At 69.4% G+C, this 112,205-nt stretch carries 105 protein-coding genes, 1 pseudogene and 2 riboswitches (1 of these 108 running past the window's edge); of the genes and pseudogenes, 49 read left to right on the forward strand and 57 right to left on the reverse strand.

The features are described 5' to 3' along the window. Positions 1–196, forward strand: a 196-nt coding sequence (locus AMA02S_RS43370; RefSeq protein WP_218004830.1) for a hypothetical protein, incomplete at its 5' end; no start/stop codon positions are given. On the opposite strand, the gene AMA02S_RS44890 is transcribed toward AMA02S_RS43370, so the two are convergent. The 4 genes and pseudogenes from AMA02S_RS44890 to AMA02S_RS44895 all read right to left on the reverse strand — a co-directional run. Beyond that, on the reverse strand, positions 154–630 hold the full coding sequence (locus AMA02S_RS44890; RefSeq protein ID WP_369688370.1) for a hypothetical protein: 477 nt from the start codon (positions 628–630) through the stop codon (positions 154–156). The genes AMA02S_RS43370 and AMA02S_RS44890 overlap by 43 nt on opposite strands. A 26-nt stretch (positions 631–656) precedes the next feature. After that, positions 657–1,247 (reverse strand): hypothetical protein, encoded by a 591-nt coding sequence (locus AMA02S_RS03690; RefSeq protein ID WP_067451590.1) that lies wholly within the window; start codon positions 1,245–1,247, stop codon positions 657–659. 292 nt (positions 1,248–1,539) lie between these two features. Beyond that, a complete protein-coding gene (locus AMA02S_RS43375; protein WP_218004831.1) occupies positions 1,540–1,824 on the reverse strand; it encodes a hypothetical protein in 285 nt (94 codons plus the stop codon). Between the two features lie 98 nt (positions 1,825–1,922). Then, positions 1,923–2,219 (reverse strand): annotated as a pseudogene (locus tag AMA02S_RS44895) (maleylpyruvate isomerase N-terminal domain-containing protein); the annotation flags it as partial. Positions 2,220–2,268: 49 nt separating this feature from the next. On the opposite strand from AMA02S_RS44895, the gene AMA02S_RS03700 reads away from it, so the two are divergent. Continuing rightward, entirely contained in the window at positions 2,269–2,859 is a 591-nt protein-coding gene (locus tag AMA02S_RS03700) for a GNAT family N-acetyltransferase (RefSeq protein WP_218004832.1), read from the forward strand. Between the two features lie 304 nt (positions 2,860–3,163). Here the strand turns inward: AMA02S_RS03700 and AMA02S_RS03705 are convergent, their stop codons facing one another. Further along, positions 3,164–3,586 (reverse strand): MarR family winged helix-turn-helix transcriptional regulator, encoded by a 423-nt coding sequence (locus AMA02S_RS03705; RefSeq protein WP_067451593.1) that lies wholly within the window; start codon positions 3,584–3,586, stop codon positions 3,164–3,166. 85 nt (positions 3,587–3,671) lie between these two features. On the opposite strand from AMA02S_RS03705, the gene AMA02S_RS03710 reads away from it, so the two are divergent. Then, positions 3,672–4,670, forward strand: a complete 999-nt coding sequence (locus AMA02S_RS03710; protein WP_245667340.1) for a quinone oxidoreductase family protein — start codon at positions 3,672–3,674, stop codon at positions 4,668–4,670. Here AMA02S_RS03710 and AMA02S_RS41310 read toward each other — a convergent pair. From AMA02S_RS41310 to AMA02S_RS39865, 4 genes are all read right to left on the reverse strand, one after another. Further along, positions 4,637–5,104 (reverse strand): hypothetical protein, encoded by a 468-nt coding sequence (locus AMA02S_RS41310; RefSeq protein WP_157430361.1) that lies wholly within the window; start codon positions 5,102–5,104, stop codon positions 4,637–4,639. The two genes, AMA02S_RS03710 and AMA02S_RS41310, sit on opposite strands and share 34 nt — an antisense overlap. 114 nt (positions 5,105–5,218) lie before the next feature. Continuing rightward, positions 5,219–5,473 (reverse strand): hypothetical protein, encoded by a 255-nt coding sequence (locus AMA02S_RS03715; RefSeq protein WP_218004833.1) that lies wholly within the window; start codon positions 5,471–5,473, stop codon positions 5,219–5,221. Positions 5,474–5,684: 211 nt separating this feature from the next. Next, positions 5,685–6,134, reverse strand: a complete 450-nt coding sequence (locus tag AMA02S_RS03720) for a hypothetical protein (protein ID WP_157430362.1) — start codon at positions 6,132–6,134, stop codon at positions 5,685–5,687. A gap of 154 nt (positions 6,135–6,288) precedes the next feature. Continuing rightward, positions 6,289–6,528, reverse strand: coding sequence for a GNAT family N-acetyltransferase (locus AMA02S_RS39865; protein ID WP_245667341.1), 240 nt, complete (start codon positions 6,526–6,528; stop codon positions 6,289–6,291). A 192-nt stretch (positions 6,529–6,720) separates the two neighbouring features. On the opposite strand from AMA02S_RS39865, the gene AMA02S_RS03730 reads away from it, so the two are divergent. From AMA02S_RS03730 to AMA02S_RS03740, 3 genes are all read left to right on the forward strand, one after another. Continuing rightward, on the forward strand, positions 6,721–7,527 hold the full coding sequence (locus tag AMA02S_RS03730) for a helix-turn-helix domain-containing protein (RefSeq protein WP_067451602.1): 807 nt from the start codon (positions 6,721–6,723) through the stop codon (positions 7,525–7,527). Positions 7,528–7,617: 90 nt separating this feature from the next. Further along, positions 7,618–8,211, forward strand: coding sequence for a dihydrofolate reductase family protein (locus tag AMA02S_RS03735; RefSeq protein ID WP_067451605.1), 594 nt, complete (start codon positions 7,618–7,620; stop codon positions 8,209–8,211). A gap of 33 nt (positions 8,212–8,244) precedes the next feature. Continuing rightward, positions 8,245–9,183, forward strand: a complete 939-nt coding sequence (locus tag AMA02S_RS03740) for an NAD-dependent epimerase/dehydratase family protein (protein ID WP_067451608.1) — start codon at positions 8,245–8,247, stop codon at positions 9,181–9,183. Positions 9,184–9,245: 62 nt separating this feature from the next. On the opposite strand, the gene AMA02S_RS03745 is transcribed toward AMA02S_RS03740, so the two are convergent. From AMA02S_RS03745 to AMA02S_RS03755, 3 genes are all read right to left on the reverse strand, one after another. Beyond that, the gene (locus tag AMA02S_RS03745) at positions 9,246–10,058 is read right to left on the reverse strand and encodes an SAM-dependent methyltransferase (RefSeq protein ID WP_067451611.1); all 813 of its coding nucleotides are present in this window, start codon (positions 10,056–10,058) and stop codon (positions 9,246–9,248) included. A gap of 409 nt (positions 10,059–10,467) precedes the next feature. Next, positions 10,468–10,836: a DUF4180 domain-containing protein gene (locus AMA02S_RS03750; RefSeq protein ID WP_067451614.1), complete on the reverse strand. Its 369-nt coding sequence runs from the start codon at positions 10,834–10,836 to the stop codon at positions 10,468–10,470. Then, the gene (locus AMA02S_RS03755; RefSeq protein WP_067451617.1) at positions 10,829–11,290 is read right to left on the reverse strand and encodes a helix-turn-helix domain-containing protein; all 462 of its coding nucleotides are present in this window, start codon (positions 11,288–11,290) and stop codon (positions 10,829–10,831) included. The genes AMA02S_RS03750 and AMA02S_RS03755 overlap by 8 nt, the downstream gene beginning before the upstream one ends. Before the next feature lie 341 nt (positions 11,291–11,631). Between AMA02S_RS03755 and AMA02S_RS03765 the strand changes: the two genes are divergently transcribed. Next, entirely contained in the window at positions 11,632–12,423 is a 792-nt protein-coding gene (locus tag AMA02S_RS03765) for an SDR family NAD(P)-dependent oxidoreductase (RefSeq protein WP_245667342.1), read from the forward strand. 69 nt (positions 12,424–12,492) lie between these two features. Here AMA02S_RS03765 and sepF read toward each other — a convergent pair whose 3' ends face one another. After that, complete coding sequence (sepF, locus tag AMA02S_RS03770) at positions 12,493–12,699, reverse strand: cell division protein SepF (protein ID WP_067452190.1); 207 nt, start codon at positions 12,697–12,699, stop codon at positions 12,493–12,495. 103 nt (positions 12,700–12,802) lie between these two features. Between sepF and AMA02S_RS03775 the strand changes: the two genes are divergently transcribed. The 4 genes from AMA02S_RS03775 (at position 12,803) to AMA02S_RS03790 (ending at position 14,428) form a co-directional block, all read left to right on the forward strand. Beyond that, a complete protein-coding gene (locus AMA02S_RS03775) occupies positions 12,803–13,186 on the forward strand; it encodes a hypothetical protein (RefSeq protein WP_067451623.1) in 384 nt (127 codons plus the stop codon). A 115-nt stretch (positions 13,187–13,301) separates the two neighbouring features. Further along, positions 13,302–13,523, forward strand: a complete 222-nt coding sequence (locus AMA02S_RS03780) for a hypothetical protein (protein WP_369688371.1) — start codon at positions 13,302–13,304, stop codon at positions 13,521–13,523. Between the two features lie 97 nt (positions 13,524–13,620). Next, positions 13,621–14,022, forward strand: a complete 402-nt coding sequence (locus tag AMA02S_RS03785; protein ID WP_067451629.1) for an ATP-binding protein — start codon at positions 13,621–13,623, stop codon at positions 14,020–14,022. Positions 14,023–14,092: 70 nt separating this feature from the next. Next, positions 14,093–14,428 carry an STAS domain-containing protein gene (locus AMA02S_RS03790; RefSeq protein ID WP_084264550.1) on the forward strand — a complete coding sequence of 112 codons (336 nt, stop codon included), beginning with the start codon at positions 14,093–14,095 and terminating at the stop codon, positions 14,426–14,428. A 50-nt stretch (positions 14,429–14,478) separates the two neighbouring features. Here AMA02S_RS03790 and AMA02S_RS03795 read toward each other — a convergent pair whose 3' ends face one another. The 8 genes from AMA02S_RS03795 to AMA02S_RS03830 all read right to left on the reverse strand — a co-directional run bounded on the left by AMA02S_RS03795 (position 14,479) and on the right by AMA02S_RS03830 (position 22,408). Next, complete coding sequence (locus AMA02S_RS03795; protein WP_067451632.1) at positions 14,479–15,153, reverse strand: choice-of-anchor P family protein; 675 nt, start codon at positions 15,151–15,153, stop codon at positions 14,479–14,481. A gap of 62 nt (positions 15,154–15,215) precedes the next feature. Then, complete coding sequence (locus tag AMA02S_RS03800; protein ID WP_067451636.1) at positions 15,216–16,043, reverse strand: L,D-transpeptidase; 828 nt, start codon at positions 16,041–16,043, stop codon at positions 15,216–15,218. A gap of 148 nt (positions 16,044–16,191) precedes the next feature. Then, positions 16,192–16,665 carry a MarR family winged helix-turn-helix transcriptional regulator gene (locus tag AMA02S_RS03805; RefSeq protein ID WP_067451639.1) on the reverse strand — a complete coding sequence of 158 codons (474 nt, stop codon included), beginning with the start codon at positions 16,663–16,665 and terminating at the stop codon, positions 16,192–16,194. A 65-nt stretch (positions 16,666–16,730) separates the two neighbouring features. After that, positions 16,731–17,168, reverse strand: coding sequence for a response regulator (locus AMA02S_RS03810; RefSeq protein ID WP_067451642.1), 438 nt, complete (start codon positions 17,166–17,168; stop codon positions 16,731–16,733). After that, a complete protein-coding gene (locus AMA02S_RS03815) occupies positions 17,161–18,840 on the reverse strand; it encodes a sensor histidine kinase (RefSeq protein ID WP_084264552.1) in 1,680 nt (559 codons plus the stop codon). Before AMA02S_RS03815 ends, AMA02S_RS03810 begins: the two co-directional genes overlap by 8 nt. After that, a complete protein-coding gene (locus tag AMA02S_RS03820) occupies positions 18,837–20,036 on the reverse strand; it encodes a PP2C family protein-serine/threonine phosphatase (RefSeq protein WP_067451645.1) in 1,200 nt (399 codons plus the stop codon). Before AMA02S_RS03820 ends, AMA02S_RS03815 begins: the two co-directional genes overlap by 4 nt. A 260-nt stretch (positions 20,037–20,296) precedes the next feature. Further along, a complete protein-coding gene (locus tag AMA02S_RS03825) occupies positions 20,297–20,623 on the reverse strand; it encodes a hypothetical protein (protein ID WP_067452195.1) in 327 nt (108 codons plus the stop codon). A gap of 117 nt (positions 20,624–20,740) precedes the next feature. Beyond that, complete coding sequence (locus AMA02S_RS03830) at positions 20,741–22,408, reverse strand: pentapeptide repeat-containing protein (protein WP_067451648.1); 1,668 nt, start codon at positions 22,406–22,408, stop codon at positions 20,741–20,743. 357 nt (positions 22,409–22,765) lie between these two features. Here AMA02S_RS03830 and AMA02S_RS03835 point away from each other — a divergent pair, with 357 nt between their 5' ends. After that, on the forward strand, positions 22,766–24,850 hold the full coding sequence (locus AMA02S_RS03835) for an RNA degradosome polyphosphate kinase (protein ID WP_067451651.1): 2,085 nt from the start codon (positions 22,766–22,768) through the stop codon (positions 24,848–24,850). After that, a complete protein-coding gene (locus AMA02S_RS03840) occupies positions 24,843–25,739 on the forward strand; it encodes an NUDIX hydrolase (RefSeq protein ID WP_067451654.1) in 897 nt (298 codons plus the stop codon). Before AMA02S_RS03835 ends, AMA02S_RS03840 begins: the two co-directional genes overlap by 8 nt. Here the strand turns inward: AMA02S_RS03840 and AMA02S_RS03845 are convergent. Continuing rightward, positions 25,705–27,264, reverse strand: a complete 1,560-nt coding sequence (locus AMA02S_RS03845) for a CYTH and CHAD domain-containing protein (RefSeq protein ID WP_067452198.1) — start codon at positions 27,262–27,264, stop codon at positions 25,705–25,707. The two genes, AMA02S_RS03840 and AMA02S_RS03845, sit on opposite strands and share 35 nt — an antisense overlap. 278 nt (positions 27,265–27,542) lie before the next feature. Between AMA02S_RS03845 and AMA02S_RS03850 the strand changes: the two genes are divergently transcribed. After that, positions 27,543–27,968, forward strand: coding sequence for a BP74-related protein (locus AMA02S_RS03850; protein ID WP_245667343.1), 426 nt, complete (start codon positions 27,543–27,545; stop codon positions 27,966–27,968). Between the two features lie 62 nt (positions 27,969–28,030). Further along, positions 28,031–28,726 (forward strand): HAD family hydrolase, encoded by a 696-nt coding sequence (locus tag AMA02S_RS03855; protein ID WP_067451660.1) that lies wholly within the window; start codon positions 28,031–28,033, stop codon positions 28,724–28,726. 365 nt (positions 28,727–29,091) lie between these two features. Here AMA02S_RS03855 and AMA02S_RS03860 read toward each other — a convergent pair whose 3' ends face one another. Beyond that, positions 29,092–29,541 (reverse strand): GNAT family N-acetyltransferase, encoded by a 450-nt coding sequence (locus tag AMA02S_RS03860; RefSeq protein WP_067451665.1) that lies wholly within the window; start codon positions 29,539–29,541, stop codon positions 29,092–29,094. A 146-nt stretch (positions 29,542–29,687) separates the two neighbouring features. On the opposite strand from AMA02S_RS03860, the gene AMA02S_RS03865 reads away from it, so the two are divergent. Continuing rightward, on the forward strand, positions 29,688–30,017 hold the full coding sequence (locus tag AMA02S_RS03865) for a WhiB family transcriptional regulator (protein ID WP_067451668.1): 330 nt from the start codon (positions 29,688–29,690) through the stop codon (positions 30,015–30,017). A gap of 78 nt (positions 30,018–30,095) precedes the next feature. Continuing rightward, on the forward strand, positions 30,096–30,698 hold the full coding sequence (locus AMA02S_RS03870; RefSeq protein ID WP_067452201.1) for a rhomboid family intramembrane serine protease: 603 nt from the start codon (positions 30,096–30,098) through the stop codon (positions 30,696–30,698). Here AMA02S_RS03870 and AMA02S_RS03875 read toward each other — a convergent pair. Then, the gene (locus tag AMA02S_RS03875; protein WP_067451671.1) at positions 30,685–31,431 is read right to left on the reverse strand and encodes an SDR family oxidoreductase; all 747 of its coding nucleotides are present in this window, start codon (positions 31,429–31,431) and stop codon (positions 30,685–30,687) included. The genes AMA02S_RS03870 and AMA02S_RS03875 overlap by 14 nt on opposite strands. Before the next feature lie 77 nt (positions 31,432–31,508). Then, the gene (locus AMA02S_RS03880; protein ID WP_067451673.1) at positions 31,509–32,951 is read right to left on the reverse strand and encodes a hypothetical protein; all 1,443 of its coding nucleotides are present in this window, start codon (positions 32,949–32,951) and stop codon (positions 31,509–31,511) included. Positions 32,952–33,273: 322 nt separating this feature from the next. Here AMA02S_RS03880 and AMA02S_RS03885 point away from each other — a divergent pair, with 322 nt between their 5' ends. Further along, positions 33,274–34,236, forward strand: a complete 963-nt coding sequence (locus AMA02S_RS03885; protein WP_084264554.1) for a DUF192 domain-containing protein — start codon at positions 33,274–33,276, stop codon at positions 34,234–34,236. 109 nt (positions 34,237–34,345) lie between these two features. On the opposite strand, the gene AMA02S_RS03890 is transcribed toward AMA02S_RS03885, so the two are convergent. From AMA02S_RS03890 to AMA02S_RS03920, 7 genes are all read right to left on the reverse strand, one after another. Then, a complete protein-coding gene (locus tag AMA02S_RS03890) occupies positions 34,346–35,131 on the reverse strand; it encodes a sporulation protein (protein ID WP_067451679.1) in 786 nt (261 codons plus the stop codon). Positions 35,132–35,248: 117 nt separating this feature from the next. Next, positions 35,249–35,575, reverse strand: a complete 327-nt coding sequence (locus AMA02S_RS03895) for a DMT family transporter (RefSeq protein WP_067451682.1) — start codon at positions 35,573–35,575, stop codon at positions 35,249–35,251. A gap of 31 nt (positions 35,576–35,606) precedes the next feature. Next, positions 35,607–35,673: riboswitch (guanidine-III (ykkC-III) riboswitch) on the reverse strand. Between the two features lie 115 nt (positions 35,674–35,788). Then, positions 35,789–37,123: a UDP-glucose dehydrogenase family protein gene (locus AMA02S_RS03900; protein ID WP_067451685.1), complete on the reverse strand. Its 1,335-nt coding sequence runs from the start codon at positions 37,121–37,123 to the stop codon at positions 35,789–35,791. Between the two features lie 176 nt (positions 37,124–37,299). After that, on the reverse strand, positions 37,300–38,448 hold the full coding sequence (locus AMA02S_RS03905; RefSeq protein ID WP_084264556.1) for a right-handed parallel beta-helix repeat-containing protein: 1,149 nt from the start codon (positions 38,446–38,448) through the stop codon (positions 37,300–37,302). Positions 38,449–38,469: 21 nt separating this feature from the next. Beyond that, positions 38,470–40,383, reverse strand: a complete 1,914-nt coding sequence (locus AMA02S_RS03910) for a right-handed parallel beta-helix repeat-containing protein (RefSeq protein WP_067451688.1) — start codon at positions 40,381–40,383, stop codon at positions 38,470–38,472. A 1-nt stretch (position 40,384) separates the two neighbouring features. Continuing rightward, positions 40,385–42,508: a right-handed parallel beta-helix repeat-containing protein gene (locus AMA02S_RS03915; RefSeq protein ID WP_067451691.1), complete on the reverse strand. Its 2,124-nt coding sequence runs from the start codon at positions 42,506–42,508 to the stop codon at positions 40,385–40,387. A 1-nt stretch (position 42,509) separates the two neighbouring features. Further along, on the reverse strand, positions 42,510–43,778 hold the full coding sequence (locus AMA02S_RS03920) for a glycosyltransferase family 2 protein (RefSeq protein WP_084264558.1): 1,269 nt from the start codon (positions 43,776–43,778) through the stop codon (positions 42,510–42,512). Between the two features lie 525 nt (positions 43,779–44,303). On the opposite strand from AMA02S_RS03920, the gene AMA02S_RS03925 reads away from it, so the two are divergent. After that, a complete protein-coding gene (locus tag AMA02S_RS03925; RefSeq protein WP_067451695.1) occupies positions 44,304–46,139 on the forward strand; it encodes an acyl-CoA dehydrogenase in 1,836 nt (611 codons plus the stop codon). A gap of 178 nt (positions 46,140–46,317) precedes the next feature. After that, positions 46,318–47,982 (forward strand): OmpA family protein, encoded by a 1,665-nt coding sequence (locus AMA02S_RS03930; protein WP_067451698.1) that lies wholly within the window; start codon positions 46,318–46,320, stop codon positions 47,980–47,982. Positions 47,983–48,095: 113 nt separating this feature from the next. Here AMA02S_RS03930 and AMA02S_RS03935 read toward each other — a convergent pair whose 3' ends face one another. Genes AMA02S_RS03935 through pdhA form a run of 3 tightly spaced genes read right to left on the reverse strand, consistent with a single transcriptional unit; the run spans position 48,096 to position 51,582 of the window. Continuing rightward, complete coding sequence (locus AMA02S_RS03935; RefSeq protein WP_067452215.1) at positions 48,096–49,481, reverse strand: dihydrolipoamide acetyltransferase family protein; 1,386 nt, start codon at positions 49,479–49,481, stop codon at positions 48,096–48,098. Next, positions 49,478–50,455, reverse strand: coding sequence for an alpha-ketoacid dehydrogenase subunit beta (locus AMA02S_RS03940; protein WP_084264562.1), 978 nt, complete (start codon positions 50,453–50,455; stop codon positions 49,478–49,480). The genes AMA02S_RS03935 and AMA02S_RS03940 overlap by 4 nt, the downstream gene beginning before the upstream one ends. After that, a complete protein-coding gene (gene pdhA, locus AMA02S_RS03945) occupies positions 50,452–51,582 on the reverse strand; it encodes a pyruvate dehydrogenase (acetyl-transferring) E1 component subunit alpha (protein WP_067451701.1) in 1,131 nt (376 codons plus the stop codon). Before pdhA ends, AMA02S_RS03940 begins: the two co-directional genes overlap by 4 nt. Before the next feature lie 194 nt (positions 51,583–51,776). Here pdhA and AMA02S_RS03950 point away from each other — a divergent pair, with 194 nt between their 5' ends. After that, the gene (locus AMA02S_RS03950; RefSeq protein ID WP_067451704.1) at positions 51,777–52,367 is read left to right on the forward strand and encodes an NUDIX hydrolase; all 591 of its coding nucleotides are present in this window, start codon (positions 51,777–51,779) and stop codon (positions 52,365–52,367) included. A gap of 37 nt (positions 52,368–52,404) precedes the next feature. Next, positions 52,405–53,517 carry a hypothetical protein gene (locus AMA02S_RS41315; protein ID WP_157430364.1) on the forward strand — a complete coding sequence of 371 codons (1,113 nt, stop codon included), beginning with the start codon at positions 52,405–52,407 and terminating at the stop codon, positions 53,515–53,517. Here AMA02S_RS41315 and AMA02S_RS03955 read toward each other — a convergent pair whose 3' ends face one another. Then, a complete protein-coding gene (locus AMA02S_RS03955; protein ID WP_067451707.1) occupies positions 53,518–55,887 on the reverse strand; it encodes a hypothetical protein in 2,370 nt (789 codons plus the stop codon). 111 nt (positions 55,888–55,998) lie between these two features. Beyond that, positions 55,999–57,618, reverse strand: coding sequence for a hypothetical protein (locus AMA02S_RS03960; RefSeq protein WP_067451710.1), 1,620 nt, complete (start codon positions 57,616–57,618; stop codon positions 55,999–56,001). 127 nt (positions 57,619–57,745) lie between these two features. Here AMA02S_RS03960 and purS point away from each other — a divergent pair, with 127 nt between their 5' ends. The 4 genes from purS (at position 57,746) to purL (ending at position 63,070) form a co-directional block, all read left to right on the forward strand. After that, on the forward strand, positions 57,746–57,988 hold the full coding sequence (purS, locus tag AMA02S_RS03965) for a phosphoribosylformylglycinamidine synthase subunit PurS (RefSeq protein ID WP_067451713.1): 243 nt from the start codon (positions 57,746–57,748) through the stop codon (positions 57,986–57,988). 326 nt (positions 57,989–58,314) lie between these two features. Then, the gene (locus tag AMA02S_RS03970; RefSeq protein WP_281181840.1) at positions 58,315–58,755 is read left to right on the forward strand and encodes an ATP-binding protein; all 441 of its coding nucleotides are present in this window, start codon (positions 58,315–58,317) and stop codon (positions 58,753–58,755) included. Between the two features lie 98 nt (positions 58,756–58,853). Next, positions 58,854–59,534: a phosphoribosylformylglycinamidine synthase subunit PurQ gene (gene purQ, locus AMA02S_RS03975; protein ID WP_067451719.1), complete on the forward strand. Its 681-nt coding sequence runs from the start codon at positions 58,854–58,856 to the stop codon at positions 59,532–59,534. Positions 59,535–60,787: 1,253 nt separating this feature from the next. Beyond that, positions 60,788–63,070: a phosphoribosylformylglycinamidine synthase subunit PurL gene (gene purL / locus AMA02S_RS03980; RefSeq protein WP_067452217.1), complete on the forward strand. Its 2,283-nt coding sequence runs from the start codon at positions 60,788–60,790 to the stop codon at positions 63,068–63,070. A gap of 166 nt (positions 63,071–63,236) precedes the next feature. Here purL and AMA02S_RS03985 read toward each other — a convergent pair whose 3' ends face one another. From AMA02S_RS03985 to AMA02S_RS03995, 3 genes are all read right to left on the reverse strand, one after another. After that, positions 63,237–64,202, reverse strand: coding sequence for a coiled-coil domain-containing protein (locus AMA02S_RS03985; RefSeq protein ID WP_067451723.1), 966 nt, complete (start codon positions 64,200–64,202; stop codon positions 63,237–63,239). Between the two features lie 3 nt (positions 64,203–64,205). Further along, positions 64,206–64,366: riboswitch (cyclic di-AMP (ydaO/yuaA leader) on the reverse strand. Positions 64,367–64,533: 167 nt separating this feature from the next. Then, positions 64,534–65,703: a S8 family peptidase gene (locus AMA02S_RS03990; protein ID WP_067451726.1), complete on the reverse strand. Its 1,170-nt coding sequence runs from the start codon at positions 65,701–65,703 to the stop codon at positions 64,534–64,536. A 734-nt stretch (positions 65,704–66,437) separates the two neighbouring features. Then, the gene (locus AMA02S_RS03995) at positions 66,438–68,624 is read right to left on the reverse strand and encodes a serine/threonine protein kinase (protein ID WP_067451729.1); all 2,187 of its coding nucleotides are present in this window, start codon (positions 68,622–68,624) and stop codon (positions 66,438–66,440) included. 162 nt (positions 68,625–68,786) lie between these two features. Here AMA02S_RS03995 and AMA02S_RS04000 point away from each other — a divergent pair, with 162 nt between their 5' ends. Beyond that, complete coding sequence (locus AMA02S_RS04000; RefSeq protein ID WP_067452219.1) at positions 68,787–69,230, forward strand: sterol carrier family protein; 444 nt, start codon at positions 68,787–68,789, stop codon at positions 69,228–69,230. A 481-nt stretch (positions 69,231–69,711) separates the two neighbouring features. On the opposite strand, the gene AMA02S_RS04005 is transcribed toward AMA02S_RS04000, so the two are convergent. Continuing rightward, positions 69,712–70,083: an ABC transporter permease gene (locus AMA02S_RS04005; protein WP_067451732.1), complete on the reverse strand. Its 372-nt coding sequence runs from the start codon at positions 70,081–70,083 to the stop codon at positions 69,712–69,714. 127 nt (positions 70,084–70,210) lie between these two features. Between AMA02S_RS04005 and purF the strand changes: the two genes are divergently transcribed. From purF to AMA02S_RS04020, 3 genes are all read left to right on the forward strand, one after another. Continuing rightward, positions 70,211–71,812 carry an amidophosphoribosyltransferase gene (gene purF / locus AMA02S_RS43920; RefSeq protein WP_245667346.1) on the forward strand — a complete coding sequence of 534 codons (1,602 nt, stop codon included), beginning with the start codon at positions 70,211–70,213 and terminating at the stop codon, positions 71,810–71,812. Between the two features lie 114 nt (positions 71,813–71,926). Continuing rightward, on the forward strand, positions 71,927–72,952 hold the full coding sequence (gene purM, locus AMA02S_RS04015) for a phosphoribosylformylglycinamidine cyclo-ligase (RefSeq protein ID WP_067451735.1): 1,026 nt from the start codon (positions 71,927–71,929) through the stop codon (positions 72,950–72,952). A gap of 401 nt (positions 72,953–73,353) precedes the next feature. After that, positions 73,354–73,941 (forward strand): SanA/YdcF family protein, encoded by a 588-nt coding sequence (locus tag AMA02S_RS04020; protein ID WP_245667347.1) that lies wholly within the window; start codon positions 73,354–73,356, stop codon positions 73,939–73,941. A gap of 57 nt (positions 73,942–73,998) precedes the next feature. Here AMA02S_RS04020 and AMA02S_RS04025 read toward each other — a convergent pair whose 3' ends face one another. Together AMA02S_RS04025 and AMA02S_RS04030 are read right to left on the reverse strand one after the other, a co-directional pair. Next, entirely contained in the window at positions 73,999–74,205 is a 207-nt protein-coding gene (locus AMA02S_RS04025; RefSeq protein ID WP_067451738.1) for a DUF3073 domain-containing protein, read from the reverse strand. 292 nt (positions 74,206–74,497) lie between these two features. Continuing rightward, entirely contained in the window at positions 74,498–75,580 is a 1,083-nt protein-coding gene (locus AMA02S_RS04030; RefSeq protein ID WP_067451741.1) for a Glu/Leu/Phe/Val family dehydrogenase, read from the reverse strand. A gap of 182 nt (positions 75,581–75,762) precedes the next feature. Here AMA02S_RS04030 and AMA02S_RS04035 point away from each other — a divergent pair, with 182 nt between their 5' ends. Both AMA02S_RS04035 and bldC read left to right on the forward strand, forming a co-directional pair. Beyond that, the gene (locus AMA02S_RS04035) at positions 75,763–76,680 is read left to right on the forward strand and encodes a DUF8083 family protein (RefSeq protein WP_067452224.1); all 918 of its coding nucleotides are present in this window, start codon (positions 75,763–75,765) and stop codon (positions 76,678–76,680) included. A 273-nt stretch (positions 76,681–76,953) separates the two neighbouring features. After that, a complete protein-coding gene (gene bldC, locus AMA02S_RS04040) occupies positions 76,954–77,157 on the forward strand; it encodes a developmental transcriptional regulator BldC (protein ID WP_012850682.1) in 204 nt (67 codons plus the stop codon). Between the two features lie 416 nt (positions 77,158–77,573). Here bldC and AMA02S_RS04045 read toward each other — a convergent pair whose 3' ends face one another. Beyond that, positions 77,574–78,266 carry a TetR/AcrR family transcriptional regulator gene (locus tag AMA02S_RS04045; protein ID WP_084264570.1) on the reverse strand — a complete coding sequence of 231 codons (693 nt, stop codon included), beginning with the start codon at positions 78,264–78,266 and terminating at the stop codon, positions 77,574–77,576. 325 nt (positions 78,267–78,591) lie between these two features. Between AMA02S_RS04045 and AMA02S_RS04050 the strand changes: the two genes are divergently transcribed. The 3 genes from AMA02S_RS04050 to AMA02S_RS04060 all read left to right on the forward strand — a co-directional run bounded on the left by AMA02S_RS04050 (position 78,592) and on the right by AMA02S_RS04060 (position 81,264). Then, positions 78,592–79,665, forward strand: a complete 1,074-nt coding sequence (locus AMA02S_RS04050) for a LacI family DNA-binding transcriptional regulator (protein WP_439951579.1) — start codon at positions 78,592–78,594, stop codon at positions 79,663–79,665. Between the two features lie 365 nt (positions 79,666–80,030). After that, positions 80,031–80,267 carry a hypothetical protein gene (locus tag AMA02S_RS04055; protein WP_067451750.1) on the forward strand — a complete coding sequence of 79 codons (237 nt, stop codon included), beginning with the start codon at positions 80,031–80,033 and terminating at the stop codon, positions 80,265–80,267. 148 nt (positions 80,268–80,415) lie between these two features. Further along, entirely contained in the window at positions 80,416–81,264 is an 849-nt protein-coding gene (locus tag AMA02S_RS04060) for an N-acetylmuramoyl-L-alanine amidase (RefSeq protein WP_369688373.1), read from the forward strand. A 14-nt stretch (positions 81,265–81,278) separates the two neighbouring features. Here AMA02S_RS04060 and AMA02S_RS04065 read toward each other — a convergent pair whose 3' ends face one another. Next, positions 81,279–81,773 (reverse strand): beta-class carbonic anhydrase, encoded by a 495-nt coding sequence (locus tag AMA02S_RS04065; protein WP_067451753.1) that lies wholly within the window; start codon positions 81,771–81,773, stop codon positions 81,279–81,281. A gap of 156 nt (positions 81,774–81,929) precedes the next feature. Here AMA02S_RS04065 and AMA02S_RS04070 point away from each other — a divergent pair, with 156 nt between their 5' ends. Continuing rightward, entirely contained in the window at positions 81,930–83,459 is a 1,530-nt protein-coding gene (locus tag AMA02S_RS04070; RefSeq protein WP_067451756.1) for a DUF7059 domain-containing protein, read from the forward strand. A gap of 206 nt (positions 83,460–83,665) precedes the next feature. Here the strand turns inward: AMA02S_RS04070 and AMA02S_RS04075 are convergent, their stop codons facing one another. Together AMA02S_RS04075 and AMA02S_RS04080 are read right to left on the reverse strand one after the other, a co-directional pair. Then, complete coding sequence (locus AMA02S_RS04075) at positions 83,666–84,739, reverse strand: quinone-dependent dihydroorotate dehydrogenase (protein ID WP_067451759.1); 1,074 nt, start codon at positions 84,737–84,739, stop codon at positions 83,666–83,668. A gap of 27 nt (positions 84,740–84,766) precedes the next feature. After that, a complete protein-coding gene (locus tag AMA02S_RS04080; protein WP_157430365.1) occupies positions 84,767–86,071 on the reverse strand; it encodes a hypothetical protein in 1,305 nt (434 codons plus the stop codon). A 209-nt stretch (positions 86,072–86,280) separates the two neighbouring features. Between AMA02S_RS04080 and AMA02S_RS04085 the strand changes: the two genes are divergently transcribed. The 9 genes from AMA02S_RS04085 (at position 86,281) to AMA02S_RS04125 (ending at position 96,085) form a co-directional block, all read left to right on the forward strand. Next, positions 86,281–87,288, forward strand: coding sequence for a hypothetical protein (locus tag AMA02S_RS04085; protein WP_067452231.1), 1,008 nt, complete (start codon positions 86,281–86,283; stop codon positions 87,286–87,288). Positions 87,289–87,818: 530 nt separating this feature from the next. Continuing rightward, positions 87,819–89,102: an extracellular solute-binding protein gene (locus AMA02S_RS04090; RefSeq protein WP_067451765.1), complete on the forward strand. Its 1,284-nt coding sequence runs from the start codon at positions 87,819–87,821 to the stop codon at positions 89,100–89,102. A gap of 11 nt (positions 89,103–89,113) precedes the next feature. Continuing rightward, the gene (locus AMA02S_RS04095; RefSeq protein WP_067451768.1) at positions 89,114–90,052 is read left to right on the forward strand and encodes a carbohydrate ABC transporter permease; all 939 of its coding nucleotides are present in this window, start codon (positions 89,114–89,116) and stop codon (positions 90,050–90,052) included. Then, positions 90,049–90,882, forward strand: a complete 834-nt coding sequence (locus tag AMA02S_RS04100) for a carbohydrate ABC transporter permease (RefSeq protein WP_281181835.1) — start codon at positions 90,049–90,051, stop codon at positions 90,880–90,882. The genes AMA02S_RS04095 and AMA02S_RS04100 overlap by 4 nt, the downstream gene beginning before the upstream one ends. 18 nt (positions 90,883–90,900) lie before the next feature. Continuing rightward, positions 90,901–92,190, forward strand: a complete 1,290-nt coding sequence (locus AMA02S_RS04105; RefSeq protein WP_067451770.1) for an ABC transporter ATP-binding protein — start codon at positions 90,901–90,903, stop codon at positions 92,188–92,190. Between the two features lies 1 nt (position 92,191). Then, positions 92,192–93,457, forward strand: coding sequence for a DUF4032 domain-containing protein (locus tag AMA02S_RS04110; RefSeq protein ID WP_067452238.1), 1,266 nt, complete (start codon positions 92,192–92,194; stop codon positions 93,455–93,457). 23 nt (positions 93,458–93,480) lie between these two features. After that, positions 93,481–94,164 (forward strand): class I SAM-dependent methyltransferase, encoded by a 684-nt coding sequence (locus tag AMA02S_RS04115; protein WP_218004834.1) that lies wholly within the window; start codon positions 93,481–93,483, stop codon positions 94,162–94,164. A gap of 742 nt (positions 94,165–94,906) precedes the next feature. Beyond that, positions 94,907–95,317, forward strand: a complete 411-nt coding sequence (locus AMA02S_RS04120; protein WP_245667349.1) for an ATP-binding protein — start codon at positions 94,907–94,909, stop codon at positions 95,315–95,317. A 144-nt stretch (positions 95,318–95,461) separates the two neighbouring features. Further along, positions 95,462–96,085: a TetR/AcrR family transcriptional regulator gene (locus tag AMA02S_RS04125; protein WP_067451779.1), complete on the forward strand. Its 624-nt coding sequence runs from the start codon at positions 95,462–95,464 to the stop codon at positions 96,083–96,085. A 27-nt stretch (positions 96,086–96,112) separates the two neighbouring features. Here AMA02S_RS04125 and AMA02S_RS04130 read toward each other — a convergent pair whose 3' ends face one another. Then, positions 96,113–97,846 (reverse strand): pyruvate dehydrogenase, encoded by a 1,734-nt coding sequence (locus AMA02S_RS04130; protein ID WP_067451782.1) that lies wholly within the window; start codon positions 97,844–97,846, stop codon positions 96,113–96,115. A 119-nt stretch (positions 97,847–97,965) separates the two neighbouring features. Here AMA02S_RS04130 and AMA02S_RS04135 point away from each other — a divergent pair, with 119 nt between their 5' ends. From AMA02S_RS04135 to fahA, 4 genes are all read left to right on the forward strand, one after another. Further along, complete coding sequence (locus AMA02S_RS04135) at positions 97,966–98,508, forward strand: MarR family winged helix-turn-helix transcriptional regulator (protein WP_067451785.1); 543 nt, start codon at positions 97,966–97,968, stop codon at positions 98,506–98,508. A gap of 96 nt (positions 98,509–98,604) precedes the next feature. Next, positions 98,605–99,795, forward strand: coding sequence for a homogentisate 1,2-dioxygenase (locus tag AMA02S_RS04140; protein WP_067451788.1), 1,191 nt, complete (start codon positions 98,605–98,607; stop codon positions 99,793–99,795). Continuing rightward, the gene (locus tag AMA02S_RS04145) at positions 99,792–100,643 is read left to right on the forward strand and encodes a hypothetical protein (protein WP_157430366.1); all 852 of its coding nucleotides are present in this window, start codon (positions 99,792–99,794) and stop codon (positions 100,641–100,643) included. The genes AMA02S_RS04140 and AMA02S_RS04145 overlap by 4 nt, the downstream gene beginning before the upstream one ends. Positions 100,644–100,648: 5 nt before the next feature. Then, on the forward strand, positions 100,649–101,821 hold the full coding sequence (fahA, locus tag AMA02S_RS04150; protein WP_067451791.1) for a fumarylacetoacetase: 1,173 nt from the start codon (positions 100,649–100,651) through the stop codon (positions 101,819–101,821). Between the two features lie 114 nt (positions 101,822–101,935). Here the strand turns inward: fahA and AMA02S_RS04155 are convergent, their stop codons facing one another. The 9 genes from AMA02S_RS04155 to AMA02S_RS04195 all read right to left on the reverse strand — a co-directional run. After that, positions 101,936–102,232 carry a hypothetical protein gene (locus AMA02S_RS04155; RefSeq protein ID WP_067451794.1) on the reverse strand — a complete coding sequence of 99 codons (297 nt, stop codon included), beginning with the start codon at positions 102,230–102,232 and terminating at the stop codon, positions 101,936–101,938. A 310-nt stretch (positions 102,233–102,542) separates the two neighbouring features. After that, positions 102,543–103,691: a serine hydrolase domain-containing protein gene (locus AMA02S_RS04160; RefSeq protein ID WP_157430367.1), complete on the reverse strand. Its 1,149-nt coding sequence runs from the start codon at positions 103,689–103,691 to the stop codon at positions 102,543–102,545. Positions 103,692–103,813: 122 nt separating this feature from the next. Continuing rightward, positions 103,814–105,676 carry an ATP-binding cassette domain-containing protein gene (locus AMA02S_RS43925; protein WP_067451797.1) on the reverse strand — a complete coding sequence of 621 codons (1,863 nt, stop codon included), beginning with the start codon at positions 105,674–105,676 and terminating at the stop codon, positions 103,814–103,816. Beyond that, the gene (locus AMA02S_RS04170) at positions 105,673–106,569 is read right to left on the reverse strand and encodes a Nif11-like leader peptide family natural product precursor (RefSeq protein WP_067451800.1); all 897 of its coding nucleotides are present in this window, start codon (positions 106,567–106,569) and stop codon (positions 105,673–105,675) included. The genes AMA02S_RS43925 and AMA02S_RS04170 overlap by 4 nt, the downstream gene beginning before the upstream one ends. Before the next feature lie 3 nt (positions 106,570–106,572). Continuing rightward, positions 106,573–109,815: a type 2 lanthipeptide synthetase LanM family protein gene (locus tag AMA02S_RS04175; protein ID WP_169806771.1), complete on the reverse strand. Its 3,243-nt coding sequence runs from the start codon at positions 109,813–109,815 to the stop codon at positions 106,573–106,575. An 86-nt stretch (positions 109,816–109,901) separates the two neighbouring features. Beyond that, positions 109,902–110,144 (reverse strand): cinnamycin family lantibiotic, encoded by a 243-nt coding sequence (locus AMA02S_RS04180; protein ID WP_067451807.1) that lies wholly within the window; start codon positions 110,142–110,144, stop codon positions 109,902–109,904. Between the two features lie 22 nt (positions 110,145–110,166). After that, on the reverse strand, positions 110,167–110,538 hold the full coding sequence (locus AMA02S_RS04185; protein WP_067451810.1) for a DurN family substrate-assisted peptide maturase: 372 nt from the start codon (positions 110,536–110,538) through the stop codon (positions 110,167–110,169). Between the two features lie 375 nt (positions 110,539–110,913). Beyond that, positions 110,914–111,669 (reverse strand): SDR family oxidoreductase, encoded by a 756-nt coding sequence (locus tag AMA02S_RS04190; protein ID WP_067451813.1) that lies wholly within the window; start codon positions 111,667–111,669, stop codon positions 110,914–110,916. A gap of 89 nt (positions 111,670–111,758) precedes the next feature. Next, a protein-coding gene (locus AMA02S_RS04195; RefSeq protein ID WP_067451816.1) for a maleylpyruvate isomerase family mycothiol-dependent enzyme crosses the window boundary here: on the reverse strand, positions 111,759–112,205 show its 3' portion. The gene runs 291 nt beyond the window's last position; 447 of the gene's 738 nt are visible here — the last part of the coding sequence; its start codon lies off the right edge, out of view — the gene reads right to left on this strand; its stop codon occupies positions 111,759–111,761.

Raw genomic sequence — 112,205 nt, forward strand, 5'->3', positions numbered from 1 at the left:
TAACCGGATCTACGTCTTCGGGAAGGGGATCGATGACAAGAGGATTTACGTGAACTCTGCTGCTGATGGCCAGGCGTTTGGTGGCTGGACGGAAGTTCAGGGTGGCGGTACTACCGATGTGGCGCTTGCCGCTGCGTCGCTGGCCAATCGGATCTACGCTTTCGGGAAGGGGGTCAGAGTACTGACCCATGTGTAGGGCTTCCTACGCGGAGGGCAATGGCACTCGCGGAACGAGCGCGAAGCTGGGTTGCCCTCCAGCAGCTCCGCGAGCCCGGAGGGCACGCCAGCGCGAATCCGTCTGTCACACTGTCTCGCCGTTCGCGCGGGCACGCCCTCCGGGACGGGCGTGTGTGCCAACGCGCCTGCTGCAACGGGGCAGATGACCCTTGGACGGGTGTGGACGTGCGGGATGCCGCCGGGCCGGTCAGGGGACTTATGAGGACGTGCCTGGACGGGGCTGATCTGGTCGGAATTTACTACCGTTGTGTGGGCAGCTGGTTCGCCCAGGAAGGCGTCTTTGGTTCTGGCGCAGGTCATGGCGGCCGTGCCGAGTGCGCCGCGCAGCCATCGGTTGCCGGTGCCGGCCTTACCCGGCTTGATGGGTGCGCCGGACTGGTCGGCCAGTGGCACCAGGCGGGCCCAGACGGCGGCGTGTCCTAGGGTGGGGAATCGGGCGGTGCCCCGGTGTCCAGTTCAGCGATGATGACGTGTGCGCAGAGCAGCCCAACTCCGGTGATCTCGTCAAGCCGCTCGGCCAGCGACAGGATCGGCAGTGCCAGGTCCGGGCAGGTTGGGGCGTGCGCTGTGCCGGTGACCCCGCAGTTGGTGCAGACACCGCGGGCGCCTGGCAGCTCGCCGATCAGGGCGGTGATCTGGATGTCGAGCTGGCCTTGGCGTGCAGGGTGTCGATCAGTTCTAGCAGCACTTTGATCTCGGTGGCGTGTCGTCGCGTAATTGGCCTGTGAGTGCGGTGAGCAGTTCGGTTCGGCTCGCTCGCACCTGTGGGTGGGCCAGTTGCGCCAGCGTTTAGCCGGTCGCTGCCCGGCGACCAGCGCGTTCAGGATCTGGCGGCCGCTGAGCCCGAGCACGTCCGGCAGCACCGATGTGATCTTCAGCAGTGCATCCTCCAGCACCTTTTCGATCCAATTGCGGTGCCGGGAAGACTCGGCGGCCAGCACCGCCCGCACCCTGGTCAGCTGCCGCAGATCCCGGACGGCGGCCGGCGGCACGAACGAGGGGCGTAGCATGCCCCGCTCATTCAGCTTGCACCCGCTCGATCCCCTGGCAACGCAGATGATCGGCGAGTGCGATGACATCGGCGTGGCGGGCCGGCACCGTCCAGACCCGCTGAACCTTCCGACCGGCCCGGCTCTCGTGCGGCACCCAGGGTGCACACCACGCCCACGGCCCGCGGCTGAAGATCATTTCACGCCATCGCGGCGTCCTTCAGGCCAGGTGATTTGCTTCAAGATCATGTTTCAACCGGTGTTCATGCCGGACGCGCCCTTCGTCGTGGCGCGTCGGGCGCCCCGGTGCCGGTCAGCCGCTGACATGGGCGGTGTTGTCGAGCCAGTGCTGGACGAGGTCGGTGTCGCCGTCGACGCTGTTGTCGGTGAGAGGGAGTCGTCGGGTCAAGGTCAGCAGCAGCGATCGAGCCGGGCCGGTCACGGTCACATCCGCCTGCTGGGTTCCGGGCTTCCACGCCGCCCCGTCAGGCCGCCGTTCGATGAACCAGGCGCCCGCGTTGTTCGCGGTGTCGGTGGCCAGCCACTGCAGGGTGTGCCCGGTGCCTCGGATGGCGTGGGCGGACCCGGACCGCTGCATTTCCCACGTGGACGACCGCCTCGTTGAGCATGCTGGACATCCAGAATCGCATCCCGGACCGCTCGTCCCCCGCGGGGTTGGACACCGGCGCGTCGAGCGCGTCGGAGCACGCGCTCGCGACCCGCTGCGCGGACTCCGACAGCCACGCCTGCCAGTCGCGGGGGTCGGAACACGGCCATCTCCGTGGGCAGCTGTGCGGGGTCGGTGATGCGCCGCTCGATGATCTCCGCGACCCAGTGCTGGGTCTGACCCACGTGCGCGACCAGGCCAGAGATGGTCCATTTCGGGGTTGTCGGCACGACGGTCTCAGGTCCGGCCGCGGCGGCTGCTTCCGCCAGACGTCGAGTGTGCCGGACGATCGATTGCCGGGCATGTTCCGCGTTCAGCTGCGTCATTCGATTGTCCTATCCGTAGGAGAGTTCGTTATGTCGTGTACGACTTGGCGTGCCGGTCGAACTCGTCGGTGAGGCGTCTATCGGCGGCCTGGTAAACCAGTTGTCGCCGGGGCAGGACGGTTTGCAGGATGAGGCGGTGCAGATCAGACGGGCCCGGCCTGGCGACGCTGCGGTGACGGGCGGGATCTATGTTCGGGCCTGGCAACGGGCTTTCGCGGACATCCTTCCTCGGAGCTATCTCGACTACATGGATGCCGGTGCGGAGGCCTCGGCGTGGGAGCCCTTGCTTCACCCAACGCGATGGCCTGTGGCCGGGGTGCTGCTGGCCGAGGCCGATCACGGTGCCGTGGCTTTCGCGGCGTTCCACTCTGCCGATGCTCCCGCCGTCGCGGAGCTCGCGACCCTCTATGCGTTGCCCGAGGTATGGGGGACGGGAGTCGGGCGACGGCTCATGACCGCCACAGTCCAAGCCATCCAGCAGGGCGGCTACCAGAGCGCGATGTTGTGGGTCCTTGAGGCCAACACCCGAGCCAGGCGCTTCTACGAAGCCGCGTGTTGGCGCTGGGACGGCACCACCGTCGATGACGTCACCGCCGGGATCACCTTGCCCAAGCTCCGCTACCGCTGCTCATTGTCCTGAGCACGCTCCGGCACGTAATCGGTGGCGCGGCCGACGGAGAACACCTCCATCAGGTCGGCGATGGTGTAGTCGCTGGGGCAGAGCGCCATGACTGACAGCCATGATCAGCGCTTCCGTGGCCTGCCGCACGTCGTCCTCGTGTTCGTCGTGGACGGCGCGGTCACGCAGCCACCTCATGTCGCAGTCGTTGCCCGGCGGTGCGGTCGGACGGCACCGCAGCGTGACGACGAACGACCAGAGACTGCGGCAGTCCGCACCCATTGAGCCGTGGGATCTGTCTCGATCGGGCGGGCCGCGGGTGCTGTCAGCCCAGTGCTTTTCGCAGTAGCGCCGTCAACTGGTCCTGTTCGTCGGGTGAGAGTCGTCCGACCGCCGTACGGGCGAAGGCGAAGGCTTTGGCAAACCGGTGGTTGATCTCGTCTCCTCGGGGGGTTCGCGCGACGAGTCGTGCGCGGCGGTCCTGGGGATTCGGTTCGCGGGACACGAGGCCGAGCGCTTCGAGACGCATGACGATCTGGGTGATGTTGGAGGCATCGCAGCCGAGTTCCTCGGCCAAAGCGCCCATGCCGCGTCGGTCATCGAGTCGCCCGAGCACACATGCCTGCGCCGGGCTGAGCGACAGCTCGGCCGCGGCCGCCTCGTAGGCGCGGTCGTATAGGTCGACCAGGTCGAACAAGGCGGCCTCGGCCTCGGACGAGGTGGTGACGGGTCCGTTCGGCAGCGCCATGGCCCCAGCCTAGGGGAGTTACTTGATTCACTCAAATACTTGTGGTCCAATGATCCTTGATCCACTCAAGTAAAAAGGAGGGCCGATGGACAGCAGAGTCGAGCGCACAACGGGCGGCGCGGTCGTGATGCCGCAGATGGACGCGGTCGTCCTTGACCGGTTCGGCGGAATCGACGAACTCTCGTCGCGCCGGATACCGCTCCCGGAGGTCGGCGACGACGACGTCCTCATCCGGGTGGAGTTCGCAGGGGCCGCGTCCTGGGACGCGGTCGAGCGGGAGGGGCACTACGACGGCGCTTTCGGTATCGCGTCGACCTTCCCCTATGTCCTCGGCTGGGACGCGGCGGGCACTGTGGCCGCGGTCGGACGCAACGTCACCCGGTTCGGGGTGGGCGAGCGTGTCTACGCCGCGACGATGCCGGTGCCGCGTGGCGGCTTCTACGCCGAGTACGGCGTCGTTGAGGCGGAGTTCGTGGCGCGGGTGCCCGACCGGCTGCCGACCGAACAGGCCGGCGCGATGGCTTGGGATGCGCTGACCGCACTGAGCGGCCTGGATCTGCTCGGCCTGCGGCCGGACGAGACGCTCATGGTCTTCGGGGCCAGCGGGGGTCTCGGGCACATGGCCGTGCAGCTGGCGCGGCACAGCGGCATCCGAGTGCTGGCCGTGGCTTCCGGTGACGACGGTGTCGCCCTGGCCCGGCGGCTGGGCGCTGACGACGCCATCGACGGTCGCAAAGACGATGTGTTGGCCGCGGCGTTGGAGTTCGCACCGGGCGGACTCGATGCGGCTCTGGTCACCGCGGGAGGCGAGGCCGCCGAACGGTCTCTCCGCGCGATCAAGAACTCGGGACGGATCGCCTGGCCGAACGGTGTCCTTCCCATGCCTGCAACGTCACCTGGTGCGACGGTGTCCCACTACGACGGGGATCGCAGCCGTACCGGCACCGATCGGCTGAACGCGATCATCGAGGCGAGTTCCTTCGAGGTCCATATCGCCCGGACCTTCCCGTGGGAGCGAGCCGAGGATGCGCATCGCGCCCTGAACGATCACTATGTCGGGAAGCTGGCCCTCAAGATCGGATAGGGCGCCGCAGGCGGCCCGAGGCTCCGGCTGTCAACGGCGTCAACACCACCGCTCAGCCGTCCTGACACGCTGGTACCGGTCGAGGTTCGGCATTTCAGTTCCAGGTCAGCGTGAAGATGGGCCTGCGGCGTCTGGATGGCGGCGTGGCGGAGCCAGAACGCGATGCTGCCGAAGGCCTCGACCACGCCGCGCACTGTTTCACCACTGCCCGAACGCTGTGGCACAGTGGCGAACGGCTGGGGGGATAAGGCCAGGCTCACGCCGCTGTCCGAATCGTTCCCGCGGTCCGCGAACATCCTGAGCCCGCAGCTGATCTCTGGGGGTAACCGCTGCCCCTTCAGGCACTCCCAGACCGAGGGCGTGCGGGACAGTGGAGTCCGGCCCACTTCGTGCTCGGCGGCCGCAGCCAGCATCGCGACCGAGACGTCCGGCATCGGTCATCCGAGCAGCCGGGCGTCTCCTAGCGTCACCGGAAGCAGGTCAACCAGGATGGCTCGGATGCGCGTGGTGGGGCTGTGTTCCCCGCCGGCTGGGAGACCCGCAGGACTTCAGCGCAGGACGATTAGTGGCTGGCGTCGCCGCAGTTCGCCGGCCACCGTGTCTGGTTCGTGGCGCGCCCCTGGCCCGACGGTGCCCACGATGGTGACCTGGGCGGCGAGCAGGTCCGCTGCGGCCAGCGCGTCATGCAGCATCCGCACGTAGGCCGACTTGGCCGCGTAGGCGACGCCCGACACGGCGCGGTCCTGGTGTGGTTGGACGGCGGTGCCGCCGGTGGTGAACAGCAGCGTGCCACGTCCTCGCACGCGCCTGTCCGGCAAGACCGCGCGGGCGGCCGCCGCGGCGGCGACGACGCTGAGTGCCAGAGCGTCCCGGGCTACCTGAGGGAGGCCCCGGCCTGCCCGGTTTCGTCGAGGCACATCGCTCAGCCGTCACTCGGGACCACCCGTGGTCACGCCTGACATCATGGCTCGGCGCAGGACACCGACCGGGCCCGTCCGATGACCGCTCGGACCGTTACCTCAGGGATTCATCCGCTAGTTCCCGGGCCCGGGTCATGAACCTGTCGAGCTTGGCGTCGCTGAACTGCTCGTCGCCGACGAGCGCCGCGAGCAGGAGTGTCTTGACCCGGGTCGCCACGTTGGGATCGATGTCGTCGTTGGCCTCCAGCGGGAGCTTCCCGATGGCGTGGTTGATCACGCGTTCGGCGACGCCCGGGACGATGACGTCGATCGCGCGCTTGGACCGGCCGCGGGCCGAAGCGACGAAGTCGGCGACCTCGCCGTCCTCGGCGGGCCACCCGTTCCGGACGAAGCGCCGGCGCGCAGCCTCGAAGAACGCCGCGGAGATCAGCGCCGAATAGCCTGCGCCGGCCTCGGACGGGTCGGGCCTCCTCACCTGGCGGTGATGCTTCGCGGGACGCCCCGCAAGCTGGGCGCGGAGGGTCGCCACCTGATCATCGGTCACGGCCATGATGCTCTGCTTCTTCCAAAGGTTGATCTGGCTCAGCGGTTGGGCCATTCGGTGTCGAGAATGGAGTGAACGACCGAGTCCCGCCACGCTCCGTTCACACGGATGTGGCCGCGGATTCGGCCCTCCTCGACCATCCCGAGGTTGCTCATTACCCGCCGATCGCGTCGTCGCCCTCCGCCACGGCGAGTGAGTACTCGTGGCGCGGGTCGTTCGTAGCAGGCTCGATCACGCTGGCCAGCGTCGCGGTCACTTGCCGGCGGTCGCGTGGTTCAAACGACAGGTGCTCGACCACTACTGGGTCGCCGTACATCTTTAGGACGGCGTCGACGTCGTCGGGCGTGAACTCGCGTAGCGCCACCCGGGCACCTACGACCGAGACCGGATGCATGGGAGGGAGGCTATCGGCCCGGCGGGGGCGCCGCAGATGCGTTGGTCCGGGAGAATGTCTTGTTCTCTCGCTGGAGGGCTCAGGCCGCGATCAGTGATAGTGCAACAACCGGCGCCGCCCGACCGACGGTCATATGTCTTTCGGCAGGATGGTCGGGTGCCTGGAGAATCGTCTTATGTGGAGCGAGCGCCTATGCCGGCGCTTGCGGCGGTGGTGTCCTCGGCATGGATACAGCGGGTCGGGGACCAGGCGCTCGCGCAGCGGCACGTGCCGCACGGTGGCGCCGAACTGCGGTGCGTGCTGGGTGGGACGCCGCACCTGCTCGGGCCCCTGACCGCGGCGATGTACCAGGACATCCCGGCGGGGAGCACGGTCGTCGGGGTGCGTCTGCGACCGGGTGTCCTCGGCGGTCTCGTCGGGATGCCGGCCGATGAGTTGGTCGACCAGGACGTCCCGGGCACTGAGGTCTGGCGTGGGCTGAGCCGTCTGACGGATCTGCTCGGTGAGGCCGCCACACCGCGAATCGCGCTCGGTCATCTCCAGTCGTTCGTCGCGCGGTCCGCCGGTGCCTACGACCCGTTGGTGGGCGAGGCCGTCCGGCACCTCATGCCGTGGCACGGTGGGAAACCGGCGGCCCTGCCCGCGTTGTTGTCGATCTCCGAGCGCCAGTTGCGGCGCCGGTGCCGGGCGTCGGTCGGCGTCGGTGTGAAGGAGTTGCATCGCATCCTGCGCGTGCAGGGCTTCGTCGCCCGTGTGCAGGCGTCGATCGCTCGGCAGGGCACCGTGCATGCCGACCTTGCACGGTGGGCGGTGGAGACGGGCTACACCGACCAGACACACCTCGGCCGCGAGTGCCGTCGGCTCGTCGGTGTGACGCCCGGCCGGTTTCTCGCTGAGACGGGCGCGGCCTGCGGATGCGGACACGATCACGCTGTGTCCTTCCGTCCGATGCTCGGGGATGGCCGTTTTGTACTAGAGCGGCGACCGAAACCCGCCTAGCGTCAGAGTGGACGGGCGCATCGCGATCTCCGTCATCACGCACACGGGCGTTCCTTGTGGTGTGAGCGTTTCGGATGGGGAGGCAGTGAGATGGCCAGAGTTGTGATGCAGGCCGTGGTTTCGGTGGACGGCTACATCGCCTATCCCGACGACACGGTCGGGCCGCTGTTCGACTGGTACGGCAACGGTGACGTCGCGATTCACGCGAACGACGATTGGCGGTTCCACGTCGGCCGCGCCTCCGCGGACTACGTCCAGCCCTTCTGGGACGCCGTCAAGGTCACGGTGATCGGCCGCCACCTGTTCGACACCACCGACGGCTGGTCGGGTGTGCCCGCCGCCGGGGACGAACTCGTCGTCGTCACCCACCGGCCGCTGCCGGAGGAGTGGCTCGCCAGATTCCCCGAGGCGCCCTTCCACACGGCCGACTCCGTCGAGGCCGCCATCACGCTCGCCAAGAAGCTTGCAGGGGACGGGCTGGTCTGCGTGTGCGCGGGCGACGTCGGCGGGCAGGCGTTCTCGGCGGGGCTCGTCGACGAGGTGGCGATGGACGTCGTCCCGGTGGTGCTGGGTGAAGGGGTGCGGTTCTTCGGTGGCCACACCGGAACCGTCCTGCTCGGCGATCCCGACATGGTGATCCAAGGTGATCGTGTGCTTCACCTGCATTACAGCGTTCAGCGCTGATCGGCTCTCTACGGACTATCAACGGAGGCGCGAATGATCCTCGTTACCGGTGGCCTGGGCTCTATCGGATCGCATACCGCACGGGCACTGCTCGACCTGGGCGAGTCCGTCGTGGTCACCGCGCACCGGGCCACCCGGCCGCCCGAGTTCCTCGCCGGCGAGGTCGTCATCGAGCCGCTGGACACCACGGACGAGGCGGCGTTCCTCGATATCGGGACGCGGCACGAGATCACCGGGGTCGTGCATCTCGCGGCGGGCCGTTACGACCTGCCCGATCCGGTCGAGTATCTCCGCGCCGAATCCCTCGCCCTGCTCAACGCGCTCAAGGCGGCGCGGGAGTGGGGCGTGCGGCGGTTCTCCGTCGCCAGTTCCATCGGCGTGTACGCGGGGGTGGACGAGGTCCCGTGGCGTGAGGACGTTCCGCTGCCGGTGGTGGCGCCGCACCAGATCCATGCGTTCAAGAAGTCCGCGGAGTTGTTCACCGCGCTGACCGGCGACGGCGCCGGGTTCGAGACGGTGAGCCTGAGGATCGGCACCATCTGGGGGCCGCTCGGCCTGCCCGACTCGCCGTTCTTCGCACTTCCGCGCCTGCTCAGCGCGGCGGTCCTGGGCGAGGATCCCGATCTCACCCCGCCCCGTCCTCCCGCGTACGCCGAGGACGCGACGGACCTGTGCTACGTGAAGGATTGCGGCCGGGCCATCGCCCTGCTCATGCTCACCGAGCGGCTGAACCACCGCATCTACAACGTTTCCACCGGACGGCTGGTGCGGTACAGCGAGGTGGTCGCCGCGATCAATGCTGTTGTTCCGGGCGCGAACATCACCCTGCCGGAGGGGCGCAATCCGGAGCGGCCTCCGGACAACCATCTCGACACCACCCGGTTGCGGGAGGACACCGGCTTCCGGCCTGAGTACGACGTCGAGCGGGCCGTGCCGGACTATGTCGACTGGCTCAGGAGACATGACCGGTGAGCCGCAGGGGCGTCGCGGACCAGGGCGTTGAGCCCGTCCACGATCTTGTCGAACCGGCGGGGTCAGGGTTTGTGGCCCACTGCTCCGAACTGGGCTACTTCTGGTGGGGTGGCGCCGGTCAGCACGGGGCGCCAGCGTGAGCATGAGACGATGCCCGGTTCCAGGAGCTTCAGGCCGGAGAAGAAACCTGCGACCTCCTGCTCGGTTCGCGCGCAGATGGGTGGGTTGACGTTCTCGTTCCAGAAGCGCATCGCTTCGATGTTCCTCCCCCCTCCGATGTCATGTGTCGGGTGGGTGATGGCGAGGTAGCTTCCCGACGGGACGGCGTCCACCAGGCGGCTCACAGTGTGGTGCGCCTGGCCGCCGTCGGGAATGAAGTTCAGAATTCCCAACATCATCACCGCGACCGGGCGGGAGAGGTTCAGCACCTTGGCGGCGCTGCGCAGGATCAGGTCGGGATCGCGTGCGTCGGCCGCGATGTAGTCGGTGGCGCCCGCCGGGGCGGAGTTGAGCAGGGCCCGGGCGTGAACCAAGACCATCGGATCGTTGTCGACGTAGACGACCCGGCATTCGGGGTTGAATCGCTGGGCGACCTCGTGCGTGTTGTCGGCGGTCGGCAGGCCGGTGCCGATGTCCAGGAACTGATCGACCTTCGCCTCCTCGACGAGGAAGCGGATCACGCGTGCCAGGAAGGAGCGGTCCGCGCGTGCCAGGTCGATGATGTCGGGGAACATCTGGAAGACGCCGTCACCGGCCACACGGTCGGCCTCGAAGCAGTCCTTACCGCCCAGCCAATGGTTCCAGACTCTGGCCGAGTGGGCCACGCTCGTGTCTATTTCCGCTGGCAGTGGCGTTTCCGGTGTCTGTTCGTCCACGGCAACCACCTCGTCGCGAAGATGCAGTGCCCAGGCACACTATGCCCGCACGGGCGGTCATGTCCTTCCGAGAACGAAGTTCAGCAAGTGTGTGCGGTCTGGTGACCATCTGTCAGTGAGAATGCCGAGTATCTTCGCCTGACCTGTGACGTCTTTTGTGAGCGTCCGAGGTAGTGGATTCGGTCAGACCCTGCTCTGGCCAGGTTTTGGCTTTGGGGCCGTCCAGGTGGGGTGACCTGCGTGAACAGTGCTCGCGTCCACTATTGCGTGATTTCGGATGGGTAGAAGGATGCCGCCTGATCCCCGTTGATTTCCGGAATTATTTCGGGGGGCAGGGGGAATGCCGCACCAGGGTCGGAGGGGAATCTTCTCCCTGCGGGTATGGGGTCGCAAGTGTGCGCTGGATCGGTCAGGCGACGGACCACAGTCGGGTGTCCAGTTCATCGAGATCAGGGACGAACCAGATGTGCCCGGAGTGGTGCGACTCGTGGATGAGGGCGCGCAGGGCGGAGCTGGCCTCCAGATGTTCGGAGATGTCGCCGATGACGGCCAGGCGCAGCCGGTAGTTGGCGAACTTCTGCATGATCTCTCCGGCGACGCGGGTGCCCAGGGAGAAGAACCGCTCGTCCAGGCGGGTCACCGGGAGGGCCACGACTTCGGCACCGAGGAACGATGCGCCGATCAGGTCCAGCGCGTCCTGCATGGTGGTCACCGGGGGGCCGGACGGGTCGCACATCAGCACCTGGAAGCCCGCCCGCTCCTGGATCACGTCAGGCATCGCTGGCCTTCTGGGTGAGCAGGCCGGTGTCGCCGTCGAGGAGGGCGTCCAGCAGGTGCAGCAGCTCCGCGGTGTCGGCCGCGCCGCCGAGTATCACGATCTTCATGCGGTTCCGTTCCTGGTCGTGGACGGTCTGGACGCGCAGCGGAGGCGCCGTGTCGCGGGGGTTGATCGCGCCGCCCAGGATGAGGGTGCCGAGGCGGTCGGCGGCGGTCCGGTCGATGCCGTCTATCTGCACGATGCTCGACACCTCGACGGCGGCGACGCCGGTGCGGCGGGCCGGTGCCGGGCCAGGCAGCCCGGTCAGTGCCTCCAGGTCGGCCTGGGCGATCCGGTACTGCTTGCCGATCCGGACGGCCTTGAGCTGGCCTGTCCGGATGTACCCGCGCACGGTCCGCACATGGAGGCCGAGTTGGTCGGCTACCTGCTGGACCGAGTACATGTCTTCCCTCATCACTCCCTAATATAGGTCAAATAGGGAAGGATAGGGAAGGTTAGAGTGGTCGCCGAGCGAAACCACTCTGAGAGTGGGGACGTCCCGGGGCGTTTCGGCCGATACTGGGCGTCCAGATCGCCGTCGTGGGAGCGGGTGCCGATGCACAGTCTGCTGATGCGCGGCGTGCCCGGGCGGCGGCAGTAGATCGTGGACGTCGCCCTGGCCGCCACCTGCGCCGCGATCGGATCGCGATGCTGGAGGAGCGCTCGTGGGCGATCCGGCATCGCCGCCCCACGGGTGATGATCTCCGTGGTCTTGTCGGATCGTCCGCGGGGGTTCACGCTTCGTAGGAGGGTCCTGTGACGGAGGGGATGGCTGTGCCGCTGTCGTTCGTGGTGACGGGAGGCGGTCGCGGTGTCGGCCGGGCGATCGTGGAGCGGCTGCTCGGGGACGGGCACAGCGTCGTGGTGATCGAGTTCGACCCGCCCGCCGTGTCGTGGGCGGACGGGCATCCGGCCGGGTCCCGGCTGATTCCGGTGATCGGGGACGCCTCGGACGAGGCCGTCGCGGAGCGCGCCGCCGACCGGGCGCAGGAGGCGGGTCCGCTCGCCGGATGGGTCAACAATGCCGCGGTGTTCCGGGACGCGGACCTCGACGCCCCGTCCGCGACCGAGATCCTCGGGCTCGTCGCGCTGAATCTCGATCCCGCGGTGGTCGGGTGCGTGACGGCCGTCCGCCGGTTTCTGGACGCGGGGTCGGGTGGGGCGATCGTCAATGTGTCCTCGCACCAGGCGCGGCGTCCCGTCAGGGGCGCCCTGCCGTACGCCACGGCGAAGGCGGCGATCGAGGCGCTGACACGCGCGCTGGCCGTCGACTATGGGCCGCGCGGGATCCGGGTCAACGCCGTCGCGCTCGGATCGATCACGACGGAGCGGTACGAGGCCTTCCTCGCGGGGCAGGATCCGGCGTCGGCCACGCGGGTCCAGGACGAGATGCGCCGGCTCCACCCCGTGGGCAGGGTCGGGCGTCCGGACGAGGTGGCCGCCGCCGTCGCCTACCTACTGTCGGACGGGGCGGGGTTCGTCAACGGCGTCGTCCTGCCCGTCGATGGTGGACGGTCGGCGCAGGGGCATGATCCCGAGGAGGTGTGAGCGGCAGGGGCGGTCGTCGCGAGGTTCGCGGTGAAGCCGGGGAACGCCGCTCCGTGCCGATCGTGGGGGTCAGGGCTGGATGAGGAAGATCTTGCTGGTGACCCGGTCCATGGCCCCGCCGCGTCCGCACACCAGCCCGGCCGCGAAGTCGACGAGCGGCCTCGCGTCGTCGTCGGTGAGGTCGGTCAGGTCCATGAGCACGGGGATGCCCTTGCGGAAGTAGTGCCCGACGTACAGCACCTCGTTGTAGTTCTGCGGACGGAGCGTCTTGACCACGTGCACAGTCTGCCCCTTCTGGAACGTGCGTCAAGGAGAGATCCACGCGTAAAGTACGTCAGGTAATCTTGACGTCAGATCATCCTGACCGCAGACTCGAAGCATGATCACTGCTGACGGGATAGAGAAAGAGGTCACGCTGCCCACCGCGGCGGCCCGCCACGACGAGCTCTGGGTGCGCGACGCGGTCGGTGAGGAGCCGCTCAGCCGGGCCGAGGTCCTGGAGCTCCTGGCGCTCGGCGAGGTGATCGCCCGCAAGGCGGTCTACGGGCGCCAGCTCGCGGTCCGCTCCGCACGTTCCGCCGGTGCGTCCTGGTCGCAGATCGGCGCGGCGCTGGGCGTCACGAAACAGGCCGCCTGGGAAGCACACGGCCGCTGGATCGACGATCAGGCCGAGCAGAACCGGGAGTCGGACTACCAGGGGCTGGACGAGGCGCAGACGGCCGCCGCCCGCGCCCTCGCCGGCACTGCCGACGACGAGCCCTGAGCCCCGAGACGTCGAGATCTCGCAGCTCACGCCCCCGGTCATGTCGTCGCGCTTGTGGCCGGGTCCGCGGTCTAGAGTGCGAGGGGGATCTGCCGACGGGGGGAAGCGGATGGGGATGGACGAGGTCGTCCGACAGTTGCGGATGGCGATCCATGACGCGCAGGTGGCCTTCGACTGCATCGGGCTCGGGGAGATCGAGCGGGCCCACGAATGCATGATCACCGCCAAGGCGGCAATGGATGCCGCGGAGACGGTGCTGCGGCACGGCCTGGAGCGGTTCGCGCTCAGCGACCTCGCCGGGGAAGGCGCAAAAGTGATGGCAGCGATGGCTGACTAGGGCTTTTATCCCAGTTTGGGGTCGAGGTGGGGGTGGCCGGAGTTTCCGGCGTGTGGTATTGGGAAATCTGCCTCCTAGAGGAACGGAGGCGGTTGGCATGGAGGTCGTCCTCGAAATGACCTTGCCGCGGAACGCCGAGAGCGCCCCGCTGGTGCGGCACACGCTCGACGCCTCCCTCCGTGGGCTTGGGGTGACGTCTGAGATCCGGGCCGACATCGCGCTGGCGCTGGGTGAGGCGTGCGCGAACGTCATCCAGCATGCGGCGGCCGGGATGGAGTACGAAGTGCGCGCGCGGATGGACCGGCTGCGCTGCGTGGTGGAGGTTATCGACGGGGGTGGTGGAGGGGCCGAGCAGTGGGACGGTGGCCGGGCGCCGGTGACCGCCGAACACGGCCGCGGGCTCCAGTTGATCCGAGCCTTCACCGAGGACGTTCACTTCGCCGACCGGGTGACCCGAGAAGGGTCGATCGTGCATTTCGAGAAATCGTTGGCAAGCTGAACGCGCCGGCCGGGTCGCTTCGGCCGATGCCGGAGTTCCGGTATTCTCCTCGGTGATTTCGGGAGTTGCCGTGGATTTCAGCGCGCGCCGTTATGGTGACCGGACGATCGTGGCCCTCGCGGGCGATATCGACGTCGAGACGAGTCCCCGGCTGCGCGAGTTCCTCGTCGGGCTCGTGGACGAGAACGCTCGCCATCTGGTGATCGATCTCGATGACGTCGACTTCCTGGACTCGACCGGTCTCGGCGTGCTGATCGGCGTCTTCCACCGGCTGGGGGCCTCGAACGGCTCGATGGCGTTGGCCGGGGGCTCGGCCGCGGTGCGCGGCGTCTTTCACATCACCCAGCTCACCAAGGTGTTCGCCTTGCACGACTCCCTCGACCAGGCGCTCCTGCCCGCGCGCTGAAACGGCCCGGGGGCTCGCCCCGGGCCGTTCGCGCGTCGTCAGCCGCGTCGTCAGCCGGCGACCGGGAAGTCACGCTTCACCGGAGTCGGCGCGGGCGCCTCGGCGGCGGGGATGGGGGTGTGAACCTGTCCGCAGGTGGCGGAGGCGATCCGGATCGTCGTGGCACCCTTCAGCGGCAGGCTGAGCTCCATCGCGGTGACGGCGAGGCGGCCGTCCTGGAGGCGCTGCTGCTTGTTGAGGACGAGGGAGGCCCGTCCGACACCGTCCAGGTCGACGGGGACGGTGGTGTTGGGGGGCGGGGCGACGCTCAGCCGGCGTCCGGCGATCGTCGCGTTGGCGAGGTGGGCGCGGCCCCGCCCGCCGTCGCAGGTGGCGGTCACGGCGCTGGCCAGCAGCTGCGCGGCCGGGACGGACAGCCGGGCGACCGACGAGCGGGCGTGGCCCGCCTTGGCCCGCACGGCCAGCGCGGACGCCTTGACCAGCTTGGTGTGGTCCTCGCGCAGGAGGCTCTTGCTGACCTCGCCCGAGGTGGAGGCGACGGCGGGGACCGGCGCGACCGGGATCAGTCCGGAGGCCGTCAGGCCGTATGCCGAACCCTGCGATCCGGAGGGACGGGGTGCGGGGGTGCCCGCGCTGATGGTGCCCGCCATGGCGGGGGTCGTGGTGGCGATGAGCCCGGTGGCCAGCAGGCCGGCCGAGGTCAGGCGTCTGAGAACAGCGCGCATGGTGAGGTCTCCGATTCTGGGGAAGGCCGGGCGGCGTGTGCCGGTCGGCCGGTGGGCACGGGTCAGCCGATCAGTACGAGCGTTCCGAGCGGGACGCGGGACAGGTGCCGCAGCGCGTCCGCGGGGACCCGCACGCAACCGTGCGTGACGGCCTTGCCGAACACCGAGGTGTCGGGCCATCCGTGCAGGGCGACGGTGCCGGGCCCGCCGCCGAAGGTGTCCAGCGTCGCCGAGTGCGTGCCGAGCGGCAGGACGAGCGGGCTGGGCGTCTTCTTGGCGGGGGCGAGGGTGGCCATGACGAACGTCCGGCCGGGCGGGGTCGGGGTCTTGGCGTCGCCGACCGCGACCGGCCACCGGCCCACCCGGCGTGTGGACTTGAGCAGCGTGAGCTCGCGCCGGGCGAGGTCGACCTTGACGGTGTAGGGCGTTCGCGCGGTTCGCAGCCCCGCACCGGAGATCCAGCCGCTCGCCTGGTTCGGGCGGCTCGGCAGCAGGACGCGCCGCCATTCGCCGGAGCTCTCCACCACCGGGACCCAGGTGGGGCCGCCGAGTTGCTCGGTGGGAAGGGTGGCGACGGACCGTCCACCGGGACGGTCGAGTACCGCCCGGGGACTGGTCGGGTGCACGACCAGTCCGTCGGTGCCGGCCTGCGGTGCCCCGTCCTTGGGGACGTCGCGGAGGGTGGCGAACGTGGTGGCCGCGGGGCCGGTGGCCCGTGCCGCGCCCGTGCCTGCCCCCGTGCCCGCCTTCGTGTCCGCGCCCGGCCGCTCGGCGGACGCCGTGCCGGAGGACGAACCCCCGCATGCACCGAGCAGGACCATGGCGGTGGCCGCCGGTAGAAGTGCGCCGGCCGTCCGGACGCGTCCGGACGGGACATTCGTGGTCGCCATGGGCCGCGATATTAGTAGCGCTGGAGGCTCCGGTATCGGCAATGGCGAAAAAATGGCCTCGCCATTGCGACGACCATGAAAAGTGCTCTTAATGTTCCGATTTGCCAGGCGATTTCGGAATTAAAGGAATTCGAGGGCGGGGATGGACTCAGGTAAGCCTCGGGAAGGGCTCGCCTCCGGCGTCCGGCCTCGACGCCGCCTCGTGGAACTCCGCCAGCCCCCACAACAGCGCGTCCCGCGCCGGGGCGGGCATCGTCGCGAGCACCTGGGCCACCTCCTCGCACCGCCGCGCCCGCAGCCGGTCGAGGAGCTGCTGGCCGTCCGACGTCAGCCGCACGGTGATCTCGCGGCGGTCGCGGCCCGGGTCGCGCAGCAGCAGCCCGGAGGCCTCCAGCCGGTCGCAGAGCCGGCTCGCCGACGACACCAGCGCGCCGAGCTCGGCCGCCAGGCGGCTGATGTTGACCGGCCCGCGCTCCAGGATGAAGAGGGCCCGCAGCTGTGTGGACGGCACCGGCACGTCGGCGGCGGTGTGCGGACGCGACCAGACGTCCATCAGCGTGGACGCAGCCTCGTCGAGGGCCGTGGCGGACTCGACGGGCCCATGATCCGGCGTGACGACCATGTCCCCCACTGTTACACAACACGGTCCGGGAGGTAGCCCGGAAGCCCGGGCGCGCCGCCGCGCGCTCAGCGCGGGAGCTTGACCACCGAGACGAAGAAGTCGTCGATCTTGCGGACGACGGAGATGAACCGGTCGAAGTCCACCGGCTTGGTCACGTACGCGTTGGCGTGCAGGTCATAGCTGCGCAGGATGTCCTCGTCGGCCTCGGACGTGGTCAGCACGACCACCGGGATGCGGCGCAGGTCGGTGTCGTTCTTGACGTCCTGGAGCACTTCACGGCCGTCCTTGCGCGGCAGGTTGAGATCGAGCAGGACGAGGTCGGGGCGGGGCGCGTCCGCGTACTCGCCCTCGCGGCGCAGGAAGGTCATCGCCTGCTCGCCGTCGTTGACGACGTGCAGGGTGTTGTTGACCTTGTTGTGCTCGAACGCCTCGACGGTGAGCAGGATGTCGCCGGGATCGTCCTCCACGAGCAGCACTTCTATGGGGCGCGGGTCTTTAGTCATCGCGATCTCCTGCGGGGAGCGTCCAGCGGAACGTGGTGCCGGGGGAGCCGCCCCGGTCGCGGGTGTCGAGCCAGATCCGTCCTCCGTGGAACTCAACGATCTTCTTGCACAGGGCGAGACCGATCCCCGTACCGGTGTACTCCTCGCGCGGGTGCAGCCGCTGGAAGATGAGAAAGATTCGGTCGGCGTAGCGGGGTTCGATGCCGATGCCGTTGTCGGCGCAGCGCAGCTCCCACTCGGCGCCGGTCCGGCGGGCGTCGATGGTGACGCGGGGCGGCTCGTCCGTACGGCGGAACTTCACCGCGTTGCCGATCAGGTTCTGGAACAGCCGGGTGAGCTGCGCGCGGTCGCCGGGCACGGACGGCAGGTCCCCGATCTCCACCTCCGCGCCGGTCTCCTCGGCCAGCGTCCCGAGGTCGTCGAGCGCCTGCCGGGCGACCGCGTTCAGGTCGACCGACTCCTCCGTCCGCGTGATCCGGCCGACCCGGGAGAAGCCGAGCAGGTCGTTGATGAGGGCCTGCATGCGCTTGGCGCCGTCGACGGCGAACGCGATGTACTGCCGGCCGCGGTCGTCGAGCTGGTCGCCGTACCGGCGCTCGATCATCTGGCAGAAGCTCGCGACCTTGCGCAGCGGCTCCTGCAGGTCGTGGCTGGCCACGTACGCGAACTGCTCCAGCTCGGCGTTGGAGCGGCGCAGCTCGCCCGCCTGCGCGTCCAGCCGCCGGGTGGCCTCGGTGCTGGCGCGCCACTCGTCCAGGATGCGGCGCCGCATCGCGTCGATGATGATCGCGAGCTCGTTGATCTCGGCGGGCCCGCGGACGTCCAGCGGATGTGCGAAGTCGCCCAGGGCCACCGCCCTGACCTGCCCGCCGAGCAGGGACATCGGGGTGAGGACGGTCCGGCGGAACAACAGCGTCAGCGCGAGCGCCGCCAGCACGACCAGGCCGAGCGCGGTGACCGCCGACCACAGCGCCGCGCTCGCACGGCTGCGCAGCTTCGCCGCGGCCGCGCCGTGCAGCGCCGTGATGGCCCGTTGCAGCGGCGCGATGTCGTTGCGGAGGTTGCTGAACAGGCGGCGGGCCTGCTCGTCCTGCGCGGTCGTGACTCCGGCGCCGCCGGGCGCGGCGGCGATCCGGTCGGCGAAACCGGTACGCCAGGCCGCCGCGTCGGTGCTGACGCGCTCCAGCAGGTCGGTGACCGGCGTGCCGCGCGCCACGTCGGCGAGCAGCCGCCGCATGTTCGCGGCGGCGGCCCGCTCCTGCGCGATCGCCGTCCGGTACTCCTGGAGACGGACCGGCCGGCCGGTGGAGGCGTAGTCACGGATCGCCATGTCCTGGGCGGCGATCGAGGAGGACAGCCGGAACTGCTCCAGGGTGGCCGGGTCGATCTGGTCGATGAGGGTGTCGCGGGCCTGGTTGTTGCCGTAGAGCGCCGACCCGGCCTGCGCGAACGAGATCAGGAGCAGCAAGCCGAGGACGATCGACCCCCACCGGTAGATCTGGACGAGCCGGAGCCGGCTCATCCCGCGCGGCTCGGGCAGCCCCGACGCGGGCATCACCACCGGCGGCCCGATGATCTTCATGAGCGCGGCCTCGCTCGTCGGATCGCCGGTCGGATCCTCCGCACGGTCGCCCGCCGCTCGGTTCGGCGGACCATCGGGGTCGGGCGTCATGATCCGCCCCGGCTCAGCAGCAGCACCGCCAGGTCGTCGGGCAGGGCCTCGCCGTTCAGCCGTTCGGCCTCGGCGATCAGCCCGTCCACCAGGACGTCGCCGCGCTGCCCGGCGCCGTGCGCCCGCCCCGCCATCTCGACCAGTCCGGCGAGGTCGAGCCGCTCGCCACCGCCACCCGCGAAGCCCTCGATCAGCCCGTCGGTGTAGAGCAGCAAGCCCCAGGAGTCACCGAGTTCGATGTCGACGCCGGGCCATCGCATACCGGGCAGCAGCCCGAGCGCCGGCCCGCACGGTTCCTCCGGGACGGCGTGTACCCCGGCCGGGCCGAAGAGCAGCGGGCGCGGGTGGCCCGCCCGGTACAGCCGCGCGCTCCGCCGGTCCGGCGCGATCGTGATCATGCAGACGGTGGTGAAGATCTCCTCGGCCCAGCGCTCGTGCGCCAGGACGGCGTCGAGCGTCTCCAACAGCCGCTGCCCGGTGTGCCCGGCCAGCACGAGCGTGCGCCACGCCATGCGGAGCCGCACGCCGAGGGACGCCTCGTCCGCGCCGTGTCCGCTGACGTCGCCGATCACCACGTGGACGGCGCCGTCATCGGTCTCCACGGTGTCGTGAAAGTCACCGCCGAGCAGCGCGCGGTTGCCGCCGGGCCGGTACCGGGTGTGATGCCGCAGCCCCTGGTCGTTGAGGATCGGGACGGGCAGCAGCCCGCGTTCCAGCCGCGCGTTCTCGCGGCTCACCACCCGCGCCTCGACGAGCTGCCGCTCGGACTCGTCGGCGCGCTTGCGCTCGATCGCGTAGCTGATGGCGCGGCTGAGGAGCGCACCGTCCACGTCCTGCTTGACCAGGTAGTCCTGCGCGCCGGCGGCGACGGCCTCCACACCGACGTGCGCGTCGGCGAGACCGGTCAGCACCAGGACGGCGGTGCCCGGCGCGCGGCCCAGCACCTGTCGCAGCGCGTCCAGGCCCTCGGCGTCGGGCAGCGAGAGGTCGACGATGACGCACTGGACGTCCGGACGGAAGGCGTCCAGCGCCTCGGCGAGCGTGCTCGCGACGGTGATCCGGACGTCGGGCTGCACCTCGGTCAGCAGTTCCTCGAACAGGAACGCGTCGCCCGGGTCGTCCTCGACGAGGAGCAGGTGCAGGGAACCGCTGATGTCCAGGAGCCGTTCAGAGCCGCGACCGTGCATCGCGGACATGACGATCAGCTCCTTCGCCCTGCGGAACCGTGCAGGTGACGGGCACTCTTCTCTTGCAGTCGAGCAAATATATGCCAGCCCGCCGGACGCTCGTGACCGAACACCGGCGCAGGGCGGTACGGTCGCGCACTCGGCCAGGTCAGGCGGTTCCACGCCGGCCGGTGCGCCGGGACGGTGCCGTGGCCGCGGCGGGGCCGGGCGCCGGTTCTCTCGCCGTCCCGTGCCGGGGCTCTCGGGATGGTGACGTGATCGGGTCGTGATCAGGCGCTTTTCGGGGTCTGGCGGGCGGCTTTCTGAGCGGCCTTACGCTGCGCGGCGGCGGACTTGGCTCGGTTCAGGCTTTCCCTGACCCGGGCGGCGCCGCGCATTGCGGTGGCGGTGTCCTTGACGCGGCCGGCGTAAACAGCGAGAACCTCCGCGACCGGCGGCGGCGACCATTCCTCCTTCAGCAGGACGACGGGCGGCGTGGGGCCCGGGGCGCCAGCGGGCGCGGCGTTCGCGGGCACGGCGCTCGGGGGGACGGGGACGAGCGCGAGATGAGATTGGCAGTGCGGGCACTGCACCCCCGGATGGGTGTCTCTGCTCATAACAAGAATCATTACCCAAAGGTCTGACAAAACCGAGGCGCGGCTCCTTGCGCGGCCCCTGCGGCGTCTTGCGCAACCCCTTTTGAAGGCGATGGGTAACGTCCCGGCCGACCCCTATCAAGAGCGCGGCGGGGCGCGGTGTCCGAGAAATACCGGTGCGGCGATGACGGTCGGGAGCGGGCGCCGCCCGGGCGACGCGGACGGCTGCCGGACCGGCGGCCGCGCCGTGCTCTCGTGGCCGTTGTGCCGCAGGTAGGTGACGCCGCAGCAGACGAGCGCGACGATCACCGCGATCCAGGCCATGAGGCGTCCGGCGCGCAGCCCGTATCCGCTGGTCAGCCAGAGGATGTGCAGCAACCAGCGGCGCCACTGGTCGGGCTCGCTGTGCCGGCGCATCTCCAGGGCGCTGTAGCGGAAGTCCCTGGCCAGGGCATGGTGACCGCATCCGGCGATCGCCCGTGCCAGTTCCCGGTAGAGGGTCTCCAGGCGGTCGGTGTCGTCGTCCGCGCCGTCGCCCGAGCGCCGCGCCAGGTCCTCGGCGAGGACGGCGCGCCCGCGCCCGCGCTGGGCCCACCTGGCGCGCGCCCGCCCGTAGCGACCGCGTCCAGAGAGAGTGCGTCCAGCGTGAGTGTGTCCGGGCCGCGGGTTCGCGCTGTGGTCCGGCTCGTGGTGCCGGGACCACCACCGCTGCCGGGTGGGCAGGGTCGCGAAGGGACAGTCGCCGGAGACGCGCAGCAGATCGGGGTGTTGGAGGCCGAGGAAGGCGCAGCCGCTGAGGTCCACGTCCGACAGGTGCAGCCCGCCCGAGGCGACCTCGCGCAGCGAGAGTAGCCGGATCGCCGCTGGACCGGTCCATTCAGGTTCGGTGAGCCCCGCGATCGGCTGCGGCAGCGAGCGGACGGTGACCGTCCCGCCGATGTCGGCCCGTTCCAGGTCGAGTTCGGCGTGCCGGAGCCGGAACTCCGCCGCGCCGCGCACCGTGAGGCCCCGGGCCGTCACCTGCGGGGCCGCCGCGTGGACCCGCAGGCCGGCGTGCGCGCAGGCGTCCGCGAGCACGATCTGCCCGCCCGCGACGAGCGGGCCGAGCCACAGCCCTCGGCGGAACCTGGCACGTTCGAAACGGGCATGGCGGGTCACGTGGACGCGCTTGAACGAGGCGGCGGCGCCGAAGCACGCCGCCTGCATGGCCGCGTCCCGTCCGAAGCGCGCGCGGTCGAAGCAGGCCGCGCCGATGAACACGGTGCTGCGGAAGGAGGCGTCGGCGTGCCAGTTCGCCTCGCCGAACAGCGCGTCGCCGGCGAACACGGCCTCCTCGAAGGAGGCGTGCCGGTGGAAGCGCGCCGCATGGAACGACACGTTGCCGCCGAAGCGCGCCCCCCGGAACGACACGTTGCCGAAGAAGCGTGCGTCATAGAACGAGGCGCCGCCCAAGAAGCAGGCGCCGTCGAACGAACTGTCGCCCTCGACGCAGGCTCCGTGCAAGACGGCATGGGATGGCAGCACGGCGCCGTCGAAGCGCGTCCGGCCGATGTGGGGCCGCCCGTCGGGGCCGCTCAGCGCGTCGAGTAAGGCGTCCAGCAGCCAGGCCGGGACGGTGACGCCCCGCAGGTCCAGATCCGCGCCTGGGCGGATCCCCTCGACGAACAGATCGAACTCCCCCGGGGACAGGTGCGCCGGGCAGCCTCCGAATTCCGCGACGGCGCGTCCGGTGCATCCGTAAACGGCCGCGCACCGTGGCCAGAGGACCGTGGTCAGGGGCGGCTGCGAAGGCTCGTGAGGGGTCACCTTTCACGTTCTACCCATGTCGGGTTCCTGCGTGAAGGTCTCCAGGTGGCCAGGTCGATACTCCCCCGCAGTGACCCTGCGCACGGTCGTGGCCATCAGGGGCCACCCTCACCTCGGGTTTCTCATAGGCTCCCCCTTCCGCCACCACCGCCCCACGAGCCCCGCGACCGGCTTCGGACGTTTTGTTTGCGTTGGTCACCGTCCGGTCATCGGATCGTTCGGAGCGTAGTGACCGGAAGCAGGGTTCCGGATCATTGAGTGATCAGGCGGAACCGCGGGCATGATCGGCGTATCTGAAACTTCGGCGAAACCACTACGTTCGACTGTCGTTCACTTTGGTCGGGGAAAATTACGGACATGACCGTCAATCCAGGACATCTCCCACACACTGACGAGGCGCTGCCCGACGACCGCTTCCTAGACCGGGAGGAGAGCTGGCTGAGGTTCAACCAGCGCGTCCTGGAGCTCGCAGAGGACCCGGCCCTGCCACTGCTGGAGCGCGTCCGGTTCCTCTCGATCTTCTCGAGCAACCTGGACGAGTTCTTCATGGTGCGGGTCGCCGGTCTGGCCCGGCGCATGGCGACCGGACTCGCCGTCCAGTCCGCGAGCGGCCGGCAGCCCCGCGAGGTGCTGGAACGTACCGCGGGCGTCGCGCACGGGCTGATGTTGCGGCACGCCGCCGCGTTCCGCAACGAGATCCGCCCCGCCCTCGGCAAGGAGGGCATCGACATCCTGCGCTGGGACGAGCTGGCCGAGACCGAGCAGGAACGGCTGCGGCGGCTGTTCCGCGACCGGATCTACCCCGTCCTCACCCCGCTGGTCGTCGACTCCGCCCACCCCTTCCCCTACATCTCGGGCCTGTCCCTCAACCTCGCGGTGATCGTCCGTGACCCGGAGACGGACGCCACGATGTTCGCCCGGGTCAAGGTGCCGCCGCTGCTGCCGCGCTTCATCGAGGCGTCCGCCGACCGGTTCACCCCGCTCGAGGACGTGATCGCCGCCCACCTCGGCCAGCTGTTCGTCGGGATGGAGGTCGTCGAGCACCACGCCTTCCGGGTCACGCGCAACCAGGACCTGGAGATCGACGACGACATCAGCGAGGGGTTGCTCCAGGCGCTGGAACGCGAGCTGCTGCGCCGCAGGTTCGGCCCGGTCGTCCGGCTGGAGGTCGAAGAATCGATCTCCGACGGCGTGCTGGAGCTGCTGACCGACGAGCTGATGGTGGACGAGGGCCAGATCTACCGGGTCGGCGGCCCCCTCGACCTGGGCGGTCTCGCGTCCATCGCGGACCTGGACCGCCCGGAGCTGAAGTACGCCCCCTTCGTCCCATCGAAGGAGGCGCTGCCGGAGGATGCGAGCATCTTCACCGCCATCCGTGAGCGGGACGTGCTCGTCCACCATCCCTACGACTCCTTCACCACGACCGTCCAGCGGCTGATCGAGGACGCCGCCGCCGACAAGCGCGTCCTGGCGATCAAGCAGACCCTCTACCGGACCAGCGGCGACTCCCCGATCGTGGACGCGCTGATGAACGCCGCCGAGGCCGGCAAGCAGGTCGTCGTGGTCGTCGAGCTGAAGGCCCGCTTCGACGAGCGCGCCAACATCGCGTGGGCCCGCAAGCTGGAGACCGCCGGCTGCCACGTCGTCTACGGGTTCGTCGGGCTCAAGACGCACTGCAAGCTCGCGCTGATCGTCCGGCAGGACGCCGACGGCGTCCTGCGCCGCTACTGCCACATCGGCACCGGCAACTACCATCCGAAGACCGCGCGGCTCTACGAGGACTTCGGCCTGCTCACCGCCGACCCCGAGGTCGGCGAGGACGTCAGCGCCCTGTTCAACCACCTCACCGGCTACTCGCGGCAGAGCTCCTACCACCGCCTGCTCGTCGCGCCGCACAGCCTGCGGTCCGGGCTCGTCCAGCGGATCGACCACGAGATCGACAACCACGCCGCCGGGCATTCCGCCCGGATCCGGATCAAGTGCAACTCGCTGGTGGACGAGATCGTGATCGACGCGCTCTACCGGGCGTCGCAGGCCGGCGTGCCGGTGGACATCTGGGTGCGCGGCATCTGCGCGCTGCGCCCCGGCGTCCCCGGCCTGTCGGACACGATCCGGGTGCGCAGCGTCCTCGGCCGGTTCCTGGAGCACTCGCGCGTGTTCGCGTTCGAGAACGGCGGCGAGCCCGAGGTGTGGATCGGCAGCGCCGACCTGATGCACCGCAACCTGGACCGCCGCGTCGAGGCCCTCGTCGCCGTCCGCGACCGGGCCCAGCGGGGCGAACTCCTCGACCTCCTCGACACCGCCATGGACGACGGGACCCACGCGTGGACCCTCTCCGGGGACGGCACCTGGACGCGCGGCAAGCCACCGCCCGGCGAGACCCTGCTGGACATCCAGAGCCACCTGGTCCGGAGCCGGCGGTGGAGGACGGTCGATGGCTGACGCGATCCACGCCGCGGGGGCCGTCCTCTGGCGGGACGGCCCCGAGATCGGGCTGATCCACCGTCCCCGCTACGACGACTGGTCGTTCCCCAAGGGCAAGGTCGAGAAGGGCGAGCACGTGCTGCGCACGGCCGTCCGCGAGATCGAGGAGGAGACCGGGCTCGTGCCCCGCCTCGGCCGCCGCCTGCCCACCAGCGGGTACCTGGTCGGCGGGCGGGACAAACAGGTCGACTACTGGTCCGCGCGTCCCATCGCCGAGACCGGCTTCACCCCGAACGAGGAGGTGGACCGGCTCGTCTGGCTCCCCGTCGAGGACGCCGAGGCCCGGCTCAGCTACCAGCGCGACGTGGACCTGTTCCGGGAGTTCCTGCGCGGACCGCTCCACACCTGGCCCCTGGTGATCCTCCGGCACGCCGAGGCCGGCGAGAAACGGCAGTGGCGCGAGCCCGACGAACTACGTCCCCTGGACGAGCAGGGCCGCGCCGAGTCGTCCGCCCTGGCCGGGCTGCTGCACTCCTACGGCCCGGCCCGGCTGATCAGCTCGGCGACGGCCCGCTGCCTGGAGACCGTCCTGCCCTACTCGCGGCTCCTCCGATCACCCCTCACGACGGACCTGGCGTTCACCCTGGGGGAGACCAGCGCGGACCGTGCCGTGGAACGCGCCCTCGACCTCGTCTCAGAAGGGACGCCGACCGTCCTGTGCACCCACGGGGAAGTCGTCTCCGACCTCGTCGCGGGCCTGTGCAAGGAGATGGGGGAGAAGGTCCCGGACGACCCTGGCCTGCGCAAGAGCGAGTTCTGGGTCGTCCACATGGACACGTCGTCGATCGCCGCCCTGGAGCGTCACGGACCGCTCAGAAAGATGGCCCGAGCGTCTGCGACCACGTGACATCCAGCCGGTCACGCGCCGCCTCCGCCGCGCACTGCTCCTTTCCATAGAGCACACCGAGGACGAACGCGTCGGAGGCGGCCACACGCGGGCGCGTCGCGGCCGTCTGGAGGTGCTCCATGGCGATGACCCCGTCCTGGTACTCGCCCAGAACCTCCTGGATCCGCTTGGCGTCCTTGGCGACCCGCCGCGCCGCCACGCCCAGCACGGGCACGGCCACCTCAGCCGCGTACCGCACGCGCTTGGCGGCCTTGCGGGTGTCGTGGCGCGCGATGTCGGGGTCCTCGGCCACCGCGATGGAGGCGTACTGCTTGGCCATCCGGTCCCACGCCTTGGTGACGAGTTCCGGCAACTCCTTGCGTGCCTTCTTCTCCGCCGCGCTGCCCAGCGGCGGCTGCGCGATCAGCGACTCCAGCGCGTCCAGCAAGGCGAAGTACCGCGCTTCCTTCAGGCTGGCGTTCAGCCTGCGGTAGGCGCCGCGCTCCTGCCGCGCGAGATCCTCCATCCACCCGGCCGCCGCACCGCCCAACCGCTCCTCGAAGCGCATCCGCAGCACCTCCAGGTCGCGGACCTCGCCCAGCACCGCCGCGAGCCACTTCAGCTCCTCGCCGAGCGTCCCGTCCACGTCCAGGACGGGCCGGTAGCTCTTCAACGTGCTGCGGATCCTCCGCACCGCGACCCGCATCCGGTGCACGGCGTCGTCCTCCCCGACCCGCGCCTTCGGGTCGTACTCGACGATCGCCTCGACCTGCGCCGCGAGATAGGCCAGCACGGTCTCCGCCGTCGTCACCGCCGGCGCCTTGCCGTTCGTCGTCGCCGCGACCAGCCGCGCCCTCGTCGCCGCCCGCGCCGCCCGCGCCTCCGACGGGACGATCGCCCCGTCCAGGAGCCGCCCGAGCTTGGAGGACGACTTCGCCCGCTTCGCCCCCGACCGGCGCAGCCGCTTCCCGATCGCCTTCAGCAGCTCATGCGGCCCCTCGCCCAGCTCGACCTCGACCTCCCGCCACCGCTCCGTCTCGGCTGCCGCCGCCAGCACCACCGCGTCCGGAGTGACCGCCTCCGCCACGACGACGTCCGACCCCCGCACGTCCCGCCCGGTCACCAGGTCGTCGGCGACCTCGGCCAGCACGCCACCGTTCTCGTCCAGCAGCCGCACCACCGTCCGCTCGGTGTCCAGCGTCGCCACCGGGTCGAGCGCCGCCCCTCGCGTGTACGCCGCCACCAGCGCCGCCAGCCGCGCCGGGACGATCCGGGGCCGTCCGAGGGGCGCATGCAGTTCCTGCTTGCTGTCCGGACCCACCGGCATCTTCAGATGCCACCCCGCGTCCGACCCACCGCGCCGCCTCCGCAGCGTGATCCCGTGCGCGGCCAGCCGCAGATCCGCGGTATCGAAGTAACTCGCGTGGAGCTCGTGCCTCACCGGCTCGCTCACCGATGCCACCCCGGCCAGCCCGTCCAGATCCGGCAGGACGAACTCGGCGACGGCGTCGTACTTGTGTTCGATCTCCACATGCTTCACGGCCACGATCTGCTCCTCCAAGGGGGGTCCAACGGTGGCGAGCACGCCCAGATGGCCAGCATTCCACGCCCAGGTGAACAGATACAGAAGCGCCTATGTCGACACCGAGCCGGGGCGTCGTCCCATCCGAACTCCAGCGTCCCGCGAGATGTCCACTCTCACATAGCCGCAAGGCAAGTCGAACATGGACCACTCGGATGGAGACTCTCGGTATTCACTTCTTTACTTTGAGTCACATGAATTTTCCTAGATCCCGGAGACGAACCATGCGAAGCATGTCGTCCATGCTCGGTGCTGTGGCGGTCGCCGTCGCGCTCACCCTCCCCTTGGCCCCGGCCGCGCACGCGGAGGAGGCCGCCTACTTCGAGTTCACCACCTACGGGGTGGGCGGCCCGGAGAACAACAAGTCCATCTTCAAGCTGACCGATCCCGTCAAGATCCAGCACGCCCGCAGCATCCTGAACGGCACCGAAACGCAGCGGCCCCACGTCATCGGCCGCATCAAGAAGACGCCCGCCCCCTACAACCCGAGGTGGAGTTTCCACCTCAACCCGGACACCATCGACTTCTTCGACGCGGCCATGGAGGTGTGCGACGCCACGACCAGCTACGTCGAAGAGCACCTGGCCGAGGCCGGCGGCGCGTTCCTGCCCGGCCTGGTCTGGTGCCCCTGGACCTCACGCCTGGTGCGCGAGGTCACACCCCGCTGAGCCGGCGAGCGGCGTGCCGCGGGCACCCTCGCCCGCGGCACGCCGCCGCCTACCATGTCCCGGTGCGCACCCTGGTCCTCTGGGACATCGACCACACGCTCATCAACGCCGGCGGCGTGAGCGCCGAGATCTACGCGGCCGTGTTCACCCGGCTCATCGGCCACCCGCCCACCCACGTGGCTCCCATGGCGGGCCGCACCGACCTCGCCATCACCGCCGACACCCTCCGGCACCACGGCGTCGAGCCCACCTCCGAGATCATGGAGTCCTTCACGAGCGCGCTGGCCGACGCCTTCACCGCCCGCCAGGCGGAGATCACGACCCGGGGCCGCGTCCTCCCGGGCGCCCGCGCGGTGCTGGAGGCTCTGGCGGACCGTCCGGATGTCGTCCAGTCCGTCCTGACCGGCAACATGAGGCCGATCGCCGAATGCAAGCTGACCGCCCTCGGCCTGGCGGACCTCATGGACCTCGAAGTCGGCGCCTACGGCCTGGACGGGATCGAGCGCCCGCCCCTGGTCAAACTCGCCCAGCAGCGCGCCGCCGGCAAGTACGGCGGGGAGTTCGACACCGCCGCCACCGTCCTCATCGGCGACACCCCCCACGACGTCCGCGCAGGCCACGAGGGCGGCGCCAGAGTGGTGGCCGTCGCCACCGGCGCCTCAACCGCCGCCGACCTCAGACTCTCCGGCGCCGAAGTCGTCCTCCCCGACCTCACCGACACCCCCCAGACCCTCAACGCCCTCCTCCCGCCCGCCTGACCGCGACCAGGCGGCCTCGGCGGGAGACGGCCGCCACGAACAGGTGTTGCACGAGGCAGCAACACCCCTAGCGGCCCACGCTCAAGCACGCATTAGCGCTGGTCACAGGCGGTCGGCTTCCGTGCCGCCCCGTCCGTCCACCACCGGCGGCGACCTGCTCGACGTACGTCCGGCCCGCGCGCTCGCGGATGGCCATGATCTGGCCGGGACGGTCAGGGAGATCGGGGCCCGCCTCGAACCTCCACGGCATCGCAGACGCGCCGCGAAAGGCGGCGCCGCAGTAGCCTGCTTGTTCGTCTGTGGAAGGGGTTGGCGCGGTAATGATGCCCGGACGCGATGCGGGCCGTCCCGTTCGAGGGCTGCCGTCAGGTGTCGGTGAGGTGGTATTTCATGCCCATGTGGGACGGGCGGAAGCCGATCTTCTGGTAGAAGCGGATCGCGTCGGGGCGCTGGCGGTCGGTGGTGAGTTGTACCACTCGGCAGCCGCGGGCCTGGGCCTGGGCTATGGCCCAGTTGATCAGGGCCTGGCCGACGCCGTGGCCGCGGTGTTCGGCGGCGACGCGGACGCCTTCGATCTGGGCGCGCTCGCGGCCGGTGTAGGTGAGGCCCGGAATGAAGGTCAGTTGGAGCGTTCCCGCGATCTTTCCGGCGACCTCGGCGACGACCAGGGTGTTGTTGGGGTCCCTCGTGATGGCCGTGAAGGCGCTGAAGTAGGCATCCTCACCCGGGGTTTCGCGGGCCGACCCGAGGGGATCGTCGGCGAGTAGCCGGACGATCTGGGGCAGATCGTCCGCTGTCGCCTCGCGGAAGGTCACTTCTTGGTCACGCTGCACATCTCACAGGTTATCCGGGCACTAGGTTGCATTGTTCGCTATGACTTGTAGTACTACGGCTTGTAGTACTACGTTGGGTGGACGGCCACCCCCGTGGACTGTCGTGGCCGCCGCCGCAGGGAGAAGCCATGCACAACGATGAGAACGAGGAACACTGGAGCGACCACGCCATCTGCCGGGGCGCTGATCCTGACCTGTTCTTCCCGATCGGGTATTCCGTGCCCGTGCTTGAGGCGCAGGAGGAGGCCGCCAAGGCCATCTGCGCCAACTGCCCGGTCGTGGCGGACTGCCTGTCCTGGGCGCTGAAGGTCGGGGAGCCGGACGGCATCTGGGGTGGGACGACGCCGGAGGAGCGCCGTTACCTGCGCCGGACGGCCGAGGCGCCCCCGCGCCGGCCGCTGCCGGTGATCGTGGTCCGGGGCGACGCGTCGGAGCCCGAGCACGCCTCCGCCGCCTGAGGCCGACTCCGGCACGTTCGGGGTGGTCCGCGCGTTGAGCCGGTGACGGCAGGGTCATTCAGATCTACGGTGGCGTACATGAGCTATCCCCCGGACAGGCGACGCTCCGAAGGACTTCTCGAGACCGGCGCGCGGGCCTTGACCGCGGCTCTCCTCGTCGGCGGCGTGACCGCGGTGATGTGGGTGCTGGAGCTGTTCGACGTCTACGCCGACGACCAGCGGCTCGACCGGCTCGGCATCCAGCCGCGGGACGTGGCCGACCTCCCGGACATCTTCACCGCGCCGTTCATGCACGCCGGGCTCGGCCACCTGACCGCCAACACGCTGCCGTTCCTCGTGCTGGGGTTCCTCGCGGCCGTCCGGGGCATCGCGAAGTTCCTGGCGGCGAGCCTGATCGTCATCGTGGTCGGCGGGCTCGGAGTGTGGTTCACGAGCTCGGCCAACACGCTCGGGTCCAGCATCCTGATCTTCGGGTTCTTCGGCTATCTGGTCGGACGGGGCGTCTTCGAGCGGCGGCTCGCCGACATCGCCATCGCGGTGGGCGTCGTCGCCGTGTACGGGACGATGCTGCTCGGCGTGATCCCGAGCGACCCCGCCATCTCGTGGCAGGGTCACCTGTTCGGGCTGATCGGCGGTGTGCTGGGCGCCTGGTTCCTGCGCCGGGATACTAGTGCGGCCTGACGGTGACGTCTGAGATGACCGCGTCCCGAGGCGTCTCCAAGGCCCCCACGAGGACGCGGGCCACCGTTGTGGGGGCCGCGAAGTCGTCCTCGGCGTAGGGGTGGCCCTCCTGGGCGCGGACGGTCCGCTGCATCTCCGTGGCCGTGCGGCCGGGGTAGACGGTGGTGACGCGCAGGGATCGCTCCTCGTAGCGGAGCGAGTCGGCGAGGGCGCGGAGGCCGAACTTGCTCGCGGCGTAGGCGGACCATTCGGGGTTCGCGCGCAGCCCCGCCGTCGAGTTGACGAAGACGACATGCCCCTTGGCGGTGCGGAGGGCGGGCAGGAGCAGGCGCGTCATCTCCGCGGCCGACACGAGGTTGACGGACAGGTGGGCGATCCACTCGTCGGCCTCCAGGTTCGCCACCGGGGACAGGTGGACGACTCCGGCGGCGTGGATGAGGCCGTCCAGGCGTGTGGGGAGCCCGTCCAGCGCGAGGGCCGCCTCGATGCGGCGGGGCTCGCTCAGGTCGAGCGGGATCGTCCGGATGGAGCGGGTGGAGGCGGGCCCCGCGGGGTCCGTCGTGTTGATGAGCTGGGTCGCGGCGTGCGCGCCGGTCCTCAGCTCTTTGGCCAGTTCGTCCAGGCGGCTCGCGGATCGGCCGGTGAGGATCAGGTCGTGGCCGCGCTCGCGCAGCAGCCGCGCGACCGCGGCGCCGATGCCGCCGGTCGCCCCCGTGATGAGATACGTGCCCATGGAGCCCCATTCTCCTGGATCTTCGGTGCGTTCCGCCCACCCGGGTGGACGCTTGGGACGGCCGGTTGGTTCGCTGATCAGTTCGGACGCAGCACGCGGGTGACTCCGGCGATCAACGCGGTGGCGAGCACCCACCCGGTCGCGACCAGCGTGTAGGCCACCCAGCGGGACCAGCCGGTCGCGTCGAACGCCTGCTGCTGGCCGAAAGTGTCCAGGGGGATCAGCAGGTCGAGGCTGTAGACGAGCGCGTGGAAGGCGGGCCGCTCGTCCGGCTGCTTGATCGGTTTCGGTGCGTCGAGGGAGAAGACGACGGCGCCGATGGCGAGCAGGGCCCCGAACCAGGCGAACGCCAGCCACGGTCGGTAGCCGTACCCGACCGTCCAGTCCAGGACGTGGTTCCAGGCGCGCCCAACCGGATTCAACCGGCGACGGCGCGCGCGCAGCTTGGCGAGTTGCACCTTGCGGGCCAGATCGTCGGAGCCGACGCTGTGGTACCAGGCGGCGAGCTGCTCGTAGGGCTGGAGGTGGAACTCGGGGTCACGTGACACCCAGCTCAGCCGGTCCTTGAACGTGCCCTTGAAGCGCAGCGTCTCGTAGGTGAGGCCGTTCAGGTACAGCTCGTCCGGCCAGATCTCCGGGCTGTCCATGATCAGGTCGATTCGCGAGTAGGACAGCGACACCCGACCTTTGATCTTCTCGGCCGGCCACAGGAGCAACTCGTCCGCCTGGATATGGCTGGCGTGCAACGCCATCCGGCCGGGATCGCAGGAGTCGAGGATGCTCGTGGAGAAGGACAGGATGCCGTTGACGCGGGCGCTGCGCAGCCGGACGGTGCCGCGGGCGGTGAATCCGCCGCTGAACTCGGCGGCGTCCTCGACGACCATGTTCTGCGCGTCCAGCGCGAGGCGCCCGGGGTTCTCCAGGGTCGTGCCCTGCATGAACAGGCCGCCGTTCATGCGGGCGCCGACGAGCCGCACGCCGCCGGTGATCCGCGAGTTCTGGACGAACGCGCCGACGTCCACGACGAGGCCGCCGCTGAACACGGCCCACTTCTCCGGCGCGCTCGCGGTGATCTCCATCTTGTTCATCCGCAGGCCGCCGCCGATCTGCGCCCGGGGCAGCCAGACCTCGCCCTCGATCACCGACCCGGACAGGCTGACGTAGCCGTCCGCGCGCAGCCCGCCGCCGTCGAATCCCGGCATCCGGCACTCGGAGAAGCGAAGCTGCCGCGTCTGCGCGTTGGAGAAGTCGGGCTTCTCGACGATCCGGCACCGTTCCAGGCGCAGCTCGTGCTCGATCGTCCCGCCCGACAGGTCGAACCGTCCGACGACGTAGGCGCCGCGCAACCGCAGGGACGCGACCGAGCCGGGACGGGACTCACCCGCGCCCAGCAGCAGCCGTGTGATGATCTCCGCGCGGACGATCCGGTCGGGCAGCGGACCGGCGGGACGGTCGTCGCCGAGCACGACCGTCGCGCCGGAGGGGAACGCAGCCCACAGGCGGCGTTCGGCGTCATTCATTACGGGGGGCGGGGCCACGGGCACCCTTTCTACGGGGAGATCCCCTCTGTGATCAAGGCGAGCCGGGTCACAGCGGGACCGGACGAGCGTTGGACGGTGAGCGTTCGCGCCGTGCGGGTCGATGCCGCCCATCTCCATTGCGGCGGGGAAAGCGTCTTCGGCGCTCACGCCTGGCTCAAGATCGCGGGGTAATCGGTGCTTACCGGTCTTTTTTCACACTGCGGCGGCGTGACCTCATTTGGACAGCTACCGTTTGGCGTCGGCTTCTGTCCATACCTGACCTCCTATGCAAGCATCGGTTTAGAGCTTCATCGGGGGTCTTATGAAGTTGTCTCTGCGCAATGTCAGGATGATTGCACCGATCATCGCGCTGTCGTTGGCCGCCGGATGCGGTCTCACCGGGAAGGTGACCTATAAGCCTCCGTTGCTGCCGGTCGAGATCAGTATCGATCTGGCCAGCGGGAGACCCACGGTTTCCGTGAACGGCAAATGGACGACGCCATGGGGAACCTTCGGCCTGAATCTGAGCCGCGAGCTTCCGCGTAACAAGAAGCCGCCGAAGGACCGCACCACCGTGGTCGTCGTCCAGGCCGCCGGTACGCAGCAACTCGGACACGGTTTTCTGCTGAGCGGCCGCGGCAAGGTCGGAGTGTGCGTCTACGGAGGCGCGTATCAGGTGTTCAGCAAGGACAACAACGTCATCTTCACCGAACCGCTGGTGCCGGGAGGAAGGGTCCGGTTCGTCAACCCGGACCTGGGCAAGAAAGCATGCGAAGGCGACCTTGGCGGCAGCCAGAACATGGCCGCCCCATCTCCGGTGACAACTCCGTCTCCGGCGGCGGTCACCCCGTCTCCCGTGGCGACCAAGCTGGATTCGGGTTCGCTGAAGGTCGCCTCGGTCACCCTCGGCACCGCCACGTACCGGCTCGCCGTCGCCGAGACTCTTACGCAGCAGAGACTGGGCATGGCGGAATGGGAATCGTCCGAACTCAAGGGCATTTCCGGAATGCTCTTCAGCCATCCGCCGAACCCGCAACCCGCGGCACCCAAGGTGCACAGCCTCAGCCGCTACCGCTTCAGTACGGACCTGTTCTTCTTTGACGCCCAAGGCCGGGCCCTCGTCGACCAGTACCTGAACAAGCCACCCTGTAAGGGAACCAAGTTCGCCTGCGAGCATTACTCGCCGCATGTCAACAAGCAGCCCGTTCCCTACCGCTACGTCATCGAGGCGCCGACCGGCAAGATCGCTCCACCGACCCCTGGCACCACCCTGACAATCCGATGACACTGGGGGCTGGGCGCGGTCCGGCTCTGGCGCGCACTGCGGAGTTCACGTCCGAGCGGCGTCCAGAAATGAATCTGGACGCCGCTCGAACGAACGAGAAATCGGCGTTCTAGAAGAAGCCCCTGCGGCGTCCCGCGTCCTGGAGGAAGCCGCCGAGCTGCTGCTCCCAGTCGACGTTGCCGACGGTGGCGTAGTCGACGGTGAAGCGGCTGAAGGCGTCATGCCCCTCGGACAGCATCCCGCCGCGCTTGTCGAGCTCCAGCACGACCTCCATCGACTGCGGGTAGGACACGAAAGTCACTTCGAGCTGCTTGATGCCCCGCGCGAACTGCGGCGGGGGCATGAACTCGATCTCCTGGTAGAACGGCAGCTCCTGGTGCACGCCCCAGATACGGCCCTTCTCGCAGTCGGCGTTGCGGAACCGGAAGCCGAGGTTGGAGAACGCGGCGAGGATGCGCTCCTGCGCGGGCAGCGGGTGGACGGCGATCGGGTCGAGGTCACCGGGGTCGAGCGCGCCGGCGACCTCCAGTTCGGTCGCGAGCCCGACCGTGGTCCCGTGCAGCGGCTGCCCGTACATGTGGGTGAGCGGCGCCTCCCACGGGATCGGGAACTGGAAGGGGACGCTGTGCCGCGCGCCCTCCTGTAGCTTGAAGTTCCCGGCGACGGGCATCTTGGAGTACTCCAGGTTCGTGGTGTACTCGTTGTCGCCCGACTCGACCTCGACGCGGGTGCGCAGGGCCAGGGTGACGGACGTGATGTCGGAGTTGTGCTGGCCGCCGATGATGGTGATCTCGCCCGTCACGATGGCGCCCGGCGTGGTGTTCGGGTCGTGCAGCACCGTTTCGATCGAGGGGCCGCCGATTCCCATCGCCTGACGCAGCTTCTTGAAGACCAAGGTGTGTCCCTCCCGTGTTCGAGCAACCCCTGGGCGCTCTCGTCCCATAGACGCCCCTAGGGGAGGGTACGTTCCCAAAAGGTCTCGTGACCTGCGATTCGGTAGATCCGCAGCCGTTCAGTGGCCGCCACCCCCGGCGAGGTTGAGGCCGACGACCCCGGCGATGATGAGGGCCAGCGCGCCGATCTTGACGGCGGAGACGTCGTCGCCCATGACCAGCATGCCGAGCGCGGCCGTGCCGACGGCGCCGATACCGACCCACACCGCGTACGCCGTGCCGACCTCCAGGGTCTTCAGCGCCAGGTTGAGCAGGCCGAAGCTGGTCACGGCGAAGACGAGGAAGCCGAGGGACGGCACGAGTTCGGTGAAGCCCTTGCTGCCCTTCAGGCACAGGGCCATCGCGACCTCGAAGAGGCCCGCGACGATGACGAGGATCCAAGCCATGGTGCTACTCCCGGACGGGACGACGATGGTCGACGCGTCGTCTTCGCCTGCCGGGTACGGCGCACCTCGTCCGGGAGAACCCGGTAAAGGGCCCTCACAGCCGACAACGCCCCCACAAAGAGCGATGTTCCCGCCGATGACGGAAGTCACCGGCGGGAACATCAAAGTCCGCTCAGGAACGCCTCAAAGCCCCCTACCGCGATCTGGGGTCCGTCAGAGGGACCGGCCCAGCGCGCGGTACTCCCAGCCGGCCGCGCGCCAGCGGGCGGCGTCGAGGGCGTGCCGGCCGTCGACGATCCGCTTGTGCCGGACGACCTGGGCCAGCGCGTCCGGCTCGATCTCCCGGAAGTCCGACCATTCGGTCAGCAGCACGACGACGTCGGCGTCCTCGGCGGCGTTCAGCGCGCTCTCGCCGTACCGCAGCTCGGGGTAGGCGCGGCGGGCGTTGTCCAGCGCGGCGGGGTCGAAGACCCGTACGTGCCCGCCGAGGCCGTGCATCGTGCGCGCCACGTCCAGCGCGGGGGCGTCGCGGATGTCGTCGGAGTTCGGCTTGAACGCCGCGCCCCACGCCGCGATGCGCTTGCCGGAGATCTGACCGCCGAGCAGCTCGCGGACGAGGTCGACGGTGCGGGCGCGGCGGCGCCGGTTGATGTCGTCCACCTCGCGCAGGAACGACACGGCCTGCCCGACGCCGATCTCCTCGGCGCGGTGCGCGAACGCCCGGATGTCCTTGGGCAGGCAGCCGCCGCCGAAGCCGAGGCCCGGCTTGAGGAACTTGCCGCCGATCCGGTCGTCCAGCGCGAGGGAGTCGGCAAGGTCCTTGATGTCGGCGCCGACCGCCTCGCAGACCTCCGCCATCGCGTTGATGTAGCTGATCTTGGTGGCGAGGAACGAGTTCGCCGCGACCTTGACCAGCTCGGCGGTGGCGAGATCGGTGCGCACGACCGGGGTGCCGAGGTCCAGGACGGGCTTGAACGCCGCCCGCAGCCGCTCGTCGGCCCAGTCGGACGCGACACCGAACACGAGCCGGTCGGGGCGCATGGTGTCGTCCACGGCGAAGCCCTCGCGGAGGAACTCGGGGTTCCAGGCGAGCTCCACCTCTTCGCCCGCGGGGGCCAGCTCGTGCAGGACGCCGGTCAGCCGTGCCGCCGTGCCGACCGGGACCGTGGACTTGCCGACGACGAGGACGCGGCGGTCCAGGTGCGGCGCGAGCGCGCGCACCGCGGCGTCCACGTAGGTCAGGTCCGCGGCGTCCGAACCGGGCCGCTGGGGAGTCCCGACGCACACGAAGTGCACGTCGCCGAACTTGGCGGCCTCTTCGAACGACGTCGTGAAGCGCAGCCGTCCCGATTCCAGCGCCTTGCTGAGCAGTTCGGGCAGGCCGGGCTCGAAGAACGGCACCTCCCCGGACGCCAGTTTCTCGATCTTGCGCTGGTCGACGTCCACGCCGACGACCTCGAACCCGAGCACGGCCATGCAGATGGCGTGCGTGGCACCGAGGTAGCCGGTGCCGATGACGGTGAGCCGCGGGGACTCCGTCGCGTTCATATCGCGGTTCTCCTTGTTGTCTTTCGGTAGTGCCTCAGCCGTCACGCGAGCGCGCCACCCGGCCGGTCAGCGATGCCGGAGGTGAGCCTCGGCAGGCCGGATAGCGAAGCGACGCCGGGCTCGCACGAGCACGGTCCGGGGCGCCGGCCGCTAGCCGAGCGCCCGGACCGGGGTCCTCATGAGCACGAGCCCTTCTTCGTCAGCCGGCCGCCCTGGACCTTGTTGCCGCAGTCGATCGTGTTACCGCCGACCGTGTCGTTGATGCCCACCCCGCGGCCGCCCGCGAGGTTGATGATGTTGCCGCGGAAGATGTTCCCGCGGCCCCAGCCGTCCACGATCTCGTGGGTCTGGAAGCCGTCGAGGGGCGTCTTGGTGCCCTTGTTGCCCTCGATCAGGTAGCCGTTGCCCTTGACGTCCACCCACGAGTCGTTGTGCTTGTCGCCGCCGGTCCTGGATCCGTCGAACACGTTGTTCAGGATCTTCCCGCCGGTCGTGCCCTCCTTGATGTCGATCGCCTCGGCGGTCGCGCGGATCACGTTGCCCCGCACCACGTTGTTGTCGCTCTTGTCCATCTTCCCGCCGGAGAACTTCTCCCAGTTCGACTCGGCGGAGCCCAGGTAGACGCCCTCACCGAACTTCTCGCGCCGCAGGCCGGTGTTGTAGATCTTGTTGTACTGCACGGTGTTGCCGGTGGAGAAGTTGCGGAGGTGGATGGCCTCGTCGCCGATGTCGTGGACGTTGAGGCCCTGGATGACGGAACCGTTCGTGCTGTCGGCCATCACGCCCTTCTGGCTGTTCTGAACGGTGAACCCGATCAGCCGCCAGTAGTTCGCCTTGTTCAGGTGGAACGCGTAGCCCTTCTTGATCCCGCCGCCATCGATGATCGCGTCTTCGTCCCCGCACAGGAAGATGGGCTTGTCCTGCGTGCCGGCCGTCCGAGCGACGAACTTGCCCGTGTACGTGCCCGCCTTCATCCTGATGACGTCGCCGGGCTGTGCCTCGGCCAGCGCCTGCTCCAGGCCACGCGCGTCGCTCACGGTCTTCGTCGGGCGCGGACAGGCGATCTTTCCGGCGCCCTGCGGGACGGGCAGGGCCAGCGCCGGGCCCTTGGCCGCGCTCTGCGGCGCGCCGCCGTCGCCGTCGTCACCCTCGTCCACCTTGTCGCCTCCCTCGTCGTCGCCCTTCGCCGGGCCGACCGTCCCCTCGCTCGAGGTCCGCTTCGAGTCGCCGTCGTCCCTCCCGGTGACCACGAACACCAGCGTGCCGACGACGACCGCGCCGACGAGCAGGCCCAGGACGAACTTGATATCGATCTTCACCGTCATTGCCGGACTCCCTCACAGGCCTCAGACGCGGCGGAGCAGTTGGACGGGACGCTCCTCCAGCTTGGCCTGGTTCTCGTATGGGTGGGCGCCGCGGCGGCCGATGCGCAGCGCCGCGCCTCGCGAGCGGAACATGGAGATGGCCACGAGCAGGAACACGCCCGCCCAGATCAGGTTCATCGGCTTGAAGATCCGCTTGACCCACGTCCAGAATCCCGCGGTCTTGTGCCATCCCTTGGTGTTGTTGCCGGTGTCTGCGTACTTGCCGGTGGCGCGGTCGACGTCCATGACGCTCGTGCCGGCGCCGCCGATGGTGTTGCCCGTGATGGTGGTGCCGCTGACGTCCCCGCGCAATGTGATCCCGTGTCGGCGCGCCGACTGCACGGTGTTGCCGGTGATGGCGCTGCCGGCGTCCCGGACGTACAGCGCGGTCTTCGCGCCCACGATGACGTTCCCGGAGACGGTGCCGCCGCGGACCCCGTCGCGCAGCACGATCCCCTGGCGCTCCGGGTCCTTCACCTGGTTGCCGGAGATCTGGACGCGGGTCGCCCCGCCGCGCGCCACGATCCCCATGTCGCCGCCGATGATGCGGCTGTTCTGGACGGCGACGTTGTCGCCGCCCAGCAGTTCGACGCCGTACCGCCGGTTCCCCCGCGCCACGCTGCTGCTGATCAGGTTGCCGCCGAACGCGGTGACCGCCTCGCCGGACGCCGACGGGCCCTCGGCGAGCGGCTGCCCGTTCAGCGTGAAGCCGTTGCCGCCGTTCTCCTCGGACGTGCAGTTCGCCACCCGGACGCCCTCGGTGCCGCGTGACAGGACGAACCCGTCCCCGCGGCTCCCGGCGACCGTGGTGTTCTCGATCACGGCGTTCTTGGCGAACCGGTGCAGGATCACCCCGTGCACGAGGCTGTTCCTGATCGTGTTGTTGGTGAGCTGCGTCTGGTTGGACGCGGTCACGAACAGACCGTAGGCGTCGCCGGTGAACGTGGAGTGGTCGATCGTCCCGCTCACGAGGTTCGCGGCCGGCACGAAGAACGACGTGCCCCGTCCCGCGCCGCCCGCCGCGGAGACCTCGACCTCTTCCCGGTTGCCGCGGGTCGGCTCGATGGCGCCGTTCGGCAGCCGCACCGCGCGCTGCGGGGCGGGCACGCCGGTCGGCTCGGCGGCCGAGTCGGGACGGTCCGAGCCGGTCAGCGCGACGCCGCCGGTCCGTCCGCTCCAGAAGCCGAGGTCGGAGACCTGCGTGTACTTCATGGTGAACTCGCCGCCGATGGCGCGGATGTAGGCGCGGCCGTCGGTCACCTGCGTGTCGGGCTTGTGGGTGTCGTCGTTCCAGCTCGTGAAGCGGACGGGGTTCTGCGCCGAGCCGTTGACCCGGACCATCCCGCCGGCACTGACGATCGAGGTGAACGAGCCGGGGATGCTGCGCATCCGGATCGTCAGCGGACCGGTGGGGCTCTGCAGGATCAGCTTCCCGCCGGCGGCCACCATGATGTTGACGCCGAGCAGGTAGGACCCGTCGTTCTGCTTCTGGAAGTCCTGCCCGGCCAGCTTGGCCAGTTCCGCCACGTAGTAGGGCTGGCGGCGCTGCGGCAGCATCAGCGTCCGGCCGTTCGCGGACGTGAGCAGGCGCGGTACGCGCGCCGCCGCGGCCTCGGCGCCGCCTCCCGCGAGGTCGGACTCCTGTTTGGCGCGGATCTGCATGATCCGCGTGTCCTCCTGGTCGACCAGCGTGGCCTGCTGCTTGGCCGACTCGGCGGACACGTCGTTGACGTCCGGCATGTCGGAGTTCTGGCCGGTGTAGACGCGGTAGCCGTACGTTCCGCCGGCGGCGAGGCCGAGCACCAGCACGGTCGTCGCGACCTTGCCGAAGCGCCGTTTCTTCGGCGGGGGCGCCGCGCCGTGCTGCGGGCCCTTCGGCTCCTGCGGTCCGCTCATGTCAGACGCCCCTCCGTTCCGGCTGCGGGAACCCGTGCCGCGGCGTCGGGTGCGGTGGCGTCGCCGGAAGTTCCCCGTTGCCGTTCGCGCCCGCCATCGCGGGCGTGAGCGGCGGTACGCCACCGGGACCCGCACCCGGGGTGCCCGGCGTGCCCGGGGCACCGGGCGCGTTCGGAGGGACCGCGCCGGGCGCGCCCGCCGCCGGCCGGCCGAGGCGGGGACCGGGGCCCTGGCGGCGCGGCAGCCTCCAGACCGGGCGCTCCTCCATCGGCCGTTGCAGTGTGTACGGGTGGACGCCTACCCGCCCGAACCGCTTCCCGTCGCCGCGGGAACGGAGCATCGTGATGATGACCAGCGAGAAGACGCAGACCCAGATGACGTTGAGCGGCGTCATGTACCGCTGCGCCTTCATCCACAGCGAAGCCGTGTCGCGCCATCCGTCGGTGTCGTTGTCGGTCTTCTTCACCCGGCCGTGCGCCCGGGACGTGCTCACCGCGCTCGTCCCGGCCCCGCTCAGGCTGTTGTCGCGGATCTCCGAGCCGCCCGAGCCGCCGATCAGCGTGATGCCGTGCGCGGTCGCGCCCTTGATGACGTTCCCGACCAGCGTCCCGGAGGAGTTGCGCAGGTAGATGCCGGTGCGTGCGCCGTCGACGGTGTTGCCGGCGAGGCTCGCGCCCTTCACCCCGTCCCGCAGCGAGATGCCCTGGCGGACCTGCCCGGACAGCCGGTTCCCGGAGATCTGCACCTGGGTGGCGGCGGAGCGGACCACGATGCCCATGTCCCCGCCGATGACCCTGCTGTTCTGCACCGACAGCTTGTCGCCGCCGAGCAGTTCGATGCCGTAGTGGCCGTTGTTCCTGGCCAGACTGTTGTTGATCGAGCTGTCGCCGAAGCTCTCCAGCGACTCGCCGGACGCGGAGGGGCCGTCGGCCAGTGCCTGCCCGTTGACGGTGAAGCCGTTGTGGCCGTTCCGCTCGGACGTGCAGCCGGTGACCCTGACCTTCTCCGTCGCCCTGGACAGCACGAAACCGTCCCCGCGGCTGCCCGTCACCGACGTGTCGGAGATGGTGGCGTTCTTGGCGAACCGGTGCATGACCACCCCGTGCACCAGGCTGTTCTCGATCCGGTTGTTCGTCACCTGCGTCTGGTTGGAACCGGACACGAACAGCCCGAACGCGTCACCGCTGATCGTGCTGTGGTCGATGGACCCGGTGACCAGGTCGGCGGCGGGAACGTGCGTCGCGGTGCCGCCCGGCTGCTCGGTCTCGATGTCGCCGGGGCCACCGCCGGATCCGCCCTGCTGCTGTTGCTGCTCCAGCCGCTTCTGCTTGTTGGCGTGCCGCTGCTCCTTGTTGACGTGCTTGGCGGCGCTGGCCGGACGGTCGGTGCCGGTGAGCGCGATGCCGCCCGTCCGCCCGCTCCAGAAGCCGAGCCGGGACACATGGGCGTACTTCATCCGGAACTCGCCGCCGACCGCCCGCAGGTAGGCGCGGCCGTCGGAGACCTGCGTGTCGGGTCCGCGGGTCCGCGGGTCCCAGCTCGTGATCTGTACCGGGTAGCGGCGGTTCCCCTCGATCTTGATGTTCCCGCCGAAGCTGACGATGGAGCTGAACGCCCCCGGCATGCTGCCCATCCGGATGACGAGCGGCCCGCCGGACGGGTTGGCCAGCAGCAGCGCCGCGCCGTCCGCCACGAACACGTGGATGCCGAGCAGGAACGAGCCGTCCGGCAGCCGCTGGAAGTACCGGCCGCCGTAGCGGCGCAGGTCGTTCACGGTGTAGGGCTTGCCGCTGTTCACCGCGGGCAGGACGAGTGTCTTGCCCTGGCTGGAGCCGAAGATCTGCGGCCGCTTCCACTGGGCGGTCGCCCGGCCGCCGATCTGCAGGATCGCGGCCAGCACCGACCGGGTCTGCATGATCCGCTGATCTTCCCGGTCGACGAGCGCCGCCTGCTGTGTGGCGTCGTCCTGCGGTCCCGCGTGTGCGCGTGCCGGCCGCGGTGGTGTCGGCGCCGCCACCGCGGGCAGGGCGGACGGGACGAGCCCGAAGCCGGCCGCGAGCCCGGCGCAGAGCGTTCCGCGTCCCGCCGCGCGGAGCGCCCCGGGACGGAATGCCGTGCGGATCACCTCAGCCCACTCCCTGGAGCGAGCTGGCGCTCTGCCCGGCGCCGCCGACCTGGTCGGCCGAGCGGGTCAGCCAGCCCTGCTTGTTCATCGTCACGAACGCGTACAGCTTGATCGGCAGCGAGATCATGATGATGACCAGCGCGGTCAGCGGCAGCAGCAGGATCTCGCCGGGGTGGCGCCTGAGGTGGGAGTAGCCGCGCACGCCGCGTCCGAACAGCACCCATCCGATCGCGAGCGAGATGCCGAGCGGCGTCAGGTTGTCCAGGATCCGGCTGAAGATCAGGTAGCCGAGCGTCACGCCCATGGTGACGGGGGTCAGCAGGATCTGCAGGACGGTGACCTTGGTGACGAACGGCGTCTTCCACAGCCAGCCCTTCCACAGGGCCGTGAGGTAGCACCGGTAGGAGTTGCGGCTCCAGCGGATCCGCTGCTTGAAGAACGCGCGGAACGAGTCGGGGAACATCGAGATCGCGCGCGCCGACGACTGGTGCACGGTCTTGTATCCCTGCGACAGGGTCAGCCAGGTGAGCCGTCCGTCGTCGCCGGCGATGCAGCGGCGGCCGAGGAAGAACTCGTTCTCCAGGTTCTCCACCACCGGCTGGATCACCGAACGGCGGTACGCGGCGGTCCGTCCGGACAGGCACGCGACGCCGCCCTTGGAGCCCATCGCCGGGACGTAGTCGTAGTAGCGCAGGTTGACCAGCCAGTCGGCGATGCGCCGCCACACGCTCGTGGTGCGCTGGAAGACGTTCTGCTGCGTGCCGACGCCGCCGACCTGCGGGTCCTCGAACGGCATCTGCACCGCGTCCAGCAGGCCGGGCTGCCACCAGGTGTCGGAGTCGGCGAACACCACGATCTCGCCCCGCGCGGCGCGGATGCCGACACCGAGCGCGGAGCGCTTACCGGAGTGCTCGTAGATCAGCACGTGCAGCCGCGGGTCCTCGACCTCGGCAAGGCGGCGGTGCCCCTCGACGTCCTTGACGTCGATCACGATGATGACCTCGTTGGGGTCCTGGGAGAGCCAGCTCTCCAGGCATCGGACGAGGATCTCCGGGTCCTCGCGGTACGACGGCACCACGACCGACACCGTCGTCCGGAAGTTGTTGACCACCGGCCGGTCCATGCGGGACAGCACGACGCGGTAGAGCCAGAGCCCCCACACCAGCAGTCCCGCGAAGCCCAGCGGAACGAACTTCCGCCAGTCGCCCCCGGCCGTCGCCCCCGCGATCGACTCCCAGGCGTCGCTCAGCCATCCCGTGACAGATGACACTCGTCCTCCCTCTCCCGTGTGGTCACGGGAGGGGACAGCAGTCCCGAGCGCCCCCGCGCCATCTCTAGTTAGAGGGACCACTTGGGGTGGTGGATCCGTTTTTGCCAGATCCGGCCATGCAAGGTCACCAGGTCAGAGGGGGTGAGGTGCTTTATCGGTCCTTTCGGTTGTGTGTCAAGCGATTGCCGCTAAATGGGAGGCAACCCATGTGCCCGCCATCTTCCGGACGGCCCGACGACACGATTCCGAAACATCCGACACGAAGTTGAGCGAGATGTATAGCATTGAAAGTCTGTTTTGTGGCGAAAAGTCTGTTTTCTTATACCGACTGGTAATAAAGGCGTGTTTACCGTGTGAGTTGTATCACGTGCACGGTCGGCGGGCTGGTCGGATGTGGCGTGCGTCCCGCGGATTGCTGACATCGGGGTGGTTGTCACTGGTTACCAGCGGGTAGCATGATGGTGAGTTACTGACCAGTAGATGGGTGCGGGGCCTCGGTCGCCGCTGGACCGGACGGAGTCTCGAATGGGGCACTACAAGAGCAACCTCCGGGACCTGGAGTTCAACCTCTTCGAGGTGTTCAGGCGCCAGGACCTCCTCGGCAGCGGCCCCTACGCGGAACTTGACGAGGACACCGTGCGCAGCGTCCTCGACGAGGTCAACCGGCTCGCCGAAGGCCCGCTCGCCGAGTCCTTCACCGACGCCGACCGGAACCCGCCGGTCTTCGACCCCGCCTCCGGCACCGTGACCATGCCGGAAGGTTTCAAGAAGTCGTTCAAGGCGTGGATGGACGCCGAGTGGTACCGGCTGGACCTTGCTCACGAGTTCGGCGGCAGCAACGCTCCCCGTTCGCTGACCTGGGCCGTCGCCGAGCAGGTGCTGGGCGCGAACCCCGCCGTCTACATGTTCGCCTCCGGCCCCGGTTTCGCCCAGATCCTCTGGCACATCGGCACGCCCGAGCAGAAGAGGTTCGCCGAACTGGCCCTTGAGCGGCAGTGGGGCGCCACGATGGTGCTGACCGAGCCCGACGCGGGCTCCGACGTCGGCGCCGGCCGCGCCAAGGCCGTCCGGCAGCCGGACGGGACCTGGCACATCGAGGGCGTCAAGCGCTTCATCACCTCGGCCGAGCACGACATGGCCGAGAACATCTTCCACCTGGTACTGGCCCGCCCCGACGGCGCCGGGCCCGGCACCAAGGGCCTGTCGATGTTCCTCGTCCCGAAGTACCTGGTGGACGTGGAGACCGGTGAGCTGGGCGAGCGCAACGGCGCCTACGTGACGAACGTCGAGAAGAAGATGGGCCTGAAGGTCTCCACGACCTGCGAGCTGACCTTCGGCGAGAAGCACCCGGCCGTCGGCTACCTGGTCGGCGACGTGCACCAGGGCATCAAGCAGATGTTCCTGGTCATCGAGTACGCGCGGATGATGGTCGGCACCAAGGCCATCGCCACGCTGTCCACCGGCTACCTCAACGCGCTGGAGTACGCCAAGGAGCGCGTGCAGGGCGCCGACATGACCCAGATGACCGACAAGTCCGCCCCGCGAGTGACGATCACGCACCATCCCGACGTCCGGCGCAGCCTCATGACGCAGAAGGCGTACGCCGAGGGCATGCGGGCCCTGGTCCTGTTCACCGCGACCTACCAGGACGCGGTGCAGATCGCCGAGCACGAGGGCCGCAAGGACGAACGCGCCGAGAAGCTGAACGATCTGCTGCTGCCCATCGTCAAGGGCTTCGGCTCCGAGCGGGCCTACGCGCTGCTCGGCGCCGAGTCGTTGCAGACCCTCGGAGGTTCCGGCTTCCTCCAGGAGTACCCGATCGAGCAGTACATCCGGGACTCCAAGATCGACACCCTGTACGAGGGCACCACCGCCATCCAGGGCCAGGACCTGTTCTTCCGCAAGATCCTCCGGGACAGCGGCGAGTCTCTCTCGGTGCTCGCCGGCGAGATCAGGGCCTTCGCCGAGAGCGAGGCCGGCAACGGCCGCCTCAAGAACGAGCGCGCACTCCTCGCCCGCGGCCTGGACGACGTGCAGGGCATCCTCGACCCGATGATCGGCTGGGCGCTCGGCTCGGTGGAGGACCCCAAGGAGCTGTACAAGATCGGGCTCAACTCGTCCCGGCTGCTGCTGGCCCTCGGGGACCTGATCGTCGCCTGGCTGCTGTGCCGCCAGGCCGAGGTCGCCCTGCACGCCCTCGGCGGCGACGCCGTGTCCGAGCCCGACACGGCCTTCTACACCGGCAAGATCGCCGCCGCGCAGTTCTTCTGCCAGACCGTCCTGCCCCGCCTCGCCTCCGACCGCGCGATCACCGAGGCCACCGGCCTGGACCTCATGGACCTCCCCGAAGCGGCGTTCTGACCGTCCACCAGTCCTGACCGCCGTCCCGGACCCGCTCCGTCTCCCGCGGTGAGGGAACGCGGCCCCTGCCACTTCGCGCGGCAGGGGCCGCGGCGCGCCACGGGGCGCTGCGCTCCGGCGTCTGGCTTACTACTGTGGGCCGCGACCTCCTGCCTCCCCCCAGCCGACCGGAGAGCCGATGCGCGCCGCCGCGAGCGTCCCCCTTGCCATCTGTCTCACCGGGCTGCTGTTGGCCGCGGGTTGCTCGAACGCCGGGAAGGCCGAGAAGAGCGACCCGCCGACCGCGAAGGCGGGCGGCCCCGCCCCCGCACCCACCTCGTCCGGCGGAAAGTACGTCAGGGAGGGCTGGTTCGGCAGCACGGCCACGGGCACCACCGGCGTACCGCCGGGCGGTTCGCCGAGCAGCTCGTCGGGCGGTTCGCCGAGCAGCGCGTCGGGCACTTCGAGCGGCCCGGGAGCCGCGAACGGTGCCCCCGCCACCGGTGGGACGAGCGCGCTGCACGCGCGCGTCGAGGTCAGGGGCGTGGAGCGGCAGGGCACCAAGTCCGTGGTGCGCTACAGCGTGACGTCGCTGGACTCCTCCGCCAAGTCCGTGCCGATCCCCGCGAGCGTGCTCGACCCGGTCGGGCGCAGGTACTACCGCCCGACCGCGTCCACGACCGGCGAGCAGTTCGCGCCTGGCGCCACCCGCGAGATGGTCGCCGAGATCCCGCCCCTCCCACAGGACGTCCAGCAGGTCACGGTGTTCACCCCGGGCACCACGGGGGAGTTCACCGGCATCCCGGTGACCGGCACCGGGGGCGCGCCCACCTCGTCCGCGCCAGGGGGCACGTCCACCTCGCCCACGCCGGGAAGCGCCTCCTCCTCCCCATTCGCGTCCGCGTCGCCTTCGGCGGGCGGCGTTGCCGGGGCCCCGGCCGAGCTCTACGACATCACCGAGGGCGAGATCAAGGACGTCACCTCCAGCGGCTCGGACGTGACGGTCAACCTCCGCACGGACGTGCTGTTCGCGTTCAACTCGGCCAAGCTGTCGGCCCGCGCCAAGGCCGTGCTGGACGAGGCCGCCCAGGAGATCAAGGAGAAGGCCGACCCCACCCGGCGACCGCTCACCTTCAACGGTCACACCGACAGCAAAGGCAGCGATTCCTACAACCTCAAGCTGTCGCGCGACCGCGCCGAGGCGGTGATGAAGGAGCTGAAGAACCGGCTGGGCGGCTCCTACAAGTACTCGGCGTTCGGCAAGGGCGAGGCGGATCTGATCGCCCAAGAGGGCGGTGCGGACGACGCGAAGGCCCGCGCCCGCAACCGCCGTGTGGAGATCTCCTACGAGATCCGCCAGCAGACCGCCACCACCACAGGCCCCAGCACCGCCCCGGCAGGAGGCCGCGGGGGAAGCACCGCCCCGTCCGCGTTCCGTCCACAGGACGGCGCCACGGTGGCCAGCCGCTACGGCCGGTTCGGCGCGGACAAGAGACGCCTGGACGTCAAACCCTTCTTCCGTGACGGCGCCTACATCGTCGCCGTTTTCGACATCGTCAACGAGGGTCCTGGACCGACCCCGCCGAGCGCCTCCTACGCGCACAAGGACTATCCGGGCGGCATCTTCACCTCCTTCTCGATCCTCGCACCCAACGAGAAGGACGTGTATCGCGCCGTCCGCATCGGCACACCGGTCTTCAAGGGCAGCGCGATGTACGTCGGCTCAACCTCCACCACGTACAGGACAGGCGTTAACGAGCCCGTGCGCGGAATCGTCTACATGCCCGCGCCACCAGGGAACATCACGTCCGTAGTGTTCGACGGTGGCCCCTTCGGCAAGGTGAACAACGTCCCGGTCTCCTGACCGTCACATGCCCAACCGTCAGGCGAGCGCGCCACCGGGGTAGATCGTGAAGCGATGACGCGCTCGCCCGGTCTCGGTCCAGAGGCGCGCCCCTGGACCGAGACCGCAACGCGTCAGTTCCAAGCGAGGATGTGGAGCGGGTCCTCCAGCATGGTCCCGACGTCCCGGAGCACCCGCGACCCCAGTTCGCCGTCGATGATGCGGTGGTCGAACGAGAGCGACAGTGTGGTGACCTTGCGGATCGCCAGCTCACCCTCATGCACCCACGGCATGTCCCGGATCTGACCGAAAGCCAGGATCGCCGCCTCGCCGGGGGTGATGATCGGCGTGCCGCTGTCCACACCGAACACGCCCACGTTCGTGATCGTGATCGTGCCGTCCGACAGGTCCGCCGGCGACGCCTTGCCCGCGCGCGCCTTAGCGGCCAGTTCGTTCAGTGCGCGCGCGAGGCCGGGCAGGCTCAGGTCCTGCGCGTCCTTGATCTTCGGGACGATCAGCCCCCGGTCGGTGGCCGCCGCGATACCGAGGTTCACGTAGTGCTTGACCACGATCTCCGCGCCGGACGGACCGTCCGCCCACGAGGCGTTCACCATCGGGTTCCTTGCCACAGCGGTGAGCAGCGCGCGCGCCACCAGCAGCAACGGAGAAACCTTGACGTCCGCGAACTCGGGCATCTCACGGAGCCGCCGGACGGCTTCCATCGTGCGCGTGACGTCCACCTGAAGGAACTCGGTGACATGCGGCGCGGTGAACGCCGAACCGCTCACCGCCGCCGCGGTCGCCTTGCGGACGCCCTTGACCGGCACCCGCTCCTCGCGCTCCCCGGTCTGCCGCCGGCCCTCGGGCGCGCCCTGGGCGGTGAGGATGTCGTCGCGGGTGATGGACCCGTTGGGCCCCGTCCCCTCGATCGTGGTGAGGTCCACGCCGAGATCCCTGGCCATCTTGCGGACCGGTGGCTTGGCCAGCGGCAATCCGTTGTCCACAGCCTGTGGACGACCGACCTGCCGAGGAACGACAGGCGCGGAGGCCGGCGGCGAGGCCGGCGGCGAGGCCGAAACTCCGTTCGTGCCCTTGCGAGCGCGCCGCTTGGTCGCCCCCGCCTTGACCCCGTACCCGACCAGGACGGGCTGGCGTTTGGGCTGCTCAGGCGAGACCATCCCCGGTTCGTTGACCGAGGGCACCTCCTCCTCCCGCGGGGCCGCCGCCGGCGCGGGCGGCTCGGAGACCGGCGTCGCGACGCCGTCCTCGGCGCCCACGTCCACCGTGATGATCGGCACGCCGACGTCCACGGTCTGCCCCTCGGTGACCATCAACTCGGTCACCACGCCCTCGAAAGGGCAGGGCAGCTCGACGATCGCCTTCGCCGTCTCGATCTCGACGATCGTCTGGTTGACCTCGACCTGGTCCCCCGGCTGGACGTGCCACTTGACGATCTCGGCCTCCGTCAGGCCCTCGCCCACGTCCGGAAGGTTGAACTGCTTCGGGCTCACCGGCGTCACCACGCGAAGGTCCGGTCGACCGCGTCCAGGATGCGGTCGAGATCGGGCAGATACTGGTCCTCGACACGCGACGGCGGGTACGGCGTGGAGAACCCGCCGACCCGCAGCACCGGCGCCTCCAGCCGGTAGAAGCACCGCTCGGTGATCCGCGCGGCCAGCTCGGCGCCGAACCCGCTGAACACGGGTGCCTCGTGCACCACGACGCAGCGCCCCGTCCGGTTCACCGACGTCACGATCGTGTTGATGTCGAGCGGATTGAGGGACCGCAGATCGATGACCTCGATCGACCGCCCCTCCTCGCCCGCCGCGGCCGCCGCCTCCAGACAGGTCTTGACCGACGGGCCGTACGCCAGCACCGTGACGTGCTCGCCAGGCTGGACGATCTTCGCCGCGTGCAGTGGCGTCCAGTCCGTCGACTCGGTGTCGATGTCGGCCTTGTCCCAGTACCGGCGCTTCGGCTCGAAGAAGATCACCGGATCCGTCGACGCGATCGACTGCTGGATCATCGAGTACGCGTCCACCGGGTTGGAACAGCTCACCACCCGCAGCCCCGCCGTGTGCGTGAAGTACGCCTCGGGCGACTCCGAATGGTGCTCCACCGCGCCGATCCCGCCGCCGCACGGGATGCGGATCACCACGGGCAGCGACACCGCGCCCAGCGACCGCATCCGCATCTTCGCGAGCTGCGTGATGATCTGGTCGGCCGCCGGGAACACGAACCCGTCGAACTGGATCTCGCACACCGGCCGGTACCCGCGCAGCGCGAGCCCGATCGCGGTGCCCACGATCCCCGACTCGGCAAGCGGCGTGTCGATGACCCGCTCCTCGCCGAAGTCCTTCTGCAGACCGTCCGTGACCCGGAAGACCCCGCCCAGCTTCCCGACGTCCTCACCCATCACGAGGACCTTCGGGTCGTCCTCCATGGCCTTGCGCAGGCCCGCGTTTATCGCCTTGCCGAGTGTCAGGGTCGTCACGACGCCTCCTCTTCGAACGATGCCAGGTAAGCGGCGAACTGCTCCTGCTCCTCGGTCATCAGCGGATGCTCGTCCGCGTACACGTTCTCGAAGATCGTCAGCGGCCCGGGATCGGGAAGCGCCAGGCACTGGGCCCGCAGCTCCTTCGCGATCGCCTTCGCCTCCTCGTCCACCTTCTCGAAGAACGCGGCATCCGCCAGATCGCCCCGCACCAGGTACGCCTTGACCCGCTCGATCGGGTCCTTGAGCTTCCACGCCTCCTCCTCGGCCTTCAGCCGATAGCGCGTGGGGTCGTCCGTCGTCGTGTGCGCGCCCATCCGGTACGTGAACGCCTCGATCAGCGTCGGCCCCTGGCCCGTCCTGGCGTTCTCCAGCGCCCTCCGGGTCACGGCCAGGCACGCGAACACGTCGTTCCCGTCCACCCTGATCCCCGGGAACCCGTACCCCTGGGCCCGCTTGAACAGCGGGATCCTCGACTGCCGCTCCAGCGGTTCCGAGATGGCCCACTGGTTGTTCTGGCAGAAGAACACGATCGGCGCGTTGAACACCGAGGCGAACACGAACGACTCGTTCACGTCCCCCTGCGACGTCGCCCCGTCCCCGAAGTAGGCGATCGTCGCCCCGGCCGACGGCGTGCCCAGCACGCCGTCCCGCTGGACCCCCATCGCGTACCCGGTCGCATGCAGCGTCTGGCTGCCGATCACGATCGTGTACAGGTGGAACCCGTGCTCGGCGGGATCCCACCCGCCATGATTGACGCCCCGGAACAGGCCGAGCAGCCGCACCGGCTCCACGTCCCGGCACCACGCCACCCCGTGCTCCCGGTATGTCGGGAACACCATGTCGTGCCGTCCCAGCGCGCGCCCGGAGCCGATCTGCGCCGCCTCCTGCCCGAGCAGCGAAGCCCAGAGCCCCAGTTCCCCCTGCCGCGTCAGCGCCACGGCCTCCAGGTCGATCTTCCGCGTGAACACCAGATCGCGGTACAGCCCGCGAACCTCGTCGGCGGTCAGCTCCAGCGGATAGTCGGGATGCTCGACGCGCTCCCCCTCGGGAGTGAGCAGCTGCACGAGCTCGGGCTCGGCGAGCTCGGGGGTGTCTGGCGCGCCGCGCACGGAGTCGATCGTCATCGATGACACTCCTCATTCGGGGCCGGTACACGGGATCGCCGCCCACCGGCCGATGTCAGCGGCCCCGGCCCCCGGTAAGGGACAAAAGCCGCTAAAGCCATGGTGGCAGACATCACACCCTGCGATGCAAGTCCTACCCCCGCCCGGCCCACCCGCACGCCCAACGTGACGCGCGCCACCGTAGATTGCCCCGTATGAGGCTCGACGTGGACCTTCCCGACGATCGCCGCCACCAGTACTGCTGGGGCTGCCGGGCCGAGACCGTCACTCCAGCCCACGGCGCCCCCGGCTTCACCTGCACCACCTGCGGCCGGCGCTACGACCGCTCCCTCGTCATCGACCCCGCCCTGACCTGGTGGACCGACGCCTCAGGCGAGTACTGGCACGAGTCCGCCGGCGTGTTCGTCCGCCGCCCGGACGGCCACCACCTCTTCTTCGAACGCCTCTTCTACCCGTTCCAATGGACCGTCCCCGCCGGCCACATCGACACCGGCGAGGACCCCCGCCGCGCCGCCCAGCGAGAACTCCACGAAGAAGTGGGCCTCCACTCCGCTCTGACCGACCTCACCGAACTCGGCGTGGACGACATCCCCGGCGATTCGTGCTGGCGAGGCTCGGACGCGCACCGCTGGCACACCTACCTCCTGGACGTCCCTTCGTCCACCACCGTCGAAGTCCTGGAAGAGGGCCACCGCCCCACCTGGCTCCCCTTGGCCACCGCTCTGGAACAGCCCCTCACCACCCCGGTGAGAATCCTGATCAACCGCTACCTGACCCCCCGATGAGCCCGACATGCGCGGCCACCCCTGGCATCATCAACACGTGCGTTACAACCGGGTCACCACCGCTGTAGCCCTCCTGGCCGCCCTCGGCGCCTGCACCACGGGTGAAGGAGGCCCGTCCTTTAACCCCACCCCCCACCCCACCCGCCCCGGCCAGGTAGTAATCATCGCCGGTGACCCAGCCCTCAACAGGGACGCTCGAGATGGGGAGTTCGCGCTGCGAAGCAGCGCCTACGGCGGTGGAGGCCTTGCCGTCTCGTCCGACGGAACCGTTTATTACCGCGTCTACTTCGGTCGTGAGGGACGCGTTGTCCGCCTCGGGCGGGACGGGCGCGTGCAACTCAACGCGGTGGACGTCGTTGCCGAGCAGATGATCGCCAATGGACATGACCTCTGGCTGCTCGGTTCGGGCCCGGGAATTGCGATCACCAAGGTTTCATTTACTGACTGGAGGGAGACCCGGATCGTCGATTGGACAACACGGGTTGCCTCCAAGACGTTAAAGGTCGTCGATGCGTCGGGAACGTCGTTTTCTCGACATGAAATGGACGAGCTCTACCGAGACTGGTCCGGGGCCAAAATATTTCTTCGCGCAGATGGCACACCCGTTATTGTGTCGACTTCAGGAAGGTTGTTTGAGGTTCGAGGGCCAGAGAAATTCCAGGAGTGGACGCCGCCGGGATACGTGAAGGCGTTGGCCGGGGTGATAGGAGGCGGGGGTTTTCAGCCCCAAGACACGGTCACCGATGAACAGGGGCAGTCAATTCTGCTGGGGCGAACGGGAATTCTGTACATCCCGCGTGATAGGCCTGCCCGGCATGTGCGATTTCCCGCATCGATGGCAACATTGCCCCCCTGGTCTGCAATCACTGTGACAGGGCAGGAGTCCGTGCTTCTGCTGGGTGGGACGACGACCACCCAGAGCGCGCCGCGCCCGACACTCATCCGGGCGGACGGCAGGATGGAACGTCTTGATTGGGGGACGTTCAAACGGTGCCCAGGAGCAGATGGCACTCTCGCGGCAGTGGCTTCGGCTCTTCCCGGGGGCGTTGTTCGCACGAGTGATGGCACCATCGTGATGAATGACCGTAGATGCGGCCAGATATATGCATTCAAGCTTCCGGAAAAGCTTGAGGGCGAGCCTCTGCGATAACTATTTGCTCGGTCGGTTCTGATTGACTCCGTTCTCGACTTGTCTAATGATCCCCATCCCGGTCAAGGCCTCCTGGTGTGGCGTCCCTGGCCGGAAGGTATGTTCCATGGTCCACTGGATCACAGTGGCCTGCTGAGCCTCGGTCAGCGTCTTCTGTCGAAGTAGTGCGTCAATTTCCTGCTTTCCAGTATGGCCGTTGTTGGCCAGCGCATAGCCGCGCGCAAGATCAATGTACAGCTGATTGCCGTAGGTGGCATTCGTGGCATTGATCTTCTCGAGATTCTTCTCGAAGTCCTTGTATTTGACTTTTTCGAGAGCCATATTCGAGCCGATCCCATAGGTGTCGGTCAAGCCTGGGACCTGGCCGGCCGGAGTCGCACCGATTCCACTTCCGAGAAGATCTCTCAACAGTCCGAGATGTTTTTGTGCATCCTCGAACTGTTTCTGAGTGAGAGTCTCGGTGCTACTTCGCTCATTCACGTAGGCGGCGATCAGGTTGCCCTCGAGGTAGCCGGATCGATCTGCGGCCTCGCCCATCGCATGGTGGCGCAGTGCCCAGGCGAAAAGACGCTGACGATAGGTCTGGGCGTCGATCGCGAGTTGCGCCCACGCCCTGTCATCGGCGGCGAGAGTCCGGAGAAAGGACTGGATCTCCTGGCCGCCGACGTTTACGTACGTGCGTCCCGTCACATGGTCGGTACTGGGAAGCCCGGTTCCGCTAACGGCGAGGTCGCCTGTCCCTAGTGTGGGGAGATGCATGCGCGTCATGTTGAGGAGTGCAGTGCGCATGCCGGGGCCTAGTTCGGCCGCGTAGTGCTTGCTGTGGTCTGTCCCGGGGGGAGCCTGATCGGTTCGGGGGAGGATGTCGAACCAGGGGAGCCAGTCTGGAGGAGTGTCCTTCTTGAGGAGCTTGTCGACCCTATCGCGGCCCTTGTCGTTCCACCAGGCAACGGTCTTCATGATCTCGGCGGCGTTCATCGCCGCCTCCTCCTCGTGGCCCTTCTCCGGGGTGGTCGCCAATTGGATGACGGATCCGGCTGCCTTTCCGCCGTCTGGCCAGTCCGGAGCGATCAGCATGGACGCGTAGGTTCCGCCGTTGCCGCGGGAGAGCCAGGTGAGCGGATCGGCCTTTTCGGCATCCTTGATCGTAAACGCGCCCTCCAGTTCGGTGGAGGCAAGGTTGCGGGCTGCGGCCTGATCCCGCTGTAGGGAAATGCGCCCCAGGACGCTGAGGGTGGGGTCGTACTCCCTAAGGCTCGAACCGTTGCTCGGAGAGGCGAGACCCCAATCCTGCCACCAGGGGTGGTCTGGTTGGTTCGCTGTCACTTTGAGTTGGCTGCGGTCGATGACGACCTTCTGCGTGATGGTGTAGGAGGGGTATTTCTGGCGCCAGCGGAGGGCGGCTTTGGCCAGATCGACCAGGACGGCGCTGCTCCATTTGACGTTGGGGGCGCTCAGCTTGACCAGGAGGGCCTGGCCGGGCATGTCGGCGCCTGCGGGGCCCAGGGCGCGGGTGACGGCGGTGTGGCCGTCCTTCTTGCGGGAGAGGGTCGCCAGGGCGGTGCCGAAATCGCCGATGATCTTCTTGTCGTCGGGGGTGAGGCCGGTGCCGCCGTGCTGCTGGTGGAGGCGGTAGGCGAGTTTGCCCACCGAGCCCGGCGGGACGTTGTTGAAGAAGGCCGTGAGGTAGCCGTCGTCCTTGGTGTTCGTGCGGAGCGTCCGGGCCATTTCGGAAATGAGCTCGGGGGTGAAGGCGGTGGGGTTGTTCAGGGTCTTGGTCAGTGCGGTGGCCTGGAGCCGGCCGAGCTCGGTCATCTCCTTGCGGCCGAAACGTTCCAGGTCGGGGATCGGGGAGAGGGCGGGGCCGGCGAGCAACGGGTTGGCCTGGTTCTCTGCCAGCGCGTACATGATCCGCGTGCGGGTGCGGGACGACTGGTCGCGGCACCAGTTGGCGGCGTGGTCGCAGGCGACCGTGCCCGGGATGTCGGGGTAGGCGAGCGCGAGGAGGCCGCGGATCATCTTGGCGGAGTGGGGGAGGCGGTCGGCGGCCCGGGTGAGGGCGGTTTCGAGGCGTTCGAGGCCGTTGGGGGAGACGGACGCGACGCCGGGGCTGCCGCCGGCCGGGGTGGGGCGGGGGATATCCGGTGTCTCGTAGGTGGACGGGGTCTGGTTGACGCGGGCGACCGTACGCATGACCTCGAACATCAGGCGGTTGAGGGAGCGGTTGTGGCCCTGGAGGTCCGAGGTGAAGGACGCGGCGGAGCCGCCCTGCCAGATCTGGGGGCCCATCAGACGGGTTATTTCGGACATGGCGTTTGATATCGCCCGAAGTTCCGTCTGGACCGCGCGTACGTCGATCTTGACGACCATCGCCGCTGGTCCCTTCGTCCGCCTGCTGGAGGGCAACAGCGTAGAAGGAATTGTTGACCTCCGCATCGACTTGCCTTGACGAAAAAAGGCAAGAAGAGGGCAAATTGGGCCCTATTCGCGGGAGAGGGCTCGGGTCGCCCCGGCCGCGACGGTGAGGCCGAGGAGGAGGCCGGCGGCGACGATGAAGTTGGCGATCCACTGGTAGACGCCCTTGGGGGCGAACTCGATCTCCTGGCCGAGGCTGCCGATGGGGAGGAGGAGGTCGAGGGTGTAGAAGAACGGGTTGAAATGCGGTTTGTGGCCGTCGTCCAGGACCTCCGGCCTGTGGAGGGAGAAGACGATCGTCCCGAACGCGAGGAGCCCGATCAGCCAGCTCGCGGCGCGGAACGGGCGGTAGCCGTAGCCGACCAGGACGTCCTGGAACCAGCCGACGATCTTGCGGGACACGCCCTGGGTCTGGCGGCGGTCGCGGGCCTTGGCGAGCAGGATGGAGCGGCCGTCGGCGTCCAGGCCGAGGGCGCGATAGGTCTGGGCGAGGCGCTCGTAGGGCTGCGGGGCGTAGCCGTCGGTGTCGCGGCGCAGCCAGGCGAGGCGGTCGCGGGCTGTGAGGGGCGGTTCGAGGGTCTCGTACTGGAGGCCGTCCAGTTGGAGGCGGTCCGGCCAGGTCTTCGCGTCATCGCGGAGGAGGTTGATGCGCGCGTATGAGAGGTCCGCGACGCCGTTGATCGGCTCGGCCGGGCGGAGCAGGAGTTCCTCGGCCTGGAGGCGCTGGAGGCTGAGTGCCGTCCCGTCCTCGTGGTGCAGGTGGGCGCCGCGGAGGCTGAGCTGTCCGGCGACACGCGCGCCGGCGAAGCTGACGGCGCCGACGGCGGTGAAGCCGTCGGAGCAGTAGACGTCGGTCTCCACGGCCAGGTCGTCGGCGTTGAGGGCGGTGCGTTCGGGGTGGGACAGCCGGGCGCCGACGAAGGACAGGTAGCCGCCGACGCGGGCGCCGCGGAGCCGGACCTCGCCCTCGGCGCTGAACCCGCCGTCACAGAAGACGTTCGCGGCCACGTCCAGGCGGCTGGCGTACAGGGCCGCGCCGGACGGGTTGTGCAACCGCGCCTCACGGAAGATCAGCTGTCCGCCGACGCGGGCGCCCGGCAGCCGGACCTCACCGTTGGCCACGAAGCCCTGGTCGCAGTACACGTTCGCCTCGACGGTGAGGCGGTCGGCGAGCAGCGCGTCCCCGCCGGGATTGGACAGTTGGACGCCCGACATGTTCAGGATGCCGGTGATATTCGCTCCGTCCAGCCAGAGTCCTCCGGAGATCCGGCTGCCCTCCAGCCACAGGTGGCCGTCCACGCGGGTGCCGGACGCGACGAGCCCCGGAAGGCGGCAGCGCATCAGGTGGACGCTGTTCATGTTCGCCCAGTACAGGTGCGGCGCCTCGTCGAAGAGGCAGTTCGTCAGCGCGAGGGGGACGTGGACCTCGGCGTGCCCGAGGTTCAGCGAGCCGGTGATGCGGGCGCCGCTGAGCCGGACGGCCGCGACCTGGCCGGGCTCGGGCTCCACGGCGCCGACGAGGAGGGCGACGAGGACCTCTGCCCTGACCATGCGGTCGTGACCCCAGTGCGCGGTGCCGCCGGGATCGTCGAGCGCCGGGTCGCCGGACGACAGGTCGACGGACTCGCCGCGCGGGAACGCGTTCCAGAGTCGGCGCTCCGAGGGGGTGAGGTCCTCGCTGTTCATCGGGCGGCTCCGGGGGTGCGGGCGGGGGTGCTGATGGGGGTTGTCAGGCCATGGTGCCGTACGCTTCAGGATCGTTGCCGTACTTTAGGACCGTAGAGAAACCGCAGACCAGATGAGGGGGGCGGTCGTGGCGCGTGTCGTCGTCGACGTCATGCTCAAGCCGGAGATCCTCGACCCGCAGGGCCAGGCCATAGCCCGGAAGCTGCCGCAGATGGGTTTCGAGGGTGTGGTCGCCGTCCGGCAGGGCAAGCGGTTCGAGGTGGAGCTCGAGGGGCCGGCCGACGAGGCGGCGCTGGAGCGGGTCAACAAGATCGCTGAGACGCTGCTGGCCAACCCGGTGATCGAGAACTTCGAGGTTCGTGTCCTCTAGACCGAATAGGTCGGATTGATCGGCGATCGACCTGTTCTGGTGGAGGGTGCTCCTTGCCGGTGCCTGCCTAGGTGAAATGGCACGGAATGTCACTTGATGACATTCCGTGACGAGGCAAAATGGCGCGTTCCAGGTGGTGCTGACGCGATCCATGAGGGCGCGGCCCATTGCGGTGCCGACAAGATGTCATGGGAAAGACCTGACACTATAGCGATTACGGAAGATACTGCCGGGGAAGTGTTAGGTTCGTCGAGTCGTCGAACACGCTCCGGGGCCGGGGGCCTGGCCAGGAAGCCCGGAGCACGACACGAGGTGTCCCGGTGGAGATGAGGTTCTCGCTCGCGCTGCCACGAGAGGCGTTGAGCATTCCGGTGGTTCGCCGAGTGGTGGGTGACTCCCTACGGGGGATGGGTGTTTCCGAAGACTGTGTCGCGGACATCCTCGTGGCCGCCTCCGAGGCGTGCACGAACGTCATCCAGCACGCGCGGGCGTCCGGTGACTACGAGGTCGTCGGGCACCTGGACGACGGCGTCTGCACACTCAAGATCATGGACTGGGGGCACGGGCCCCGTCCGGCTCCCGTGGACCGGGGGGTTTTGAGTGAGTCCGGACGCGGCATTAGGATCATGCGGGCGCTGGTGGACGATCTCAGCATCGACTCCTCGCCCGACCGGGGCACCGTCGTCCACCTGCGGAAGCGCCTGACCTGGCGAGACGAGGCCCTGGTAGGGAACCTCGAACGCAGGCTCATGCACACCGCCGGGTAGATTGGTACGCGCGCGGGGGGAATGCGACGCGCAGCGGGGTGATCGGCGGAGGAGACCCGCTCGTCCAGGCCGCACCTCATTTCGGAGGAACAGAAGAGATGGACGCTGCCCGGGTTGGGGTCATCACCTTCCCTGGTTCCCTTGATGACAAGGACGCCGCGCGAGCCGTACGGCTCGCCGGCGCCGAACCGGTCGCCCTCTGGCACGGCGACCACGACCTGCAGGGCGTCGACGCCGTCGTCCTGCCAGGTGGGTTCTCCTATGGGGACTACCTGCGCGCCGGAGCCATCGCCCGGTTCGCCCCGCTGATGGTCGAGCTGGTCGCCGCGGCCAAAGCGGGCCTGCCCGTCCTCGGCATCTGCAACGGGTTCCAGGTACTGTGCGAGTCGCACCTTCTCCCAGGTGCCCTGCTGCCCAACGCCGGCCTGCACTTCGTGTGCCGGGACCAGCGGCTGAGCGTCGAGAACGCCGACACCGCCTGGACGACCGAGTACCGCGAGGGCCAGGAGCTGGTGATCCCGATCAAGAACGTCGACGGCCGGTACGTCGCCGATCGTGAGACGCTGGCCGAGCTGGCCGGCTCCGGCCGTATCGTCGCGCGCTATCTGGACCTCAACCCCAATGGCTCCCTGGACGATATCGCCGGGATCTGCAACGAGGCCGGCAACGTGGTCGGGCTCATGCCCCACCCCGAGCACGCCGTGGAGTCACTGACCGGCCCGTCCACCGACGGGCTCGGCTTCTTCACCTCGATCGTCAAGAGACTGGTCAACGCATGAGCGAGCAACCGCCCAACGCGTCCGGACGGACGGACCGCGCCCGGGACACCTCGGACGAGCCCTCCATGGAGTGGCTCGGCGAACTCAAGTCCGACGCCGACGACCCTGAGCTGCAGCCGGTCGACCCGTCGGTGACCCAGGCTTTCGAGGCCATGCTCGAAGAAGGCGAGCCCACCGGCCCGCCCCCGGTTCCGTCCGCCCCTCCCGGTCCGTCGCCGGTTCCGCCGGAGCCTGCGGGTGCGCCCGTGAACGCGGGTGTCGGGGCCGTCGCTCCGGCGCACGGCGGACAGCCGTCCCTTGAGATCGCTCCTGAGTTCGCCAGGGCCATTGCCGAGGAGCGGGCCCTCGGCCTGCCGTCCAACCCCTTGGCCGACCCCCTGCGCACCATCGCCGACCCGAACGGCTCGATTGGATTTGGCACCGGCCCGCAGCCCGCCGTTGGGACAGGAACGGGCCCACAACCCGCCGCTGGGCCTGGCAGCGACCCTTTGGCTCAGGGTGGCCCGGGGACGGGCCCTTTCCCACCCAGCGGCACTGGTACCGGCCCACAGCCTGCGGTAGGGACGGGTACTGGGCCCCAGCCAGCTGTTGGTACCGGTACCGGGCCACAGCCTGCCATTGGTTCGCACGCGGATCCTTTGTCCCACGCTGGTCCGGAGACGGGCAGTGGCCGGCTTCCCCAGGACGGCGCAGGAACTGGTCCCCAGCCCACTGTTGGGACGGGTCCCCAGCCCGCTGTTAGTAGTCCCCAGCCAACTGGTAGCACGGGCACGGGCCCTCAACCCGCCGTTGGGACAGGCCCTCAACCCGCTCTTGGGACAGGTCCGCAACCCGCCGTTGGGACTGGCCCGCAGCCTGCCATTGATCTGAACGCTGATCCGCTGTCTCAGGGGGACCTGGGTACGGGTCCGCAGCCTGCCGTTGGTCACGGCACCGACCCGCAGCCCGCGGTGGGGCACAACACCGGTCCGCAGCCCTCTGTCGGCCTCGGTACCGGTCCGCAGCCCGCCATCGGGGCGGACGAGGCGGACGCGCCCCACTACGCGATCGGTTCGGAGAGCCCGGGGACGGATCCTCAGCCGTCCGGTGAAGGCCCCGGGACGGGCCCACAGGTCGCGCTCGGCGGTTTCAGTGCGGAGCCCCAGCCCGGGACCGACCGGCCGGGCACGGGCCCGCAGCCGGCGCTTGGCGGCCAGGGCACCGGTCCCCAGCCGGCGGTCAGCGGACCGGGGACGAGTCCGCAGCCTGCCGTCGTGCCGGTGGAGCCCGGAACGGACACCGTCGCGATCGCCGCGGCGTCGCCCGACCGGCAGCAGCCGCACGTCGAGCTGGGCATGAAGGACGAGGAGTACCAGCGGGTCCGGGAGATCCTGGGGCGCCGTCCCACCTCGTCCGAGCTGGCGATCTACTCGGTCATGTGGAGCGAGCACTGCTCCTACAAGAGCTCCAAGGTGCACCTGCGCCAGTTTGGCGACAAGGCCCCGCAGACGGACGCGCTGCTCGTCGGCATGGGCGAGAACGCCGGCGTGGTGGACATCGGCCAGGGTTGGGCGGTCACGTTCAAGGTCGAGTCGCACAACCACCCCTCCTACGTGGAGCCGCACCAGGGCGCGGCGACCGGTGTCGGCGGGATCGTCCGCGACATCATGTCGATGGGCGCCCGTCCGATCGCGGTCATGGACTCGCTCAGGTTCGGCCCCGCCGACGCCCCCGACACTCAGCGGGTGCTGCCGGGCGTGGTGGCCGGCGTCGGCGGCTACGGCAACTCGCTCGGCCTGCCGAACATCGGCGGCGAGACGGTCTTCGACGCCTGCTATGCACAGAACCCGCTGGTCAACGCGTTGTGCATCGGCGTGATGAAGCACGAGGACATCAAGCGCGCGGTGGCCCCCGGCCCCGGCAACAAGGTGATCCTCTTCGGTGCGACGACGGGCCCGGACGGCATCGGCGGCGCGTCCGTGCTGGCCTCGGCGACCTTCGACGAGGAGTCGCAGCAGAAGCGGCCGAGCGTCCAGGTCGGCGACCCCTTCATGGAGAAGTTGCTGATCGAGTGCTGCCTGGAGCTGTTCGGCGAGGACCTCGTGGTCGGCATCCAGGACCTCGGCGCCGCCGGGGTGTCCTGCGCGACGACCGAGCTGGCCGCGGCCGGCACGGGCGGTATGCACGTCGACCTCGACACCATCCCGCTGCGGGACGAGACGCTCCGCCCTGAGGAAATCCTCATGAGCGAGTCGCAGGAACGCATGATGGCGGTGGTCACGCCGGACAAGGTCGACCGCTTCATGGAGATCTGCGGCCGCTGGGAAATCCCGGCGACCGTCATCGGCTCGGTCACCGACACGGGCCGGCTGGTCATGACGTGGCGGGGCGAGACGATCGTCGACATCCCGCCGGTCACGGCCGCCGACGAGGGCCCGGTGTACGAGCGCCCGTACGAGCCGCCGCAGGACCTCGGGGCGCTCCAGTCCGACACGCCAGGACGACTCACCCGCCCGTCCAATGGGGACGAACTGCGCCGCACCGTCCTGTGGCTGGCAGGTTCCCCCAACCTCGCCAGCAAGACATGGGTGACCTCGCAGTACGACAGGTACGTCCTGGGCAACACGGTGCTGGCGATGCCCGACAACGCGGGCGTCGTCCGTATCGACGACGAGTCGGGCCTTGGCATCGCCTTGTCCCTGGACGGCAACGGCCGTTATACGCGCCTCGACCCGTACTCTGGCGCCCAGCTCGCACTGTCGGAGGCGTACCGCAACGTCGCCGCCACAGGTGCCCGACCCCTCGCCGTCACCAACTGCCTCAACTTCGGCTCCCCCGAGGACCCGGGCGTGATGTGGCAGTTCGCGCGCGCCGTCGAGGGCCTGGCCGACGCGTGCCAGTACCTCGGCGTCCCGGTGACGGGAGGCAACGTCAGCTTCTACAACCAGACCGGCACCACGCCGATCAACCCGACCCCGGTCATCGGTGTCCTCGGCGTCCATGACGACGTACGCCGTCGCGTGAACATGTCCCTCACGTCCGACGGCGCCACGATCGCGCTCCTCGGTGAGACGCGCGAGGAGTTCGGCGGCTCGGAATGGGCGCATGTGGTCTACGGCCACCTGGGCGGCCTCCCTCCGCTGGTCGACCTGAAGGCCGAGGCGGCGCTGGCCGGCGTCATGGTCCAGGCCGTCCGGGAGGGACTGGTCACCGCGGTGCACGACCTGTCGGACGGCGGCCTCTCGCAGACGCTGGTCGAATCGTGCCTGCGCGGCGGCCTCGGCGCGCGGATCACCCTGCCGGGCGACCCCTTCGTCTCGCTGTTCAGCGAGTCGGTCGCGCGGGCGATGGTGGCGGTGCGCTCGGGCGCCGAGGCGCGTCTCGCGGCGCTGTGCGAGGCGGCGGGGGTCCCGGTCTCCCAGATCGGCGTCGCCGGCGGCGATTCGCTCACCGTGACGGGCCGCGGCCCCGAGGGCGAGCAGCAGGAGCTCTTCGCGATCCCGCTGGCCGAACTCCGCGAGGCCCACGAGCGGATGCTTCCCAGCTACGCCAACTGACCCGAATAACCACAAAGGGCGCCCCGTCCAACCCGGGGCGCCCTTTACTGCGTTCAGCGCGTCCTGAAAGCCCCCTGGACGCTCCTGATGCCATGCCACGGCCGGAACGCCGAGTTGCCCGCCTCACGAGACGTCCCGAACGGCAGTGTCTCGAGAAGGGGCGGGGTCAGAACACCGAGACGTGGACGTGGTCGTAGTGGTTGGCGGTCACTCCGCCGCGGTTCTCCATGCTGCGCCAGCCGGGGCTCCGCAGGTCGTAGATGCGCTGCCGCCAGATGATGTACTTGATGCCGAGAGCGCTGGCGTGCGCGATCGCGTAAGCGGCGGTGCGGTCGCCCAGGGACTGGGCGCTGCCCGTGGCCATCTGGCCGCCGGTCGTCACCATGAAGTCGCAGGCGTGGCCGGTGCCGTGGTCCTGCGGGTCACCTGTATTGCGGACGCACCCGATCGTCGGATACGGCCCTGTCTCCAGGTCAAGGGTGTTCTTGACCTTGAGCATTCGGGGGGTGACGCCGCCCATGCCGATGCTGGGGGACTCGGGCTTGTACTTCTTGACCAGCTTCCGGATGCGGTCCTTCTCCGCGAGCAGGTCTTTGATCTCCTTCTGCAGTGCCGCGATCTTCTGCTGGGCCTGCCTGCGGGCCTGGTCCTGCTGGGAGACCAGGGACTGGATCTGCTCGACCTTCGCCGCCTTGTTCTGCGCGAGGTGGCTGACGAGGGTGACGTTGCTCAGCAGCTCGGACGGGTTGTCGCTGGCCATGATGGACACGGTGGGGTCCTGGCCGTTCAGCATGTACTGGGACGCGGCCATCTGGGCGACGAGCCCGCGAGCCTCGGTGAGGTCGGTCTGCAGGAGTCTGGACTTGTCCAGGGCCTCCTTGGCCGCGTACTGCGCGTCCTTCAGTTTGGCGAGGTCACCGCCGTACGCCTTGTCGAGCTTTTCGATCTGGGCGTTGAGCCGGCTGAACTTGCTGCTGTCGCCGGGGTCCGCGGCGAGGGCGTTGGCGGACGCGAGAGCGGCGGCGGGTGCCGCGGACGCGGATGGGACTGCTCCGCCGGCCAGGGGCAAGGCGGTGACGATGGCCGCGAGGGCCACGGTGGCGCGCCGGAGGGTGGAGGTGGGGGTCTCCACGTCTTCTCCTCTCCTCATGGGCCTACCGGGTTAGCTGACGGGTTCGGGCTGGAGTGTGCCCTATCACGGACCGGCAGGTCCGCGAATTCACCCCGGCCGGGTCGTCCCGGCTGGTGGGTCCCCGGTTCCCGGGCTCGCGCCGCGGGATTCGGCCATCTGTCCGGCTGACCCGCGACTTTCGGGCGGGGCTGCCGGACGGTTGTGAAATGGACTGTGATCGGGACCGTCCGTTGCCTCGCCAAGATTAGACCCCAGCGGCGCGTCGGACGGGCCCGAAGCCCGGGAAGCCCGGCCCCCTTGCTGGGAGCCGGGCTATCTTATGTGACGGGAATCACAATTTGCCCTTGTAGAGCAACCTGTTCGCCTGCCCGCGCAGCCGTCCGACGGCGTTCTTGGTGGAGTTGTCGTTCAGCCACTTCTGCACGGTCGGGAAGGTCGCCTTGGGGTGGGTCGTCAGGTAGAGCGCCGCGACCCCGCTCACGTAGGGCGTGGCCATCGACGTTCCGCTGATGGACTTGGAACCGCCGCCGGGCCAGGTGGAGGTGATGCCGTAGCCGGGCGCGTTGATGTCCACGCACTTGCCCCAGTTGGACCAGTCGGCGCGGTTGTCGTAGACGGTGGTCGCGCCGACCGTCATGACCCAGCTCGCGCTGGCCGGCGAGGTCTGGCAGGCGTCCATGTTGTCGTTGCCCGCGGCGACGGACACGAACACGCCCGACTTGGACAGGTTCGCGACCGCGGTGTTCAGCGCCGCGGACTTCGGCCCGCCGACGGACATGTTCGCGACGGCCGGCTTGGCGGCGTGGGTGCGCAGCCACTGCGCGGCGGCGACGAGGTTGGACATCGCCCCGGTGCCGTCGCAGCCGAGGACGCGCAGCGCCCGCAGCTTGACGTTCTTGGCGACGCCGTACGTCTTCGACCCGATGATGCCGGCGACGTGCGTTCCGTGCCCGTTGCAGTCGTTGCCGTCCGGGAACTCGCTCGCCTTCCACGCGACGGCCGCACGTCCGCCGAACTCCTTGTGGCCGACGGCGAGGCCGGTGTCGATGACGTACGCCGTCACGCCCGTTCCGGTGGCGGTGTAGGTGTAGGTCTTCGACAGCTTCCGCCCGCGCTGGTCGATGCGGTCCAGGCCCCAGGGCAGCGGTGCGCGCTGCGTCTTGGCCGCGAGCTTGACGACCTGGTCCTGCTCGATCGCGGCGACGCGCTTGTCGCGGCGCAGCTTGTCGAGCTGGTCGCCGGTGAGCCGCGCGGCGAACCCGTTCAGGACGCCGTCGAACCGCTGGACGCCGGCCGCACGTACGTTCTTGGCAGTGGCATCACTCGACGCGCCGTCCTTCAGCGTGACGATGTACCGGCCGGGCAGCGGAGTGCCCTGGGCGGCCGTCACCTGGACGGACGACGGGGAGGAATCGGCGGTGAGGACCGGAAGCGCCGCCGCGCCACCCACGCATGTCGCGACCGCGCCGGCCAGTAGGAGCCTTCGGTGGACAGCCCGCAAGGCGTCTCCTTCTGTCGAGAGGGCCCGCGCGAGGCGGAGCCCCGTCGGGGGGTTGGGGGGTGCGGGGAGGTCGAGACTTCGACCGATGGGAACCTTAGCGGATCTATACAGAAATACGCCGCTAAATCGGTCACCGATACCGGTCATGGCGTACAACTGTGATCTACGAAAGACGGCTGAACCGTGACGGATTCGTCATTTGCGGCATCCACTCGGCCGCGACCGGTTCTTGATCTTCGGGCCTGCCCTGGAGCGGCGGAGTTCTGCTTTGCGATCCCGAACGGCCGCGATCCGACCACGCTTCACGAAGACCGATGAAACCGTGACCAGGCCGAAGGTTCTCCGACATGGTCGAGCCGCGACCAGGATGACCTTCTCCAAGACGGCCGGGCCCGCGCCCCGTTGATCTTCTCCGGGACGGCCTGAACGCGGCCGGGCCCGGGACCCTGGAACGACCTGAGCCGCGGCCGGGGGGAGGTGCTTGGACGGCTGAGCTGTTGCCGGGTTGATGATTCTCCAGGACGACTGAGCCGCGAAACGGGTCGAGGTTCCCGGAGAGAGCTGAGTTGCCGGCCGAAGGTTCCCGGAACTCGGGGAGACACGGCGGGACGCGGCGTCCGGAACGAGCCGCGCCCCAACCGACATGGGTCTTCGGGAACGGCTGACCCACGGCCGGGAGCGTTAGGTTTCTGGGGTGGCCGAGTTGCGCGCGAACGGGGAACCTCGGGTGCGGCTCAGCCGCGACTGAGCCGACCGGAGTAGCCCAATTGCGTCCCTGGTCTGCTCCAGGTGTACTGCAGCGTTCCGTCCGGCTGGCGGGACACGCGCACGGTTCCGCTGGTGCACGGCTTGGGGACGGCCAGGTTCATGTTCAGGGAAGCCTCTGTCCCCTTGCTCAACGTCAGCGTCCCGGTGCAGTTCTCCCGCGGATAGACCGCGCGCGCGGTCGTGCCACCGGTCTCGAACGTGACCTCGATGGGGAACGAGACATTGCGGTTGGTGTTGACGACCGTCCCCTTCCACGTCCCGGCGAACGAGGCCGGAATGGTGGTCACCGGACGGTTGTCCGACGCGTTGGTCTGGTCCGGGGGCGGCCCGGTGTCGTCCGCCTTGAGTTGTGGCCACAGCACCAGCGTGATGATCGCGATGCCGACCCCGACCCCGATGGTCAGGGACAGCGCGACGCCGAGCACATGGTTGCTCGGACGGCGGAGCCTGCCCAGAGCCAGCGCCACCGGGGACTGGTGCTCGCCGCTCTCCCCCGGGGGCCGCAGCCCTGGAATCAGGTGCGGCGCCGATTGCCTGGTCGGTTCCGTGTGGCCGGCCGGCCCCTGCAGGTCGATCGACTCGAACGCCGTCGTCTGATCGGGGGCCGAACCGAGCGCGTCGAACGCGGTGGTCGCTGCGGAGGCTTCAGAAGTCACCGCGCCGAACGTGGCGGTCGGCTCGAACGCCGCCGGGTCGAGGTCGGTCGCCGAGGGCTCGTTCTTGGGAGGTCGCGTCCAAGACGGCTGGGACGCCCCCGACGGCGGCGAGGCCGGATGCGGCGGCGTCGTCCGCGGCGGCGGGGACGACGGGAAAACAGCCCCCGGCATCGGCTGCCCGAGCGCTTCCGCGTACGAGGCATTGCTGAACGCGGAACCCCGCGGGCGCGGCCCGTCGAACGTGCCCGACGGAGGGTTCGAGGACGGGGGTGACAGCGGGTCAGGCGGCGCGAGCGGGCTCGTTGGACTCGGCACCCCTGGTTCGGCCGAGGCCGAAGGCGGCGCTCCCATGGGCGACCGTTGAGGTGGCCCCACCGGTGGTGGGGCGGAACCAATGCCACCCACTTCTGACTCCGCCGAAGCGTCACCCAACCCCGCCGCGGGTCTGCCTGCACTAGCCAAGGGGCCATTTGCCCCCTTCGACGGGGCGCTCGACCCCGCTGCGCGGACTGAGCCCGCACTCGCAGGGCCGGCGGACGGCGACGGACCGTCTGCGAGAGGAGTGGCCGGTGGCGCGGCAGCCGGAGCAGGCGGCTTCGGGGCTTGGTCCGGCGACGAGGTGGCCCCCGCCGCGAGGGCGCGCCCCTCTTCCACCATGGACGCCGGCATGCGGTCGATGAGATCGCCGCTCTCCTCCAAGAGCCGCTTGAGGATTCGCCTCGCGCTCGGACGCTCGGACGGGGACTTGGCGAACGCGTCCGCCATGACCTCGCGTAGAGAATCCGGAACGGCCGACAGATCCGGGTCGTCATAGACGATCCGCTGCATGATCTCGGACGGCGAGTCCTCCCCGAAGGGAGGCTTGCCGGTGACCGCGAACAGCATGGTCGAAGCCCAGGCGAACACGTCGGCGGCCGGGCCGATGCCCTGGCCGCTGAGCTGCTCGGGAGCCTTGTAAGTGGGATCCTCGGTGACCCGTCCGGCGGGAGTGGCGTTCACGGCCTCCAAGGCGCGGGCGATGCCGAAGTCACTCATCCTGGGCCCGGACCGCCCGAGGAGGACGTTCCCGGGTTTCACGTCATGGTGCAGGGCGCCCGCACGGTGGACTGCCGCGATCGCCACCGCGGTTCCGACGGCCAGGCGTTCGACGACCGCGCCGCCACGCACGCCTTCCTCGTCCACGAGTTGCTGTAGCGAAGGCCCGTCCACCCACTCGCTCACCACATATGGACGGTCGCCCTCCACATCCGCGTCCAGGATCGCCGCCGTGCAGAAGCCGGAGACCTTGCGCGCCTTGGTGAATGAACTGGCGAAACGGGACCGTGCCACAGGTTCGCCGCTCAGCCGGACATGCAAGAGCTTGACCGCCACGACACCGCCGGCCGCGTCCCTGCCGAGGAAGACGGCGCCCTGCTCGCCGACGCCGAGCCGGCCCGTGATCTCGTACGCGCCGAGTCTTCGCGGGTCACCCGGCTGCAGGGGCAGCGCCTCGGGCATCTGACGAACCTCCGTGTCCTGCGGGGACCGCGTCCCCGGCCGTCCCCGTTCCCTTCGCTCCCCCATGCCTGGCACCGGGGTCCATTTTTACCGCCTGCGAGGCGTTCTGCCGCCAGAGCCGCTGAGTCGATCTCAGTCCGTAGCCCAGTAGTGTCGATCGCGATGCCGCGCACACCGCTCTCCTCTGCCGTCCTGAACGAGCAGCGCATCGCGCTCGGCCTGCCGCCCTACAGCGGTACGGACGAGCCCGCTGAGCTGCGCCGTGCAGCCTTCGACACCGTTCTGGCCTCGGTCGAGGCCGGAACCGCCGAGCCGTCCCGTCCGGTCGTTCAGGGAGCGGTGCGGTTCCTGCTCGATCGCCTGGCGGAGCTCGCGCCCGGCCGATCGGTGGAGGTCCGCGTCCCCCCGCACGCCGCCGTTCAGTGCATCAACGGCCCGCACCATACCCGTGGAACCCCTCCGAATGTGGTGGAGATGGATTCCGCCGCCTGGATCGCCTTGGCCACTGGGCGTCTGGCCTGGGCAGATGCACTAGCCACCGGTAGAGTTCGAGCCAGCGGCGCACGCGCGGACCTCTCCGACCATCTCCCCCTTCCCCTGGCCTGACCGGCCCCATCGGGCACTACCGCCCACTCCAGGCCATGGGCCCCGTTGCAACTGCGGCGGTCGCGCAATGGCGCCTCCCCACTTATCCCGCCGAGACAAGCGACCAGGCCCCCACCAGCGTCCCACCTGGCCAAGTACGCAAAGACCCCACGAAACTGAGCGCCGCCCGTCCCCGCCGAGTCCCCGGCCTGTGATTCCCGCCACCCTCCACCCTGACCACTCCGATCAGTCCCGCCCCTGCCGCCCCTGCTGATCGCGCCGACCGGGCTGATCGCGCCGACCGGGCTGATCGCGCCGACCGGGCTGATCGCGCCGACCGGGCTGATCGCGCCGGCCGTGCCGATCCTGGCGATTTCCTGGCTGGATGTCGGGGGGCGAGCGGCGGGGGAGACGGGAGGTCGCGTGGCGGGAGGCATGACCGGGGGTTGGTGGAGTGCGGCTGGGAACGGGTGCTTGGGGGGCGTCAGAGCGGGCGGATGGATTAGTGGGGACGGGCGGAGTGGGTGAAGGGGAACTCGCGTTCTACGCAGGTTCGGCGGGCGGTGTCGGTGGGGTACTTGGAGTCGTCGCCGCATTGGGCGGCTTTGCTCAGCAACCAGGACAGGATCAGGGAGCCGAGGAGCAGGGCGACCGCCGAGAAGATCATGCCTGTCACTGTCAGCCTGCGCTCGGTGTCGCCGCGGAGCAGGGAGATCGTTCCGAGGACGAGGCCGGCGACGGCTGGGAGCACGCCTGCCAGGCAGACGACGAGCCCTACGAGCCCGACGATTCCGAGGATCAGGACCGTTCGCGCCGTGCCGCTTCGCCGCGGCGGCGCCGGAGGCGCGTAGGTCCGGTATCCAGGCATCGTCATGCGTACCTCCCCCTGTCGGGCACCACATTTCCGTGCCCTGCGCGAAGGGCACGGATCCAGGGGGTAAAGGTCGCTTAAGGAGATCCGCCGATCGGAGCAGGTGAACGTGGCAACTAGACTGGCTGACGTGCCTCTTCGTGATGGACGTCTGAGCCACGACATCGACCCCTCCGACCGCCCTCCGCAGGACGCCTGCGGGGTCTTCGGCGTCTGGGTTCCCGCTGACCAGGCGTCGCGGGCCGAGGTGAGCAAGCTCACCTACTACGGTCTTTACGCGCTGCAGCACCGGGGCCAGGAGTCGGCCGGTATCGCGGTCAGCGACGGGTCCCGCATCGTCGTGTTCAAGGACATGGGTCTTGTCGCTCAGGTCTTCGACGAGTCGGTGCTGAACACGTTGCGTGGCCACATCGCCGTCGGCCACTGCCGGTACTCGACCACTGGCGCACCGACGTGGGAGAACGCGCAGCCCACGTTCAGGTCGACCGACGAGGGCGGGCTCGCGCTCGTCCACAACGGCAACTTGATCAACACGCTGGAACTGGCCACCAGGCTGGAGCCGGGAGTGCTGACCGCGACGACCGACACCGAGGTGCTGACGGCCCTGCTCGCCACCCGCGAGCGCGGCCCGGAGGTTCCGGGGCTGGACGAGTCCTCGCCGTTGGACGGGGCGCCGAATGATGGGCCACCGCCGGGGTGCCGAAGTGACAACGGCGCGCGAGCCAACGGACACTCCTCTGCCGTCCGTGGTGAAGTCGTCACGCGGGGTGGCGGGCCGCTGGCGGCGGCGCGGGAGATTCTCCCGGCCACACGTGGTGCCTACTCCCTGGTCTTCATGGACGAGGAGACCCTGTACGCCGCGCGGGACCCCGAAGGCATCCGTCCGTTGGTCCTCGGAAAGCTTGAGGACCGGGGGTGGGTGGTCGCCTCCGAGACCGCGGCACTCGACATCGTCGGTGCCCGGTTCGTCCGGGAGATCGAACCGGGCGAGATGGTCGCCATCGACGGGGACGGCGTGCGCTCCGAGCGGTTCGCCGAGCCGCGGCCCAAGGGCTGCCTGTTCGAGTACGTCTACCTGGCCAGGCCCGACACCACGATCGCCGGACGCAGCGTCCAGGCCACCCGGGTGGAGGTCGGACGGCGACTGGCTCGCGAGCATCCGGTCGAAGGTGACATGGTCATCCCGACGCCGGAGTCGGGGACCCCGGCCGCGATCGGCTACGCGGAGGCCTCCGGGATTCCCTACGGCCAGGGCCTGGTGAAGAACTCCTACGTCGGCCGCACGTTCATCCAGCCGTCCCAGACCATCCGCCAGCTCGGAATCCGCCTCAAGCTGAACCCGCTGCGCGAGGCGATCGAGGGCAAGCGGCTGATCGTGGTGGACGACTCGATCGTGCGCGGCAACACCCAGCGGGCGATCGTCTCGATGCTGCGGGATGCGGGTGCCGCCGAGGTCCATGTGCGGATCTCCAGCCCGCCCGTGGCATGGCCGTGTTTCTACGGCATCGACTTCGCCACGCGCGCCGAACTGATCGCGGGAAACCTGTCGGTCGAGGAGATCCGCGACTCCATCGGGGCCGACTCGCTCGGATACATCTCTTTGGACGAGCTGATCTCCGCATCCCATATCGCCAAGGACAACCTGTGCCGGGCGTGCTTCGACGGCGTCTACCCGATCGAGGTGGAGCGGGATGCCCGGGGGAAGTATCTCCTTGAGGCCACCCGTTCCTGAGCGTGCCTGGGGGTTCTCGGTCGAGAGCCCCCATGGTGGTCGTGCGGTCGTTCGGCCGTCCCGGACCGTTCTCAAGTTCGGCATCGCGTACCAGACCCTTTCCGAGAGGATGAGATGACCTCGTACGAGGCCGCCGGAGTCGACATCGCGGCCGGCGAGCGCGCCGTCGAGCTGATGAAGTCCCGGGTCGCCCGGTCGCGGCGGCCCGAGGTCGTCGATGACGCCAGCGGGTTCGCGGGCCTGTTCGACGCGTCGGCGTTCCTGCGCTACAAGCGCCCGTTGCTCGCCACGTCCACGGACGGTGTCGGGACCAAGGTCGATCTGGCGCGTCGCCTCGGGATCTACGACACCATCGGGCACGATCTGGTCGGCATGGTCATCGACGATTTGGCCGTCTGCGGTGCGGAACCGCTGTTCATGACCGACTACATCGCCTGTGGCAAGGTCGTTCCGGAGCGGATCGCCGACATCGTCGGTGGCATCGCCGACGCCTGCGCCCTCGCCGGTTGCGCCCTCGTGGGTGGTGAGACCGCCGAACACCCCGGGCTCCTCGAAGCGGACGAGTTCGACGTCGCCGGCGCCGGGACCGGCGTCGTCGAGGCCGACGGACTTCTCGGACCCGATCGTGTTCGCCCCGGTGACGCCGTCATCGCCATGGCGTCGTCGGGTATCCACTCCAACGGGTACTCGCTCGTCCGCCACATCCTGGCCACGACCGACCTTCGGCTGGATTCGCAGCCCGCCGACCTTGGCCGCCCGTTGGGTGAGGAACTCCTCACGCCGACCCGCATCTACGCGAAGGACTGCCTGGCGCTGATCGATTCTGGCGGCGTCCACGCGTTCGCCCACATCACCGGCGGTGGCCTCGCCGCCAACCTGGCCCGTTCCCTGCCCTCCACCGTGGACGCCGTTCTGCGGCGTTCCTCGTGGGAGGTCCCTGCCATCTTCCGGACGCTCCAAGCGCACGGCGACGTGCTCCAGCCGGAGATGGACAAGGCCTTCAACCTGGGCGTCGGCATGGCTGCGATCGTCGCCCCCGACAGTGCCGACGAGGCGCTTCGGCTCCTCACCGGTCGAGGCGTCCCTGCCTGGGCGCTCGGTGAGATCGTTCCGGGCACTGGTACCACCACCCTTTCCTGACGCCTCCGCTCTGGAGGCGATGTCACCAGGCTCGTTCAGGCAGCCTGGGAGGAAAAGTAGAACGTCATTCTGTGGATAAGTGGCGGCCGGTGGTCGACGCGGGTCGCTGTTTCGTGGGCGCACGCCTGCCTCGTGCTGCTGAGGCGTGTCCGATTAGGTGCCTCAAGTCCTGGGTGTGGGGGCGGGCGATGTGCGGTGGGCCTGGGGGCGAAGATCGAGGGTGGTCCGGCGAACTTCGGGGGTGGGATGAACGTCGGAACTGTGTGATCTCTTTGTGGGGACGAGCCGAGAAGGCTCAGGAGGGCGCGGCGCGCCTGCGGATGATCCTGGGGAGGGCGAAGCGGTGGGCGGGGCCCTTAGGGGTTCTCGGGGGGCTTGGGGCGTATGCGGTGCTTGCGCCGATGGGGTGGGCTTACGCGGATACGGCCAAGTACCGGTACTCGGTGGAGAAGGTGCCGGACGCGCCGGTGGCGCTGGTGCTCGGGGCGGGAATCTGGGGAGGCCATCCTTCTCCACTGCTGGCGCGACGGCTGGATCTGGCCGCGGACCTTTACCGGCGGGGCAAGGTGAAGGTGGTGCTCGTCTCCGGTGACAACCGCGTCAAGGGTTACGACGAGCCGACGACGATGCGCGCCTACCTGGTGGGGAAGGGGGTGCCGGAGGGCAAGGTCGTCCGGGACTTCGCCGGGCTGGACACCTGGGACTCTTGCGCGCGCGCCAAGCGCATCTTCGGTGTGACCAGGCTGATCGTCGTCACCCAGGACTTCCACCTGCCGCGGGCGGTCGCCCTCTGCCGGGGGCTGGGCATCCAGACCTGGGGTGTGGGCGACGACAGCATGGGCGGCGGGCACACACGAGCCACCGTGCGGGGCTATGTGCGCGAACCGCTCGCCATGATGAAGGCCACGGCGAGCCTCGCACTACGGCCCGATCCGGCACTGCTCGGCCGGAAAGAGCCAGGCGTGAACGAGGCCCTGGCCTCTCCCTGACGGGCCCAAACAAACGCCACTGCCCGGTGCTCCGGGCAGTGGCGCCATGTCACCCGGTCAACCGGAGGTGCCGTCCTTGCGGTCCTCCGTGCCGTAGTCCTCTGCGTAGTCAGCGTACTTCTCGGCGAGCTCGTCATAGGAGTCTTCGCCGGAGTCGTTGACTCCCAGTTCGCTCTTCAGGCGGTCGAGGTCTGTGTTGCCGCTGTTGTACTTGAGCTGTCGGGCAACCTTCACCTGCTTGGCCTTGGCTCGGCCGCGACCCATTGGCTCGACCCCCTCGATGGTCAGGGCTTTCGTGGGCCCATCAACGCGCGCGTGTACCACACGAACCGGTGCCTGATGAGCCATGCGTCAGTCACGGATACAACCGTACCCGTTTTGCGCCCGGCTCGGTACATCGACGGTACGTGGCGGCGCCTTATGTTGCGGAGAACACCAGTGTATCCGGGCTCAGGCTAGGGGTGTCAGGGTCCTGCAACCCACCCGATCGGTGAGATCACCAAGGCCGCCATGGGACGGTTAAGAGGTGTCCATGACGGCCCTGGGGACGCGTCGTTCAGACCAGGATGCCGCGCAAACGACCTATCTCAGACATCCGGCGCTCTGCGAGCCGGTCGGCGGCGACCGCCGGCGGAACGCCCTCGTCAGAGGCCAGAGCGAAGATCTTCCGGGTCGTCTCGAAGATCCGGGTGGCGCGTGCCTTGGCCCGGTCGAAGTCGAAGCCGTCGATCTCGTCCGCCACCTGGATCACACCGCCTGAGTTGACCACGTAGTCGGGCGCGTACAACACGTTCCGGTCGGCGAGGCTCTTCTCTATGCCGGTGTGGGCGAGCTGGTTGTTGGCTGCCCCACAGACGATCCGCGCCTTGAGGGCGGGGACAGAGTCGTCGTTCAGAGAGCCACCGAGTGCGCACGGTGCGTACACGTCGAGCTCGCTCCTGACCATGGCGTCCTTGTCTGGGACGACCTCCACTTCAGGGTGCAGGGTCCGGACGCGTTCGACGGCGGTCTCGTTGACGTCGCAGATCACGACCTCCGCCCCATCCTCACGGAGGTGCTCGACCAGCCTGTGGCCGACCTTGCCGACGCCCTCGACACCGACCCGCCGGCCGCGCAGCGTGGGAGCGCCCCACACGGTCTCGGCGGCGGCGCGCATACCTTGGAACACGCCGAACGCGGTCAGGATGGACGAGTCGCCCGCTCCGCCGTGCTCGACCGTACGGCCGGTCACGTAGCGTGACTCCCGTGCGATGACGTCCATGTCCTCGCTGTAGGTACCGACGTCGCACGCGGTGTAATAGCGGCCGTTCAGTGTCTGGACGAAGCGTCCGTACGCTCTGAGCAGCGCCTCCGACTTGTCGATGGCGGGGTCGCCGATGATCACCGCCTTGCCGCCGCCGAGATCCAGCCCGGCCAGGGCGTTCTTGTACGCCATCCCGCGGGACAGGTTCAGCACGTCGGTGAGCGCCTCCTCCTCGGACCCGTACGGGTAGAAACGGGTCCCGCCCAGGGACGGACCTAGCGCGGTTGAGTAGATCGCGATGATCGCGCGCAGACCGCTGGCCTCGTCCTGGCAGAAGACGACCTGCTCGTGTCGGGGTTCTGTGCCCTTGTGAGGCGACCCGAAGACATTAGGCACGGTAGTGCCCTCCTCTCGTCTTAGATCAGCCTACGGGCGGCCCATGGAGTGACGCCCGTCTATGGACGTTTCCGCCGGGACATGATCAGGGCCCGGCGGGTGGGGTTCGGATGAGGTAACACGCCCGTCTCGGTGGCCGCGACGGCGCATCGTTCCGTCCGGTCCCGTGTCACCATGCGGTGGTGTTTCCGTACGCCGCGTACCTACGGGTATACGAACCGGTGACCGCCTTCCCCGAGCCCGCACGAACCCTCTGGACGGCCTACGCCGACTCAAGGCGGCGTCCGCGGCGGATCCAGGCGCTCGAGGTCGAGCATCGGGCGGCGGCACGCCGCCTCACCGCATCACCGCCCGAGGTCGTTCCGGACCGGGAGAGCAGGGACGCCTACGTACGGCGCTCGGACGACATGATCTTCGTGTGCCCGTGGGAGACCCGGCTGCGCTCCTGGCTGGCCTTCGAACGCTTCCGGGACGAGCAGGCCGCCGATGTGGCGGCCGCATTCGTCCCGCCGACCGTGGCGGAGCTGGCGACCCGCGAGTTCGAGCACTGGAAGCAGTCGGGACGGTCGTTGCATACGCACATTCAGACGAACTTGTGGCATGTCCCGCCGGCGTGGTTCGTGCCCTTCGCGCGCGCGGAGCGGTGCCTCATGTTGGGAGCACCCGGCACCGGGTACCGGACGACGGCCGACGCTTTACAGGAACACGCAGGTCATGGCCCTGCTACGGCGGCCCGTGCGCGTACTCTCATCTACGTCACCTCGATGGGCGAGGCGCGCCGCCGCATAGCGGAGGCCCTGCCCATCGTCAGCGACACTCTCGGTGGCGGGTCGGCGAGCATGACCCTGCTGTCGGCCGGACGGCTGGAGGCCCTCGGCCGATGGCTGGGTGTGTTCCATCCCCGGGCGCTTGTCGAGCTGGACTACGGCGGTCTCGTCCATCTCCTGGACGACCGGACGCTACAGGCGGACGAGTCGGTCGCTGAGATGGCCGTGGCGCTCGCGGCGACGGGGCGCGGGGAGGTCGAGCTCGCCGTCGCGATGTACAAGCGGCTCCTCGCGCGCTGGAGGCCGGTGCGGGCCCTCGAAACGGCGAACTAAAACAAATTTCCCGAATCAGCGCGCGATACGACTATACGTGTCGCTAGAATCACGCAGCGTGACCCATTGCTCATCGAACACGCGCTGCTCCCCGCGTTCGCGGGGATGTTTGCACGCAACTACCGCCAGGAACTTGCTTGTTGCGCTGAGTGGTGGCAAGGTTACACGTTGTGATGTCATAGTGGCTCTTTCGGGCCATAGGGGACATCAGTGACCGCGCGAGGATCAATCGCAGGATCGCTGTCATCGGTCCACGGAGGAGAGGCCGCAAACATGTCAGCACGTACGCCAGAGGCCGAGCCCCTGCTGACGCCGGCGGAGGTGGCGACGATGTTCCGCGTCGACCCCAAGACCGTCACGCGGTGGGCGAAGGCGGGAAAGCTCACGTCCATCCGCACGCTGGGGGGGCACCGCCGCTACCGCGAGGCGGAGGTGCGGGCGCTGCTGGCGGGAATCCCGCAGCAGCGATCGGAGTAGCGGCTCCGACCGGCGGCGCGACCGCCGGAGCACCAGGGGGGTCAGGAGACCGCTGGATGTCCTCGCACGTCGAGTTCGCGCGAAGACGGCTCAGAGGTCTCCTGGACGAACGGCCCGGGACCACGGTCATCCGAGAATCGCGGTCCCGGACCGCACATCGTTATCCGGATGCCCCGCCCGCAACTTGCGGGCGGGACATCCGCATGCCCACCCTGTGAAGGGTGCCTGCCCGACGAGGCACGCCCACGCGTGAAGGGCGCCCACCGATCGGCACGTCGGTCACGAGCCTGCGCTCGCGTCTGGCCCTTTTGTCGAGCTTTGTGGGGGCCGGGTGCTTGGCAAATCAGGGCAGCGCGGGGCATTGGGGTTTTGGGACACAGAGGACGGTCGCGACCACAAGAGGACAGAAAGGGCCCTCAGGCTTGCGGGCCGAGTTCCGCTTGGGCGAGGCGGTCGAAGAGGGCTCCGGTGCCGGGGTCGTGACGGCCGGCCACGTGGAGCATGACGACGAGATGGTCCACCAGCAGGCGTTCCAGTTCGGGACGGGTCACGTCGCGGTTCTCCAGCCAGTCCAGACCGGCGGTCTCCACGGCGGCCATCCATGAACGCAGCGTGATGCGCAGGATGGGCTGCGGGGACTCGACGTCGAGGGAGTGCAGGATGCGGTCGAGCAGGAGTTGTCGAATGCCGTCGACGATCTCGCCGACCTCGCCCGAGCGGTCCGCGGGGCCGCCGCGCAGAAGGGCGGCGTAGCCCGCCGCGTGGCTCTCCACGAAGTCGAAGTAGCGCTCCAGGGAGATCCGCAGGCGTTCCAGGGGCTTGCCCTCGGTGGGCGGTTCGAGCAGGACGGACAGTTGCCTGGCGGCGCTGCCGAGTGCCGCGATGTACAGCTCGTACTTGCCGCCGAAGTAGTGGTAGACCAGGGCGCGGGAGGCGCCCGCCGCGGCCGCGACGTCGTCGATCGAGATGTCCTCAGGCGGCCGGGTGCTGAACAGCTGTAGAGCGGCCTCGATCAGTTCGTCTCGCCGCTCGTCGACGCTGAGCCTGCGGCGCCCTCGCCCGCTTTGCCGGCTCCGCGTCTTCGCACTGGCCACTGCACGATCTCCCACCTGGGCAGCGTATCCGAGGGCGGCGTGAGGCAGACCGCGCGTCTGGACGCCAGGACGGCGCGTTCACCGGGTCGTGATCATGTCAGTGCACGGTTGTGATCCAGAACACCACCGCCCCGAACTGCCATTCGCGGATGCCCGTTACTCACTGTTGCGACGATATGGGGTGAAGGCGAGGCATCATGGCATCTCCTCCCGGAGCGGAGGAGGGCGCGCCGAGACTTCCCCTGCATTGGGTCCGGAGCGCCATGGCGGCAAGTCCTGCAGCCCCCCTGGACGGAGTGCCATGTCAGCTGGCGAAGGAAATCCCCCGCACAACAGGCCGATGCTAGGAGAGGGCGCGGTACCCCCGCCGCGCGACGGTTCCTCTCCCCCGACGCGCGATGAGGGGAGGTCCGTGCCCGCGCCTAAACCGACCATTCGCAATGTCGCCGAGCGGGCCGGAGTGTCGAAATCCCTTGTCTCCCTTGTCATGCGAGGGTCACCGCACGTGAGCGAACGCCGGCGGCAGGCCGTCCTGCAGGCCGCCCGCGAGCTCGGCTACCGGCCCAACGCGGTGGCGCGGAGCCTAGTTGAAGGACGTACGAGATTGATCGGTGCCATCGTCGCCGACTTGCACAATCCCTTCTTCGCCGAGTTCCTGGACGGGCTCCAGGAGAGCTTGCACGGCGCGGGGTTGCGGATGCTGGTCGGCAGCGGACGGTGGGATCCGCTGTTCGAGGCTGAGGCGGTCGAGGCGTTCCTGGAGATGCGGGTGGACGGGCTGGTGTTGCTCAGCGTCGTCCCCGAGTCGCTGAAGGAGGCGGCGGCCAGCGTTCCGGTGGTCGTCGTCGGAGAGCGTGACGTCGTCGGGGTGGACATCGTGGTGGACGATGACGAGCTGGGCGCGAGCCTCGCCGTCGATCATCTCGTCGACCTGGGCCACCGCCGGATCGCGCACATCGAGGGGGCCCGCTCGACGACCGCGCGGTACCGGCGTGCCGGCTATGAGAAGGCGATGCGGCGGCACGGCCTGACGGACGAGATCGTGGTGGAGCCGGGCGACTTCACCGAGGAGGGCGGCTACCGGGCCACCCGTGCGCTGCTGCGCCGTGACCCCCGCCCGACGGCGATCTTCGCGCCGAACGACCTGGTCGCGACGGGCGCGCTGTCGGCGGCGGACGAACTGGAGATGCCGGTTCCGACGCAGCTGTCGATCGTCGGGTACGACAACACGCATCTCGCCGCGATACGGCACATCTCCCTGACGAGCGTGGACCAGCCTCGCAGGGACATGGGCCGGGTCGCCGCCGAGCTGTTGACCGCGCGTATCGGCGATCCCGCGCGGAGTGCTCGGCAGAACCTCGTCGTCCCGCATCTGGTGGTGCGGTCGACGACGGGCCCCGTGCCCGTCCTTTAGTGGCCATGGCCGGATGATGCCCGGCCACCTCCGGTCCCCGCCTTCCCCCCCGGCCCTCCGCCTGCTCCGCGCTCCCCATCTTCGTTCCACCCATGGCGACGGCCGGTCGCGCGTATGCGCACACGACGTGCCGCCCGCGGGGTCGATCGTCCCTCGAACTGGTGCGCCCCCGGTAAGGGCACGGCCAAGCCTGCCGCATTCGCCGCGTCCGGGACCGTTGTCGGGGGGTTAATGGATTCACCGTTCGGCGGGTCGGGGAAGCGGGCCGGGAGACCGGCTCCGGGCGGCCTCGGGAGAGGCCGCCCGAGTGGGCTCCGCCGCGCGGACACGGGGAAGGGTCATGTTCACCCAGGGGGGTTCAGCTCGTGCGTGATCCGGAGTTGGTGTCGTGCGCGCAGCGCGCGGCGAACGAATTGGAACGCGCCTGGTCGGAGTGGCGGCACGCGCGCGGGCTGGCCGAGCAGGTCTCGGAGTCCGTCGCGAGCTACGTCGCCCATTCGATCGACCATCCGTGGGGGCGTCCCCGCGTGGTGCTGGGCCTGGACGCGGACGAGGCGCGCGCTCTCGCCGCGCTGCTCGGCAAGGAGGACCCGCTCCGCTGACCCATCGCGCCGGTCGCCTTCGCTGATCACGCCGAGTGGTTGGTCTGGTGTGGCGTGGCCGCTCCAATTCCTGGAACCGCGTTTGACGAACTCCTGTCGGTGTGCAGACTGTCAGGGTCGGTAACGAAGTCATCACGGAGGACGGCCTGTGCGAATCCATCGAGGCGGCCCGGCGGTCGCCGGTCTCGCGCTGTGCCTTGGCGTCCTCGCGGCGTGTGGCGGCTCGTCCGGCGACGGCTCGGCGAAGGGCGACGGGGCGGCCCCCCCGACCGTGGGAGGCACCACACCGCAGAGTGCGGCGGGCGAAGACCCGGCGGAGCCCGAGGCGGTGGACGGCTCTTCGCTGCGCGGCAAGGTGATCGTCCTCGATCCCGGGCACAACGGGGGCAACGCCTCGCATCCGTCCGAGATCAACAAGCAGGTGCAGATCGGTAATGGCAGCAAGGCGTGCGATACGTCCGGTACGAGCACGAATGCCGGTTATGACGAGCACGCCTTTACCTGGGACGTCTCGAACCGGCTCGCCAGGCTGCTGCGGGCCAAGGGCGCGAAAGTGACGCTGACCCGCAAGAACGACACCAGCGTCGGCCCATGCATCACCGAGCGCGCCGCCATCGGCAACCGGCTGGGCGCCGACGCCGCGCTGTCGATCCACGCGGACGGCGCGTCCGCGTCCGGCCACGGGTTCCACATCATCGAGCCGATCGCCGTGAAGGGGCACAACGCCAAGGCCGTGCCCGCTTCGCTCAAGCTGGGCAAGGCCCTGCGGGACGCCTACCACTCGGGTACCGGCGTCCCCTACTCCAACTATCTCGGTGAGAACGCCCTGGACCGGCGCAGTGACCTCGGCGGGCTGAACCTGTCCACGGTGCCGAAGGTCTTCATCGAGTGCGGCAACATGCGCAATGCGGGCGACGCGGCCAAGCTGTCCAGCGCCCCGTTCCGGCAGCGCATCGCCGACTCCCTGGCCAAGGGTTTCGCGTCCTACTTCAGCTGACCGCGTCGCCCCCGTCAGGCTTTGACCTCGCGCAGGCGGCCGGTCTCCACCTCGTAGACGAAGCCGCGCACCTGGTCGGTGTAGGGGATGAACGGGTCGGACCGGACGCGTCCGATCGACTGGCGGACGTCCTCCTCCAGGTCGGCGAACGCCTCGGCGGACCAGTCGGGCTTGAGTCCGGTCTCGCGCAGGATGTCGGCCTTGAACGCGTCGTCAGTGAAGGTCAGCATGCCGCAGTCGGTGTGGTGGATCAGGATGACCTCACGGGTGCCGAGGAGCCGCTGGCTGATGGCGAGGCTGCGCCGCTCATCGGCGGTGATCACGCCTCCGGCGTTGCGGATCACGTGTGCGTCGCCCTCGCTGAGACCGAGGACGCCGTACGGGTTGAGTCGCGCATCCATGCAGGCGATGACGGCGACGCCCTTGCCGGGGGGCAGGGGAAGGTCGCCCTTGTCGAAGGAGGCGGCGTAGCGTTCCGCGTTGGCGAGGAGTTCGTCCGTCACGCTCATGGTGGTTCCGTTCGCTCGGGCCCGATGCCTGGACTGCCGTCCAGGATTTCCAATTAAAACGGTAGAGTCAATGGGTAACACGGTGAGGACTCGCCGTGAGTGTGCCCTGGCCGCGGATGGGGCGCGGGCGAGCCCAGCGGCGGGCAGGATGGGCGGATGCCTGATCTTCGTGCGCCCCTCGATCGTGTCCGTGCCGTCCTGGACGAGGCGGGCTACACCGTGGACGGTGTGCGTGGCCTGCTCGGTCCCGTGGCGGGCGGGGCGCTGGCGCGCGACGAGATCGTCCCGGCGCTGCGGGCCACCGGGGGCGGGTCCCCGCTGGAGGCGCTGACCCGGTTGTTCTGGCTCCAGGTGCCCTTGGACGCGGCTGAGCCCTCTGCTCACGTGCTTCCCGTGGACGCTCTCGTCAAGGCCGGCCTGGCGGAGGTGTCAGGCGGTGAAGTACGGGCGTTGCTGCACGTGGAACCGCTGGAGGTGCCGGGGGTGCCGCGCTCGCCGGGGGTGCCGGCGAGCGGAGGCGGGGACGGGCACGTCGGGTACGTGGTCTCGGATCTCAAGGTGCGGCCCGGGTCCGGGGGCGTCGTGCCGTCCGATCATGTGGTGGGGGCGGGTGGCGCCTCGGGCAATCTCGCCCAGCTGGTTATCCACAAGGCTGTGGATAACATCCTCGATCTCGGGACGGGATGCGGCGTGCAGGCGGTGCACCTGGCGGCGCGGAATCCCGCGGCGCGGATCACCGCGACGGACGTCAATCCGCGCGCCCTGGAACTGTCCGCGATGAGTCTCGCGCTCTCCGGCGTGGACGGTGTCGAACTCCTTGAGGGCTCGCTCCTGGAGCCCGTCCAGCGGCGCCGGTTCGACCTGATTGTCTCGAATCCGCCGTTCGTCGTCGCACCGCCGGGCGAAGATGGCCGGCGGTTCACCTACCGGGAGTCCGGGCTGCCGGGAGACGACTTCTGCCGGCGGCTCGTCACCGAGGCGCCCGCGCTGCTGAACGACGGCGGACACCTCCAGATGCTGGCCAACTGGCTGCACGTCGAGGGTGTGCCGTGGGACGAGCGTGTCGGCGCCTGGGCGGAGGAGTCGGCGTGCGAGACCTGGGTCGTCCAGCGGGACGTGCAGGACCCGGCGGAGTACGCGGAGTTGTGGCTGCGTGATTCCTGCGAGGCCGGGACGCCGGAGTACCGTGCCCGGTACGAGGCGTGGCTCGATCACTTCGAGCGCTGGAAGGTGACCGGTATCGGCTTCGGCTGGATCACGTTGCGGCGCTCCGCGGCCGACCGGCCGGCCGTCAGGGTGGAGGAGATCCGGCATGCCGTCGAGCAGCCCGTCGGGGCCTACGCTGATCATGTACTGGACGGGCTCGCCGTGGCGGAAAGGTTTTCCACAGCCTGTGGAAAGTCGGTGCTCCGTACGTCGCCCGGGATCGTCCAAGAACAGATCGGTGAGCCCGGTGCCGAGGACCCGGAGCGGATCGTCCTGCGGCAGTCCGGACGGCTGAGGCGGGCGGCCGGCGTGGGCACGGTCGAGGCCGCGCTCGCCGGCGTCTGTGACGGCACCCTGCCCCTGGCGCCCTTGCTGGACGCGATAGCCCAGCTCACCGGCATGGATCCGGACCAGGTGCGCGCGCACGCGTTCACCGTCCTGCCCGAGCTGATCGCGGACGGCTTCTTCGAGATGCCCTGACGTGCCTTGAGGCACGCCTGCGCTGAGACCCGTTCCGGGACGTGGCCTCAACAAACGACCGTGGTCGGACGACTGTCTCCACGGCGTCGCCCAACTCAGCGCCTGCGTGTCCGCGGCGCGTTCGGCGTCCATGACCGGACCGTGGCCCCACCGATCTGCGGCGATGCCCGACCCCGCGACGGCAAGGCGCAAGGGCCGCGCCGGTGTCAGGGGTGGCGGGCGGCGGAGATCGTGGGGAAGGCGCTGGCCCGCAGGCGGCGGGAGAGGCCGCGGTTGAGCCGGTACGCCCACAGGGGGCCGCCGTAGATCATGCCGGTGTAGCCCTGGACGAGGGTGGCGCCGGCGCGGACGCGCTCCCACACGTCGTCGGCGGTCTCCACACCACCCACCGACACCAGGACGAGACGGTCGCCGGTGCGGGCGCGCAGGCGGCGCAGGACGTCCAGGGAGCGGTCCTTGAGCGGCGCGCCGGACAGGCCGCCGGTCTCCCTGGCCAGAGCGGGCGCGCTGCGCAGGCCCTCGCGCCCGATGGTGGTGTTGGCGGCGATCACGCCGTCCAGCCCGAGATCGAGGGCGAGGTCGGCGACGGCGTCGATGTCCTCGTCCGCGAGGTCCGGGGCGATCTTGACCAGTAGCGGGACGCGGCGTGCGGACGCGCGGTCGGCGGCCTCGCGGACGGCCGTCAGCAGCGGCCGCAGATGCTCGACCGCCTGGAGGTCGCGCAGGCCAGGGGTGTTGGGGGAGCTGACGTTGACGACCAGGTAGTCGGCGTACGGGGCGAGGCGCTCGGCGCTCGCCACATAGTCGGCGGCGGCCTCGGCCTCCGGGACGACCTTGGTCTTGCCGATGTTGACCCCGACGATGGTGCCCGGGCGGCGGCGCCGCAGCCGCTGGGCGGCGGCCTCGGAGCCTTCGTTGTTGAAGCCCATCCGGTTGATGACCGCCCGGTCGGGGACGAGGCGGAACAGCCGCGGGCGCGGGTTGCCCGGCTGCGCGCGCCCGGTGACCGTGCCGACCTCGACATGGCCGAACCCGAACGCGCCGAGCGCCTCGTAGGCGACGGCGTCCTTGTCGAACCCGGCGGCGAGGCCGAGCGGGCTGGGGAAGTCCAGCCCCAGCGCCCGGACGGCGAGCGCCGGATCCCGTGGCGCGAGGGCGCGCCGGAGCGCCGGCGCGGCCCCCGGAAGCGCCTGGATCGCGCGCAGTGCCCGCAGCGTGAGGTGGTGGACGGTCTCCGCCGGCACCCGGGTAATGATCAATGAGAACAGAAGTCGATACATCGCCCGCCAGTATCCCAGCCGGGTGGTTCAGCGGCCGAGGAAGGTCCTGCGGAGCGTCAGGCGGACTTCGCGGCTCGTCTCGCGCACCGTCCGGCGCACTGTGCGGACGGGGTCGCCGATCGAGACACGCCAAGCCTGGCGGATTCCGCGCCCGACGGGACGCAGCACGCTTGTGCGCACCCAGCGGGCCGGGGCGACGATCAGGACGCGGCTCACCCAGCGGGTGGGAGTGACGGCGAAGGTCCGCCACAGCCAGCGCAGGACGCGCGCTGCGAGCCGCCATGTCCCTGCGACGCCACGGCCGGTCGGGGAAAGGACGTACCGGTACACGGCACGCGCGGGTAGGACGAACAGGACGTGCCCCACCCAGACCAGCCCCCGCACAAGCAGCCGCCAGGCCCAGGCGATGGCGGACCAGAACGCGTTCCAACCTCCGGCGACGACACTCCATAGGGAAACCAGGAGAAGCCCGATGCCGCGTCCGACCCAAGCGATGCCGCGTCCGACCCATGCGAGGCCCATGCCGATGCCCCGGATAGCCCACGCGATGCCTTGGCCGAAGCTTCGTGCCAGCCAGGCCAGGCCGAGCAGCGGCGGACGCAGGGCATAACGCCACAAGAAGACGGCCGGCAGCACCACCAGGACGGCCACCAGCCACCCGGCGCCCGTCGCGATCGCCTTTCCGAGCCAGGTCAGGCCACAGCCGAGAGCACGGAGGGGACGGAGCAGGACGAAGTCGAGTGCCAGGGCCAGCCCACGTCCCAGCAGGGCGAGGAACCGGCCGATCGGGGCCAGCAGCACGCGGTGGAACCAGCGGGCCAGCCGTCCCGTCCCCCGGCCGAGGATCGCCAACCACCGCAGCGGGCGGACGAGCAGGACGTCGAACAGCCACCCGACGCCCGTGCCGATCCCGCGGGCGGCAGCCGCCAGCAGCCGTCCGAAGGGTGCGAGCAGCCCGCCATAGAACGCGTTCCAGGCGCGGCCGAGAACTCGGCCGATCCCGGCCGGTATCAGCAGCAACGCGTGCAGGACCGCCGCGGCGCCACGTCCGAGAAGACGGAGCAGGTCGTAGCCGAGCCGGAGCGGGACCACGACCACCAGCGCCACCACCCGTACGGGCACGACGAGCCACGCCGGGCCGACCGGCGCCGCCGGGCCGGCCATGGGTTCAAGCGGCGCTGTGGGCTCGACCGGCGCTGTGGAATCGACCGGCGCTGGGAGATCAACCGGTGCCGCGGGCTCGGGGCCCTTGCGAAGGCTGATGGAGACGCCCGTGCTCGCAGTGTCGTCCTGCGCGCAGCGGCCGTCCATGGAGGGTTCGGCGGTCGCCACGTCGCACCTCGGAACGGTCGGGGGATTGCTCGGTGGAGATTTGACCTGTCCAGGAGGCTATGGGTTCCCCTCGCCGGGCCCGGGTTGAACCCCTCTCACGCCCAACACCGTACTGCCCCACGATCCGGAGGAGCGGTGCGGCCGCTTCGCCTCGATCGCCGTAGGGGAACCGGACCGGAGCCGGAACTCAGATCGACATGGAGGACACGATGCAATTCCCACGTTGGGCGATCCCCGCCGCGGCCGCCCTGACCGCGACCGGTCTGGTGCTCACGGCATGCGGGCAGGAGAAGTCGGGGAGCCAGCAGAACGCCGCCGCGGGCTCCAAGCAGAGCCCCGCCGCCGACCCCTCGGCCGAGCCGTCGGAGCCGGCGGCCCAGCCGACCACCCTGGAGGTCGCGAGCGTCACCAAGCTCGGCAAGGTCGTCACGGACGGCGAGGGCAAGACGCTGTACCGCTTCGACAACGACACCGCCCGACCGCCCGCGTCCACCTGCATGGACGCGTGTGCCAAGGCGTGGCCGCCGGTGTGGGCGACCAGCGACGAGCCCGAGGTCAAGGGCGTCGAGCAGTCGCTGGTGGGCAAGGTCAAGCGGCCGGACGGCAAGTGGCAGGTCACGCTCGGCGGATGGCCGCTGTACAAGTACGTCAAGGACCAGAGCCCCGGGGACGTGAAGGGCCAGGGCGTCGGCGGCACCTGGTACGCGGCGGCGCCGACCGGCAAGAAGGCCCTCGCCGCGGCGAAGCCGAAGAAGGAGCCCGAGGCCCCCGCGAACAACCGGTGGGCGGGGTGGACGGTCGTCAAGGTCAGGCAGGACCCGAAGCTCGGCCTGATCGCCACCGACGGTAAGGGCAACACGCTCTACCGCTTCGACAAGGACACCCCCAAGTCGGGGAAGACCACGTGCTTCGGCGCGTGCAAGAAGGCGTGGCCGCCGGCCGTCTTCAACGGCTGGAAGAAGCTCAAGCTGGAGGGCGTCAGCAAGAAGAACGTCAACTTCATCGAGCGCGCGGACGACGGCAAGTGCCAGCTCACCATCAACGGCTGGCCGATGTACTACTTCGCCAAGGACGAGGAGCCCGGCGACACCAAGGGCCAGGGCGTCGGCGGGGTCTGGTGGGTCAGTACCCCCGAAGGCAAGAAGGCCATAGCCGCCGGCGGTAACGGTGGCGGATCCGGTGGCGATGGGGGCTATGGCTCGGGCGGAGGATACTGAACGGCTAGTGAGCCGGTCATCGGGCGGCTTCTGAGCCGCCAAGGACCGCGCCAAACCCGGCAAAGCGCTTGACCCTGCATCGCAGGCGCGCGTGCCGGTGTCACAGACGAAGGCGTGGGAGACTCGTGGGTCGGTCGGGGTCCGCGAGCCTCCTGCGCCTTCCTGTGTGTCCGCGTGCCCACATCCCGGCGTGCCCACATATCCGGCAGATTCGCCGAAACGGGTGTGGACATTGTTACCTGTGGGCAGGTTTCCGTCACTGATCACGCTCCGGAGCTCGACACTCACCGAGTCCGGTGATCGAATGGTGATCGGTCCCGCCATGGATGCGGCCCGGCGAAGTGCCCGCACATGGTGGGTGGCTTCGGGAGGCCCGGATGGTCAAGCGAGTCGGACGAGCCGGACGAATCGGACGGGTCAGGCGGAGGGGCACGACGATCCAGCCCGGAGGGCATGACCGGAACGGTCCGCCCGAACCTCCCCCTGCGTCGAGCCCTGAACCGAGACCACCCCGCGCCGGGCCCGCGCCCATGCGCCCACTGCGCGCGGCGGTGGCTCTGACGTTGCTGGCCGGCGGGCTCGCGGCGTGCTCCGGTGGCGGTGGGACGCCCACACTGAACTGGTACATCAACCCCGACGACGGGGGCCAGGCCAAGCTCGCCGCGGCGTGCACGCAGGCCTCCGGCGGCAAATACAAGATCCAGACGTCGGTGCTGCCGAACGACGCGACGCAGCAGCGCGAGCAGCTCATCCGGCGGCTGGCCGCGAAGGACTCCGGGCTCGACATCATGAGCCTGGACCCGGTGTACGTGGCGGAGGCCGCCAACGCCGGGTTCCTGCGCCCGTTCCCGGCGGACGAGGCCGCCCAGTTCACCAACGGCGTGTTCCCGCCCGCCGTCCAGAACTCGACGTGGGACGGCAAGCTCTACGCGGCGCCGTTCTGGGCGAACACGCAACTGCTCTGGTACCGCAAGTCCGCCGCCAAGAAGGCCGGCATCGATCCCAAGGCGCCCGGTTTCACCTGGAACGAGCTGATCGACGGTGCCGTGCGGTCGGGGACGACGGTCGGGGCGCAGGGCAACAAGTACGAGGGCTACATGGTGTGGATCAACGCCCTCATCGCCTCCGCCGGAGGCAGGATCATCAGCGACGCCGAGAAGGGCGACGACGCCACGATCGACATCGACTCGCCGGCCGGACGGCAGGCCGCGGTGATCATCCGCAAGCTCGCCCGATCCAGCGCCGCCAGCCCGACGCTGTCCACCGACATCGAGGAGCAGGCGCGGTCGCTGCTGAACGGCCCGCGCGGCGGCTTCATGGTCAACTGGGGCTACATCTGGCGCGCCGAGAACGGCGACGCCAAGGACGGCGTGATCGACAAGAGCATCCCGGCCGACCTCGACTGGGCCCGCTACCCGAGGGTGAACGCGAACCAGGAGAGCAAGCCGCCGTTCGGCGGCATCGAGCTCGGCATCGGCGCGTACGGCAAGTACAAGGACACGTACGCGGTGGACGCGGTCACGTGCATCACCTCCACCCCGAACATGAAGAAGTACATGATCGACTCGGGTAACCCGGCGGCCCGCGCGGTGGTCTACGACGACCCGGAGATCAAGAAGGAGTTCCCGATGGCCGGGCTGATCCGGGACTCCATCAACGCCGCGGCGCCCCGTCCCATCACGCCGTACTACACCGATGTGTCCGGCGCCGTGCTGAGCCGCTGGCACCCGCCCGCCTCGGTCGACCCGAACACGACGCCGGCCCGGTCCGCGACGTTCATCCGCCAGGTCCTGCGCGACCAGGCGCTGCTCTGAAGGGACGGAAGATGACCGCAGTGCACAGCGCCCCGGCCGCCGGACGGCGCAACACCGGGCGCGCGGAGATCTCCGACCGGAGCCGCGCCGAACGCCGTCTCGGGCTGCTGCTGTCGGCGCCCGCCGTGCTCGTCATGCTGCTGGTGACCGCGTACCCGCTGATCAACGCGCTGTACCTGTCGTTGTTCAGCTACCGGATCACCGCGCCGGACGACCGAAGGTTCGTCGGCCTCGCCAACTACTGGACGGCGCTGTCCGACTCCCTGTTCTGGCAGGACGTGTTCACCACGTTCATCGTCACGTTCGTCACCGTCGCGGTGGAGCTCGTCATCGGGTTCGGCCTCGCGATGGTGATGCACCGGGCGCTGTTCGCGCGCCGGACCGTCCGCACCGCGATCCTGCTGCCGTACGGGATCGTCACCGTCATCTCGGCGTTCGCGTGGCGGTACGCGTTCGACCTCCAGTCGGGGTTCGTGAACTCGTGGTTCGGGCTCGGCGACTACGCCTGGTTCTCGGGCCGCTGGTCCTCGCTGTTCGTGATCATCCTGTCGGAGATCTGGAAGACGACCCCGTTCGTGTCGCTGCTGCTGCTCGCGGGGCTGGCGCAGGTGCCCCGCGACCTCGGCGAGGCCGCGACGGTGGACGGCGCGACCGCCTGGCAACGGCTGCGCCGGGTGACGATCCCGAACATGAAGGCGGCGATCCTCGTCGCGGTGCTGTTCCGCACCCTCGACGCATGGCGGATCTTCGACAACGTGTTCATCATGACCGCCGGGCAGCAGAAGACCGAGACGCTGTCGTTCCTGACCTACCGGCAGACGATCACCCGGACCGCGATCGGGCTCGGCGACGCGGTCGGCGTCCTGCTGTTCCTGTCCGTGGTATTGATCGCGGTCGTGTTCATCCGCGGGTTCCGCGTGGACCTGTCCCAAGTGCGAGGTGACCGGTGATAGAGAGCGCCCGTTCCAAGTGGCTGTGGATTCTCGCGTCCGTGCTCATCCTCGTCTGGACGGTCCTCCCGATCCTGTGGATCGTGATGCTGTCGTTCAAGCAGCCTGGCGAGGTCGGTAACCAGAAGGGGTTCTTCCCCAAGGACTGGACCTGGGACAACTACCGGACGGTTTTCAAGACCGACCTGTTCACCTCCGCGCTGATCAACTCGATCGGCATCTCGGTGATCGCGACGTTCATCGGGGTGGTGTTCGCGACGCTCGTCGCCTACGCCATCGCCCGGCTGGAGTTCCCGGGCAAGAAGCTCATCCTGTCGTTCGCGCTGGCCATCGCGATGTTCCCGGTCGTGTCGCTCGTCGGCCCGCTGTTCAACCTGTGGCGCGACATCGGGCTGTACGACACCTGGCCCGGCCTGATCATCCCCTACATCTCGTTCGCGCTGCCGCTCGCGATCTGGACGCTGTCGGCGTTCTTCCGCGAGATCCCCTGGGAGATGGAGCAGGCCGCGCAGGTGGACGGCGCCACGACCTGGCAGGCGTTCCGGAAGGTGATCGTCCCGCTGGCGGCGCCCGGCGTGTTCACCGCGGCGATCCTCACCTTCTTCTTCTGCTGGAACGACTTCGTGTTCGGGATCTCGCTGACCTCCTCCGACCAGGCCCGTCCGGTCCCGGCGGCGCTCGCGTTCTTCACCGGCGCGTCCCAGTTCGAGCAGCCGACCACCGCCATCTGCGCGGCGGCCGTGGTCGTGACCGTGCCCGTCGTCATCATCGTCCTGGCGTTCCAGCGCCGCATCGTGGCCGGGCTGACGTCCGGTGCGGTCAAGGGCTGAGTTCCAAGAGGGAGAACCATGTCCGCCATCACCATGAAGAACATCGTCAAGCGGTACGGCGACGGTTTCCCGGCCGTGAACGACGTGTCCCTGGACGTGCGGGACGGCGAGTTCATGATCCTGGTCGGCCCGTCCGGCTGCGGGAAGTCCACGCTGCTGCGGATGATCGTCGGGCTGGAGGACATCACCTCCGGCGAGATGCTCATCGGCGACAAGGTGGTCAACCAGGTCGCGCCACGGCAGCGGAACCTGTCGATGGTGTTCCAGAACTACGCGCTCTACCCGCACCTCACCGTCTACGAGAACATCGCGTTCCCGCTGCGGCTGGCCAAGACCTCCGACGACGAGGTAAGGCGGCGCGTCACGGAGACGGCGGAGCTGCTGGAGCTGACCGAGAACCTGGAGCGCAAGCCCGCGAACCTGTCCGGCGGGCAGCGGCAGCGCGTCGCGATGGGCCGGGCGATCGTCCGGCAGGCCGACGCGTTCCTGTTCGACGAGCCGCTGTCCAACCTGGACGCGAAGCTGCGCGGTCAGATGCGCACCGAGATCTCCCGGCTTCAGCGGCGGCTCGGCGTCACGACCGTGTACGTCACGCACGACCAGACGGAGGCGATGACGCTCGGCGACCGGGTCGCGGTGCTGCGCAAGGGTGTCCTCCAGCAGGTCGGCAGCCCCCGCGAACTGTACGAGGAGCCCATCAACCTGTTCGTGGCCGGGTTCATCGGCTCGCCGTCGATGAACTTCCTGCCCGCGTCCGTGGACGGGACGTTCCTGCAGACCCCGCTCGGCCGGTTCGAGGTCCGCGATGACCGCAAGGCCGCCGCCGTGGAGGGTCGCGAGGTCGTGCTCGTCGGCATCCGTCCCGAGCACTTCGAGGACGCCTCGCTCGTCGGCGAGGAGAAGAAGAGCCGGGGTAGCGTCGTCCAGGCTCATGTCGACGTCACGGAGTGGCTGGGCAACGAGCTGTACGCCTACGTCCCCTATGAGGCGCCGGCCGACCTCACCGCGCAGCTGCGGGACCTGTCCCGCGAGCTCGACAGCGACCAGCTCCGCACGCAGGCCGTCGTGGCGCTGGACGCGGGAAGCGCCATCTCGCCCGGACGCGACGCCGAGCTGTGGATCGACACGTCCCGGATCCACATCTTCGACCCGTCCACCGGCGACAACCTCACCCGGGATGAGGAGCACGTCGCGCAGCTCGGCCGTGTCGCAGAGGAGGCCCGCGACGCGCAGCGCCGCGCCCAGCGGGAGCCCGCCGCGCCGGCCGGCGGCGCGGACTCCGGCGGCGCGTCGGTCGCCGAGCCCTGACATGCGCTTCGTCTTCAGCCCTCCGGCGGAGGCGGCGTCCGGCCTGCTGGACCTGTCGTGGCACGAGCCGCTCGAAGAGTGGGAGGACGAGCGGCTCGTGGAGATCAGGCAGCGCGGCCTGTCGCGACATCCCGTCCGGTTCGTGGCCGAGGCCGGGGTCGTGTACGCGCTGAAGGAGCTGGACGCGCGGCTCGCCCGCCGCGAGTACCGGCTGCTGCGCAGCCTGCGCGACCTCGGGCTGCCCGCCGTCGAGGTGGTCGGTGTCGTCGTCGATCGCCCCGGCCTGGACGCGATTCTCGTCACCCGGTTCCTCGATTACTCCAGTTCCTACCGGGCCCTGTTCGCCAACGCCCGCTACGGCCATCCGACCGACCGCCTCCAGGACGCCCTGGTGGAGCTGCTCGTCCGCCTTCACCTGGCGGGTTTCATGTGGGGTGACTGTTCCCTGTCCAACGTCCTGTTCCGTATGGACGCGGGCGCGTTCGCCGCCTACCTCGTCGATGCCGAGACGGCCGAGCTGCACCCGGCCCTGTCCGAGGGCCAGCGGGGCTACGACCTCGACCTGGCCCGTGAGCGCATCGCCGGTGAGCTGTTCGACCTCCAGGCGGCCGGGACCTTGCCGCCCGTCGACCCGATCGAGGTCGCCGACGACACCGTCCGCCGTTACCACGCGCTGTGGGACGAGCTGACCCGCGAGGAGATCCTGCACCCCGAGGACCAGCGGTACCGCATCGCCGACCGGCTCCGCCGCATCAACTCGCTCGGCTTCGACGTCGACGAGGTCGAGCTGGTCGACGCGGGCCCTGTCGCCGGTGAGGGGACGACCCCCCACACCTCCGGGAACGGACCGGGCGGAGCGCGCCTGCGCGTCCGCACCCGCGTGGCAGAACCCGGCCACCATCGCCGCATCCTGATGGCCAGGACCGGTCTCGGCGCCCAGGAGAACCAGGCCCGCCGCCTCCTGAACGACATCGCCGCCTACCGGGGGTACCTGGAACGGGTGAAAGGCGGCCCGGTGCCCGAGGTCGTCGCGTCCAACACGTGGCTCGCCGAGGTGTACGAGCGAGTCGTCCGTGCCATCCCGGCAGACCTCCGCGACCGCCTCGACGAGGTCGAGATCTTCCACGAGATCCTGGAACACCGCTGGTTCCTGTCGGAGCGGGCGGGCCGCGACGTCGGTACCACGGAGGCGGCGCGCGACTACTTCGACTCCGTCTTGCCGACCGTCCCGGAGGACCTGACCGAGACCGGACGGCCGCCAAGTTGATCTTGTCTGAGACGATCGGTGACATGTACGAGCGCTTCGCCCACGAGTACGCCGCCCACGCCGAGAACAGCGCCTACAACGCCTTCTACGACCGTCCCGCCGTCCTCGGCCTCGCGGGCGACGTCGCGGGCCGGACGGTCTTCGACGCGGCCTGCGGCCCCGGCCTGTACGCCCGCGAGCTGCTCGATCGCGGCGCCCGCGTGCTCGGCTGCGACGCCTCCCCGACCTTCGTCGCCATGGCCCGCGACCGTACCGGCGGCCTGGCCGATCTCCGTGTCCACGATCTGGCCGCCCCGCTCACGTGGGTCGAGGACGGCTCGGTCGACCTCGTCGTCCTCGCCTTGGCCCTGCACTACATCGACGACCGGACGACCCTGCTCCGCGAACTCCGCCGCATCCTCACCCCCACCGGGGCGCTCGTCCTGTCGACCGAGCACCCCACGACGGCGTGGCTCCGCTTGGGCGGCTCGTACTTCACCACCGAGCTCGTGGAGGAGTCCCTCAGCGACGAGCACGACTGGCCCATCCGCGCCTGGCGCCGTCCCCTCACCGTCACCTGCGCCGAGTTCCGTGAGGCCGGCTTCCTCATCGAGGAACTCCTCGAACCCCGTCCCGCCCCCGGGATGGCCGAGCGCTACCCCGACGACCACACCAAGCTCAACGAGTGCCCCGCCTTCATCGCCTTCCGCCTAGTTCCCGTCCCGTGACGGGGCGGGGATCTTGCCTATGCCCAGGGTGTTCTCGGTGGGCAGGAGGCCGCTCTCCAGGCGAAGTGGCTGGGCCAACGCGTGTCCGTTCTGTGGCCCAGGGGCTCGGCTTCGAGGAACACGTCGGGCGAGTACCAGAAAAAGGCGTGGACGGGTTCGAGTTGGTGCCACATCTGGCAGGCCGGGCGCGGATCGCGCAACGCGGGCTCTCTCGGTCGGTGTGACCCAAGACTGACATGATCGTCAGTCGGCGGCATGACCCGGGCGGTGGCGCTGCCATCTCCGCCCACCGGGCGAAAAACGCTGATGAAACGGACGGTGACCGATGGGGACCGTCCAGCGAATCGAGCCCGGTGGGTGGAGAATATGGGTTACTCATGTGACCCGTGAGCAGTGGCGAACGCGCCGCGGATGAGCAATCAGTGGCCTGGTGTTTACTTTTGTCACAATCCGCGGATGGACCGTTAAGTCATACCGTAGGCTCCGCCACAAGCGGACTTGTAAGCCCTCGAACACCGCCGAAGCCGTCCTCAGGTCCGGCCCGCCGCGCGCCCCGGCTGGCCGGTGTACGGGCCGCCCCCGGCTCCGAAAGGTCAAGACCCAGCCGTCCAGTGCATTGCCTGATCACTCACCGCAGGTGAGTGGTCGCGATGCGCTTCCGAACCTTGTGTGGTGATGCAGTGACACTCGGCACGACGGACCTCGGCTCCCGCGACCGCGGCGCCTCGCGGCGGGCAGCCTCGTGAGCGCGGGGATGGAGCGGCTCGGTGAGCCGCTCGGCTTCACCGCCGACCCGGGGGAGGGGCGCCGGGCGCGCCGTACCGTCCGTGAGCGCGCAGCCAAGATCGTGGCCGACACGACGTTGCTGGACGACGTGGAGCTGATGAGCGCCGAGGCCATCGCCAACGCCATCCTGCACGGCTCCGGGGTGATCAGGGTGACGGTCTCGACGGACGGACGGCGGCTGCGGGTGGAGGTCGCCGACGACGGCCCGGCCCGCGACGACGTGCACCGCCGCCGCCGCATCGACCACGGGCGCGGACTCACCGTCATCGATGCGCTGGCGGAGGAGTGGGGCCTGGACCAGACGCCCCGCCGCACCCAGCTGTGGTTCGAAGTGGACGCCGCCGGCGCTCGCCTGGCCGAGCTCTAGAACTCCTCGGTCGCGCGCCGGCGCCGCGCTTGCCCTTCACCTGCATCGGCCCCGGCGTCCGCATCGTGGCTGTGACCAGCCCCTATTTTCGTGCGCAAAGTTTCCTGCTGCGCACCTGCTCAGTGTGGGTAGGGTGGGCGAACCATGGCGACGACGACCGGCGAGACAACGACCGGGGAGACGACGACCGGTGGGCTGCGCGAGCGCAAGAAGGAGGCGACGCGCCGGGCCCTGCATGAGGCCGCCATGCGCCTCGCGGTCGAACACGGCTTGGACGAGGTCACCGTGGAGGCCATCGCCGACGCGGCCGGTGTCTCCCGGCGCACCTTCTCCAACTACTTCGCCGGCAAGGAGGACGCGCTCCTCTACAGCGACGAGCAGCGGATGCGCCGGCTGGTGGAGACCTTCGCGTCCCGTCCGGCCGGAGAGAGCGCGTGGGCGGCGCTGCGTGCCTCGTTCCACGTCCTGCTCGCCGAGCAGGGCGAACCCGATCCGCAGTGGGCCGCGCAGGCGCGTCTGGCCCGCGCCCATCCGTCCGTCCTGGCGCGGCAGCTCGGCCACTACGCCACGTTCGAGCGCAGCCTCGCCGACCTGATCGCCGACCGTGACGGCCTCCCGTCCGGTTCGCTGCGCTCGCGTGCCATGGCGGGCGCCTTCATCAGCACGCTTCGTCTGGCGGCGCACATCTGGATCGACAATCAGCCGCCCCGGCCCCTCGGCGAGGTGGCCGACGAGCTCTTCGAGGAGATGGCGAGCCCCTTCAGGTGACACCCGCTCGTCGGCCCCTGCCGGTGCTCATCTCCGGGGGATGTTGCGGAGGTTGCTGCGGGCGAGGTCGAGCATCTTGCCCACGCCGCCGGTGAGGACGGTCTTGCCCGCGGCCAGCGCGAAACCCTTGACCTGTTGCGACGTGATGTGCGGGGGGATGGACAGGGCGTTCGGGTCGGTGACGACGTCCAGCAGGTAGGGCCCGGGGGCGGCGAGGGCCCGCGACAGCGCGGAGCGGACGTCGGCGGGACGTTCCACCCGGGCTGAGTCGATCCCGGCGGCTTCGGCGATCGCGGCGAAGTCGACGGCCTCGTGGTCGGTCTCGTAGGAGGGGAGGCCGTCCACCATCATCTCCAGCCGCACCATGCCGAGCGACGCGTTGTTGAACAGGATGATCTTCACGGGGACGCGGTGGAGCTTCACCGTGAGCAACTCGCCGAGGAGCATCCCGAGGCCGCCGTCGCCGGAGACGGAGATGACCTGGCGGCCGGGAGCCCCGTACTGCGCGCCGATCGCGTGCGGCAGGGCGTTCGCCATCGACCCGTGGACGAACGAGCCCAGCACGCGGCGGCGCCCGTTCGGGGTGATGTAGCGGGCCACCCAGACGTTGCACATGCCGGTGTCGACGGTGAAGATCGCGTCGTCGGCGGCAAGGTCGTCCAGGACGCTCGCGACGTACTCGGGGTGGATCGGCATGTGCCGGTCTATGTCGCGTGTGTAGGCGGAGACGACGCCTTCCAGAGCGCGCGCGTGCCGGTGCAGCATCTCGTCGAGGTAGGCGTGGTCATTCTTCTGCTCGACCTTTTCCAGGACGAGTCGGAGCGTCACCCCAATGTCCCCATGGACGGCCAGGTCCAGCGGGGTACGACGACCCAGCCGGGCGGGGTCGGTGTCCACTTGGATGGTGTTCTTGCCCGGCAGGAAAGGGTCGTACGGGAAGTCGGTACCGAGCAGCAGGACGAGATCGGCCTCTTGCATCGCCTCGTAACAGGCGCCGTAGCCGAGCAAGCCGCTCATGCCGACGTCGAACGGGTTGTCGTACTGGATCCACTCCTTGCCGCGCAGTGCGTGCCCGACCGGTGACAGCACCTCGTGGGCCAGCGCCATCACCTCGCCGTGGGCGTCCCTGACCCCGGAGCCGCAGAACAGCATCACCTTGCGCGCCCGGTTCAGCGCGCCCGCGAGCTGGGCTACCTGGTCGGGCGGCGGGTGCACGACGCCCTTGCGGACGAGCAGGTCGTGGTCGCCGGTGGGCCCGGCGGCGTCCTTGCTGGCGATGTCTCCGGGCAGCGTCACGACCGCGACGCCGCCGAGCCCGACCGCGTGCTGGATCGCGGTGCGCAGGATCCGCGGCATCTGCGCCGGACCGTTGATCATCTCGCAGTAGTGGCTGCACTCGGTGAACAGCCGCTCGGGGTGGGTCTCCTGGAAGTAGCCGGTGCCGATCTGCGTGCTCGGAATCTGCGAGGCCAGCGCGAGCACCGGCGCCCCCGAGCGGTGCGCGTCGTACAGGCCCTGGATCAGATGGGTGTTGCCGGGGCCGCAACTTCCCGCGCACACCGCGAGCCGTCCGGTGGTCTGGGCCTCGGCCGCCGCCGCGAAAGCGCCCGCCTCCTCGTTGCGGACGTGCACCCACTCGATGCCGCCCGCACGGCGGACGGCGTCCACGACCGGGTTGAGGCTGTCGCCCACCACCCCGTAGATCCGGCGGACGCCGACCTGTCGCAGCACCTCGATGAACTGATCGGCGACGGTCGCCATCGTCCCCCCACATCCCGAGATCGTTCCAAGGGGAGATGCCCGATGATCGTCGTGCTGACACCCGGACGATAATCAATCCATGAACCAACCAATTCCGGCCCGACGCTAAGGTGTCGCCCATGGGAGACGGCGGGGCGAGCGGCGGTGAGGAGCTGGATTTCTGGTCGTTCGTCGATCTCGCCGGCGCGCGGCTCTCGGAGGAGTTCGGATTCCCTCACCGCCTCGCCACACGGCTGTTGCTGACCCTCAACCGGGCTTCGGCGATCGTCACCTACGACCTGGAGTCCACGGTGCACCGGCCGCGCGGGCACTCCTGGGCGGCGTTCCGATTGTTGTTCGTCACCTGGCTCGCCGGGCCACTGGAGCCGGGACGGGCCGCAACGCTCGCCGGAATGAGCAGGGCCGCGGTGTCCAATCTGGCCAAGACGCTGGTCGCGGACGGGATGATGGTCCGCACCCGGGGCAAGCGCGACGGCCGCTCGGTGATCCTGTCGCTGACCGAAAAGGGCGGCCGCGCCATGCTGGAGATCTTCGCCGCCCAGAACGAGCGCGAGCGGCAGTGGGCGAGCGTGCTGACCGAGACCGAGCAGGACATCCTCATCATGCTGCTCGACAAGCTCATCGTGGGCCGCGTCCAGTTCGACGTTCGCGAGCGGAGCTGAGACTCTCCCCGGACCCCCCACTTCCCTGAATCCTCGAACCCCCGTAGTGTCGGCCAAAAGTAATACACGCGTTTATCATTTCGGGAGGCGAGGGCCATGGCCCACTACCGCCGGGCCGGCGACGTGCCGCCGAAGCGGCATACCCAGCACAGGGACGGCGCGGAGCGGCTCTATTTCGAGGAGTTGATGGGCGAAGAGGGTTTCTCCTCGGACTCGTCCCTGCTCTATCACCGTGAGATCCCGTCCGCGATCGTCGACTCCCGGCCGTGGGAGATCCCGGAAGCGGTGACCACGCCCAACCATCCGCTCAAGCCCCGCCATCTTAAACTGCACGAGTTGTTCCCCAAGGAGACCTGGGACGAGACGGACGCGGTCACCGGGCGGCGGCTCGTCCTCGGCAACGCCGACGTCCGCCTCTCCTATGTCGTCACCTCCGGCGACTCGCCGCTGTACCGTAACGCGACCGGCGACGAGATCGTCTATGTCGAGTCCGGTGCCGCGACCGTCGAGACGGTCTTCGGGGCTTTGGAGGCGAAGGAGGGCGACTATGTCGTCGTCCCGACGTCCACGACCCATCGCTGGCTGCCCACCGGCGGCGAGCCGCTCCGCGCGTACGTCGTCGAGGCGACCGGCCATATCGCGCCGCCCAAGCGGTATCTGTCGCGTTTCGGGCAGTTTCTAGAGAACGCCCCCTACTGCGAGCGCGACCTGCGCGGCCCCGGGAACCCCCTCCAGATGGAGGGCTCCGACGTGGACGTGCTGGTCAAGCATCGCGGCCCCGGCGGCGTCACCGGGACCCGGCTCACCTACGCGCGGCACCCGTTCGACGTCGTCGGCTGGGACGGCTGCCTGTACCCCTACGCCTTCAGCGTGCACGACTTCGAGCCGATCACCGGCCGCGTCCACCAGCCGCCGCCGGTTCACCAAGTCTTCGAAGGGCACAACTTCGTCGTGTGCAATTTCGTCCCACGCAAGGTGGACTATCACCCGCTGTCCATTCCCGTGCCCTACTACCACTCCAACGTGGATTCCGACGAGGTCATGTTCTATTGTGGCGGCGACTACGAGGCCCGCAAGGGCTCGGGGATCGGGCAGGGCTCGGTCTCGGTCCACCCCGGTGGGCTCGCGCACGGCCCGCAGCCCGGCGCGTACGAGCGCAGTATCGGTGCCGAGTTCTTCGACGAGCTGGCCGTCATGGTCGACACCTTCCGCCCGCTGGAGCTGGGGGAAGGCGGTCTGGCCTGCGAGGATCCCGGCTACGCCTGGACGTGGGCGAGGCGGTCGTGAACGAGTTCCCCGCTCTGTTCGCCGGCCTGTGCGATGACGCCTCCGTCTTCCCGCCCGGCCTCGCGCCGCTCGCCGCCGCCGTCCCGGCCCACCACCGGCACCGCCGCGCCGCCTACGGCCCCCTCGTCGGCCCGTTCGTGCTGCCCGCGACCGCGCTGGACGCCCTCGGCCCGCTGCTGACCGAGAAGATGGACCTGGCGGTGACCGCTCCCGGCGGACCCGCCCAGGTCGCCGACGCGCTCATCGCCGCCGCCGGGCTGCCGGTCGACCTGCGCTGGCTGGAGGTCGCCGTCCCCGCCGGGATGGCCCCCACCGACTTCTTCCGCGCCCTGGACCGCGCCCGCGCGGGACGCGAGGAGGTCCCCGTCTACGTCGAGGTGCCGCGGGACGAGCGCCACCGCGCGATCATCAATACGCTCGCCGCGACCGGCCACCGCGCGAAGTTCCGCACCGGCGGTGTCACGGCCGACCTCCACCCGTCCGTGGCCGAGCTGGCAGCCGCGATCAAGGCCACCGTGGTGGCGGGGGTCCCGTTCAAGGCGACCGCCGGGCTGCACAACCCCGTCCGGCACACCGCCCGGGAGACGGGCTTCGACCAGCACGGTTACCTGAACCTCATCCTGGCCACCGAGGCGGCGTTGGACGGCCGCCCGGCCCGCGACCTGGCCGGGATCCTCGACCACCGCGACGCCCTGTTCGCCGCGGCGTGCATCTCCGAGCTGGCCGACCGGGCAGAAGAGATCCGCGCGGCGTTCCTGTCCTTCGGGACGTGCAGTATCAGCGAGCCTTTGGGCGATCTCGTGGGCCTGGGATTGCTCTCGCACGAGTTCTTCGAGGAAGGCGTATAACCCGTATGACACGTATAGCTATCCCCGAAGGTTCCCCCTTCGGGTTGTCCAACCTGCCTTACGGCGTCTTCTCCACCCCGGGCACGGCGCCGCGCGTCGGCGTCCGGGTCGCCAACACCGTGGTCGACCTGGCCGCGGCGCTCGGCGAGGACGTCTTCGCGCGCCCGAGCCTGAACGCGTTCATGGCACAGGGCCGCGAACGCTGGGTGGAGGTGCGCGACCGGCTCATCGCCCTGCTCGCGGGCGACGTGCCGGGGTCGGCCGTCCATCCGGTCGGGACGGTACGGATGCACCTGCCCATCGAGGTCGCCGACTACGTCGACTTCTACGCCTCCGAGCACCACGCGTCCAACATCGGCCGCCTGTTCCGCCCGGACTCCGAACCGCTCATGCCGAACTGGAAGCACCTGCCCGTCGGCTACCACGGGCGCGCCGGGACGGTCGTCGTGTCCGGGACGGACATCGTCCGGCCGAGCGGGCAGCGCAAGGCACCGTCCGATACCGTCCCGTCCTACGGGCCGAGCCGGCGCCTGGACATCGAGGCCGAGGTCGGCTTCATCGTCGGGGCCGGCTCGCGCATGGGCACCGCGGTGGGCGTCGACGACTTCTCCGAACACGTCTTCGGCGCCGTGCTGCTCAACGACTGGTCAGCACGCGACATCCAGGCATGGGAGTACGTCCCGCTCGGGCCGTTCCTAGGCAAGAGCTTCGCGACGTCCATCTCCCCTTGGGTCGTCCCACTGCTCGCCTTGGAATCCGCCCGCGTCGCCACTCCACCCCAGGATCCGGAGCCGCTCCCCTATCTGCGGGAGAAGAACCCATGGGGCCTGGACCTCGACCTGGTCGTCGAGTGGAACGGCCAGGTCGTCTCCCGTCCGCCGTACCGGGAGATGTACTGGTCACCCGCGCAGATGCTCGCGCACATGACGGTGAACGGCGCGTCCACCCGTACCGGGGACCTGTTCGGCTCCGGGACGGTATCGGGCGGGGAGAAGGGCCAGCGGGGCGCGTTCATCGAGCTGACCTGGGGCGGCAAGGAGCCTGTCGAGGTCAACGGCGAGTCTCGCACGTTTCTGGAGGACGGTGACGAGGTGACCATCTCCGCCACCGCACCCGGCTCGTCCGGCACCCGGATCGGTTTCGGCGAGGTTCACGCCCGCATCCTCCCCGCGATCTGAGCATTCCCCGCCTGGATGCCATGGATGTTGCGCGTTCACCGCGCCACAACGGTGAGGCAGCGGGGTTGACAGTCGGTAGCGTTCGGCGCGGCGGCTGGTCTGGGCGACGAAGGTCTAGGCGGTCGCGGTGAGCAGGACGACCGAGAGGGCGGCGCCTGCGAGGCCCGCCGCCTGTGCAGCCGACAGCCGTTCGCGTAGCGCGGTGACGCCGAGCAGGACCGGGACGACGGGGTACAGCGACGACAGGACGACCACGATGATGATGAGCTGCTCACGGGTGGCCAGCAGGTAGCAGACCAGTGCCAGCGCCGCGAGGCTCCCGGTCGCCTGCCGGCCCCCGCGACCAGCCCGTTGAGGAGCGCCGCGCGGGCCCTGCCCTGCTCGTCCGAACGCGACCGGGACACCAGCCACAGCGCGGGCAGCACCACCGCGATGCCGGTCCATGCGAGCGCCGAGGGGCGATCGCCGAGCAGCAGGACACCGGCGACGACCGGCAGCGCGACGCCGCCGACCGCGCTGACCGGGACGACCACGCTCATGTCGCCGTGGCTCGCCGACGCCAGGGCCAGCAGGACGCCGGTCACACCGTCCACGCATCGCGTTCGGCCTGGCCGACGGGGCATACCGCGTCGTCGGTGCAGCATCGCCGGTCGCACATCCGGCACAGGGCGACGCCCCCACTCCGAGGGGAATGGGGGCGAGGCCCGGCGAGGAGGTTCGCTCATGAACAGAAGGCGGTGTCGGCCGCCTTCTTGAGGTCCGTCTGGAAGCGCTTGTCGTTCTCCACACCGGACTCGTTGTAGGTGATGACGGCTTGGCGGCGACCGTCCGCGCTGGTGTAGGTCCACGTCCGGTAGCCGGGGAAGCCGCCGTCGTGGCCCCACGCGTCCCCGCACGAGAACCTGATCCGGGCGACGCCGAGGCCGTAGTCCTCCTCGACCCACTCGTCCACCACCGGACGGACGGTCGTGAGCTCGCGCATCTCCCGCGCGGGCAGGAGCCGCCCGGTGAACAGCGCCCGGTGGAAGCGCGCCAGGTCGTCGACCCTGGAGATGATGCCGCCGGACCCGCGAGCGCTGGACGGGCTGATCGCCGTGCTCACGTCCCCATGGCCGCCGAAGTATCCATGGACGTAGGGGCCGGGGAACGCGCGGCTCGTCGTCGGGAAGGACGTGTGCCGCAGCCGCAACGGGACGAAGATCCGGTCCTTGAGTTCGGCGCCGAGCGTCCGTCCCGTCACCTTCTCGACGAGCATGTCGGCGAGGATGTAGTTGGTGTTGGAGTAGTTCCAGCCGTGACCGGGTTCGTACTTCGGCGCTGTCTCCATGGCGATGGCGACCAGCTCGGCCTTGGCCCAGGTGCGCTCGGGATCCTGCATGACGCGCGGGTCGAGCGTGTAGTCGTGCAGCCCTGTCTGCTGCGCGAGCAACTGCCGGATGGTGATCTTCGAGCCGTCGTTGTCGTTGCCCCGCACGACCCTGGGCAGCCACTTCTCCACCGTGTCGTCGAGCGACAGGCGCCGTTCGCCGGCGAGTTGGAGCACGACTGTCGAGGTGAACGACTTGGTGACGCTGGCGGCGCGGAAGAGCAGCCGGTGGTCCATCGGGCGGCCCGTCGCCTTGTCGGACACGCCGGACGTCACGTGCGCGACGTGCCCGCCCCGGCGGGTCATGACGATCGTGCCCGGCACCCCGTCCGCGACGAGCTGGTCCGCCGCCTTCTGGACGGCCCCGCGGTGTGACGGGGCGTTCGCCGGGGCCGCGGCGTTCGTGGGGACCGCGGCGTTCGCGGGGGGCGCGACGGCGGTGAGGACGAGCGCCGCGCCGGCGGCGGCGATGGCGACGGCGGACAGGGCCGGGATGCGCGACATGGGGTTCTCCTCGACGGCTCGCGACGTTGGCGTGATCAACACTCGCGGAGCGTCACGCCGGCGGCACTGGGCCCAGGCCCCGAGCATCGGGTGTACCTGGCAACACCCCGAATCGCGCCGGGTCAGGCGAGGCGGGAGAAGCGGCGGGCCGCCCAGATCAGGCCGCCGGCCGTGAGCGCGGCCAGCAGGCCGCATTCGAACAGGACGGGCGGATGCCACGGCCCCAGGCTCAGCGGCCGGAACAGCTGGGACGGGGTTCCCGGCGCATAGGCCGTGACGGTGCGGCGCATCATGTCCACCGCGTAGGTGAGCGGGTTGGCCAGCGCAGGCACCGCCATCCACGGGGGCATCGCGCTGAGCGGGAAGAACGAGCCGGACAGGAACACCAGCGGCGCCATGATGACCGTGAGTACCGTACCGAAGGTCTGTGGACGGCTGATGAGGGTGGACAGCAGCACGCTCAGGATGGTCATGGTCAGCGAGACCAGCACCAGTTCGCCCAGCAGCAGCAGGACCAGGACGCCGTCGAGGGGGGCGCCGACCAGCCCGGCGGTGGTGAGCAGGATGCCGCCCTGGCAGGTGGCCAACGTCGTCCCGCCCAGGCACTTCCCGACCAGCAGCGAGCTGCGGCTCACAGGCCCGGCGAGCATTTCGCGCAGGAAGCCGCCCTGCCGGTCCCACATGATCGAGCTCCCGGCGGCGAGTGCGGGTCCCTGCGCGGCCGCCACCAACGCCCCCGAGAAGAGAAAGAGCTGGTAGGCGTCCCCGCTCGGGCCGGGCATCAGGTTCGCCAGGCCGACGCCGAGGATGAACAGGAACATCAGCGGCTGGATCAGGGAGATGACGGCTCCGAGACGGTCCCGCCTGAAATGGAGCATCTCGCGCCGCCACACCATGCCCATGGCGCGCAGTTCCGCCCGCAGCCCGCCCCTGCCGGGTTCGGACTCCGCCGCCACTCGCACCGCCCGGGACGCGGCGTCCGGCGCGTCCGGCGCGCTGGGCGGTTCTAACGGGGCGTCGTCGCGGATCCGGTGCCCGGTGTGGTGCAGGAAGACGTCGTCCAGGGTGGGGGAGGTGACCCGCGCCTCGTACACGGGGACGTCGAGCTCGGTGAGGAGCCGAGGCAGCACCCGTGCCCCGTCGGGGACCTGGAAGTACAGCCCCCGGCCGCCGCGGGTCACGTCCAGGCCGAGTCGTTCGCCGATCAGCAGTGCCGCCGCCGCGTCGTCGCCGGTGCGCAGGTCGACCCGGTCGGCGCCCAGCACCGATTTCAGCTCGGCGGGGCTGCCCTGCGCGACGACGCGGCCCGCGTCGATGATCGCGATGCGGTCGCACTGCTCGGCCTCTTCGAGGTAGTGCGTGGTCAGGAAGAGGGTGACCGCCTCGTTCTCGCAGACATGCCGCAGGTGGCGCCAGACCTGGGCGCGCGCGTTCGGGTCCAGCCCGATCGTCGGCTCGTCCAGGAACAGGATCTGCGGGCGGTGCAGCAGCGCCCGGGCGATCTCCAGGCGGCGGCGCATGCCGCCGGAGAAGGTGTGAACCACCTGATCGCGGCAGTCGGTCAGCCCGACCAGCGCGAGCGTCTCCTCGATGCGCGCCGGGACCCGCTCCGCCGGGACGTTGTACAGGTCGGCGTGGAAGCGCAGGTTCTCCGCCGCGGTCAGCTGGCCGTCCAGGGTGGTCTCCTGGAAGATCAATCCGATCCGGCGGCGCGCCGCCGCGGCGTCCGTCCGCGTGTCATGGCCGGCGATCTCGATCCGGCCGGACGTGGGCACCGCCAGCGTGCACAGCATCGCGATCGTGGTGGTCTTGCCCGCCCCGTTGGGCCCGAGGAACCCGAAGCTCTCACCGGGGGCGATCGTCAGGTCGAGCCCGTCCACCGCGTCGACGCCGGGGTACCGCTTGCGCAGGCCGGTCGCCCTGATCGCGGGCGTCGCCACGGCGGGTTCGGCCGGCTCGGTGGCGGCGTCCGGCTGGACGCTCACGACCGGACCGCGATGTCGTCGAACCAGGTGTCGGGGACGTTGCAGCCGAAGCTCCACCGGTGCCGGCGCGTCGGGTTGACGATGCAGTGCCAGAACAGCCGGTCCGGGTCCTGTTCGACTTTGAAGAACCGCGCCAGCCTGGGCCGTTCCGGCAGCGTGATCAGCTCGCGGGTCTCGGGGTGCTGGTAGCGGAAGAAGGAGGTGTGCTCGGGGTCGGCGAAGTCCTCGTCGAAGTCGATCAGGTACATCCGCCAGCCCGGCTGCTCCTCGTTGGTGTGCCACAACCGGTAGCTCGACGGCGGGTACCACATGCTCCCGGACAGCCTGACCTCGCCGCTGAACACCTTCTCCAGCGCGCCGACCAGCCGGGTCTTGGCCGCGTAGTAGGTGTCGTAGCCGGCGTGCTCGACGTGGTCGTCGAGGTTGACGAGGTGGAAGTCGGGCCTGTGCGGCGGGTCGGCCCGGGTGCCCAGCCCAGCGCGCCACCGGCGGTGCTCGGTGCTGTCCGGGACCATCGAGGTGGAGCGCAGGTCCTCCACGCGGAACCCCTCGTCGAAACGCGCCAGGTCGACCGTGGGCGGCTTGATCTTCAAAGCCGGCAGTTCGTCGATGACCGCGGCGAAACCGGGGATCTGGTCCATGTCGAACTCGTGGTGGTAGAACACGGTCGGCTCGGTCGCGGGCGGTGCTGGCGGCACCGGCGGTGCGGGTGCGGTCGCGGCGAGGTCCGGGGAGGAGGACGCCACCGCCAGGTCCCGGCCGTCGAAGTGGTAGCCGTGCGCCCGGCCGAGGCGGATCATCTCCGCGACCGCGGTCATGGCCTTCAGTTGCTGCCTGACCTGGGCGTCGCTCTGGGTGATCTGCAGGAAGGCCGCGCAGGCCTCAACGGACATGTGTCACATCACTCCTCGGGTTGACGTTGGTGCCGGTGGAGCGTCCAGGAGCAGCACCGAGGGGACCCGCTCAGGATGGGCCAGCCGCAGAAAATGCATTCCGAAGCCGGACAGACCAAGCATCAGCCCGGGGAAGAAGCCGCTGGTGGACGCCAGCGGGGCGTCCTCAAGGTTGCGCCACTGCGCCTGCACCTGGACGTTGGCCTCCAGGCGGAAGGCCGGCTCGTCGGCCAGCAGTGCGAACCGCAGGAACAGTTCGGCGTTGCCCGACCGGCCATGGCAGAGCGAGTCGTTCATCAGGCGCGGGAAGTTGCGCATCGTCGCCGTCAGCGCCTGCCTCGCCTCGGTCAGCAGCGCGTCGTCGCCCTTGCCGAGCAGGGCCCAGCTCTGGATGCGGCTCAGCCCGATGCCCGACGCGCCGTTGCACCAGGCGTTGGCGTAGTGGCGGCCCCGCCACAGTGGTCCGCCCGGAAATTCGCGAAGGTCGTACCAGTCCTGTGCGCTCTCGTCGAAGTGGCGGGACTCGTAGGCGAAGGCGCGCCGCCCGGCCGCGACGTACTCGGGCCGGTCGGTGAGCACGCCCAGCATGATCAACACCCAGCCGCCGCCACCCGCACCGTGGGACAGCCCGGTCAGGTTGGCCCCGGCGGCACCGAGGTCGGAGCCCGGCCAGGAGAGGGCGTTGCCGTTGGCCTCCGCGCGGCGCAGCAGATGCTCGGCGCACCGGTGCGCCAGCTCCAGGCCCTGGCCGTCTGCCACCTCGGCGAGGCCGATGAGCACCGGGATGAGGCCGGCCACACCGTGGAAGACGTCCAGGTGCTTGTCGCGGTCGATGCGGTCGGTCAGCTCGTCGCTCAGTTCGAGGGCGCGGTCGAGCAGGGCGCGCTCGCCCCACAGGTGGTGCAGGTGCGTGAGGAGGTAGATCATGCCGCCGAGCCCGGAGAAGGCGCCGATGCGCCTCCGGTCGAACGTGGCGGCGTGCTCCAGCGCCCGCCGCGCGGCCGCGCGGAACTCCGGGCGCGGTTCGAGGGCGTCGAGGTAGGCCAGGAACAGTGCGATGCCGCCCGAGCCGTTGTACAGCTCGCCCTCGATGTCGACCTCTTCGCGTCCGTCGCCGGAAATCATGAAGGACGTCCAGGGGGCCGGTGCGTCCGGCTCACGGAGCATTGCGCACAGCAACTCGCCGAGCCCGGCCGCCCGCTCGACGCAGGTGGCGGCGAAGTCGGGGCTCGTGACGTCGCCGCCGGACAGCCCGGCGGCGATGTACTGGCGCTGCTGGGACCGGTTCTGAGATGACAGGCCCCTGATCCGGGAGGCGGCGTAGGCGAGCGGGCTCATTTCAAGCTCGGCCTGGACGGCGGATCGGTGGTCGTGGACGAGTCCGGTGCCGCCGGCCTCGACGGTGAACAGCGGCACGTCCTGGCGCCACATGGACACCAGTTCCCAGTCGGGGAGGGCCGCGTCCTGGTCCCATTTGCGCGGGAAGGTACGCACGGTGTTGACCAGCAGGTCGACCTCCAGCGGCTCCAGCAGGCACCGGGGGTGCCGGGCCGCCGCCAGCAGCTGCGCGTAGACCTGGGTGCTCCAGTTGATGAAACGGACGCTGGAACCGGTGAACAGCGTGGAGACGCACGTGATCGCCTCGTCAGGCCGCTGCTGGAACCACCGGTAGACCTGGTCGAACCCGGATCCGATGGCATCGGCGAAGTCCTCGGCGTGGGTCAGTTCGTCACCGATGAACACCCGGTTGGCGGCCCCCGGGTCGACGTGCACCCCTTCGCGGTGCGTGACGCGGGACTCGAAGGACTGCCGCCGGTCGACCTGGGGCACCGGCATGGGCATCTCGTAGCCGCCGCCGCCCGTGTAGCCGCTGAGCCGCATCTCGCCCTCCGACGCCGCGCCGCCCCGCGGCCATTCGATCAGGCCGGTCTTGAAGACCGAGTCCATCAGAGTGCCTGATGCACGGGGGTGGCCTTTGGGCAAGGCCCCGAGCACCGTTTCGCAGTCGCAGATGAAGGCGTGGCCGTCGGCGATGAGGACGTTCTCGAAGTGCAGGTCGCCGCCGCCCAGCACATAGAAGATCGCCAGGTAGCCGCCGAGCTCGGAGTAGACGTGCTCGGCCTGCTCCCGGGTGGTGACCCGGTTGCGTCCTGGTGGGATCAGCGCCTCGAAGCCGTAGCCGTCCTTGGGGAGCACGACCCGTTCGGCGTAGCCGAGGACGCCGTCGTCGCGGAGCCGTGCCAGCAGCCCTTGCAGGGCGACCTCGCCCTCCAGACCACGCGGCTTGTAGACCACGCACTCGTGCGCGCCGTCCGCCAGCTCGACCTCGACTATCGCGACGCTGCGGCCCCCGGCATGGTGATCCGAACGGCCGAGCCGGGCGGTGCGCACCGTCGTGACCGGCTGCCCGAAGAGGACCTCGGACAGCTCGGCGGCGTCGTCGCGGAGCCGGGTGATCATCTCGGCGCCGTGCTCGGCGAGGAGCCCGGTGGCGTGGGCGAGGAAGCGGCCGAGGAGGGGGAACTCCAAGTAGAAGCGGTGATAGGCGCCGGCATCGGCGAACGTCTTGTCGAGATAGGCGCGATAGTCCTCGCGGGTCGCGCTCGCCGGATCGATGTCGTGCAGCTGGCAGTGCACCTTCGCGTCGGCCTCCACGGCCCAGGCCAGTGCCAGCTCGAACCGGTCGAGCAGATGGTCCTGGAAGTCGGTCACCAGCCGGGGGGAGACGCGGACCGCAGACGCGCCGTCGTCGATCGCCCGGATCAGCCGGCGGCCGAGGTCGACCAGGAAGGGCTCGCAGGCGATGGCGAGCCGGCCGTAGTAGACGTCGTCGTCGCGCCAGTCCCCCGCCGCGGATTCGCCGTCGGCACGGTCGAAACCGTCCAGCGCGTCCCGATAGGCGGGTAGCCAGTCAACGTGGAGGTCTGTCAGCATCCGGCCCAGTCTGCTGCCGGGCTCGCTGAGGCCGATCTCGTGCTGGCGGTAGGTCCGTAGGAGCTCGCCCAGCGACTGCTCGGTGTGCCGGGTCCGCCCGGGGCGCGGGCTGGTCTCGGCGTTGAACTTGGCGGCCAGCTTGGCGGCCAATTGGTCGATCTTCCAGATGTCGAAGCCCTCCAGCTGCTTCGCGGCGTCGGGCGGGCCCAGGCTGGTCACGATCTGGATTCGTTCCGAGAGGTTGGCGGCTCGGGCCGCGAGGTCCACGGGATAGGTCGGCTTCACGCGGGCGGGCTCCTCGGCTGCGTCCAAAGGGCGGATGATGGGCCGATGGCATCGGCCCATCCGTGCTTCCGCTCGTCCCGGCGCGGGGACCGGGACTCCTCAGCGGGGTTGTCCTAAGCCTTGGTGCTTCCGTCGCAGGCGAAGGTGAATGGACCCGAGCTGCAGGTCGACGCGCAGGCGTAGGCGTCGACGGCCGCGATCCCCTCGGTCCAGTAGCTCAGCGATGCGGTGTCCTGCTGCTCGACCGCGGCCGGGACGGTGGCGGCAGACACGCCGTAGCGGCCCGCTCCGGCGAGCAGTTCGGTGCGGAAGTCCGCATCGGCGGCGGCGTGGCGAAGAATGGTGCTCGGTGACATTTTTCCTCCTGGTGAGATGTTCTTAATCGACTGTCTGGGGAGCCAGTCTGATGCCGAGCTGCTGCTCGGCCTTCTGAAGTTCTTCGACGGCGATGTCCATTTTCTGCTTGTCGGTCTGCCAGTCGATCAACTCTCTTTCCTTGGCGGATATGTCGGTTCGGGTCCAGTAGTGTTCGAGCCAGGTCTTGGTGGCCTGAGGATGAAGGTCGCGTATCGGCCCGATATCGGCCGGAAATTCCTCGTTGCGAATGTCGAGCGCGAGCTTGAGCATCTCGCGCATTTTCCCGTCCGGTGGCAGTATCGAACACAGGATCATCAGGCTCTGGATCTGGCGAACGGTCTCGATGCCCTTGTGCTTCGTCAGATCGCTGAGCGGCTTGGGGCCGGTTCTCATGGCTCGTCCTCCTTGTGTTTGTCGTGGTCGGCCGGCTCGTTCTCGTCCGTCGGAGTCGAAGACCGGTTGTGCGACAGCCGGGATGAACATGTCGAGGACAATGCGTGAGCGATCCTATACTCTGAGTGACTTTAGCGGGCGGCTTTGGGTGGGGTCAATGACTCGACGACAAAGCGAACTGATTCCTCGATACCGGCTAATACGTGGATAAGTCGTTGACCGGGAAGCCTTTTGTGGCCTGATTTGTACCGACGGTGCATGCACAAACGCCCGGCTTCTGTTCCGAAACGGGCAGCGTTTCACGGCGGCATGGAGACCCATGCCGCCTCACCGGCCGGCGACCGCCCCCGCCCCGCCCAGCACGGGGGCCTGTCCTCAGGACGCCGTGCCGAGCCACTCCTCGAACGTCGGACCGGCGAGGACGGTGCCCGTTCCGGGCAATAGGGCACCGCCCTTGACCAGGTCACGGTCCGGGTCGGCCGGGTCCTCCACACCTTCGACACGCGCCGGGTCCCCGCGCCGGGCGGCGAGCCGCGCGGCCATGTCGTCGAGCCGCTCCTCCCGCGGCCCGGCGATCTCCGAGATCGGCGCGGCGCCGGCTCGGCTCGGCTCGGCGGCGAGATCGGCGAGGGCCAGGGCGACCGCCTCGGCCGCCACCGGCTGGACGCGCATCCGCGGGACGTAGCTCACCTCGCCCTGCCTGCCCCACTGGAGGGTCTGCGCGGCGAACTCGTGGAACTGCGCCGCCCGGAGCACATGCACCGGGAGCGGGCCCGCCAGCACGGCCCGCTCCTGGGCGGCCTTGGCCGCCATGTATCCGGCGGTGAACCGGTCGACGCCCAGGATGGACAGCACCACCAACCGCCCGACACCGGCCCGCTCGCCGGCCTCATGCAGGTTCCGTGCCACGGCGGTGAAGAACTCCGTGGCCTCGCTCTGTTCGATCGTCCCCGAGTTGGTCACGTCGACGACGCACTCCACACCCTTCAGGGCCGCGTCCAGGCCGTCCCCGGTGGCGACGTCCACTCCGCCGGAACGCGACAGCGCGACCACGTCATGTCCCCTGGCCCTGAGCACCTCGACGAGACGACGGCCGATCATCCCGGTTGCTCCTGCTACTGCGATCCTCATATCCGGTCTCCTTCCCTCATCAGGAGGACGACACAGGGTCGGGACGTGTGACGGGAAACCTTGACGGGCCCTGGAGCCGGCCTCGGCTGTCAGTAGAGGAAGGGCGGAGTCGGCAGGGGCCCGCCATTGTCGGCGGCGAGGTCGCCGCCGGCCGAGCGGCCCATGAGCCACGCGAGCAGTGATGCTTGACGACCCCGGATCATCGGGGCGTCGTCGTTTATGGATATGTCATACCGGGCGTTGGTGTCGGTGGCGTGCAACCGCATGGCGGGTGAGTCCACGCGCTTGTCCAAGGCCACCGTGACGACATCGAGTTCGTCAGCGACGAAGTCACCGGGCCAATCGTCCGGGGCTGGCCCGACCCGGAGATCGACGTGATGGACGAGTACCTCGCAGAGCCGTGCGTCCGCGATCCGGGCGGCGGGATGTTCTTGCCCGGCCGTCCATTGGACAATGTGCTGCCAGGCGTCGTCGGGCATGCGCGAGTATTCGGTCGCGAATCCGTCGGCGCTGTCGCGAACGTCGCCGACCAGTTC

This window comes from Actinomadura macra NBRC 14102 (assembly GCF_001552215.1).
In the GTDB taxonomy this organism is placed as follows: domain Bacteria; phylum Actinomycetota; class Actinomycetes; order Streptosporangiales; family Streptosporangiaceae; genus Spirillospora; species Spirillospora macra.

What these genes read in the sequence shown, in the direction of transcription:
- AMA02S_RS03690 (WP_067451590.1), bottom strand. Translation starts at nt 1,247, where the DNA reads ATGCTACGCCCCTCGTTCGTGCCGCCGGCCGCCGTCCGGGATCTGCGG.
- AMA02S_RS43375 (WP_218004831.1), bottom strand. Translation starts at nt 1,824, where the DNA reads ATGCAGCGGTCCGGGTCCGCCCACGCCATCCGAGGCACCGGGCACACC.
- AMA02S_RS03705 (WP_067451593.1), bottom strand. Translation starts at nt 3,586, where the DNA reads ATGGCGCTGCCGAACGGACCCGTCACCACCTCGTCCGAGGCCGAGGCC.
- AMA02S_RS03710 (WP_245667340.1), top strand. Translation starts at nt 3,672, where the DNA reads ATGGACAGCAGAGTCGAGCGCACAACGGGCGGCGCGGTCGTGATGCCG.
- AMA02S_RS41310 (WP_157430361.1), bottom strand. Translation starts at nt 5,104, where the DNA reads ATGCCGGACGTCTCGGTCGCGATGCTGGCTGCGGCCGCCGAGCACGAA.
- AMA02S_RS39865 (WP_245667341.1), bottom strand. Translation starts at nt 6,528, where the DNA reads ATGCATCCGGTCTCGGTCGTAGGTGCCCGGGTGGCGCTACGCGAGTTC.
- AMA02S_RS03730 (WP_067451602.1), top strand. Translation starts at nt 6,721, where the DNA reads ATGCCGGCGCTTGCGGCGGTGGTGTCCTCGGCATGGATACAGCGGGTC.
- AMA02S_RS03735 (WP_067451605.1), top strand. Translation starts at nt 7,618, where the DNA reads ATGGCCAGAGTTGTGATGCAGGCCGTGGTTTCGGTGGACGGCTACATC.
- AMA02S_RS03740 (WP_067451608.1), top strand. Translation starts at nt 8,245, where the DNA reads ATGATCCTCGTTACCGGTGGCCTGGGCTCTATCGGATCGCATACCGCA.
- AMA02S_RS03750 (WP_067451614.1), bottom strand. Translation starts at nt 10,836, where the DNA reads ATGCCTGACGTGATCCAGGAGCGGGCGGGCTTCCAGGTGCTGATGTGC.
- AMA02S_RS03755 (WP_067451617.1), bottom strand. Translation starts at nt 11,290, where the DNA reads ATGAGGGAAGACATGTACTCGGTCCAGCAGGTAGCCGACCAACTCGGC.
- AMA02S_RS03775 (WP_067451623.1), top strand. Translation starts at nt 12,803, where the DNA reads ATGATCACTGCTGACGGGATAGAGAAAGAGGTCACGCTGCCCACCGCG.
- AMA02S_RS03780 (WP_369688371.1), top strand. Translation starts at nt 13,302, where the DNA reads ATGGACGAGGTCGTCCGACAGTTGCGGATGGCGATCCATGACGCGCAG.
- AMA02S_RS03785 (WP_067451629.1), top strand. Translation starts at nt 13,621, where the DNA reads ATGGAGGTCGTCCTCGAAATGACCTTGCCGCGGAACGCCGAGAGCGCC.
- AMA02S_RS03795 (WP_067451632.1), bottom strand. Translation starts at nt 15,153, where the DNA reads ATGCGCGCTGTTCTCAGACGCCTGACCTCGGCCGGCCTGCTGGCCACC.
- AMA02S_RS03800 (WP_067451636.1), bottom strand. Translation starts at nt 16,043, where the DNA reads ATGGCGACCACGAATGTCCCGTCCGGACGCGTCCGGACGGCCGGCGCA.
- AMA02S_RS03805 (WP_067451639.1), bottom strand. Translation starts at nt 16,665, where the DNA reads ATGGTCGTCACGCCGGATCATGGGCCCGTCGAGTCCGCCACGGCCCTC.
- AMA02S_RS03810 (WP_067451642.1), bottom strand. Translation starts at nt 17,168, where the DNA reads ATGACTAAAGACCCGCGCCCCATAGAAGTGCTGCTCGTGGAGGACGAT.
- AMA02S_RS03815 (WP_084264552.1), bottom strand. Translation starts at nt 18,840, where the DNA reads ATGACGCCCGACCCCGATGGTCCGCCGAACCGAGCGGCGGGCGACCGT.
- AMA02S_RS03820 (WP_067451645.1), bottom strand. Translation starts at nt 20,036, where the DNA reads ATGTCCGCGATGCACGGTCGCGGCTCTGAACGGCTCCTGGACATCAGC.
- AMA02S_RS03825 (WP_067452195.1), bottom strand. Translation starts at nt 20,623, where the DNA reads ATGAGCAGAGACACCCATCCGGGGGTGCAGTGCCCGCACTGCCAATCT.
- AMA02S_RS03835 (WP_067451651.1), top strand. Translation starts at nt 22,766, where the DNA reads ATGACCGTCAATCCAGGACATCTCCCACACACTGACGAGGCGCTGCCC.
- AMA02S_RS03840 (WP_067451654.1), top strand. Translation starts at nt 24,843, where the DNA reads ATGGCTGACGCGATCCACGCCGCGGGGGCCGTCCTCTGGCGGGACGGC.
- AMA02S_RS03850 (WP_245667343.1), top strand. Translation starts at nt 27,543, where the DNA reads ATGCTCGGTGCTGTGGCGGTCGCCGTCGCGCTCACCCTCCCCTTGGCC.
- AMA02S_RS03865 (WP_067451668.1), top strand. Translation starts at nt 29,688, where the DNA reads ATGCACAACGATGAGAACGAGGAACACTGGAGCGACCACGCCATCTGC.
- AMA02S_RS03870 (WP_067452201.1), top strand. Translation starts at nt 30,096, where the DNA reads ATGAGCTATCCCCCGGACAGGCGACGCTCCGAAGGACTTCTCGAGACC.
- AMA02S_RS03875 (WP_067451671.1), bottom strand. Translation starts at nt 31,431, where the DNA reads ATGGGCACGTATCTCATCACGGGGGCGACCGGCGGCATCGGCGCCGCG.
- AMA02S_RS03880 (WP_067451673.1), bottom strand. Translation starts at nt 32,951, where the DNA reads ATGAATGACGCCGAACGCCGCCTGTGGGCTGCGTTCCCCTCCGGCGCG.
- AMA02S_RS03885 (WP_084264554.1), top strand. Translation starts at nt 33,274, where the DNA reads ATGAAGTTGTCTCTGCGCAATGTCAGGATGATTGCACCGATCATCGCG.
- AMA02S_RS03895 (WP_067451682.1), bottom strand. Translation starts at nt 35,575, where the DNA reads ATGGCTTGGATCCTCGTCATCGTCGCGGGCCTCTTCGAGGTCGCGATG.
- AMA02S_RS03900 (WP_067451685.1), bottom strand. Translation starts at nt 37,123, where the DNA reads ATGAACGCGACGGAGTCCCCGCGGCTCACCGTCATCGGCACCGGCTAC.
- AMA02S_RS03905 (WP_084264556.1), bottom strand. Translation starts at nt 38,448, where the DNA reads ATGACGGTGAAGATCGATATCAAGTTCGTCCTGGGCCTGCTCGTCGGC.
- AMA02S_RS03910 (WP_067451688.1), bottom strand. Translation starts at nt 40,383, where the DNA reads ATGAGCGGACCGCAGGAGCCGAAGGGCCCGCAGCACGGCGCGGCGCCC.
- AMA02S_RS03925 (WP_067451695.1), top strand. Translation starts at nt 44,304, where the DNA reads ATGGGGCACTACAAGAGCAACCTCCGGGACCTGGAGTTCAACCTCTTC.
- AMA02S_RS03930 (WP_067451698.1), top strand. Translation starts at nt 46,318, where the DNA reads ATGCGCGCCGCCGCGAGCGTCCCCCTTGCCATCTGTCTCACCGGGCTG.
- pdhA (WP_067451701.1), bottom strand. Translation starts at nt 51,582, where the DNA reads ATGACGATCGACTCCGTGCGCGGCGCGCCAGACACCCCCGAGCTCGCC.
- AMA02S_RS03950 (WP_067451704.1), top strand. Translation starts at nt 51,777, where the DNA reads ATGAGGCTCGACGTGGACCTTCCCGACGATCGCCGCCACCAGTACTGC.
- AMA02S_RS03955 (WP_067451707.1), bottom strand. Translation starts at nt 55,887, where the DNA reads ATGGTCGTCAAGATCGACGTACGCGCGGTCCAGACGGAACTTCGGGCG.
- AMA02S_RS03960 (WP_067451710.1), bottom strand. Translation starts at nt 57,618, where the DNA reads ATGAACAGCGAGGACCTCACCCCCTCGGAGCGCCGACTCTGGAACGCG.
- AMA02S_RS03970 (WP_281181840.1), top strand. Translation starts at nt 58,315, where the DNA reads ATGAGGTTCTCGCTCGCGCTGCCACGAGAGGCGTTGAGCATTCCGGTG.
- purQ (WP_067451719.1), top strand. Translation starts at nt 58,854, where the DNA reads ATGGACGCTGCCCGGGTTGGGGTCATCACCTTCCCTGGTTCCCTTGAT.
- AMA02S_RS03995 (WP_067451729.1), bottom strand. Translation starts at nt 68,624, where the DNA reads ATGCCCGAGGCGCTGCCCCTGCAGCCGGGTGACCCGCGAAGACTCGGC.
- AMA02S_RS04000 (WP_067452219.1), top strand. Translation starts at nt 68,787, where the DNA reads ATGCCGCGCACACCGCTCTCCTCTGCCGTCCTGAACGAGCAGCGCATC.
- AMA02S_RS04005 (WP_067451732.1), bottom strand. Translation starts at nt 70,083, where the DNA reads ATGACGATGCCTGGATACCGGACCTACGCGCCTCCGGCGCCGCCGCGG.
- purM (WP_067451735.1), top strand. Translation starts at nt 71,927, where the DNA reads ATGACCTCGTACGAGGCCGCCGGAGTCGACATCGCGGCCGGCGAGCGC.
- AMA02S_RS04020 (WP_245667347.1), top strand. Translation starts at nt 73,354, where the DNA reads ATGGGGTGGGCTTACGCGGATACGGCCAAGTACCGGTACTCGGTGGAG.
- AMA02S_RS04025 (WP_067451738.1), bottom strand. Translation starts at nt 74,205, where the DNA reads ATGGGTCGCGGCCGAGCCAAGGCCAAGCAGGTGAAGGTTGCCCGACAG.
- bldC (WP_012850682.1), top strand. Translation starts at nt 76,954, where the DNA reads ATGTCAGCACGTACGCCAGAGGCCGAGCCCCTGCTGACGCCGGCGGAG.
- AMA02S_RS04050 (WP_439951579.1), top strand. Translation starts at nt 78,592, where the DNA reads ATGCTAGGAGAGGGCGCGGTACCCCCGCCGCGCGACGGTTCCTCTCCC.
- AMA02S_RS04065 (WP_067451753.1), bottom strand. Translation starts at nt 81,773, where the DNA reads ATGAGCGTGACGGACGAACTCCTCGCCAACGCGGAACGCTACGCCGCC.
- AMA02S_RS04070 (WP_067451756.1), top strand. Translation starts at nt 81,930, where the DNA reads ATGCCTGATCTTCGTGCGCCCCTCGATCGTGTCCGTGCCGTCCTGGAC.
- AMA02S_RS04075 (WP_067451759.1), bottom strand. Translation starts at nt 84,739, where the DNA reads ATGTATCGACTTCTGTTCTCATTGATCATTACCCGGGTGCCGGCGGAG.
- AMA02S_RS04085 (WP_067452231.1), top strand. Translation starts at nt 86,281, where the DNA reads ATGCAATTCCCACGTTGGGCGATCCCCGCCGCGGCCGCCCTGACCGCG.
- AMA02S_RS04090 (WP_067451765.1), top strand. Translation starts at nt 87,819, where the DNA reads ATGCGCCCACTGCGCGCGGCGGTGGCTCTGACGTTGCTGGCCGGCGGG.
- AMA02S_RS04095 (WP_067451768.1), top strand. Translation starts at nt 89,114, where the DNA reads ATGACCGCAGTGCACAGCGCCCCGGCCGCCGGACGGCGCAACACCGGG.
- AMA02S_RS04105 (WP_067451770.1), top strand. Translation starts at nt 90,901, where the DNA reads ATGTCCGCCATCACCATGAAGAACATCGTCAAGCGGTACGGCGACGGT.
- AMA02S_RS04110 (WP_067452238.1), top strand. Translation starts at nt 92,192, where the DNA reads ATGCGCTTCGTCTTCAGCCCTCCGGCGGAGGCGGCGTCCGGCCTGCTG.
- AMA02S_RS04115 (WP_218004834.1), top strand. Translation starts at nt 93,481, where the DNA reads ATGTACGAGCGCTTCGCCCACGAGTACGCCGCCCACGCCGAGAACAGC.
- AMA02S_RS04125 (WP_067451779.1), top strand. Translation starts at nt 95,462, where the DNA reads ATGGCGACGACGACCGGCGAGACAACGACCGGGGAGACGACGACCGGT.
- AMA02S_RS04130 (WP_067451782.1), bottom strand. Translation starts at nt 97,846, where the DNA reads ATGGCGACCGTCGCCGATCAGTTCATCGAGGTGCTGCGACAGGTCGGC.
- AMA02S_RS04135 (WP_067451785.1), top strand. Translation starts at nt 97,966, where the DNA reads ATGGGAGACGGCGGGGCGAGCGGCGGTGAGGAGCTGGATTTCTGGTCG.
- AMA02S_RS04140 (WP_067451788.1), top strand. Translation starts at nt 98,605, where the DNA reads ATGGCCCACTACCGCCGGGCCGGCGACGTGCCGCCGAAGCGGCATACC.
- fahA (WP_067451791.1), top strand. Translation starts at nt 100,649, where the DNA reads ATGACACGTATAGCTATCCCCGAAGGTTCCCCCTTCGGGTTGTCCAAC.
- AMA02S_RS04160 (WP_157430367.1), bottom strand. Translation starts at nt 103,691, where the DNA reads ATGTCGCGCATCCCGGCCCTGTCCGCCGTCGCCATCGCCGCCGCCGGC.
- AMA02S_RS04170 (WP_067451800.1), bottom strand. Translation starts at nt 106,569, where the DNA reads ATGTCCGTTGAGGCCTGCGCGGCCTTCCTGCAGATCACCCAGAGCGAC.
- AMA02S_RS04180 (WP_067451807.1), bottom strand. Translation starts at nt 110,144, where the DNA reads ATGTCACCGAGCACCATTCTTCGCCACGCCGCCGCCGATGCGGACTTC.
- AMA02S_RS04185 (WP_067451810.1), bottom strand. Translation starts at nt 110,538, where the DNA reads ATGAGAACCGGCCCCAAGCCGCTCAGCGATCTGACGAAGCACAAGGGC.
- AMA02S_RS04190 (WP_067451813.1), bottom strand. Translation starts at nt 111,669, where the DNA reads ATGAGGATCGCAGTAGCAGGAGCAACCGGGATGATCGGCCGTCGTCTC.